At 56.7% G+C, this 82,627-nt stretch carries 64 protein-coding genes, 1 tRNA gene and 1 pseudogene (1 of these 66 running past the window's edge); 23 read left to right on the forward strand and 43 right to left on the reverse strand.

Annotated features, from left to right (window positions below):
• From IP81_RS01425 to IP81_RS01435, 3 genes are all read right to left on the reverse strand, one after another.
• Positions 1-565, reverse strand: partial view of a hypothetical protein gene (locus tag IP81_RS01425; RefSeq protein ID WP_054106186.1) — the 5' portion only. 410 nt of this gene lie to the left of the window's left edge; 565 of the gene's 975 nt are visible here — the first part of the coding sequence; it begins with the start codon at positions 563-565; its stop codon lies off the left edge, out of view.
• A gap of 143 nt (positions 566-708) precedes the next feature.
• On the reverse strand, positions 709-2,646 hold the full coding sequence (gene uvrC / locus IP81_RS01430) for an excinuclease ABC subunit UvrC (RefSeq protein ID WP_054106187.1): 1,938 nt from the start codon (positions 2,644-2,646) through the stop codon (positions 709-711).
• 79 nt (positions 2,647-2,725) lie between these two features.
• Positions 2,726-5,236, reverse strand: coding sequence for a TonB-dependent receptor (locus tag IP81_RS01435; RefSeq protein ID WP_231626197.1), 2,511 nt, complete (start codon positions 5,234-5,236; stop codon positions 2,726-2,728).
• A gap of 228 nt (positions 5,237-5,464) precedes the next feature.
• Here IP81_RS01435 and IP81_RS01440 point away from each other — a divergent pair, with 228 nt between their 5' ends.
• From IP81_RS01440 to IP81_RS01455, 5 genes are all read left to right on the forward strand, one after another.
• Complete coding sequence (locus IP81_RS01440) at positions 5,465-6,076, forward strand: nucleoside triphosphate pyrophosphatase (protein WP_054106188.1); 612 nt, start codon at positions 5,465-5,467, stop codon at positions 6,074-6,076.
• Positions 6,066-7,058: a ribonuclease E/G gene (locus tag IP81_RS01445; protein WP_054106189.1), complete on the forward strand. Its 993-nt coding sequence runs from the start codon at positions 6,066-6,068 to the stop codon at positions 7,056-7,058. The genes IP81_RS01440 and IP81_RS01445 overlap by 11 nt, the downstream gene beginning before the upstream one ends.
• Complete coding sequence (gene yacG, locus IP81_RS19495; RefSeq protein ID WP_082355869.1) at positions 7,055-7,228, forward strand: DNA gyrase inhibitor YacG; 174 nt, start codon at positions 7,055-7,057, stop codon at positions 7,226-7,228. Before IP81_RS01445 ends, yacG begins: the two co-directional genes overlap by 4 nt.
• 355 nt (positions 7,229-7,583) lie before the next feature.
• Positions 7,584-7,659 (forward strand) — tRNA-Phe (locus IP81_RS01450).
• Positions 7,660-7,883: 224 nt separating this feature from the next.
• A complete protein-coding gene (locus IP81_RS01455; RefSeq protein WP_197274476.1) occupies positions 7,884-8,840 on the forward strand; it encodes an NAD(P)H-binding protein in 957 nt (318 codons plus the stop codon).
• Here the strand turns inward: IP81_RS01455 and IP81_RS01460 are convergent, their stop codons facing one another.
• Positions 8,841-9,305, reverse strand: a complete 465-nt coding sequence (locus IP81_RS01460) for a low molecular weight protein-tyrosine-phosphatase (RefSeq protein WP_054106264.1) — start codon at positions 9,303-9,305, stop codon at positions 8,841-8,843. It abuts the gene before it with no gap.
• A gap of 246 nt (positions 9,306-9,551) precedes the next feature.
• Here IP81_RS01460 and purC point away from each other — a divergent pair, with 246 nt between their 5' ends.
• Together purC and IP81_RS01470 are read left to right on the forward strand one after the other, a co-directional pair.
• Complete coding sequence (purC, locus tag IP81_RS01465; RefSeq protein WP_054106265.1) at positions 9,552-10,337, forward strand: phosphoribosylaminoimidazolesuccinocarboxamide synthase; 786 nt, start codon at positions 9,552-9,554, stop codon at positions 10,335-10,337.
• A gap of 107 nt (positions 10,338-10,444) precedes the next feature.
• Positions 10,445-13,291 (forward strand): pitrilysin family protein, encoded by a 2,847-nt coding sequence (locus IP81_RS01470; protein WP_054106190.1) that lies wholly within the window; start codon positions 10,445-10,447, stop codon positions 13,289-13,291.
• A gap of 224 nt (positions 13,292-13,515) precedes the next feature.
• On the opposite strand, the gene IP81_RS01475 is transcribed toward IP81_RS01470, so the two are convergent.
• Positions 13,516-14,112: a TetR/AcrR family transcriptional regulator gene (locus IP81_RS01475; RefSeq protein ID WP_197274477.1), complete on the reverse strand. Its 597-nt coding sequence runs from the start codon at positions 14,110-14,112 to the stop codon at positions 13,516-13,518.
• A 407-nt stretch (positions 14,113-14,519) separates the two neighbouring features.
• On the opposite strand from IP81_RS01475, the gene purS reads away from it, so the two are divergent.
• The gene (gene purS, locus IP81_RS01480; RefSeq protein WP_054106192.1) at positions 14,520-14,753 is read left to right on the forward strand and encodes a phosphoribosylformylglycinamidine synthase subunit PurS; all 234 of its coding nucleotides are present in this window, start codon (positions 14,520-14,522) and stop codon (positions 14,751-14,753) included.
• Between the two features lie 15 nt (positions 14,754-14,768).
• Complete coding sequence (purQ, locus tag IP81_RS01485; RefSeq protein ID WP_054106193.1) at positions 14,769-15,446, forward strand: phosphoribosylformylglycinamidine synthase subunit PurQ; 678 nt, start codon at positions 14,769-14,771, stop codon at positions 15,444-15,446.
• Positions 15,447-15,534: 88 nt separating this feature from the next.
• Here the strand turns inward: purQ and IP81_RS20830 are convergent, their stop codons facing one another.
• Together IP81_RS20830 and IP81_RS01490 are read right to left on the reverse strand one after the other, a co-directional pair.
• Positions 15,535-15,693: a hypothetical protein gene (locus IP81_RS20830; RefSeq protein ID WP_197274478.1), complete on the reverse strand. Its 159-nt coding sequence runs from the start codon at positions 15,691-15,693 to the stop codon at positions 15,535-15,537.
• A gap of 51 nt (positions 15,694-15,744) precedes the next feature.
• Complete coding sequence (locus IP81_RS01490) at positions 15,745-17,340, reverse strand: isocitrate lyase (RefSeq protein ID WP_054106194.1); 1,596 nt, start codon at positions 17,338-17,340, stop codon at positions 15,745-15,747.
• Between the two features lie 145 nt (positions 17,341-17,485).
• On the opposite strand from IP81_RS01490, the gene IP81_RS01495 reads away from it, so the two are divergent.
• The 5 genes from IP81_RS01495 to IP81_RS01515 all read left to right on the forward strand — a co-directional run bounded on the left by IP81_RS01495 (position 17,486) and on the right by IP81_RS01515 (position 21,870).
• Positions 17,486-18,880, forward strand: coding sequence for a short-chain fatty acyl-CoA regulator family protein (locus tag IP81_RS01495; protein ID WP_054106195.1), 1,395 nt, complete (start codon positions 17,486-17,488; stop codon positions 18,878-18,880).
• A gap of 115 nt (positions 18,881-18,995) precedes the next feature.
• Positions 18,996-19,505, forward strand: coding sequence for a GNAT family N-acetyltransferase (locus IP81_RS01500; protein WP_054106196.1), 510 nt, complete (start codon positions 18,996-18,998; stop codon positions 19,503-19,505).
• Between the two features lie 22 nt (positions 19,506-19,527).
• Positions 19,528-20,097: a DUF1285 domain-containing protein gene (locus IP81_RS01505; RefSeq protein WP_054106197.1), complete on the forward strand. Its 570-nt coding sequence runs from the start codon at positions 19,528-19,530 to the stop codon at positions 20,095-20,097.
• Positions 20,094-20,696 (forward strand): CoA pyrophosphatase, encoded by a 603-nt coding sequence (locus IP81_RS01510; protein WP_054106198.1) that lies wholly within the window; start codon positions 20,094-20,096, stop codon positions 20,694-20,696. The genes IP81_RS01505 and IP81_RS01510 overlap by 4 nt, the downstream gene beginning before the upstream one ends.
• Positions 20,689-21,870, forward strand: coding sequence for a CCA tRNA nucleotidyltransferase (locus tag IP81_RS01515; protein WP_054106199.1), 1,182 nt, complete (start codon positions 20,689-20,691; stop codon positions 21,868-21,870). Before IP81_RS01510 ends, IP81_RS01515 begins: the two co-directional genes overlap by 8 nt.
• Here the strand turns inward: IP81_RS01515 and IP81_RS01520 are convergent.
• The 14 genes from IP81_RS01520 to IP81_RS01595 form a co-directional block, all read right to left on the reverse strand.
• Positions 21,862-22,407: a J domain-containing protein gene (locus IP81_RS01520; protein WP_054106200.1), complete on the reverse strand. Its 546-nt coding sequence runs from the start codon at positions 22,405-22,407 to the stop codon at positions 21,862-21,864. The genes IP81_RS01515 and IP81_RS01520 overlap by 9 nt on opposite strands.
• Before the next feature lie 107 nt (positions 22,408-22,514).
• Complete coding sequence (gene pal / locus IP81_RS01525; RefSeq protein WP_054106201.1) at positions 22,515-23,030, reverse strand: peptidoglycan-associated lipoprotein Pal; 516 nt, start codon at positions 23,028-23,030, stop codon at positions 22,515-22,517.
• Positions 23,031-23,127: 97 nt separating this feature from the next.
• Positions 23,128-24,510 carry a Tol-Pal system beta propeller repeat protein TolB gene (gene tolB, locus IP81_RS01530; protein WP_054106202.1) on the reverse strand — a complete coding sequence of 461 codons (1,383 nt, stop codon included), beginning with the start codon at positions 24,508-24,510 and terminating at the stop codon, positions 23,128-23,130.
• The gene (locus IP81_RS01535) at positions 24,507-25,463 is read right to left on the reverse strand and encodes a hypothetical protein (protein ID WP_054106203.1); all 957 of its coding nucleotides are present in this window, start codon (positions 25,461-25,463) and stop codon (positions 24,507-24,509) included. Before IP81_RS01535 ends, tolB begins: the two co-directional genes overlap by 4 nt.
• Positions 25,464-25,473: 10 nt before the next feature.
• Positions 25,474-25,929, reverse strand: coding sequence for an ExbD/TolR family protein (locus tag IP81_RS01540; RefSeq protein ID WP_197274479.1), 456 nt, complete (start codon positions 25,927-25,929; stop codon positions 25,474-25,476).
• A gap of 3 nt (positions 25,930-25,932) precedes the next feature.
• On the reverse strand, positions 25,933-26,634 hold the full coding sequence (gene tolQ / locus IP81_RS01545) for a protein TolQ (protein WP_054106204.1): 702 nt from the start codon (positions 26,632-26,634) through the stop codon (positions 25,933-25,935).
• The gene (locus IP81_RS01550) at positions 26,631-27,095 is read right to left on the reverse strand and encodes a YbgC/FadM family acyl-CoA thioesterase (protein ID WP_054106205.1); all 465 of its coding nucleotides are present in this window, start codon (positions 27,093-27,095) and stop codon (positions 26,631-26,633) included. The genes tolQ and IP81_RS01550 overlap by 4 nt, the downstream gene beginning before the upstream one ends.
• A 75-nt stretch (positions 27,096-27,170) precedes the next feature.
• Positions 27,171-27,548: an HIT domain-containing protein gene (locus IP81_RS01555; protein ID WP_054106206.1), complete on the reverse strand. Its 378-nt coding sequence runs from the start codon at positions 27,546-27,548 to the stop codon at positions 27,171-27,173.
• Between the two features lie 3 nt (positions 27,549-27,551).
• The gene (locus tag IP81_RS01560; RefSeq protein ID WP_054106267.1) at positions 27,552-27,887 is read right to left on the reverse strand and encodes a phosphoribosyl-ATP diphosphatase; all 336 of its coding nucleotides are present in this window, start codon (positions 27,885-27,887) and stop codon (positions 27,552-27,554) included.
• Between the two features lie 365 nt (positions 27,888-28,252).
• Positions 28,253-29,014 carry an imidazole glycerol phosphate synthase subunit HisF gene (gene hisF, locus IP81_RS01570; protein ID WP_054106208.1) on the reverse strand — a complete coding sequence of 254 codons (762 nt, stop codon included), beginning with the start codon at positions 29,012-29,014 and terminating at the stop codon, positions 28,253-28,255.
• A 1-nt stretch (position 29,015) separates the two neighbouring features.
• Complete coding sequence (gene hisA / locus IP81_RS01575; RefSeq protein WP_054106209.1) at positions 29,016-29,741, reverse strand: 1-(5-phosphoribosyl)-5-[(5-phosphoribosylamino)methylideneamino]imidazole-4-carboxamide isomerase; 726 nt, start codon at positions 29,739-29,741, stop codon at positions 29,016-29,018.
• Between the two features lie 74 nt (positions 29,742-29,815).
• Positions 29,816-30,268, reverse strand: coding sequence for a MarR family winged helix-turn-helix transcriptional regulator (locus tag IP81_RS01580; RefSeq protein ID WP_054106210.1), 453 nt, complete (start codon positions 30,266-30,268; stop codon positions 29,816-29,818).
• Positions 30,269-30,516: 248 nt separating this feature from the next.
• Positions 30,517-31,386 (reverse strand): OmpA family protein, encoded by an 870-nt coding sequence (locus IP81_RS01590; RefSeq protein ID WP_054106212.1) that lies wholly within the window; start codon positions 31,384-31,386, stop codon positions 30,517-30,519.
• A gap of 759 nt (positions 31,387-32,145) precedes the next feature.
• Complete coding sequence (locus tag IP81_RS01595) at positions 32,146-32,481, reverse strand: hypothetical protein (protein ID WP_054106213.1); 336 nt, start codon at positions 32,479-32,481, stop codon at positions 32,146-32,148.
• A gap of 322 nt (positions 32,482-32,803) precedes the next feature.
• Here IP81_RS01595 and IP81_RS01600 point away from each other — a divergent pair.
• Positions 32,804-33,091, forward strand: a pseudogene (locus tag IP81_RS01600) (IS5/IS1182 family transposase); the annotation flags it as partial.
• Positions 33,092-33,238: 147 nt separating this feature from the next.
• Here the strand turns inward: IP81_RS01600 and IP81_RS01605 are convergent.
• The 8 genes from IP81_RS01605 to IP81_RS01645 form a co-directional block, all read right to left on the reverse strand.
• Positions 33,239-34,546, reverse strand: coding sequence for a sugar transferase (locus IP81_RS01605; RefSeq protein WP_197274480.1), 1,308 nt, complete (start codon positions 34,544-34,546; stop codon positions 33,239-33,241).
• Positions 34,547-34,613: 67 nt separating this feature from the next.
• On the reverse strand, positions 34,614-35,219 hold the full coding sequence (locus tag IP81_RS19500) for a transcription termination/antitermination protein NusG (protein WP_197274481.1): 606 nt from the start codon (positions 35,217-35,219) through the stop codon (positions 34,614-34,616).
• A gap of 267 nt (positions 35,220-35,486) precedes the next feature.
• Complete coding sequence (locus IP81_RS01620; RefSeq protein ID WP_054106218.1) at positions 35,487-36,191, reverse strand: response regulator transcription factor; 705 nt, start codon at positions 36,189-36,191, stop codon at positions 35,487-35,489.
• Between the two features lie 250 nt (positions 36,192-36,441).
• Positions 36,442-41,361, reverse strand: coding sequence for an S-layer family protein (locus IP81_RS01625; protein ID WP_197274482.1), 4,920 nt, complete (start codon positions 41,359-41,361; stop codon positions 36,442-36,444).
• Between the two features lie 102 nt (positions 41,362-41,463).
• Positions 41,464-42,867 carry a CsgG/HfaB family protein gene (locus tag IP81_RS01630; protein WP_054106220.1) on the reverse strand — a complete coding sequence of 468 codons (1,404 nt, stop codon included), beginning with the start codon at positions 42,865-42,867 and terminating at the stop codon, positions 41,464-41,466.
• Between the two features lie 17 nt (positions 42,868-42,884).
• Positions 42,885-43,532, reverse strand: coding sequence for a hypothetical protein (locus IP81_RS01635; RefSeq protein WP_157573032.1), 648 nt, complete (start codon positions 43,530-43,532; stop codon positions 42,885-42,887).
• 853 nt (positions 43,533-44,385) lie between these two features.
• The gene (locus IP81_RS01640; RefSeq protein WP_054106222.1) at positions 44,386-44,871 is read right to left on the reverse strand and encodes a MucR family transcriptional regulator; all 486 of its coding nucleotides are present in this window, start codon (positions 44,869-44,871) and stop codon (positions 44,386-44,388) included.
• A gap of 449 nt (positions 44,872-45,320) precedes the next feature.
• Positions 45,321-45,512 carry a hypothetical protein gene (locus IP81_RS01645; protein WP_054106223.1) on the reverse strand — a complete coding sequence of 64 codons (192 nt, stop codon included), beginning with the start codon at positions 45,510-45,512 and terminating at the stop codon, positions 45,321-45,323.
• Between IP81_RS01645 and IP81_RS01650 the strand changes: the two genes are divergently transcribed.
• Positions 45,512-45,796, forward strand: coding sequence for a hypothetical protein (locus IP81_RS01650; protein WP_054106224.1), 285 nt, complete (start codon positions 45,512-45,514; stop codon positions 45,794-45,796). The two genes, IP81_RS01645 and IP81_RS01650, sit on opposite strands and share 1 nt — an antisense overlap.
• Before the next feature lie 579 nt (positions 45,797-46,375).
• Here IP81_RS01650 and IP81_RS01655 read toward each other — a convergent pair.
• From IP81_RS01655 to IP81_RS01690, 8 genes are all read right to left on the reverse strand, one after another.
• A complete protein-coding gene (locus tag IP81_RS01655; protein ID WP_054106225.1) occupies positions 46,376-47,416 on the reverse strand; it encodes a rod shape-determining protein in 1,041 nt (346 codons plus the stop codon).
• A 307-nt stretch (positions 47,417-47,723) separates the two neighbouring features.
• The gene (locus IP81_RS01660; RefSeq protein WP_054106226.1) at positions 47,724-49,094 is read right to left on the reverse strand and encodes a hypothetical protein; all 1,371 of its coding nucleotides are present in this window, start codon (positions 49,092-49,094) and stop codon (positions 47,724-47,726) included.
• A 466-nt stretch (positions 49,095-49,560) separates the two neighbouring features.
• On the reverse strand, positions 49,561-49,959 hold the full coding sequence (locus IP81_RS01665; protein ID WP_197274483.1) for a response regulator: 399 nt from the start codon (positions 49,957-49,959) through the stop codon (positions 49,561-49,563).
• A 63-nt stretch (positions 49,960-50,022) separates the two neighbouring features.
• Positions 50,023-50,208 (reverse strand): hypothetical protein, encoded by a 186-nt coding sequence (locus tag IP81_RS20005; RefSeq protein WP_197274484.1) that lies wholly within the window; start codon positions 50,206-50,208, stop codon positions 50,023-50,025.
• A 162-nt stretch (positions 50,209-50,370) separates the two neighbouring features.
• Positions 50,371-51,126, reverse strand: a complete 756-nt coding sequence (locus tag IP81_RS01675) for a response regulator transcription factor (protein WP_054106229.1) — start codon at positions 51,124-51,126, stop codon at positions 50,371-50,373.
• A gap of 577 nt (positions 51,127-51,703) precedes the next feature.
• Positions 51,704-52,192 (reverse strand): hypothetical protein, encoded by a 489-nt coding sequence (locus IP81_RS01680; protein ID WP_157573036.1) that lies wholly within the window; start codon positions 52,190-52,192, stop codon positions 51,704-51,706.
• Positions 52,193-52,319: 127 nt separating this feature from the next.
• Positions 52,320-53,528 carry a LuxR C-terminal-related transcriptional regulator gene (locus IP81_RS01685; protein WP_054106231.1) on the reverse strand — a complete coding sequence of 403 codons (1,209 nt, stop codon included), beginning with the start codon at positions 53,526-53,528 and terminating at the stop codon, positions 52,320-52,322.
• Positions 53,525-54,241: an EAL domain-containing protein gene (locus tag IP81_RS01690; RefSeq protein ID WP_054106232.1), complete on the reverse strand. Its 717-nt coding sequence runs from the start codon at positions 54,239-54,241 to the stop codon at positions 53,525-53,527. Before IP81_RS01690 ends, IP81_RS01685 begins: the two co-directional genes overlap by 4 nt.
• A gap of 524 nt (positions 54,242-54,765) precedes the next feature.
• Here IP81_RS01690 and IP81_RS01695 point away from each other — a divergent pair.
• The 6 genes from IP81_RS01695 (at position 54,766) to IP81_RS01720 (ending at position 62,546) form a co-directional block, all read left to right on the forward strand.
• A complete protein-coding gene (locus IP81_RS01695; protein WP_054106233.1) occupies positions 54,766-56,649 on the forward strand; it encodes a HAMP domain-containing sensor histidine kinase in 1,884 nt (627 codons plus the stop codon).
• Between the two features lie 116 nt (positions 56,650-56,765).
• Positions 56,766-58,955 carry a sensor histidine kinase gene (locus IP81_RS01700; protein ID WP_082355878.1) on the forward strand — a complete coding sequence of 730 codons (2,190 nt, stop codon included), beginning with the start codon at positions 56,766-56,768 and terminating at the stop codon, positions 58,953-58,955.
• Positions 58,952-59,332 carry a response regulator gene (locus IP81_RS01705; protein ID WP_054106235.1) on the forward strand — a complete coding sequence of 127 codons (381 nt, stop codon included), beginning with the start codon at positions 58,952-58,954 and terminating at the stop codon, positions 59,330-59,332. Before IP81_RS01700 ends, IP81_RS01705 begins: the two co-directional genes overlap by 4 nt.
• A 281-nt stretch (positions 59,333-59,613) precedes the next feature.
• Entirely contained in the window at positions 59,614-60,063 is a 450-nt protein-coding gene (locus IP81_RS01710; protein ID WP_197274485.1) for a hypothetical protein, read from the forward strand.
• Between the two features lie 372 nt (positions 60,064-60,435).
• The gene (locus tag IP81_RS01715; RefSeq protein ID WP_054106237.1) at positions 60,436-61,119 is read left to right on the forward strand and encodes a response regulator transcription factor; all 684 of its coding nucleotides are present in this window, start codon (positions 60,436-60,438) and stop codon (positions 61,117-61,119) included.
• A gap of 8 nt (positions 61,120-61,127) precedes the next feature.
• Positions 61,128-62,546, forward strand: a complete 1,419-nt coding sequence (locus IP81_RS01720) for a sensor histidine kinase KdpD (RefSeq protein WP_082355881.1) — start codon at positions 61,128-61,130, stop codon at positions 62,544-62,546.
• 680 nt (positions 62,547-63,226) lie between these two features.
• Here IP81_RS01720 and IP81_RS01725 read toward each other — a convergent pair.
• From IP81_RS01725 to IP81_RS01745, 5 genes are all read right to left on the reverse strand, one after another.
• Positions 63,227-69,022, reverse strand: coding sequence for a peroxidase family protein (locus IP81_RS01725; protein ID WP_082355883.1), 5,796 nt, complete (start codon positions 69,020-69,022; stop codon positions 63,227-63,229).
• Between the two features lie 229 nt (positions 69,023-69,251).
• Positions 69,252-70,814 (reverse strand): TolC family outer membrane protein, encoded by a 1,563-nt coding sequence (locus IP81_RS01730; RefSeq protein ID WP_054106240.1) that lies wholly within the window; start codon positions 70,812-70,814, stop codon positions 69,252-69,254.
• A gap of 90 nt (positions 70,815-70,904) precedes the next feature.
• Positions 70,905-72,272 carry an HlyD family type I secretion periplasmic adaptor subunit gene (locus IP81_RS01735; protein ID WP_054106241.1) on the reverse strand — a complete coding sequence of 456 codons (1,368 nt, stop codon included), beginning with the start codon at positions 72,270-72,272 and terminating at the stop codon, positions 70,905-70,907.
• Entirely contained in the window at positions 72,265-73,995 is a 1,731-nt protein-coding gene (locus tag IP81_RS01740) for a type I secretion system permease/ATPase (protein WP_082355886.1), read from the reverse strand. Before IP81_RS01740 ends, IP81_RS01735 begins: the two co-directional genes overlap by 8 nt.
• 168 nt (positions 73,996-74,163) lie before the next feature.
• The gene (locus tag IP81_RS01745; protein WP_054106243.1) at positions 74,164-80,061 is read right to left on the reverse strand and encodes an autotransporter domain-containing protein; all 5,898 of its coding nucleotides are present in this window, start codon (positions 80,059-80,061) and stop codon (positions 74,164-74,166) included.
• 745 nt (positions 80,062-80,806) lie between these two features.
• On the opposite strand from IP81_RS01745, the gene IP81_RS01755 reads away from it, so the two are divergent.
• Entirely contained in the window at positions 80,807-81,238 is a 432-nt protein-coding gene (locus tag IP81_RS01755; protein ID WP_157573038.1) for a hypothetical protein, read from the forward strand.
• A 112-nt stretch (positions 81,239-81,350) separates the two neighbouring features.
• Here the strand turns inward: IP81_RS01755 and IP81_RS01760 are convergent, their stop codons facing one another.
• Positions 81,351-82,346, reverse strand: a complete 996-nt coding sequence (locus tag IP81_RS01760) for a division plane positioning ATPase MipZ (protein ID WP_082355888.1) — start codon at positions 82,344-82,346, stop codon at positions 81,351-81,353.
• Positions 82,347-82,627 lie beyond the last annotated feature (281 nt).

The following is an 82,627-nucleotide window of genomic DNA, read 5'->3' on the forward strand; positions in this document are numbered from 1 at the left end:
GTTCTTGCAGCAATGCGGTGTCCTCAGACTTTGGCGCGGCATCGTCCGTCATCTGCGCAGTATCATAAGCCAGCCGCACAGGCTTTGCCCCGGATGCCGTGTCTGCCGCAGAAGCTTGAAGAGCGTTCAAAGCCGCTACTGGCACACTAGCAGCCCCGGCAACCGATGCAGCAACTGTTACAGGAAGCGGGGCGGCGTTGCCACGCGTGACCACAACCGCGGCCTTCGTCAAAGGTGCTGCCAAAGCGGCCAAGGGAGCCGAAGTGCTCCCGACCGGTGCGGATACAACCGGCGTAGAAGGAGCCGAAGCGCTGGCAGCCGGGGCGATCTTGGCAGGCTCTGCTCCTTTGCTGAATTTGGCCACTTTGGCTTTGGCCAGTGCGCTGAATGTGCCCGTCGGATATTGCTGCAAATAGGCCTCGTACAGCGCCGGATCATCACTTCCGTTGACCGCTTGCCAGAATGTCAATTCGAATTGGGTGCCAACGCCGTTGCCGGCATTTGCCCATGCCGGCGCTGCAAGGCATAGTGCCAGCGCGATGGCTCCACCCAGATGTCGCTTCATTCTCATTGTCCTGTGTCCCATGTTCTGCACCCCCGCGCAGGTTCCAAACTTACGACACTGAAAAAGCACCAAGAGTCTGAAAGAGGAGCAAACAGAAAAGGTTAGCGAAGCAGAAAGGACAATTATTTCAACATGAAAGCCCTCTAACCCGAAGGATGGTAGAAATCGTAAACGGTCTGCGCCACCGCCGCGCTCACGCCCGGCGCACGCTGCAAATCCTCAAGGCTGGCCGCGCGCACTTTGCCTGCCGTGCCGAAATGCAAAAGCAGTGCCCGTTTGCGCGCAGGGCCAATGCCCGCAATTTCATCAAGCGGACTTGCAGTGATCGCGCGGCTGCGCTTGGCGCGGTGCGCGCCAATGGCAAAGCGATGCACTTCATCACGCATCACTTGCAAATGGAACAGCACGGGTGAATTGACCGGCAGCATCTTTTCGCGTCCGTCAGGGAAATGGAACACCTCGCGCCCGTCGCGCCCGTGATGTGGCCCCTTGGCAATCGCCACCAGCGCCACATCTTCGATGCCCAATTCGCCCAGCGCCTCTTTTACCGCCGACATCTGGCCCTTGCCGCCATCGATCAGCACAAGATCGGGCCACATGCCGTTTTCGCGGTCGGGGTCATCCTCTTGCGCTTTCCCGAAGCGGCGCGTCATCACTTCGCGCATCATGCCAAAGTCGTCATTGGTCTGCGCGGTCTTGATGTTCCACTTGCGATATTGCGCTTTCACAAAGCCTTCCGGCCCCGCCACGATCATCGCGCCCAGCGCATTTGTGCCCTGAATGTGGCTGTTGTCGTAAACCTCGATCCGCTGCGGCACTTCTGGCAATTCCAAAAACTCGGCCAGTTCGCGCATGACTTTGGCCTTGGTCCCGCTTTCGGCCATGCGCCGCTCAAGCGATTCCGTGGCATTGCGCTGCGCCTGCTCCATCAACCGCCGCCGGTCCCCGCGTTGCGGCACCGAGATATCGACTTTGCCGCCCGCCGCCTCGTAAAGCGCCTCTGCCAACAACTCCGCTTCGGGCAGTTCACGATCCACCAGAATCAACCGTGCGGGCGGCACTTCTTCATAGAATTGCGCAAGGAAGCTGGTCATCACCTCTTCCTCGGCCAGCCCGTCTGTATGTGTGGGGAAGAACGCGCGATGGCCCCAGTTCTGGCCGCCGCGAATGAAGAACGCCTGCACCGCCACCTGTCCGCCCGTGGTCGCCATTGCGAACACATCGGCGTTGCCCACGCCCTCTGCATTGATCGCCTGGCTGCCCTGGATAAACGTGGCGGCGCGCAACCGGTCGCGCATCATCGCGGCGCGTTCGAAATCAAGGTTCTCCGCCGCCGCTTGCATCTGCGTCTCGATCTCACGCTGCACCGCGCTGGATTTGCCGCCAAGGAAATCCTTCGCCTGCCGCACCAGTTCGGCATAATCGCCTTCTGATATGCGGTCGACGCAAGGGGCAGAGCACCGCTTGATCTGGTAGAGCAGGCAGGGCCGGTCCCGCCGCGCCATGAAGCCATCGTTGCAACTGCGCAAAAGGAACAGCTTTTGCAGCGCGTTGATCGTGGTGTTCACGCTGCCCGCGCTGGCAAACGGCCCGTAATAATTGCCCTTCGCCTTGCGCGCACCGCGATGTTTCTGGATACGCGGAAAGGCATGATCGGCGCGCAACAGTATGAATGGAAACGATTTATCATCGCGCAACAGCACGTTATACGGCGGACGAAAGCGCTTGATCAGTTGCGCTTCAAGCAGCAGCGCCTCGGCTTCGGAATTGGTCGTGATGATCGTCATCGACCGGGTCTGGCTCACCATGCGGCGCAACCGGTTGGTCAACCGGTCCACTTGCGTATAATTGACCACACGGTTCTTCAGCGCGCGTGCCTTGCCCACATAAAGCACATCGCCGCGCGCATCCAGCATGCGGTATACGCCCGGCGTCGGCTTCAGCGTCTGCACGGTATCGCGGATGACCGACACGCCCTTGTCGATATCGGGCTGGTCGGCCCCGCGCACGGTTAGCGATGCGCGATCCTCATGGAATCGTTCGGTATCGCGATCAGGCGGGGTTTCGGGCTTGCGGGCCATGGTTCCTCGCAAATAGCCGCTCTGCTCGCCCACGCAATGGGCCACAGGGGCATTTCCCCAGCCCCTTCACCCCCGATCATTAAAACTGCTTGCGGAACTCCAGCTCGAACACCCGCCCGCGCGGATCAAGGAAGCCGGGGTTATAGCGCAGCGGCACCGTTCCGGTGTCATCTGTCACCCGCTGCTGGGCATTGAACACGTTATCGATCGATAGCGAAACACGGCTCCCCTTCAGGAACGGTATCTTCTCCACCAACTTGGGCTTGCGGCCAAGATCGGCAAACATGCGCACATCAAACGTCGCAATCGGGGCAAAGCGCAAGCTGGTCGATCCCGGCGCACCGCTGCCATCAATGCGCGAACCGCCTGTGTAGGTGCCATTAGCCCGCAACCCGAACCCGCGATAAAAACCGCCGCCCTCCATCTCCAGCGAATGGCGCGCAACGCTGCTGTTGATCGCATCGCCCTCCAGCAGGTTCAGCACCGGACCACCTGCCGCAAACTGCAACGATTGCTCAAAACGGACCGTGTGAAACACAGAAAGATTCCAGCGCCCGCGCCCGTCACCGCCAAACCCTCCCGGACCGCTCCGCCCGATGCCGCCCGCGCGTGGCGGGCTTGCCGGACGTTGGGCACCTGCGGCTGCTCCCGCTGGCCGCCCGCCCCCCGGACGACCTGCACCAGCTTGGGCATTGGGATCAGGCTTACCGAAATTGCCCGCTATGTTCAGGCCATAACGCAGCCGCGAGCCTTTCTCCTGCGCAAACGTCACCGCGCTTTGATCCACCGAGACAATCTGCCCGTTCAGGCGCTTGACCCGCCCCGGAAACGCGGTCTCCACATCTGCCGTCAGCAGCGGAAACCCGTTCGAGGTGTTGGTTGACCGGTTGCGGAAGTATTCCGCCACAAACGCCGAATCCTTCAGGAATGGCAAAGACCAGTTCAGCCCGAACTTCCAATCCCGCTGGCGCTCTTTCACAAGGCCCGGATTGCCGCCGCTGATCACCGATACAAGGACTGTTTCACCGCGCGTGAAATCAAACAGTGCCACGTTTTGTGTCACCGTAACCGGACCGCCCAGTTGCAGCAGAGTCGGCGCTTTGTCCGCCGCCACATAACTCGCCGACAACGTCATGGCCGCAAAGGGAGAGTAGGTTAGCCCGCCACCCCAGTTATACAGCGTGCCGAAATCGGAAAGCCGGTGCACTTCGGCATTGGCGTTGAACGACAAATCGCCCAGCCCCGCGCCAAAACCCTCTTTGCGGCTGGTGATTGGCAGATCGATGTTAAAGCCCACTTGCGCATCGCCGCGCTTCAGGTTCACCGTCCCGGTTGTCGTGCGGGTGTCACTGCTTTCAATACCCGAATAATCGAACCCGGCCTTCACCGTCAGCCCCACCTCGCCCCCAGGCACGCGCAAAGGCCTGCCGCTGAAGGTCGCAAGGCTGGATAACGTATCGGTTTTCGACAAGGCCCGGTCTGCTGCCACGCCCAGAATAGCTGCCGGAACCAGCGCCCCATTGGCCGCAATAGCGCCCGAATTCACCAGCGCCTGCAATCCCGAAAGATCCGCGCGGTTATCAATCGTGCTCTTCGTTTCAACGTGGCCACCATCCGCCGTCAGCGCCAGCAGCCAATCGCCCAGTGGCTTGTTCAATGCAGCGCCCGCCTGCACCGTGGTCGTGCGGCGCAGCGTGGTGATCGGCTGTGGCAACAGCGTCGTCCGCGCAAACCCGCCAAGCGTCACCGTGTTAAGCCCGTTCAGCGTGCGCGAATCATCGCGCTGAACCTGCAAGTTCGCACTAAGCCCCGCGCCCTCCCCCAGCGAACGCGCGAGCGTTGCATTCAACTCGGCTGATTTCGTATCGCCAATCAGCGTGCGATAATCCGCGCCGCGCGGATCGCCTGCCACTAGCGTCCCTGCGCTTGGCTGCACGATCCCGCGCTCGCCTTCAGTCAAAGGGCTGGCGTCCTGCACTTTCGCAGTCACATTGATGCGGTTGCCATTGGCAATCTTGGTCAGCGTGAATTCCTGCTCCAGCTCGGAAAAGCCGCCGCCGCTGGGAAACCGCACTTCGGTATCACTGACAAAGCTGCTGAACTTGTCCGCCAGAATGAAATTCACCACGCGCTGGTCGGGCCGATAGCCAAACTTCAGCGCCACTTCCTCGGGCAGCACTTCCACGCGCTTGACCGCCTCGGGCGGATAGTCGCGCAATTCGCGGAAGCCTGAAATGCGCATCCCGTTCAGCAGCACGATCGGCATACCGCCCCCGCGCCCGCGCCCCGATGACGTTTGCGGCGCTATCGCCGCCAGTAACTCCTGGATCGATCCCGCCCCGTATGAAGCAATCGCCGCCTCATCCAGCACCGCAATCGGCGGCAGAGTCGTATCGACCTGTCCCTTGATCCGCGTCGCCACCACAAGGATCTGCCCCGGCTCGGCAAAGATCGCCTCGTCCTCTTCGCCCGGCGGCATTTCCTGGGCGGCATCATTGGTGCCAGCCACCACATCCTGCGCCATCGCCGGATTGATCGCCGCAAGGCAAAACGCCAGCGCTCCAATTGATGCCGCTGCTTTCCGTATCACAATGCAAACCCTTGAAAATCGCAGGACCACAGCCCTTAAGCGCCAACACTGGCCAAGCGGCCCTTCAATAACAACGCGCATTTCGTATCACTTTGTCGCATTGCAGCATGCTGGACGACAACCTTCCCTTTCGCCATCGACCCGCAGGCACCATCAAGTTCTGGTTGAACAAGCCCCCCCTGATCTGACAAAGGGCCGCAACGCCTTTTCCACCTTGTAACTGCCAACTTGAAAACAAAGGACGGCACCTCGCCCGAAATCACCGCACCTGATCTGGTACTCGCCTCGGCCAGCCCGCGCCGCCTCGAATTGCTCGGGCGGCTGGGGATTGCCCCTGCCCGCGTTGTCGCAACAGACATCGACGAATCCCCGCTTCCGGGTGAACGCGCGCGCAATCACGCCGTCCGCCTCGCTGCGGAAAAGGCACGCGCTGCTGCCGCGCTTGCGCCGGGTGCGATTATCCTTGCGGGCGATACCGTGGTCGGCGCAGGCGCGCGCATCCTGCCCAAGGCCGAGGATGAGGCCACCGCACGCGAATGCCTCGCCCTGCTCTCGGGCCGCCGCCACCGCGTCTATTCGGCCATCGCCGTCATCACCCCCGATGGCAAATTGCGCGAGGCTCTGTCCGAAACCATCCTGCGCTTCAAACGCCTCTCCCATGCCGAAGTGGACGCCTATATCGCGGGCGGGGAATGGCACGGCAAAGCGGGCGGCTATGCCATACAGGGCAGCGCCGAAGGCTTTTGCAACTGGCTCTCGGGCAGCCACTCGGGCGTGATCGGCCTGCCCTTGTTCGAAACCCGTCGCCTCCTGATCGCCGCAGGTCTTTATGTCCGCTGAGTGGCTTTATGAAGCCGGCATCGGCGAAGAGCGCGCGATCCTTGTCGCGCACGGGCAAATCCTGTCTGCACGGATCGAATGGGGTGATCCCGTCCGCCCCGGCCTTGTCGCACCGGCCCGCCTCGTCAAACGCCTGCACGATGCCAAGCGCGGCATTGTGCGGCTGGAAGACGGCACCGATGCCTTCATCGACCATCTCCCGCGCGATGCCACCGAAGGCGTCACCCTCACCGTCCGCGTCGTGCGCGCCGCCATTGCCGAGAAGGGCCGCACCAAGCTTCCCGTCACCCGCCCTGCGCCCGGTGAGGCTCCTGCGCCTGCCCCCACCTTGCGCGAAGAGATCGAGGCCACCGGAGCCACCTTGCGCGCCCTGCCGGTCACCAGCACCGCCATGGCGGTAAACGGCTGGGATGATCTGGTCGAACAGGCCCTCACCGGCGAAATCCCCTTCGCGGGCGGCTCGATCATCATCAGCCCCACCCCTGCGATGACGCTGATCGATATTGACGGCACCCTGCCCCCGCTCAAACTCTCGCTCGAAGCCGTGCCCGCCATCGCCGATGCGCTCCACCGCCTCGATATCGGCGGCTCCATCGGCATCGATTTCCCCTCGCTGGCTGACAAGAAAGACCGCCAGCATGTGGATAAGGCGCTGGCCGACAGCCTGATTGACTGGACGGGCGAACGCACCGCGATGAACGGCTTTGGCTTCGTCCACCTAGTCGCCCGGCTCGAACGCCCCTCGCTCGTCGCGCGCTTTGCCCGCCACCGCAGCGCTGCTGCCGCGCGCATCCTGCTGCGCGCCGCCGAACGCGTGGCCGATCCTGGCGCGCTGCTGCTCTGCGCGCACCCCGCCGTGCTCGATGCGATCCGTCCCGAATGGGAGGCCGAACTCGCCCGCCGCACCGGCCGCACCGTGCGCCGCAAGCCTGATGCCGCGCTCTCCCTCATCGGCGGCTACGCCCAGGCTATCCCGCAATGACAATAGACGCCACCCGCCCCGTCCGCCGCTGCCCGATCTGCCGCAAACCGCGCGTGGAAGAGCACACCCCGTTCTGCTCCCCCCGCTGCCGCGACCGCGACCTGCTGCAATGGCTAGACGAAGGCTACGCCCTCCCCGGCCTCCCCCTGGAAATAGACCCCGAAGACTAAAGCCCCCCTTCTTCCCCCTTCCTCCCCCCTCCCGCCTGCGGAAGGGGCCGGGGTGGGCCTACCCCTCTTCTTCCCCCCTCCCGCCTGCAAGAGGGGCCGGGGGTGGGCCTCCCTTCTTCCTTCTTCCCCCCTCCCGTTTACGGGAGGGGTCGGGGGTGGGCTTTATTTCCTACCCTTCTTCTTCCCCCCATCCACCACCCCACTCATCCCCACCCCGCCAAAAACCCGAAAACCCCCAACCGCAAAACTTTCCCGCACAAAATCGCGCAAAGGGGGCTTGCCAACCCGCCCCCGCTTCGCCATAGGCGCGCTTCCAATCGGAACGGCCCCCTGAACAAGGCGGCACGCAAACGATGCCCGGGTAGCTCAGTTGGTAGAGCAGCGGATTGAAAATCCGCGTGTCGGCGGTTCGAATCCGTCCCCGGGCACCACAATCGCCCCTTTGCAAAACTAAGTGATGCCCCGGCTCAGGCTTTGCCTGACGGTGCTCGAAGCATACCGGCTAGGGATGGCTCCGGGGCGAAGGCGTAGCGTAAACCCTTAAGCCCTTCACCTCAAGCGCACCGTTATCCGCATCGTTGATGTTCGTCTTGCGCTCCCGCAACGGGCGTCTACTCTGCCCTGTGTGAAACAGCCTGATCCAGCCACCTCCCCCATGCGCGTCTGCATCGTCGGTGCCACCGGCACGATTGGCCGCGCCACTGTGGCGGCGCTGGTTGGGCAGGGCCACGAAGTCGTCTGCATCGTGCGCCCCGCCTCCGCGCCTGCGCCCCTTTTCGAAGGTGCCATCACCCGCCAAGCCTCCGTCACCGATCCCGCCTCATTGGCGCGCGATGGTTTTTGCGGAGAACGCTTCGATGCGGTCGTCTCGTGCCTTGCATCGCGCACCGGCACGCCGGTTGATGCCTGGGCGATAGACTACGCGGCCAATTGCAACGTGCTTCACGCCGCCCGCCAAGCAGGCGTGCCGCATTTCGTCCTGCTCTCGGCCATTTGCGTGCAGAGGCCGCTGCTGGCGTTCCAGCACGCCAAGCTGGCGTTCGAAAGTGCGCTTGCCGCCTCGGGCCTGCGCTATTCCATCGTGCGCCCCACCGCCTTCTTCAAATCGCTCTCGGGCCAAATCGCGCGGGTAAAGGCGGGCCGTCCGTTCCTGATCTTCGGCGATGGCGCATTGACCGCCTGCAAACCCATCAGCGACCGCGATCTGGCCCACTACATCGCCGGATGCTTGGCCCAAGAAGACCGCTGGAACGCCATCCTGCCCATCGGCGGGCCGGGTGATGCCATCACCCCGCGCAAGCAAGGCGAGGCGCTGTTCGCGCTGGCGGGCCGCCCGCCGCGTTTCCGCCCGGTTCCCGTCGGCCTGCTGGGCGGGATCGCCGCCACGCTCGGCATGCTGGGCCGCGTCATCCCCGCGCTTGCCACCAAGGCCGAACTGGCGCGCATAGGCCGCTATTACGCCACGCAATCGATGCTCGTGCTCGATCCGCAAACGGGCCGCTATGATGCCGCCGCCACGCCGTCTACCGGCAGCGATACCCTGTTCGATTACTACCGCGCCGTATGGGATGGCTCCGCCACGCCCGAACGCGGCGATCACGCGGTTTTCTGATCAGCGCGAATAGCGTTTGACAAGCGCCTGCGCCGCCGCATCCACATCGGCCCACGCCTGCGCAAAATCGGTGTGATCGCCGTAATAGGGATCAATCACCGCCGTGCCCTTGCGTCCCGGCACAAGGTCCATCAGCAGCCCCACTTCGGCAATGTGGCGTGCCGGTTCGATACGGCGCAAGTCCTTGAGGTTCTGCTGGTCGAGCGCGAAGATATGGCCAAACTTGTGGAAATCATCCTCGGTCACCGCCCGCGCGCGATATTTGGAAATATCCACCCCATGCTCCAGCGCCATCTCTTGCGCGCGCGGATCGGGCGCATTGCCTGTGTGCCAATCCCCCGTCCCGGCAGAATCAATCGTCATCGCCACGCCCGCCGCCACCGCCCGCTTGCGCAAAGCGGCCTCGGCCAGGGGCGAACGGCAGATATTGCCAAGGCATACGAACAGGATGGAAGGCTGGCTCACGCGATCACGATACCTCACGGGCCGGGACTTCTCCCGGCCGATCAAAAACGGATCCTCAGCCCATCACGTAGAAATACGTACCGCGATGAAATGTCCAGCCCATTTCGCGCAATTGCACTTTTGCACCGCGTCGCCTATATAACAGAAGAACGCCCCGGCATAAGCGATGGAGTCGCCTCCACGCCACGCCGGGGTTTCTTATTCAGGCCGGGACGCAATGCCCGGCGCCGCGCAGGAAACATGATGATGTCTCGTCGCCGCCAGATTTACGAAGGCAAGGCCAAGATTCTTTACGAAGGCCCCGAACCGGGCACGATCATCCAGTATTTCAAGGATGACGCCACTGCGTTCAACGCGCAAAAGCGCGGGACGATCAACGGCAAGGGTGTGATCAACAACCGCATCAGCGAATATGTGTTCACGCGCCTTGCCCACATCGGCATCCCCACGCACTTCATCCGCCGCCTCAACATGCGCGAACAGCTTGTGCGGCAGGCCGAAATCATCCCGATCGAAGTGGTCGTGCGCAATATCGCCGCGGGCTCCATCTCGAAGCGCCTCGGCATCGAAGAGGGTGAGCCGCTGCCGCACACCCTGATCGAATACTATTACAAGGACGATGCGCTGGGCGATCCGATGATCGCTGAAGAGCACATCGCCTGCTTCGGCTGGGCCAGCAACGAAGAGATGCAGGACATCTCCTCGATGGCGATCCGCGTGAACGATTTCCTCTGCGGCATGTTCGCGGCGATCAACATCAGCCTCGTTGATTTCAAGCTTGAATTCGGCCGCATCTGGGATGGCGATTTCGCCCGCGTGATCCTCGCCGATGAAATCAGCCCCGACGGCTGCCGCCTGTGGGACATGACCACCGGCGAAAAGCTCGACAAGGACCGGTTCCGCCAAGACCTTGGCGGCGAAGAAGAAGCCTATCAGGAAGTCGCCCGCCGCCTCGGCCTGCTCGAAACCGACGGCGGCCCCAGCGAAGTGTTCGACCTCGGCGCACATCGCAAGCTGCGCGGCAAGAAGTAAGCCCAAAGATCCTCCCCGAGCTCGCTCGGGGAGGTGGCAGCCGAAGGCTGACGGAGGGGTAAGTCCCCATTGCGCGCCCGCCCCCAAACAGGCACACCCTTGGCGCAATGATCCTCCACCGCCTAGTCCCCCTCACCGCCCTACTCACCCTCGCCGCCTGCGCCACCCAGCCCGCGAGCCTGACCAGCGCCCCCACCCCCTTATGGGCGTTCCAGAACAGCGACCTACCCGCAGACCCCGCCTTCCGCTACGGCGCGCTCCCCAACGGCATGCGCTTCATCATTCGCCGCAACGCCACGCCCGCAGGCACCGCGCAAGTGCGCATGAACATCGACACCGGATCGCTCGACGAACGCGAGAGCGAACGCGGCTTTGCCCATTTTGTCGAACACATGGCGTTCAACGGGTCGACCAACGTCCCCGAAGGCGAGATGATCAAGCTGCTTGAACGGATTGGCCTCTCGTTCGGCGCGGATACCAACGCGCAGACCTCGTTCGAACAGACTCTCTACATGCTCGATCTGCCGCGCAACGATGAAAAGCTGCTCGATACAGCGCTCATGCTGATGCGCGAAACCGCCAGCGAACTCAGTTTCGATCCCGCAGCAGTACAGCGCGAACGCGGCGTCGTCCTGTCGGAATTACGTGATGGCCAAGGCTGGCAACGCAACAATCTCGAAGACCAGCTCGCCTTCTTCTATCCGCAAGCGACATACCCCAAACGCCTGCCCATCGGCACGGTCGAGACGCTCAACGCCGCCAGTGCCGAAACGCTCAAAGCCTTCTGGGCGCGCGAATACGTGCCCTCCAAAACCACCTTGATCGTGGTCGGTGATTTCGATCCCGATGTGGTCGAACAGGCCTTGCGCACCCGCTTTGCCGATTGGCAGCCAAAGCCGCAAACCCCGCGTCCCGATCAGGGCAAAGTCCTGCCCAAACAGAAGTCTGCGGTCGATATCCACCTCGATCCCTCGCTGTCCGAACGCGTCACCGCATCGCGCCACGGTGCTTGGCTTGATGAGCCTGACACTATCGCCAACCGCCGCCGCAACCTGCTGCGCCAGATCGGCTATGGCGTGGTCAACCGCCGGTTCCAGCGCATGACCCGCACGGTCAATCCGCCCTTTCGCGGCGCGGGCTTTGGCACCAGCGAGGTGTTCAGGATCGGACGCACGACGAACCTGATGGTTGATACCACAGACAGCGGCTGGCAGCGCGGTTTCGCTGCTGCCGCCGGCGTCTATGCCCGCGCTATGGCGGGCGGCTTCACCCGGACCGAGATCAACGAACAACTCGCCAATATCCGCACGGGCCTCGAAAACGCCGCCGCCGGGGCTGACACCCGCTCACACAGCGCGCTCGTCAGCGCGGCCCTCGCGCTGATCCGCGATGATACCGTGCCCACAACGCCCGAATCCGGCCTTGCCCGCTTCAACCAGTTCGCCGGAACGATCACGCCCGAAGCGGTGATGGCCGCGCTGCGCGAAGAGGCCGTCCCGCTCAAATCCCCGCTCATCCGCTGGCAGGGCCGCACCGCCCCCAAAGAGGGCGCAAAAGCGCTCGCCCAGACATGGGACAAAGCCACCCGTGCCAGGGCTGCGGCAGATGAAATCCCCAACCCCGCGCCCTTTGCCTATACCAGCTTCGGCACCCCCGGCACGGTCGTCTCCGATACCACCGAACCGCTTTACGGCATCCGCACCATCCGCTTTGCCAATAACGTCCGCCTGAACCTCAAACGCACTGATCTTGCCAAGGACCGTGTCGATATCCGCCTCAATCTCGATGGTGGTGAATTGCTCGATACCGCCGCCAACCCGCTCGCCACCGAGATGACCGGCGTCCTGACGCGCGGCGGCTTGGGCAAACACAGCGAGGACGATCTGCAAACCCTGCTCGCCGGGCGCTCTGTGGCGATGGGCCTTGGTGCCAGCGGCGATACGTTCGAAAGCAGCGCCACCACCACCCCGCGCGATCTGGCCCTGCAATTGCAATTGTACACTGCGATGCTGACCGATCCCGGTTACCGACCCGAAGGCGAAACGGTGTATCGCCAGAATATCGCCAATTTCTTCGCCCGCCTGCGCTCCTCGCCCGGCGCGGCGCTTGGCAATGCCATCGGCGGCATCCTGTCGGGCAACGATCCGCGCTTCACCCTGCAACCGCAAGATGCTTATGCTGCGCTAACATACGCCAGTTTGCGCGAAGCCATCGCCAGCCGCCTCGCCAACGGCGCGCTCGAAATCGCCATTGTCGGCGATATCGATGAAGCCGCGACGATCGCCGCCGTGGCACAAACTTTCGGCGCGCTCCCTTCGCGTGAAACGGATTTCCGCCCCTACACTGCCGAACGCCAACGCGCCTTCACCCCGCAGCGCGGGCTCACGCTGGTGCGCCATACGGGCGAGACCAATCAAGCCATCGTCCGCTACGTCTGGCCCACCCGCGATGACCGCGATCCCGAAGAGGCTATGGCGCTCGCCCTGCTCACCGAAGTCACACAAATCGAAGTGCTTGATACCGTGCGCGAAAAACTGGGCAAAGCCTATAGCCCCGGCGCATCCAGCAGCCTCAGCCGGGTCTGGACGGGCTATGGCACTTTCGCCGTCGCCGCCTCGGTCGATCTGGCAGACATCGCTGATACCCGCGCCGCGCTCGATGAAACCGTGCGTGCGCTTGCCACCATACCGGTCGATCCTGACGTGATCCAGCGCGCCCGCGCCCCCATGCTCGAACGCATCGACAACGCGCTTAAAACCAACAGTGGCTGGATGAACCTTGCCGAACGCGCCCAGACCGAACCCGACCGCCTGCTCCGCGCCAAATCCGCCCGCGCGCGATTGGAAAAGCTGACAGCGGCGGATTTGCAGGCGATGGCGAAACGCTATCTGGGCGTGGAAAAGGCCGTGCAGATTCTGGTCCTGCCGGAAGGTGCCGAAGCGCCTGAACGCTAACGAAGAAGACCCATCCCCGACCCTTCCCGCAAGCGGGAAGGGAGAAAGAAAAAACTATCCTAAACCACTCCCGCCTGCGGGAGGGGAGCAAGACTTAATGAGCCGCAGGCGAATTTAGTCGCAGCGGGGTGGGCAAGCGCGCAACGCCAGCCCCTACAAAAAAGCCCCCTCCTCTTCAGAGGAGGGGGTTGGGGTGGTGGCTCTCCCCAAGCACAACGCCAAACCTAAACCTTGCGCAACCCCGCCAAAATCACCTCGGCATGGCACTCTGCCATCCACTCGGTATTCATCGGCTCGGCCCCAACCGGCTCGAACACGTTGCGCCACAGTGCAGCGAAGATGATCCCGCTCGCCACGGTGCGTGATGCCATCTTGGGATCGGCACAGGTAAACTCGCCCCGGCCCACTCCATGGATGATCAGCCGCTCCACAGCGCCCAGCACACAGATCAGCGCCGTTTCATGATAGAACCGCGCCAGTTCCGGGAAATTGCGCCCCTCGCCCACGATCAGGCGCGGCAAAAATGCGGTTTCAGGTCCGGCCATCTTTGCCATGGCAATACGGATAAACCCGCGCAGCAGCGCGGCTGCCGGAAGCGCGCCATAATCATTGGGCAGCAGCTTGGGCATCACATCGGTGATCACTTCGGAAACCAGCGCCCGGAACAGCGCGTCCTTGCTGTCAAACGCCAGATAAAGCGCGGCGCGGCTGATGCCGACGCGTTTGGCAATGTCCTCCATCCGGCTGGCGGCAAAACCGCGTCCGGCAAATTCCTCGCGCGCGGCATTCAATATCCGCTCCCGGCGGTCGGCTGGTGTCACCCTTGGCATGCGTTAATAATAACTGACGCGTCAGTTATGTAAACCCGGCGATGGTCTGAAAAGATGCGGCGGCGACGGGCAGTTCGCGTGGGGTGCGATAGGTGGGTTTGCCCGGATCGCCGCCGCAAGGGGGGGGAGTTATGACACTCCTTGTAGAACACAATATGCTTCTCAAGCGTCGATAGCATCATCGTTTTCCTACTTACGCATTTGGCGCTATGTGCTTGGATGATGCTCGCGTGCCCTCCCTCCTTCCCGCCATTCAAAACCGCCACTGCGGGGGCCGGAGTTTTCTCTCTGGACAGTGTAAACTGTGTCAACTTGCCCACTCAAACCTTGCCCTTCTGGCCGCGCGGTTGCATAGGCCGCGCGAAGATTCTCAACCCCTCCGTCCGAAAGGCTCCGCGATGAAGGTCCGCGTCATTGTCACCCTCAAGAACGGCGTCCTCGATCCGCAGGGCCGCGCCATTCATCATGCGCTCGAAGGCCTCGGCTTTGCCGGCGTCAATGATGTGCGCGCAGGCCGTGTGATCGAACTCGACGTGGCCGATGCCACCTCGGATGAATCGCTCGACGAGATGTGCCGTAAACTCCTCGCCAATATGGTGATCGAGAATTACCGCATCGAAAAGGCCGCCTGAGCAGGAGCTTCCCCAATGGCCTTCACTTCCGCCGTCATCACCTTCCCCGGCTCCAATTGTGACCGCGACATGGCCGTAGCCGTCGAACAGGTCTGCGGCGGCACGGTCCACCGCGTATGGCACGGCGATGCCGATCTGCCCGAAGGCCTTGATTTCATCGCGCTGCCCGGTGGCTTTTCCTACGGCGATTACCTCCGCTCGGGCGCAATGGCGGCCCGCTCACCCGTGATGCAAGCCGTGGTCCGCGCGGCGGAACGCGGCGTTGCGGTGCTTGGCGTATGCAATGGCTTCCAGGTGCTCACCGAAGCGGGCCTCCTGCCCGGCGCGCTGATGCGCAATGCCGGCATCCGCTTCGTGTGCCGCGATGTAAAGCTGACGGTGGAAAACGCGCAATCGCTATTCACCGCAGGCTATTCCGCAGGCCAGCAGATCACCATCCCCGTCGCGCACCACGATGGCAATTATTTCGCCGATGATCAGACGCTTGACCGGATCGAAGGCGAAGGCCGCGTCGCCTTCCGTTATGCCGAACAGGTAAACGGCTCGGCACGCCAAATCGCAGGCGTCCTCAACGATCGCGGCAACGTGCTCGGCATGATGCCCCACCCCGAACGCATGATCGAAACCGCCCAAGGCGGCACCGATGGCCGCGCCCTGTTCGAAAGCGTCGTGCGCGGATTGGTCAACGCTTGACCCAAAAAAATGGCCCGCCGCACTCATTACTAAGTGCGGCGGGCCGGACTTTCCTCCCCAGGAAAGGTCCTTGTAGGCAGGCTCGGGATTAACGTCCCATTGCACTGCCAAGCCGGTGGTAAAGGTGCGAGAACTTCACCGATTCGGGCTGGTCCTCGATCACCTTCAAATAGTGCAGCACAGCTTCGCGGATCAGCTTGAAGTCCTCGGTTGAGAGGACCGCGCGGGCACGAGCAGGTTCAGCCATAGTCAGTCTCCTTGGATCTTCGTGGCACAATTGCCGCGAATGTTCTGTGTGTTAAGCAGCAAACTGGTTCATCGTATTGGCAGCGCCGCCAGCTTTGAGCGCGGCTTCACCGGCGAAGTATTCCTTGTGATCATCGCCGATGTCCGAACCGGACATGTTCTGGTGCTTCACGCAAGCAATGCCCTGGCGGATTTCCTGACGCTGCACGCCCTTGACGTAACCCAGCATGCCCTGTTCGCCGAAATATTCCTTGGCCAGGTTATCGGTGCTGAGCGCCGCCGTGTGATAGGTCGGCAGTGTGATCAGATGGTGGAAGATGCCGGCCTGTGCCGCTGAATCGCGCTGGAACGTGCGGATGCGTTCATCAGCTTCATCAGCCAGTGCGGTGCCATCATAGACGACGCTCATCAGCTTGGCACGGTCATAGGCGCTTACATCCTGACCCGCTTCAGCCCAGGCATCGAATACCTGCTGGCGGAAGTTCAGCGTCCAGTTGAAGCTTGGTGAATTGTTATAGACCAACTTGGCATTGGGGATGACTTCGCGGATACGGTTCACCATGCCACCGATCTGGCCGATGTGCGGTTTTTCGGTTTCGATCCACAGCAAGTCCGCGCCGTTCTGCAGCGAAGCAATGCTGTCCATCACGCAGCGATCTTCACCGGTGCCTTCGCGGAACTGGAACAGGTTCGATGCCAAACGCTTGGGCCGCATCAGCTTGCCATCGCGAGCGATCAAGACATCGCCATGGCCGAGGTTTGCCGGATCAACTTCTTCGCAATCGAGGAAGCTGTTATACTGATCGGCAAGATCGCCCGGTTCGCGGGTGAACGCAATCTGCTTGGTCAGGCCAGCGCCGAGCGAGTCGGTGCGGGCAACGATCACGCCATCATCAACGCCCAGTTCCATGAAGGCGTACCGGACGGCACGGATCTTCGCGAGGAAATCTTCGTGCGGAACGGTAACCTTGCCATCCTGATGTCCGCACTGCTTTTCATCCGAAACCTGGTTCTCGATCTGGATGCAGCAAGCGCCTGCTTCGATGAACTTCTTGGCCAGCAGATAAGTCGCCTCGGCGTTGCCGAAACCTGCGTCGATATCGGCGATGATCGGAACAACATGCGTTTCAAACGCGTCAATCTTGGAGAGCATACGGTGCGTGTTGACAGCATCGCCAGCAGCCTTAGCGGCATCAAGCTCGCGGAACATCATGCCCAATTCGCGCGCATCTGCCTGCTTCAGGAACGTGTAAAGCTCTGCAATCAAGTCTGAGACACTGGTCTTCTCGTGCATCGACTGGTCCGGCAGCGGACCGAATTCGCTGCGAAGTGCGGCGACCATCCAGCCCGACAGATAAAGGTAACGGCCTTTGGTAGTGCCGAAGTGCTTCTTGATCGAAATCATCTTCTGCTGGCCGATAAACCCGTGCCAGCAGCCGAGCGACTGCGTGTAGTTGGCCGGATCAGCATCATAAGCGGCCATATCGCGGCGCATGACCTTGGCGGTGTAACGCGCAATGTCGATGCCGGTCAGAAAACGGTTTTGCAAACGCATACGCGCCACTGAAGCTGCCTCAATGCCATCCCATGTCTGTTCAAAGGGAGCGATGGCTTTGCGAGCCTCGGCGATGTTGTGCTGATAAGTCATTTTCCGATTTCCTTGCTCGGCGTACTGTTCGTCTGAAAATCAGCTAGGCCAAAGAATTGGCCGGGGAAATGGCTGACGCGGTCATGTTGTCAAACTTTACAGAATATGCTTGTAAAGTTGTGCAGCTAACACAAGGTCGTCTGTCATGTCTTCACGCCCGCTCTACCTTGGCCCTCGTCTCAAGCGTTTGCGCCGGGAATTCGGCCTTACTCAACAGGCTATGGCCGATGAATTGGGCATTTCGCCCAGCTACATCGCGCTGATCGAACGCAACCAAAGACCGCTGACGGCTGATCTGCTGATCCGCCTCGCGCGGGCGTACAAACTCGACATGGCGGATCTGGCGGCGGACGATCGCGATGATTACGCGCGCCGGTTGAGCGATTCGCTGCGCGATCCGATCTTTGCCGATATCGATTTGCCGCCGCTAGAAGTGGCCGATGTTGCCGCCAGCTTCCCGGGGGTGACCGAAGCGCTGCTGCGCCTTTACGGCGCTTGGCAGCGCGAACAACAAGCGCTGGCCGAACAGCGCCACGCCGAACCCGGCAGCAATGCATCCGACCCGATAGGTGAAGCGCGGCGATTTATGGCCGCCCGGCGCAATTATTTCCCGACCATTGATTCAAAGGCCGAAGAACTCGCCCTCGATATCGACAAAGCTGGTGGTGCGCAGGAATGGCTGCGCAAACAGGGCGTGCGCGTGCGCTTTATGCCGCCCGATGTGATGATGGACGCAATCCGCCGCTATGACCGGCACAACGAACAACTGCTGATCGATGACACGCTCTCGCCCTCAAGCCGCACGTGGCACATAACCCAGCACATCGCCTATACCGCGCTGCGTACTGAGATTGCGGCAGTCATCCGAGGCGAAAGCTTCGCCAGCCCGACGGCAGCCAATCTGGTGCGGCGCGCACTTGCGGGCTATGCAGCGGCGGCACTCCTGATGCCTTATGATCGCTTTGCCCGCGCGGTCGACGGGCGACGCTATGATATTGAGGCACTGGCAGGCCTGTTCGGCACAAGCTTTGAACAAGTGGCGCACCGACTGACCACGCTCAACCGGCCGGGACAAGAGCGTGTGCCGTTCTTTTTCATCCGCGTAGATTCGGCGGGCAATGTCTCTAAGCGGCTTGATGGAGCCGGGTTTCCGTTTGCGGCACATGGCGGTGGTTGCCCGCTATGGAGCGTCCACGACGTGTTCCGCACGCCCGGCACAATTTCCACACAATGGCTGGAACTACCGGACGGCCAACGCTTCTTTTCCGTGGCCAGAACAGTAACCTCGGGCGGCGGCGGATTTGACAGGCCGGTAACCACCCGCGCCATCGCTTTGGCCTGTGCAGCCGAACATGCCCCGCGCCTGATTTATGCCTCAGGCGCTGATCCTAAAACGGCATCGGCAACGCCCATCGGCGTCACCTGCCGCCTGTGCCACCGGGCCCAATGCACTGCGCGCGCCGAACCGCCAATTGGTCGCGACATCCTGCCCGACGATTATCGCCGCGCCGCAGAACCGTTCAGCTTTGCCGAGAGTTAAGACAAACCGAGCCTGAACTTGCGACAGGGGGCTGTGACCGCTATCGGGCGCGCAACCGCTGATTCCGCACCAGCGCCAAGGCCAACAGGCCACACCGCTATAAGGAAAGCCGCTTTTGTCCAAGATTATCCCGCTGACCGACGTTGATCCCGCCATGATCGAGCAATTGCTCGATCAGGCTTTCGAACCGGCACGGCATCAGCGAACGGCCTACAAAGTGCGTGAAGGCATGGAGCCCTTGGGCAATTTGTCCTTTGCCGCGCTGGACGATGACGACATGCTCGCAGGCTCGATCCAGTGCTGGCCTGTCGCATTGACCGATGCCAAGGGCCGCGCGCATCCCATGATCATGGTCGGGCCCGTAGCGGTCCTGCCGCACTTGCAAGGCCACGGCTTTGGCAAGGCTTTGATGACAGCAGCCCTAACCGCGATTGATCCGCGCGCGCCTTTGCCGCAAGTGCTGATCGGCGATCCCGAATATTACGAACGCTTCTTCGGATTTTCGAACGCGCAAACCGGCGCATGGCAACTTCCCGGCCCGTTTGAACAGCACCGCTTGCTGTGCCGCACTGCCAATCCGGCGATACTGCCGCAAGAAGGCACGTTGGGGCCTTGGCTGCGCTGATCTGATCTGGCATCGGCAGAATATGCCCTATGTCCCGCCTCCAGAACTTGCCGCACTGAGTCTTGCCGAACTGGCAACGCAAGTTGCCGCGCGCAAATTGCCTCCGCTCGACCAGTGGAACCCGCAAGAGATCGGCGACAGCGAAATGCGCATCGCCGCTGACGGCAAATGGTATCATCAGGGCGGCGAAATACGGCGTCCGGCCATGGTGCGGGCGTTTTCGGCACTGTTGATGTGTGATGCTGATGGCCAGCACTGGCTGGTCACCCCGTTCCAGCGCCTGTCGATCAGTGTCGATGATGCGGCCTTCATCGCCACCGATATGCAGGCAAAGCACGATGAGCAAGGCCGCCCCGCCCTCGCCTTCCGGCTCAATTCTGATGATCTGGTGGTGTGCGGGCCGGATCACCCCTTGCGCGTTGCCGGCACGGCAGACGTGCCCGCGTTCTACTTGTCCGTGCGCCATGGCACCGAGGCACGGCTGAACCGCAGCACTTACGGACAGTTGATCGAATATGCGCTGGCCCAAGATGCTGGCGATCTGGCCGTGGACAGCATGGGCCAACACTTCAGCCTGGTGCCCGCTGCGTGAACCTGCTTGATCGCTTAACCCGGCTCTACGAACATGGGCACCAGACGCCCGCGCAAGACTTGTACGAGGACTGGCGTCCGCTTCCGCAAGATCCGCTGCGTCCTGCGGCGGTGCTCATTGCCGTAACAGACCGGGGTGATCACCCTGATGGCCCCGGCGTGCTGCTGATCCACCGCCCGTCGCATATGCGCGCGCACCCCGGACAGGCCGCATTCCCAGGCGGCAAGATCGATCCCGGCGAAACCCCGATAGAGGCCGCACTGCGCGAGGCGAACGAAGAGCTTGGCATCCGGCCCGAAGATGTGACCGTGATTGGCGCAACTGACCGGTTTCGCACAGGCACGGGCTATGACATCACCCCCGTTCTGGCCATAATCCCGGCGGACTTGCCGCTCGTGCCCAATCCCGCCGAAGTTGCCGATTGGTTTGAGCCGCCTTTGGGCTTTGTGCTCAATCCGGTGCAACATGCACTCCAGGACGCCGAATTCAACGGCCATGCTGGGCGGTACATCGAGATCATGTGGAACGAAAACCGGATTTGGGGCGTGACGGCCGCGATTATCTCAAACCTGTCCAAGCGGATTGCGTGGCATGGCTGAGCAACTACCCGCGGCCGCATGGACCCACCGCGCAGACCTTGCCGCGCTTGTCACCGCGCTTGATCCTGAAGCGCAGGGGAATTGCCGCTGGGTGGGCGGCGCTGTGCGCGATACCGTGCTGGGGATCGCTGCCAAAGACATCGATATGGCGACCACGTTGTTGCCCGAAGAATCCGCCGCGCGCCTGTCCGCTGCCGGGATCAAGGCCGTACCGACCGGCATCGCGCATGGCACGATCACAGCAGTCATCGCAGGCGGTCCGGTGGAGATCACCACATTGCGCCGCGATGTTTCCACCGATGGCCGCCACGCCAACGTCGCCTTTTCGACCGACTGGCAGGACGATGCCGCGCGCCGGGATTTCACGATCAACGCGCTCTACGCCGATCCGCGCACGCTGGAACTGTTCGATTACCACGGCGGCATGGCCGATCTCGCCGCTTCACGCGTGCGCTTTATCGGCGATGCCCGCCAGCGCATAGCCGAGGATTACTTGCGCATCTTGCGCTACTTCCGCTTTCAGGCGCGCTTCGGCTCTCTGCCTGCGGATGCCGAAGCGGAAATGGCGGTTAGTGAACTGGCGCCCGGCATGATGGGCCTGTCGCGTGAACGCGTGGGCTGGGAACTGGTCAACTTGCTCGGCCTGCACAATCCGGCCCCCACCGTGGTGCGCATGGCGGAACTGGGTGTGCTGGCGCAAGTCCTGCCAGAAGTAACAGCGGCTGGCCTGCAAGCTTTGACGGCGTTGACCGCGCATGAAAAAGCGCTGGGCGTGAAAGGTGCAGCCATCAGGCGTCTCGCTGCCTTGCTGCCCGCAGACACAGAAGTGACTGAACAAGTCGCGCCACGCCTGCGGCTATCGATCCCGCAACGCAAACGCCTGGCCTCAGCCGCTGCGCGCGATGGCGCTTGCGATCATCCACGCGGCCTTGCTTATCGCATCGGCATTGAAGAAGCGCGCGACCGGTTGCTGCTGGCAGGCGCTCCGGTGGCGGCGCTCGATGGTTGGGATATTCCGCGATTGCCGCTTAAAGGTGGTCAGATCGTCGCGCGCGGTATCAGTGCAGGGCCAGAAGTGGCGCGATTGCTGCGCTCCGTTGAAGCGCGATGGATTTCCGAGGAATTCCCGGATGAGGCCCGCGTTCTGGAAATGCTCGACGAAGCGCTACTCTGAAGAGTTCCCCTTCCATTCGCGCCGGTCTTCGGCGGCGCGCAGCACTTCGTAAGATACTTGCAGCTTCTGGAACGCCTCGGCCGCTGCTTTATCCCCCGGGCGCACATCGGGGTGGACTTCCTTGGCCTTGGTCCGCCAAGCCTTTTTTACCGCATCAAAATCGGCGTCGGGATCAAGGCCCAGCACCTCAAGCGCGCGCAGTTCATCACGGCTGCGCGTGCCATCGCCCGAACCGCCCCATTCAGCCCAAGCCGCCTGACGATAGCCCGCACCCTCACCGCGCTCTTCGGCTTCGCGCTGCTCGGCCTCTTCCTTGTTCAGGCCTTCAAAGTAATTCCAACCGGCGTTGTATTCCGCCGCATGTTTCGGGCAAAAATACCAGCGGTCGGGGTTGTTGGGTGATTTGGGCGCGGGGCAATCGCCCTTTTCATCGCAGCCTGCGCGGTCACACAGGCGTACAGGAGCCGCCTCGCGCGCGCCCTGATATCCGCGCCAACGCGGAAAGCCCCAATCCGATGATCGTCCGTTACGTGCCATGGCGATGTTCAAAGCCCGACCTACCACCAAACGTCAAGATGGGACGCAGGACATTATCGGTACTGGCCCGGACCCACGCGGCCCGGACCTGTCCCGAAGGCACTTTTTCAATTTACCGTTACAGTTACAGCACGGCGGTTCTTCGCCCACGATTCTTCGTCAGATCCGATAGCCAGCGGACGTTCCTTGCCATAGCTCACCACCGAGATACGCGATGGATCGATGCCGAGGCTGGCCAGATAATTCTTTGCAGCGTTGGCACGGCGATCCCCCAATGCGATGTTGTAATCGCGGGTGCCACGTTCGTCAGCATGGCCTTCGATGGTGATCGACTTGGCTGGATAGCGGCCAAGCCACTGCGCCTGGCTTTGGAGGATGCCCTGATCGGAGGCATCAATGTTATACCGGTCCGTATCAAAGTTAATCATATCGGACATCACCGAAGCAAGGAAATCTGCCTGACTGCCAGGTACTGGCCCGGTCGGCTGTTGCATCGGTGGAGACGTGGGTTGGGTTGGCGCAGTGGTGCCGGGTTCAGGTGGCAATTCCTTCGGCGTCGTTGCGCAGGCACTAAGACCAAGCGTCACGGCGGCAAGGCCTGCGACCATTAGCGAACGGAACATGTTTTTCTCCTTGAGGAGGGAAGAATAAGAAAGACTTATCGTGGTGCCAACGCCGCCAATTGGCAAGAGCGGGACGCCGCCCTTTCATCATTTTACATTAGGGCAAAACTGGCCCCCATGATGGGTCAGAGCCATCGACGGGGGTATTCAGTTTCCGCTCGTTGCGTCCCGTAAGGTCCACCTGCCAGACACCGGTCTTGCCATTTCCGCGCTGGGTGCGGAAAAACTGCACGATGCGGCCATTGGGTGACCATGTTGGCGCTTCATCCTGCCAACTGTCTGTCAAGAAACGCATATCCCCACCTGACGGAGTGGTAACGGCAATGCGGAAATTGCCAGCAATATGCGTGAACGCAATTTGGTCCCCACGCGGCGACCATTCGGGTGTGGCGGCGCGACCGCCAAAAAAACTGATGCGTTTCTGGTTTGATCCATCGGCATTCATCACATAAATCTGCTGCCCGCCCGACCGGTCACTTTCGAACACGATCTTGCTGCCATCGGGCGAATACGAACCGCCAACATCCAACCCCGGCGAATCGGTAAGCTTGATCGATTCCCCGCCGTTCACCGAAATCCGGTAAATGTCGGTATTTCCGGCAATCGCCATCGAATAGAGGATCCACTTGCCATCGGGTGACCAGCGCGGCGAAAATGTGGGGTTATTGCTGGCGGTCACCAGCTTCTGCTTTCCGGTGCCAATGTTGTAGATATAAATACGCGGCGCACCGTTGATATAGCTCAGATAGACGATCTGGCTGTAATCGGGCGAATAGCGCGGGGTCAGCGCCGTGGCCTGACCATTGGTGATAAAACGGTGGTTCGCGCCATCAGAATCCATGATCGCCAATTGCTTGCGGCGGCGGTCTTTTGGTCCGGTTTCGGCGATATAGGCGATCTTGCTATCGAAGAACGGGCTTTCCCCCGAAAGCCGCGAATAGACCATATCGGCGCACTTGTGCGCCGCGCGCCGCCACTCCTCCGGTTTCACAACATAACCCTGCCGTGCCAGTTCGCTGCCCAGCGCCACGTCGTAAAGGTAGCATCCGACAGTCAGACGGCCATCGCCAGTGGCCTTCACAAAGCCCTGCACCAACATTTCAGCCGAACGCCCGCGCCAGCCATCAAAAGCAGGCGCAGAAACCTGCCCCAGATCGATAGCAGGCAGCGCATCGGGGCCAACCGGCTTGAACAAACCATTGTTTTTCAGATCGTTAAACACAACCCGCGCCACGTTGCGGCCCAATGCCTCGGTCGTTCCTCCTTCGGCAGCAGTGCTCACGCTGACATCGGTCGGGAAAGACGGGATCGCGATGCCAAGATCCTGCCACTCGTTCTCGTCGGAAACAGAACCGGTAAGCCCACCATCGTCAGGTGATGGCTGGGAGGCTGCAACCGATGGTGCTGCGGTTTGCTGGGCGGTGACCAATGCGGGCATTGATACAAGGCCTGCCAGCACAAGGAGACGGCGCATCTTCATTGGGACAACTTTCTGTCGAAGCGGAACGCGGCAATGCGCTTCCATCCGGAATAATACATATTAGGCAAATCAAACGGCGATGCCAATTGCACCGCACGGATGGCTTGTTCTGCATGACGCTTGGCCTGCGCCTCGTTTGCAGGGGTAATGCCTTGCTGGCTGACAACGCGCGGACGCCCGGCAAGTGTTCCATCTTCGTTGAGATCCCACGCCAGGATCGTCACCAGCTTATCCGTATCCACGCCCTGCGGAGCGGCCCAGCGTGGCTTGATCTGGCGCGAGATAGCACCAGCGAGCGAGGCCTTCACCTCGGGGCCGATTGCGGCGGCAGGCGGCGTTTTGGCCGTGCCGGGCGCAGTCGCGCCCGGCAAACCTTTGAGGAAGTCCGATCCCACCCGGCTGGCACCACTGGGCGCATCGGGACGGCGGCGCGGACTGGCATCTGCGGTTTTGGTTGCGGTCTTCGCTATTGCTGGTTTCGCAGTTGCGGGCTTTGCGGGGGCAGCTTTGGCAGCCGGCTTTGCGGCCGGCTTGGGCGGAACCGGACGCGCCGGTGCAGGCTGTGGCTTGGTCACAGGCTTCGGCGGTGCTGGCTTCGGCGGTGTTGGCTTTGGCGGTGTTGGCTTTGGCGGTGTTGGCTTTGGCGGTGTTGGCTTTGGTGGTTCAGGCCGAGGAGGCACGGGCGCAGGCTCCTCAACCGGCTCAGGTTCCGGCTGCGGCTCCCCTAGGTCAGGCGCGACATCGGGCGCGGCTTGCGCAGCGGGATCAGGTGATGTCGATTGAGCCGACACATCTTCCGAGAATGTCACTTCCATACGCTCGGGCGGCTGTTTGATTGTCTTTCCGGGCGGCGCGATGGTAAACGCGACGAGCAGCGCGACATGTGCCGCAGCGGCAATCGCCAGCCCGGCACCTTCCTGCCACGTCAATCCGCCTGCGGTGGGGTCTCGCATCTGTTCAGGCCTATTGCGGCGCGGATGAACTGTTGGTGACCAGCGAGATCGACTTGAACCCGGCTGCGTTCAATTCACCCATCACCGCCGCCACCCGGCCCCAATCCAGCACGCGGTCCGCCCGTAGCGTGACCAGCGGCGGCTTGGCACCGCGCTCCAACCCGGCAAGCCGGTCGGTCAATTCACCCGGCGCAAGCTGTTCGTCATCAAGGAACAACGCGCCTTGGGCGTCAATCGAGACCGTGATCTGGTCCTGTTCCTGATCCAGCGGATGGGCTTTGCTATCGGGCAGATCAACCGGCACGCCTGCGGCCAGCATCGGCGCTGTCACCATGAAAATGATCAGCAACACTAGCATCACGTCAACAAAAGGGGTGACGTTGATCTCGCTCATCGCAGCGCGACCGCCCCGCCCCCTTCTGCCTCGACCGCCTCCGCTGCCGCCAGAACCTACGGACATGGCCATAGCTCAGGACTCCAGTTCGCGGCTGAGCGAGGCGTGGAAACGGTCAGCAAAGCGATAGAGCCGCATTTCAAAGCGGTTCACGCGGTGCGAAAAGCGGTTGTATGCAATCACCGCAGGGATCGCGGCGAACAGACCGATGGCAGTGGCAAACAACGCTTCGGAGATCCCCGGCGCGACCACGGCCAGCGATGAGTTTTGCTGAGCGCCGATGTTGAAAAAGCTGTCCATGATGCCCCAAACGGTGCCGAACAACCCGACAAAGGGCGCAACCGAACCGACCGTGGCAAGGAAATTCAAGCGGCTGGCCAGTACATCGGATTCCGTCACGACCGCGCCTTCAAGCGCGCTGGTCAAGCGTTGACGCGTGCCTTCACGATCAACCGCTTTGCCCGATGTCGAACGCCGCCATTCCGCCAGCGCTGCGTTTACTAGCCGCGCAGAGGGCAAATCACGACCTTTGTTGTCCTTCTGGAACTGGTCAATATCGCGCGCTTCCCAGAATTCGCGCTCATACTTGTCGCAATTACGCTGCACGTGGCTCATTTTGAGCGAGAAGCTGATGATGATCGTCCACACCCAGACGCTCGCTAGAACCAGCCCCGCCATGACCGCTTGCACGACATAATCCGCGTCCAGAAACAATTGGACCGGGTTAAGCGATGTTGGCGCGAAGGAACCGCCTTGGCTTAGCAACTCGAACGTCATGGGGCTTCAGGTCCTTCAGCTTGGCTTAGAATAGTTTGAAAAGCGGCCACCCATTCGCGCGGCTGGCGACGCGGACGGCCGTTGGGCGCAACGAATGCTACCCGCACTTTCGCCTCGCACAAAAGCGTGTCGTCCCTGAACGCACGCTGCACGATGCGGCATGAAGCGGGGGAAAGTTCGGAAACGTGGCTGCGCAAAAGGACGGCATCGTCCAGCTTGGCCGGGCGCAGATACTTGAGATCAAGCGCGCTTACCGCATAGGCCCCCTCACCCGCCTCATGCGCGGCGCGCTGGTCAATTCCCAGCAGCCGCAGCATATCGGACCGGGCGCGTTCGAACCAGCGCAGGTAATTGGCATGATAGACCACGCCCGAAAGGTCCGTGTCCTCAAAGTAGACGCGGACGGGGAAAAGGTGCTGATCGCCGTCGAAACGGCCGGAAGGCGGTTCAGGTAAAGTCATTCGCCGCCGACTCTACCCTTGCGACGAGTCCAAGAGCAAGGGTTGGTTAACGCCTTGACTGTGCAACAATGCGTTTTAGCGCACCAACATCGGGCCAAGCGGCTTTCCGGCAAACAAATGCACGTGCAGATGCGGCACTTCCTGATGGCTGTCCGTCCCTGCATTGGCAAGCAAACGATAACCTAGCGCAACCAGCCCCATATCCCGCGCCACGGTACCCACAGCGCGCACGAACCCGGCGATTTCAGCATCGCTCGCCTTGGCCGAGAAATCGTCCCAGCAGACGTAAGCCCCTTTGGGAATTACCAGAACATGCGTTGGCGCTTGCGGATTGATATCGTGAAACGCCAGCGCGAATTCGTCTTGATAGACGGTCTTGTTCGGAATTTCCCCGCGCAAGATTTTGGCGAAGACATTCTGGTCATCATAAGGTTGGGTTGCATCAACGGCCATGATTCATTCGCTCCTGCTGGCTTTTTCGGCAATGCCCGAGATACCTTCGCGGCGCTGCAATTCTGCCAGCACTTCGGCCAAGGGCACATCCTTGGCCGATAGCAGCACCATCAGGTGGAAAATCAGGTCCGCTGCTTCGCCCACCAGTTCGGCACGGTCACCGGTAAGCGCGGCGATCACCGTCTCTGTGCCCTCCTCGCCCACTTTCTGCGCGATCTTTGCGATGCCTTTGGCGTTAAGCTTTGCTACATAGCTGGCGGCGGGATCGCCCAAGCGTCGCTGCGCAATCGTGGCTTCAAGCCGGGCGAGAATGTCGCCATGTCCGGTAGCGTGTTCCATGGAAGGGTGCATGGATGGGACAAGCGCGCTGGTCAAGCCGTTCGGGCGCACATTCACCAACGCAAAACGCCCACAATTGGCGCCTATTTGCGCTTCCGCGCCACTTGTCTGCCCACAATCAACCCCACAACGCCAAGCGCGAAGAGCGCTCCGTCACTGGGTTCTGGAATGGAAACGCCAACAGATTGGGCCACCGCCGGGGCGGCAACGGCAAAGGCGACAAGAGGGGCAAGCGAAATACGAAGCACGCGGGGCGACCTGTTCTGCCAAACCTTCATGGTTCGAACGCCCATTTGCCAGAACAGGCGATACGCGTTAACCCCTTAACTTTAATGGTTAATGACCCATTACGGGACGCGCGGCGCTTAGGAACGCGCAGGCAATCCCGCAGCGCGCAGCGCCGCATGAGCCTCGGCAATTGAGTGCGTGCCGAAATGGAAGATCGAAGCCGCCAACACGGCGCTGGCATGGCCTTGCGTGACCCCTGCCACAAGGTGGTCAAGCGTGCCGACGCCTCCACTTGCGATTACCGGAACCGGCACAGCATCAGCAATTGCGCGCGTTAATTCAAGGTCATAGCCCTTTTGCGTGCCATCGCCATCCATCGAGGTGACGAGCAGTTCGCCCGCGCCCAGCTCAGCGAGCTTCACCGCATGGGCCAGCGCATCGATGCCGGTGCCCTTGCGCCCGCCGTGGGTGAAGATTTCCCACTTGCCCGGAGCAACCCGCCGCGCATCGACCGAACCAACCACGCATTGCGCGCCGAATTTCTCGGCAATATCGCGCACCAGTTCAGGCCGCGCGACCGCAGCGGAATTAACCGCGACCTTATCGGCCCCTGCCAACAGGAGCGCCCGGGCATCTTCGACTGCTCGAACCCCGCCGCCAACGGTCAGCGGCATAAAGCAAACCTCGGCGGTGCGCGCGACGACATCCAATAGCGTGCCGCGCCCTTCGTGCGTGGCGGAGATATCGAGGAAGCATAGCTCATCAGCGCCCGCCTTGTCATAGGCCCGCGCCTGCTCAACCGGATCGCCCGCATCACGCAAGTCGACGAAGTTCACGCCCTTGACCACGCGGCCATCGCGAACATCAAGGCAAGGGATGACGCGGACGCGGACGGTCATATCAGGCCTCCGCCATCGCAATCGCAGCGGCCAGATCGAGGCGCCCTTCAAACAACGCGCGGCCCGTAATCACGCCCTCGATGCCATCGACCTCGTGAATCTTGAGCATGCGGATGTCGTCGATGCCTTTAACGCCGCCACTGGCGATCACGGGGATGTCCACCCGCCGCGCCAAGTCTACCGTGGCGTCAATATTCACGCCCCTAAGCAAGCCATCGCGGCCGATGTCGGTGAACAGCAGGCTGGCAACGCCTGCATCCTCGAACCGGCGGGCAAGATCAACTACCGAAACGTCGGAAACATCAGCCCAGCCCTCGGTGGCGACCATGCCGTCGCGGGCGTCCACCGCGACGACGATGCCGCCCGGGAATTCCTTGGCCATATCCTTGACGAACTGCGGGTCTTTCAGGGCAGCCGTGCCCATGACCACGCGCGCCACGCCAAGATCGAACCAGCCTGCAACCGCCTCACGCGTGCGGATGCCGCCGCCCAACTGGACGTGGCCTGGAAATGCCTTGAGGATGCCCTCAACCGCTTCACGGTTCTCGGCGCGGCCCGCGAATGAGCCATCGAGATCAACGACGTGAAGGAATTGCGAACCAGCGTTTGCGAACAGCGTTGCCTGATGGGCAGGATCGTCGCCGTAAACGGTCGCGCGATCCATGTCTCCTTCGGCGAGGCGGACGACCTGGCCAGCTTTCAGGTCAATGGCAGGGAATACGATCATGGACCGCGCGCCTAGCACTGCTTTTGCCGTGCGGGAAGTGCGAAGCAGGCAGTGCCTTGGACCAAAAACCGGATTTATGTGTTTTGCTGAAGCTCGTTGTAAAACTGCTGGAGCATTTCTTCTACCGATAAAAACCCTTTTTCGGTGAGATATAGCCAGAATCTACGACTATCCTTCGCGTCTCTATCACGACATATCAAATCATCTTTTTTCAATAGATCGATATGCCGAAGAACAGTCGTCAGAGGCATATTTGTCATAGATGCAATATCAGTTACAGAAATTTTAGTATTTTGGCTTTGCATTATATACATTTCGATCATCATTGACCAAAATGGACTGCACGGCGAATAACCTGGAAGAATTTTTTCTCGGAACGCTATGTTCGACCGAAAGGATACCGCCAGTCGAAAAAGTTCATTTTTCTGCAACGAAATCGGATAAGTCACGGATGACTTTTCCATTTTTATCTTATACTGAATGAGCTCGATAACTTCGGATAATTTTGTTGTTAAAATTTCGTCCATTTTTCAGTTCCAAAAACAGTCGCCTTGCACAGCTCAATAATGAAAGCCCAACCTCTCACGACATTGGGTAGCGGTTCGCCGAAAAGCTTTGCCGCCCATATCACGCACATTCTGGTGGGCGATTGCGGGCAACAAAACTTTGCGCGATTGCCTGAATTTTTCCGTGCCGCACAACAAGAGCGTAAACCGCAGCAGCGCCGGATGGCCGTTCAACAAGACAAGCCCTTCGGGCAAACATCTTCCACAACTTAAAGCCCATCGAGAACCTTGCTGACCATGACATTTACAGTGACGCGGCGATTTTTTGCTTTACCATCGACGGTGTCATTGCTTGCAGCCGGATTAGCCGCAGCCAACCCGGTGGGGGTCAGCATGCGATAAGGCTTCCAGCCACAGACCTGCTGGAGATAATTGACGACGCGCGCAGCACGCGCTTCGCTCAAACGCTGGTTCAACTCCTCGTTACCAGTAGAATCCGTGTAGCCGACTACAAGCATCAAGGAGTTTTCGATCGCTGCCGCCTGGTTGGCCGTGTCACAAAGATCAGACTTCGCTTGGCTCGAGATAACGGATTTTCCGACATCGAACGCAACATTCATGCTGCTTTTGATAGAATACTTATCGATGTTGGCCATGCGTCCGCGCAGCGCTTCAGTGGCGGCTGCGTGTTCGGAAAAACGTTGGGCAGTACCGTTGTGGACAATTTGCGCAGTCTTCAGATCTTCACTCTTAAGATCAATCTTGTTAGCAACCAAATCATTGCCGAATTGCAGAGTTTTTACACGGACGGGCAAACCGTTAAGCAGCGAACTTGCTGCTAACTTGGTACGCTTCAGACCCAGAGGGCCAGCGCTCGCTTCAATCAAGGTGGCATCGTTGATGCTGATTATCGATTTTGTTCCGTCCGCGCTCGTTACCTCTATTTTGCTGCTTCGGCGCGCGGAAATTACGCCTTCGACCCTTGCCCCTTGAATTGCCATCACAGGTGCAGATGTATCGGTCACTCTGCCAGTAAGCCCGTCGGCTGGAAGTTCCTGCGCCATCAGTGTGACGCCGCACGGGGTCGCCAGCAAGGCCAAGGTTAGCAAAGCCCGGGGCCCCCTTAGAATGACCTTCATGACGCTCTCCTGTTATATTGATTTCACCTGATGAATTCCCATAAAGCCTCACCAAGGGAATGTAAATATTGTGATATTTTTTGATTAAATAACTGAAATTTTAAAAAACCACGAAGCGAAATAGCCAGAATGGCTACCTGCATGGGCATTGATTGCCACAAAGCTCCGCACCACGCTTTCCGCAATTCTAAGTGGGGTAGAAAGCAATTTATGCCAGTTCGTGTATAGCAAAACTGCGCACGTTCGAGGGCTTTTGATGTCGTGCCCGCGCTTAACATGCCAGCAATATAGCTCGGCCCCATCCTTCCCCATCGGACGGGGAAAGGCTGATAGGCAAGATTTGCACGGCGAAACTGTCAGGAGAATTGATCCCTACGTCCCCAAAAAAACCGCATAAGGCCGGTTTTCCAACACAGGAAAGTTCAAAGATACACCTCTGACCGAAGTTTAGACTGCCCGGAACACTCGCTAGCAGACCAGATTTGGACGCAGCGTAAAAAGCCAATTCAGACTCAGAAAGATAAGGACTGGCTTCAGATTATCGCGAACTTGGACTACAGTTTGAGACGGAAACTGGCAGAAAGAGGTTCCCAAAGGAGTTAACGCAATTTGCCTTGCTTCAGCGTCTCTGCGCTCACCAAACATTAAAGCTGATACACACAGCTACTACTCTTGAAAACCGCTCCCGCTTTCGCGCTTGCTACGCAAAAATCAGGCAATCGGCCGAGCACTCTTATCACCTGCCTGCAATTAAACCGCTCAAGGGCTAGCGGGAGCTCCACCGCCACCAAGTGCACCAGCCAGGCCGCCCGCAAGACCTACAGGAATCGCCAAAAGCCACGGAGACATTCCACCGCCCTTGCCCTTGTTCGGAACTGCCTTCGCAAAATACTGGCAGCGCAGATCTTCCCGGTTAGCTGGCTTTTCGCAGTATTTGCGCAAAGCAGCTTTATCATCTTCGTTCATCATGCGCACGGGAGCATCATAACGCTTTGTCTTAGCACCATTGGCCGGCTGAGCAGCTGCGAACGCGCTTGCTGACGACAAAGACACTGCCAAGACTGCACAAGCAATCGAAAAAACCAATGAACGCATGTTAACGCACCCTTTTATGATCCTTCGTCACTACATCATCAAATCGATCAACACAAGATTTTTCGCCAACACCCTCTATTCCAGCGTCAAAAATCAAAAAAACTGTGACATCGTGTGATGCCGCACCCGCCACTGCATGAAAGCACTCAAAATGTCAGCTTAGGGTAAGCGCTCCATGGATAATGCCTCCAACACGAACCATGCGCTATCCAGTCCTTCAGCAAGGAGTAGTCATCCCCGTGAGAGGCTGGCCGAAAAAGAAGTTTGCAATATCGGTGACATGTGATTCAGCCGTGGTTGCGAGGCTACGACGTAGCGGCACATATGGACCGATACTACCCAACGGCAGTATGCCAGAGCAGACTTGCTTTTTCCCAGCGATTTGACGGGCGCGGAGTGGGAAATCCTTGCGCCCTTGCTGCCACCGGACCTGTTCCCGCCAATAACCACGGTGCAGCATTATCTCTACCGCTGGAGCGCGATAGGTGTGTGGAAGTCGATCAGTCACGCGCTGCTACTGATGGCTCGCGAAGCGGCGGGTCGGGAGGCGTCACCCAGCGCGGGCGTCATTAACAGCTAAAGCGTGAAAACGACGGGAAGTGGTGGCCCATAAGGCTTTGACGCGGGCAAGAACATCAAAGGCCACAAGCACTCCCTCCTATCAGAAAGATCAAGGTGAGCCATAAACCGATAACAAGAACGGAAATGTTATAAGGTCTGCTAATCCGATGCCGAGCCAAACCGTCCGCACTTTCGCTCATCGCGAACCGAAGCCTGTAACAATCGTGCGAATGGTGAGCAAAACGATCAAAAAATCGAGCCACACCGAGCAATGCTTGATATAGTAAAAATCATATTCAAGCTTTTGCCGGGCTGCATCTCCGTGTGCGACATTTCCCTGATGGACTGCTGCCCACCCTGTGATGCCCGGACGCACCGAGTGCCGGTATACATAAAAAGGTATTTCTCTGGCGTATTGATCAGCCAAGATCACCGATTCTGGACGCGGCCCGATCAAGCTCATGTCGCCGCGTAACACATTGTACAATTGCGGAAGCTCATCAATGCGAAGCTTGCGGATGAGCTTGCCCACACGCGTTACCCGGTGATCATTTTCGGTTGTAAAAGCAGGACCATCGACATCGCAACGCATGGAGCGCAGTTTGTAACAAACAAAACGCCTGCCGCGATATCCTACACGCTGTTGACGATACAAAGCGCCGCCAGGGCTTTCGATCTTGATGGCCAAGCCCACTATGATGAGCACCGGTAGCGCCATCAAAAGCGCCGGAACAACGACCACGAGATCGGCCAATCGCTTTCCGCGGACCAGCGGACGCGAGGGCAGCATGTAGCCAAAATTTTCGACAGGGTGATTGTCGAGGCTAACGGTGCCAGTGACCATTTCACGAAAGTAGTCTTGCCGGTAAACCGGGATGCCTTGCAACACAGCCTTCTGCAAAACCTGCTCTGTTATGTGATCTTCCGGGCGATGCTTATCGAACACAACTGCCACAACGTCGATCAACTCTGCCCGCTCAACGATCGCTGATACCCAATTGATCCGGACACGCCTGAGTGCAGATTTTTCGGGCAAATAGCCAATGTACCCCACGCGCGGCCGACCTGCGCGCCGACGCGCAGATGCCACGATGAGATACCACCCCATACCACCTAGAAAGCTCAGGGCGACTGTTGAGATGCCAACTTTAACGCCGAGTATGGTTGCACCTGCTATTGCAGCGGCATATGCCGAAAAGAAGGACGGGAATATAAGTGCACGGTCAGTGGTAAGAGCCAGCGCGCCAACGTTCCGAAGCATGATGTGCGCGAAAATTGCAGCAACAAAAACTACGATTATCGTCGGAAGCAACTCACGGTCATGATCTTCCGCGAAGATGTTTTCGATGTCTGTTGCCGCGAGCACCAAAAGCGGCACACCAACACCCACAATCAAGAGGCCGCCGAGCGTAAACCGGTTGGTGCGCAATATGCGCCCCCAACGATCTCCGAATCTGACCTTCGAGTGCAATTTCATCTGGGCGAATGGTGTATACATGTTCATCGCACAGCACCTTGCAATCGCAAACGGGTCGACCCAGGTGCCAGCACAAGGCGCAATGGTGCCAGGATCATCCCAGGACAACCGGCTCAAGCGCGCTTGCATCAACCTGCAACGAAACAGGCTGGCCTAAGATTTCGAGAAGGACATGGATCCGTCCGCGCTCATCAAGCTGTTCAATCGTGGCAATACGATCGGCAAACGCTGTGGAAATGAATTTAACTTCCATGCCCGGCTTCAGAGCGGTCATGAGGCTATCAATCACACCTGAGCTACAGCGCGCAAAAATTGCCGCCATCACATCGGGAGCCACAGATTTGGGGGTCCCGCTGCCTGTGCCGATCAGGTGCCGCACACCTCGTGTCGAGTTTATGCTGCGCCAAGGGTATTGCACCGGTTCCGCTTGCACAAATATGTAACCGGGAAATACCGGTGCCAACACCTCAACAACACGGCCCGCGCGCCGACGTTGTTTGCGAAACCTGGGAACAAAGGCGCCAAAACCCTGGACTTGGAGTTGCCCTTGCGCAAGCGCCTCCTTTTGAGGCTGCGTGGTTGCGACAAACCATTTATCAAATCGCAGGCTAGGCGAGGCTGGCCGCTCGGGGCTTGCATGTCGGTTATCCGGCAGATCATCGCCTGATATACGCCTTATTGGAAACTCGGTTTCTCGCACAAAAATCCCTGAAAATGGCCAAACTGGACACCGCAAAGCGCCGCCCGCAAATTAATGATCTCTTCTGAGTTTATCAAATCCAACGCGTCTTTTTTGCACGATTCACTCGGAACAAAATAGATTATTTTTGATAATGCGCAATATATTATCACATCATATCATCTATGCAAATGCACGCTTCGAAGCACAAGCGCCTCGCCCGATTGCCGCCACACATGGCCTGAGCACCGTTCTGACGGCGGAACAGATTGCGCCCGCCACCGAAAATCATTTGTCCGTGATGTCCATCGTAAGCAGATAGCCAAACCCTTGCGCAGCACGGAAGGGTGATGTCAGATTTGTACCGCGTACAATCTTGCGGCGCAGGCGGGATATTGCTGCATCCAGATTCCGGTTGTCGGCGCTTTCGGTTACTTCGCTCGCTGCGGCAAGGTCAGCGCGCGAAACAAGCTTTCCGCCAGCTGCGCGCAGGCATTCGATGATACGCACTTCAGTGCGCGTTAGCTGAAACACGCCGCCATCGGGCGTGTGGAGTTGGCTGGCATCGGCTGATATTTGCCAGGCTCTGGACGGCTGCGCGGCTGTGGCGAGTGTGCGCCGCCAGATTGATTTGATCGCATAGTACATCTGATCAAACCGCGCAGGCTTTGCGATAAACATGTCCGCCCCGGCGGTCAGCGCGGAGTTGAAAGCATCGGGACCAAGACGGCTGCTTATGGCCAGAATGCCGACGTTGCTGCCTGCGCGGACCAGCGCGATGAGATCTACCCCATCATGGCCAGGCAATTCCAGCGCGATTACAAAAAAGTCATATGTTGCAAACGGCCCAGCCTTCATCATCTCTTCCGCCGAACCAAACAGGGCGGATGTGCAGCCCTGGGCTTCAAGATAGGGCGCAAGGAAGGCGACGAAATCGGCATCGTTATCAACGATGCAAAGACTTCGCGGAAAACTATCCGGGTCGTTCATCATGATAAGTCCGATTTTGCCCGCGCTTGGCGTGTCCCGAACGAAAGCTGGGAGCGGTTTTGAAAGGTGCCCGGAAAAACGAAAGACCGCCGCGCTTCGCGGGCGCGGCGGTCCTGGACCAGAGCGTGCTCGATATCCCAGCGGGGGTTGGGAAGAGGTCCAACGGCCGAAGCGGGGTTGCCTTCGGAACGTCTCGTCGCGTTGCCCGGCCTTCCCCCCGCCGAGACGGGGAGGAAGACCGGGCTTACGGGGCTTAGTTACGAAGCAACGTGCTGGTCACGCTGTTGCCGATCGCAGTGGCAGTAACACTGCCGCCACCGACCGAGAACATGCTTGCAGCGATGTTGCCGGTGGCATTGATGCCGCCGCCAGCCATCTGCGAAGCCGCCGATGCAAGCACCGAACCGGTATTGGTCTGGCTGTTGCCAAGCGCAGCCGAAGATACGCCGGTGTTCAGCGCCGTCAGCGTCATGCTGTTGGTGGCCGAGTTGGCATAAGCCACGGCAGATGCGGTGTTGTTAGACACTGCAACCTTCGAAGCATTCAGCGCAGCACCATCACCCTGTGTGAACGAGGTACCATAGGTGACGTTGGTGGTTGCGTAGACGTTAGCCGTGTTGCCCTGCTTGTTCAGCATTGCATAGGTCGCATCAATCGCATTGGTGCCATCACTGTTGAGCGCGAGATCGGTAGCAGTTGCACCCAGCCCGGTTGAGCTCAACGTAGTAGCATTCAGCGTATTGACGGCATTGTTGGCGCCAGCGCGCGATGCTGCGCTGTTATTGGCCAAGTTCACCGTGCTGCCGTTCAGCGCATAAGCTGCGCCAGATGCGTCCTCTGCCACAACCTGGACAACTGCGTTGACGTAGGAGTTAGCAATGGACGAGTTCGACTGGGCGTTGATAACCCCGCCCGATGCCGCCAGCGAGGTTGCACCATTCAGGATCGCAGCATTCGTGGCAGTGTTAGAAACTGCTTCGGAAATGGTGCTGTTGCCGTTCAATGCAATAGTTGAACCACTAACATTGCTGCCAGTGTCCGTCACAAAGTTTGCGGCAGTGGTACTGTCGGCGCTTGAGTAAACACCACTTGTCGATGCTTGCTGGTTAACAACCGCGAAGCTGGCATCAGCCGTGTTGAGCGAAGCAGTCGTAGCAAGTACTGCATCGTCTGCACCGGTTCCAACCAAATTGGCTGAAGACGCATTCAACACGTTCGTGGCTGTGTTTCCGTTTGCCAGCGAGCGCGTCGCGTTGTTGTTCAGCGATACGGTGCTGTCAACTACGCCCGTGCCGCTGCCGCTTGTGGTAGTGTTCACACGGTAAGTACCAACTGCAGAGTCTGTAACAAATGCGTTGTTAGTCTGCCCGTTCAGGACGCCACCGGTTGATGAAACCTCGCCGGTTCCCGCCAGTGTCACCGTATTAAAGGCCACGTTGCCATCGGTTTCGCTCTGCGTCGCGTTGCCACTCAGAGTTACGGTTGAACCCGTAACTGCCACAGCGCCGCTATCAGCCGTCAAGTTTGCCAAGATCTGAGCGTTGGCCACACCTTCGATAAGTGCGTCAGAGGTTTGCCGATTGACCGCCGTAAAGCTGCCAGCCGCCGCCAGCGTAGTGTCTGCCGAAAGAGCGGCTTCTGCCCCGCCTGTACCTGACAGATTGAGCGACGAAGCACTGACCGTATTGGTTACCGTATTGGCAGCAGTACGGGTTTGTGTTGCGTTGCCCGAAAGCGTCAGCGTGCTGCTGTCAACAGCATCAAGCCCATCGGTTGCATCCGCATTGGCAATCAACTGTACCGTGTTGAAGCCGACCGCAGAAACCATCCGGTCACTGGTTTGGCTGTTGCTCACACCACCCGATGCAGCCACATCCGTTGCACCCGATACGGTCAGGGCGTTGGATGCAACGTTGCCATCGCTTTCAGTGCGACGAACATTGTTGTTAAGAGCAACAGTTGAACCGTTCACGGCATCTGCCAAAGCCCCGCCAGCCAGATACGCGCTGGTGGTATTAGAACCACTGGAGTTTATGGCTGCCGAATTGATCTGCTCATTGAGAACCGTGAATGTCGCATCTGCTACTTGCGTCGAGCTCGTAGCCGAAAGTGAACCATCAGTACCCGCTGCTGTCGCATTCAGGTCAGACGCCGTCGCGGTAAGCGCATTGCCCACCACGTTGCCGCTGGCCAATGATACAGTGCCGTTGTTCGAAAGCGTCACCGTGCTGTCACCAGCGCCAGCAGCAGTACCCGTACCAACCACGTTGAGAAGCGTGTTGTTCGTAGCTTGGGCAGTTGCACTGGAGCCATTCGTCTGCTTACTGATCACCCCACCCGATGCATCGAGTGTGGTTGAGCCGGTAAGCGCAACCTGATTGACAGCATTGTTGATGTTCACATCAGCGCTGGCAAGGTTGCGGTTCATTTCAACCAAACCGGACTGGATGCCATCAGTCGTGAACGGTGCCGTAACCGTGCGGCTGGTGGTGGCGTCTTGCGCTGCAAAGCTATCCGCATTGCGGACATTGATCGTTGCAGTCGCTTTTGCCGAACCGGTTGCGGTTTGCACGTTGTTTGCAACAAAGTCTGCCGTGGCATTGACCGGGTTACCAGTCGTTACCGTGGTCAGAACGGCATCGGTATCTACACCGCTGCCGGTCAACGTCGAGGCTGTTGCCACAACGGTGTTCGTCACGGAATTGACACCAGTGCTTGCTGCACTGCTGTTGCTGTTCAACCGGATCGTTGAATCGGTCGATGCGACAGGCGCATAGATTGATGTGGTTGAAGTGGCCTCAAGCGTGCTTGAACCGGTTTTGTTTTGCGAAGACAAAAGCGCCGCAGTGGAATCAATCGCATTGCCCGAAAGCGCAATCGAATTTGATGCCGTGCTGCCGTTGACTTCGGCCAGTTGTGCGTTGTTCGATACCGACAAGGCGCTGGTATCAACATTGCTGCTGATCAGATCGTCTGTACGCGTTTCGGTAAAGATACCGAAGGCGCTGGTTGCAGTGCTGGTCTCCGCGTTTGAAACAACCTGGTTGTTTACCAGTGCGTTATCAGCAGTGGCACCAAGCGTTGTCGTCGCAACAGTCGATGGATCAGCCGCACCATCAGTGACCGAACCGCCCGGATTGATCGATGTTGCATTCACCGAAATACGGTTGGTGGCAATGTTGCCATTAGCCGTACCGGTCAAGGCATTGCCATCCACGCTCAGCGTGCTACCCGTGATGTCTTCAGCAACCGACAACGCAACGCCCGCAGCAGGGAGTTCATAGGTCGTCGCGATGGTTGAAAACGCTGTGCTGACACCTGCACCGGTGAGACTTGCGTAGTCACTTACCGTTGCTGCTGAGCCGATAGCGCTTTTCAGATAAGCACCACCCGAGAGCGTCCAACCACCTTCTTCCAGCGCAAGAATCTGACCAGCAGACAGGCCAGCGGCCGAAACCGAATAATCGCCCGCAGTGATGACGTTGTTCACGTTATCATGCGCGCCACCTACCAGCGTTTGCGTAAGCGAAAAGCTGCTCGATGCAGTACCGGTCGTCGTCGTTGCTGCGCCGCCGATCGTTGTGGCAATCACACCCGCCTGGCTCTGATAGTTGGTCACCGCCGTGGTGGTGGCAAGATCAGTACCCGTCAGCGAAATGCTGTTTGCACCCGCAGCGGTGGTGTTGCCAGTGGCAACGGCCGTTTGCGTGTTGCTGTTTGAACGCACGGTCGAACCCGTAACATCGGCACCAAGCGTAGTGAGAACGCCCGAACCCAATGTGCCGAGCGTGTCGGCCAACGAAGCATTCACTGTGCTCTGCGCATCAATGGTCTGGCTGTTGCCAACTGCAAATGCAGCAGCGGCAGTGGCAAGGCCTGCGGCGGTAACCGTAGCTGAACCATCAATCCCGCCAGACGTATCGATCGAACCAACCGATGCAACAATGGCGTTGCTGCCCTTGTTGGCCATGGCTTCAGCCGTAACCGCATTGCCCGAAGTGGTAATCGTTGTTGACGCAACATTGCCGCCCACGTTGGTGCGGGCCGAAGTGTCGTTTTCGCCAAATGCCCGAGCTGTCAGCGTGTAATCGGCAACGTTCTGTGAAGAACCGATTGCTGCAACCGTGGTGTCCGAACTGGCAGTGTTCGAAACACTGTTGGCGCTGAGGGTGGTGGTGTTGGTCACATCGTTACCGCGAACAGCAGCGACCCCGACGTTGCCATCGTTCTTGAGCGTGGAACCGGTTACCGCACCGCTTACGCCGACGCTGAAGCCGTTGTTGTCAAACGTGTTTGTGGCGGTAATGGTGCTAGGCGTTGTTGTATTGCCGACCAGATCTTGATTGGAACCGGTGACATATGCGCCAAGCACAGCAGCATCGCCGCTGGTGATTGATGCCGAACCGACGATGGCAGGCAATACAACATTGTTGCCCGTAACCGACTGGGTGTTGGTGCCTGTGTTGGCAACGGCAATCGCGCGTTCGGTGTTGCCCGAAAGCTCGACCGTGCTGTTGGTGACCGTTGAACCAGCGGTGATGCCTGCCCCTGCATTGGTCAACGCGGTAAGCGTGGCTTCCGTGTTCGTCTGCTGGTTGCTGATGGCAGTGGTTGCCGCCACATTGTTGACAGTCGAGTTCAGCGTGTTGGTTGCGTTGTTCAACAGCGCAACGCTTTCCTGCGCATTGGCAGATTCGCGCAGCGTTGAACCGCTAACCGCGCCGGTTGCTGTAATGTCAAACGTCGAGGTGTTCGAAGCAGTCAACGTACCGTTGGTGTTGGCCTGTGCCACACCGATGGCCGTTTCCGCAGCCACCACACCAGCAGCATCGACGCTGGCAGATGTCTGGCCAACTGTCGTATCCGCGTTGCTAAGCGAATTGGTAACGGTCAGCGTTGCTTCGTTGGCGGTGGCAGTGGCCGAGGTCACGTTGCGGCTTGCAGCAGACGTGCCAACCGTGATCGTTGTGTCGGTGACTGTACCGGTCGCATTTACGCCTGCGGAACCATCATTTTCCGAAATTGTGGCGCTAATGGTCGCAGAAGACCCCGTTTGTACCACACCAACCAACGATTGTGCGGATTCCTGAGTGATGGATTGAGCAGTAGCAACACCACCGCCCATAGTTGTTAGCACAGCCGTTGCTGAACTAATCAGCAAACTGTTGCGCATTTTGGATATCTTAGACATGAATTCCCCTGTTCTGGAAGATAAAGGCACTTCACTTCATTAAATCCAAGCAGCACAAAGTTGCCTGAATTATCGTTTGATGGATTAATTTACTTGCACTCTTGCAAGATATTGCAATCCAGCACCGATTCTTTGCATGGTTGAATCATTCTTGATTGGTCGCCATGTAACTTTTGTTGTCTCCGGCGCTACGCCCCGCAAACTGAGAAGCGCGTTAAGCACCGCAAGTCGTTGTTCTAAAAGGCTATCCCGCTTGGCCGGGTCCCAGTTCTCGGTATCGCGCGAGACGATGGTGATCACGACGGAGCCCTTGGCCGCCTCGGCCGCGATCTGATCCAGCACCGTCTGCATCGGTCCAATGATCGAGACATCGCCAAATTCGAACAGCACCTGGAAGTTTGCGCCGATGTTTGACGCGCGCGAAGGCGAGCTAACCAAAGCATTGAGATAAGGCGCATTTTCGACAACAGCGGTACCGCCCAACACGGTCATCGGGCGTCCGACCAGCGGCTTTGGCGGCCACACTTGCAAGAACTGCCCCCGCATCTCTTCTGCCGATTGATCGGGAATGCGGCGGGTGACCACGTCCAAGCAGGGTTCGGGATCAACCCCGGTTGCAGCGCCCACCAACCTTAACGTCGCCTCTTCCAGCGCCGCGCGAATCCCAAGTTGCAGGGGCTCCTGCCCTTTGGCACCAAGGTTCACGTCAAAAAGGCTTTTGCCAAAGAAGCGAAACACGTTGATGCCCACTTCATAACCCGCAAATTGCTTGGTCAAGCTGACGGTCTTTTCCACCATCAGCGTACGCGCATTGACGATCCGCAGATCGACCGCGATGCTCTGGTTGAACACACGGCTTTTCGCGCCGATGTTATCCACGCCAAGCTCGGCCCCGCCCGAACGGATGTTATAGTTCACCTCAGTAATGCCGCCGATGATGTAAAAATCGGTTTGCGCGATAGTTCCGCCGAAATAGGGCACCCATGGCACCCGCTGGCCGCTCACATCATGGGCACGGCCATCGCCCAACTGGCGGCGGTCCATATAACCCAATTCCCGCTCGGCGATGGCGGAATCGAAGCGCTCGGCAATCCGGACAACACCATTAAGCTTTCCAAGCGCAGAGTAGACCATCAGCGAACCACCCTGCGTCACCGCATTGCCTTCATTGATGGAATACTTGCCGGTGAAGTCCTTGATGTCGCCAACGCTAATCACCGGCGAACCCGCGGCATTGGACTTCCGCATCGCCGTCAGATGATCGGCAAAGCAGGCAATCGCGCCTTCCATAGGTGTGCGATTATTGCGCACCATAGCCCCGATTGGCGTTGGAACCTCGCCCTCGGCAAGACGCTGGCTGGGAATGCGTCCCACATTTAACATAGAACACGCGGAGACCAGCGGGATCAGCGCAAGCGTTACTGCTGCCCTGCCAAACCACGACACGGCACGCACCCGCTCAGGCGCTTTGGGCGTAAAACGGTACATAGGGCTTAACATCCGCATCAGTTCATCGACGCGAAGTTGCAGCCGTTCGCGCCGCTGACGGATGCGCTCTGCGTGCCGGAGTTGGTCTGAGCCGAATTAAGTGCTTGATAATTTTCTGTATTGCCCACCACACTGGAAGTGTCGCCTTGGGCCGTGGCACCAACTTGGCCGGTGTTCGAAAGATCGGCAACAATGCCGTTCGAGCCGCTGCTTGCCAAGCGGTTGGCAAGGTTGGAGGCTGACCACGCGACACCTTCAGAACCGGTATTGCCGATCAATCCGAACGTATCGATGGCGCTGCCCGACCCGTCCTGCACCTGAGATACCGCTTCATTGGCCTTTGCAACTGCGCCGTTGCCCGTGGTTGCAGGCCCGGAAGTGGCGACAGTGCTTGTGCCAAGGTTGCCGCTTGCACTGGCTGAAACACTGCAATTGAATTGCTTATCTATGATGTTTGTGATGTTTGGCGCAGCATAGTAGTCGTTGGCTTTCTTTTGACGCATGTCCTCAAGATAGCCACGATTGACTTTATCGATAGATGTGTTGAACTGCCAAGCAACGTTCTCACCAACACCGTTAGCAACAACATTCTGAGAAAAAATCAAGTTATTGATAACAAATAATAGACTTGCTCTACCAATCATCATATTTTTCAATTTATTCATAATATCCCCTGAGTTTCCCCATTGCGAATGCAAATGGTTTTTCAAAGCGCAATTGAGTGATTTTTATTGGAACCCCAAATTAAGATTCCGAACCCGCGAAGTTTCTCTCAATAGGCTTTAAATCATATATTTGAGTGTATTTTCCAAAATAAGAAAAAACGTTCATTCACAAATTTCCCAAAACCTTTACTTTACGCGCAGATTTACATTCCTCGAATTGATTATTCGAAGATAGTTGACCGTCATGGGGTTATGCTTGGACGCTATTCGCAGGCGCAGCCTACGAGAGGAAATCAAATTCCCTCTTTTCGTCATGGATCTTCATTAAAATCTGCCTTGTTCAAATTTATTTGCCGTCATTATCCATCATATTATCATAGGTCAATCATAATTATCATTAAATTCATTTCTAAATTATCATTATTATATCATATATGATCAAAATCTTCGTTACAAGAGTGAGGGGGCTTTTTGGGCGCATCATAATGAACAAGCGCCACCATCGCAGCACCGCGCACTGGAAACAGCGATCAGTGCTTATAAGCTGATCTAGCCGTTTGACCGATTGAGCCCGACCTTAGCGGGTATGCACGACAATGAGTCGCGTCGCGGCAGACAGCCGATGCGCCGTGTATCTTAATTGAGGGGCTGAATCGTGCATTGCGATGACAGAAGTTGCTTATCTGCCAATCAACCAACCCGGCCAGACGTCCAAGCCGCGCACAACATGCGCGGCAGCTAAGGTGCGAAGCGCCATTCAGAGACCGACACCCTATCGCACATAACGTAAACAGGATCTGTCGTGAGACTTCGAGAGATTGAAATGGGGTCTACGCCTAAAAATCACTCTAATTCAGCGTGCAGCAGCACCGCGTGATCGGGAAATCTTGGCTGGCTTTGCATTTTCAGCAGCCCGCCTCGTGTCTTGATCAACCTTGCGATCAATCCAGGTTTTGTTTGCAAGCTCACGCCGTTCTCGTGAATAATTCTCGGCAACCATGGGATAATCAGGCGTTAATCCGAACTTGCGACGATAGTCGTCTGGCGAGAGGCCGTGCCGCGCAAGATGCCGACGAAGGGCCTTATAGGGCTTTCCATCGATCAGGGAGATGATGTGATCTTTAGACGCCAACGACTCTGCCGGATCAACATAAGGTGGAACTTCCGCCCGACCGCCGCCCCCGCCGATACCCTGCGATAGCTGGTCGATCATTTCATGAACAGCTTTCAGGAAAGCCGCTACATCTGCATGATCTGCGCGCGTGTTGGGATTGGCGAGCCAGGCAACAGCCAATTCGCTGGCGAGGTCGATTTTTTTCTCAAGCTGAAAATCACTCATACCGACCTCTATACACCAGAAATAAGCGCGGGATAGCCTTATAGTTTATTCTGATAAACTATCTGATCCCACAGAACAAGTACCGCCAGGAAGAGTGCATCGCAAAGCTTGTTGATTTCGCGAAGCGTCGGGCGAAGCAGAAACTTGTGATGACGCCTTTGCGCTAATCAGGCGGCTGACTTTGAACGTTGGACAAACGCAACACCCCCCAAGCACAATGGCAGCGGTCTGTTTCAAACTCGGCAAACTGGGTTGTGTTGGAAAAATCGTTACGAGACGCTGGAATCGCTTCCAATTAGTTCATCTAGAAGGTTGTTTGGCGAGGGAGGCCGCTTTCGCGCGCGCCTCTCCGCCGAATATGTTCGCCATTCCGAAAAACCAAAGATGAAATAAACGGGACTGTCCCCGGGGGCGCCGGACCAACCCGGTAACGGAGCCAAGCGCTGTTGTCAGGTTGCCAGATTGATTAGCGCTTTCAGCCCAAGCACGATAGCGGTCCATAAAAATGCAGAAAGGCCGCCAATGATCAACAGCCGGGTGCGCAAACGAAACTTTGCTATGCCGTCGCTATCAGGAATTTCCTGCTCGAATTCAACAGCTCTGCGAAAATCATCCTGACAATCGCCAAGCAGTTTCGTCAATGAACCAACCCCGCCTCATCGGCGATCACACCAACTTCTTCCAACAAGCTGTCAAGGCACTCGCTGAGCCGGATAGCTGGCATTTGGCTGGAGCATTGATCCAGGTATTCAAGGCAACTGATCAAAGCCTCAACCAACTGTCTTTTCGACGATATTTCGAGCATGTCTTTGCGCCTAATGAGTCGCCGTTTTTTAGCGCCTCCAGCCAGCAAAAACATAGCCCATCAGGCTATGGCGATAAGCCCAAAAAAGATTTTTTTGTCGATCAACTTTACGGGACCTGAAAGATCACATTTTAGTGTTTATGGGTGATACCGAAGAGGAATTTTATAAAGTCCAGATATAATACAGACGTTTATAGTATTAACAAAACACATTATGAATATTATGCAAAAACATCATATACCCCTAGTTTAATCTCGATATAACAACCATCATGGCAACCTCCGGTCTGAACAATGCTCCTATCCGTAGCTGTATTGCTACCCTGAAACCGGCGGATCAATCCTATAATGATCTCATATTTGGTTTAGGTCAGGAAGGTTATGACATCGTCGCCTTTGACCGCACTGCAGGTGCGATAGAATGCAGCGCCACGCACCTTCAAAGCTGTTCATGCCGACATTTCATACAAGTTTCACGCGAAAGAAACGTGACTTTGGTCCTCTACAGCATCGAACCGCGATACCTGTTCTTCACACTTTGCCGCCATCGGAATGTACAGTCAAAAGCGCAGCTATTTGCAGCTATCGTCCGGCGATCCATAATGGGCGTGAGCAGGCACCCTAACCCATCGTGATGGTTAGCCGCGACACCATTGCCAAAAAATTCACTGGCCAAGGCTTTGCCAGCTGAATTCGCTATCAGGCCTGAGTCAAAACGGCCTCGAAACAAGGGTCACCCAGCATCTTGTGCGTGCCATTCGCGACGCACAAAAGCGGTTCGATTGCCTTGGTCACGGTTAGGCCGGTTATGTCCGAAACAAAGGCATCAAGCCCGTGCAACATTGCTCCGCCACCAGTCAAAACGATGCCGTTGGTAAAAATGTCGGCTGCCAGTTCTGGGGGCGTGCCTTCCAGAGCATTGCGAACGCCATCAGCAATCGCACTCACCACTTCGCTCATCGCATCGTAGAGTTCGGCCTCACACAATTCGATCGTGCTTGGCAGGCCACCGACAACCTTGAGTCCGCGCACGGCGAACCTTGCGCCGACACCATCAGAGGGCATGATCGCCGCTCCGTACGCGATCTTGATTTGCTCCGCCGTAATCTCGCCAATCACCAGATTATAATTGCGACGGATGTAATTTGTGATTGCTTCATCAAGCTTGTCGCCGCCAAACCGCAAGGACAGTGAATACACCAGCCCCCCCATCGACAACACGCCAACTTCAGTCGTACCTCCACCTATATCGACAACCATTGATCCTTCGGGCTTGTCTCGCAACAGCCCTGCGCCAACCGCGGCTGCAAGTGGCTCACTGACCATTCGAACATCGGCTGCGCCAGCATTAATCGTCGCATCGCGTATGGCGCGCCGTTCAACCGAAGTTGCACCTGAGGGAACACATACGATGACGTTTGGCGAACGAAAGCGGGGCTCATCCCCTAAGGCCATCTCGATAAACCGCTTGAGCATTTCTTCGGCAACTTCGATATCCGCGACGACACCATCACGCAGCGGGCGGACCACCGTTATCCCGGTTGGTGCGCGGCCAAGCATACGCTTTGCCTCGTGACCGACAGCAATGATTTTACTTATTCCCGCAGTAGTTTCGATTGCAACGATTGAAGGTTCATTCAGCAAAACACCGCTACCGCCATAAACCACGGTGTTCGCCGTCCCCAGATCAATGGCCAGGCTTTTTCGGCCAATAGCATTGAGCCTACTTAAAATAGACATCTGCCGCCCCGATCATTTGATTATCTGCCGCATTTGTTCGTCCGCGGACATGGATCGCTCCGTCAACGGCACCGCGTTTCCCAAAGAAGACGTTATCACAAGTCACGTCCCCTTTTATGTGCCCAAGAAGATAGACATCGCCCGAAGCAACAAGCGACCCTTCTATAATCAAGTCACCGGCAATAACCGTAGCGCAGTGTGAATTCACGCTAGATACTCTGAAATTTCTGCCGCGTCTAATAAGACCACGCACGAAATATTCGCGAAGCCTTGAAACGTATTTATACATCAAATGAAACCTAAGGATTTAATTCTTGGCGGTGCGGCTGTCTGAACGCTGAACCACTTCAAGTTGGCTGGTATAAAACGCTGTCTCGTTGCGCTGGGCAGAGAGCTCCTTTTCAAGTTCAAAGACTCTCGCGCTCAAGGATTCGATCGTTTCGTGAGAAAGTGCGTTTTGCTTCTCGGTCTGTGCCGTTAAGTGCTGAAGCTCGCCTTCCAGCCGCTTCACATCGGCTTCACGCTCGTACAAGGTTTGCGTTACTGCCTCCAACCGCGCCGTCATCGTCGCGCGTGATTGATCAAGTTGAGATTTTGCCGCGACGGTAGAATCGAGCTTAGCCGTCAGCCGGACAACTTTGGTTTCAAGACGACCGATTGTGATATCAGACTGCTTGTTCTGATCATCAAGCTTGCGAACCTGGCTGATCAAACGCTCGTTGTTTTCAAGCGTTTCCCCATGCACTTCCTCCAGCGTCTTAACTTGAGCTTGCGCACCATCAATCTCCGCCCTGAGCTGATTGATCGTAAGTTCCCGACCTTTCTTTTCTTGCTGGGTCTGCTGGAAAATCCGAGTCATCTCGGCCCGAGCATGAATTGCCTCCTGCTCCTTCTGCTGACTGTAGAGAACAGCTGATTCTTTTTCCTGGAACACCAGATCAAAGCGCTCAGCCAGACCAATTAATTCGTCCGCTTTCTGCTGCAATGCGCTTTCAAGACCTTCACAGCGATTGGACAACAGGACCGCCCTATTGTTCGCATCATTGTATTTTGAGGTTAATTCGGCGACGCGCACACCGTAAGTATCAACAGCGTCCTGCAAAGAAGCTGCCTCAAGGCGCAGGCTTTCGATCTCGTCCTGTGCAAGGCCAAGAGAAGCGCCATTACGCGTCAACTGATCTTCGGTCTCGCGTTTGGCAACACTCAGAAGATGATGCCGGTGCTCAAGCGCTTCAAAATCGGTACGCGCGCGCTCGTAGTTGCGACGAACATCCTCAATCTCGGTCCGCAAGCCGACCAGCTCGCCATGCGCTGCTTCGTAGAGCTCTGTTTTTTCTGCCAACCGGGTCTGGGCATGATCGCGGTCTTGTCGGATCGAGGAATATGACAACGCCAGCTTGCGATGATCTTCGAAGCTTTTGTTCAAATCAGTCTTCAGAGCTGCCATTTGCTCAGCCAACGACTGAAGGCCCACCAAACCCTGATAAATACCAGTCATTGCAAAATCGATAGATTGCTGATTCTCGCCCAGCATCTCGAATGCGCCGATATCGCGAGAATGAATTGCAGTCCCACTCCGCTGATCAGCTAGCTTAACTGGCGCCAAATACAGCTCATCCGCAGCGGCTTCATCGCCAGCAGAATTGCGGCGCGAGAAGAGACTCATGATCGTGGCCATTGCCAGCTCCCTACAAAATGCCAGGCCGGGAGATCATCGAGCAGACCCCATCAAAGACCATCGTTTAATCCCACCATCATCAGGAACCGGCGAGATAGTCAATACATGTCGAACTTATATCTGTAAAATATCATAAATTTGTCAAAAATCAAAAATCTAGTAATGGGCAACCCTAGCCACAATTCAATGAGCCGGTGGCCTGGTGCAAACCATATCCCCTCACCGTCATCGCCCTAGAAAGCGCTAAGCTTTTCCAAGCTGGACACCCGCAAAAACCTCGGATCCGTCAAATACCTTCTAATAAATTCAATTGGTTGGCACTCGGAGATTCAAGCAAACTAAGGTTTTTGCGGGTGTCCAGCTATCGTCTTTTTCCGGTTAAATTAACCTAACATATTGAAAAACTGTGCAGACAAATGCTCGTAGGCAAGTCGTTATCAAAATCATTACACCATGCTCAGTCGCATCAGCCATTGAGGTGGGGTTGCATCAACTCTAACAAGTGATTGAAGTCAAAAGGCTTTGTCAGGATGGGAATGCCCTCGACACCTTCGACCTGGAAACCAGCTCCCATTCCGGTCAGAAGGATGAATCCGACGGAGCGCGCGGCGGGCAGCCTTCCGCGAAGTGTCCGCACCAAGCAGGCTCCATCAAGTTCGGGCATTCTAAAGTCGGTAACGACAACCGTTATATTCTCGTCCGCCATCACCCGGTCCAGTGCTTCAGTTGGCGAAGTGTATGTCGCCACGGGGTAGCCTAGAATCTCCAAAAGCTCTGCATATTCCTCCAGTACTTCGGGATCGTCATCGACGAAGATGATCCGGGGCGCTAGTTCAGCCCTCTGGGGATTGCCAGATTCAAGCATCCGCATGACCCCGTGCGATACACATGAGGCCGGCCTTTTTCAATTGCCGATCAGGCAAGATCATTAGCCCACTTGTTCTTGATTGAGTATGTCGCCCAACCGCTCAACTTGCTGCTCTATGCGATCCAACTTGCGCAACAGATAAGCTGCCTTTTCCGCTGGCAGATCAGGCAACAGCACATTGCGAAGATTCTCTACGACGAGGTTTATAACATTGAGCGGCTGCCTAGAACTGTGCAACAGCTTCAAGCGTTGATCCGTCTCTTCCAAAACCATTGTCCCGCAAATTGACTGCTCCAAAAAAGGGCCTACTCGGGTTTCTGCGTGAATGTAAATGGTATAAGGGATAACACTGTAGGATCGGCGTGGCCCGATATGGCCATCGCCTTGGCATTCCCACAAGTTCAACCCCTAGCTATCTTTATGGCGAGCGTTCTTTGCCATCTCCACAATCTTGACCAGAGAGGCTGATGAGGACACGCCGAGCTTGGTAAAGATGCGGAACCTGTGGATCTTGGTCGTGTTTTCGCTGCGGTTGAGGATATTGGCGATTTGCTTCGTGACGTAACCTTGAGCAATGTATTCGGCAACACGCCACTCGGTAGGCGTTAAGAGGTCTACGCGGCGTGCAACTTCGTCGATAGATTCGCGCCGACAGACACGCATACGGCTAGCACCGATTGCTGCACTCAATGCCCTGCGCAACTGGCTTTGTTTTATCGGTTTAACCAGAAACTCTACCGCGCCATCGCGCATGCACCCAACCGCGGTCTCGATGCTTGATACGCCCGAAAGGAAGATCACCGGAATGTCCGGAGCAACCTCGCGCAGCCAGGCCTGGATTTCAACACCATCTGCGCCCGGAAGTTCGACATCCAGAATGACGCATCCACGCAAGGTTGCAATGGGTTCGCGTTGGAACTCAGTCGGGTTGGCATACGATTTAACAGCGTAGCCGCACCATTCCACTAGCTCTTCCAGCTCTTCGAGCACAACCGGATCGTCTTCAAGAATATAGACAGTTTCGCCAGCCACCGCGCAAATCGAATTCTGCGGACACGGCGGCCCCACGATCCCATCATCACCAAGCGACTGACAAGGACGGTTGAAGGCCTCGATGCCGCAACGGGTATCAAGCCTGTAACCCCAACGAGGGCTTTCCTGCATGTTCGCCAAACCCAAAACCCCCTAGTGCCAAAAAAGACACCCCGCCACCAAATCGATAAGCACCACGCTATCAAGCAGGCACTGCCACCCCGAAACAGCCGATGGCAGGCCAGCTATGATTAGCGCGATAGCCATTTTGGCTACACCCTAATTATGGGCATAGCTAAACTTCAAGGAATGGAAAGGCGGAATTGCGCGATTTTCTGGTCTGGTAAACAAGCTGTTAATCTATAATAAATTCGATAGGAATCATGTTTTAAGTTGGCATCTTGTAAATCGATCTGTCACCACCGCAGGATTGACCCAACATCAAGAAGCGGACTGGTTGAAAACATGGCCTCTTAAAGAGTTCGCCATCTGCGCTGGTACTGACCAATTAAAAAGGCGCTCATTTAACTGCCTGCACAGGGGCATTTCCCTCTGATGTCGGTGGTCCTAACCGCTTTGAAGCCGTTCTGCCTATATTTGCGCCGCCTTGCCGCAGCAACCGAAACGTAGGGCACCGTTTCCGTGCTTCGGAAAATTTTCACTACACGGCGCCGTCGCCAGCACGACACATGGGTCACCAGCGCCAACCTTATTCAGCCAAAAGTTCGCTGGCTTGCGTCTCTATGCGCTTGAAAAGGTAACGGTACATGCTGGAGTCCGACACGATCAATTCCGTGCGCGACTGATTGATCCCGGGCATTCCGCTTGCAATGATTTGCACCACTTTCACGCTAAGGACGCTACCATTAAAATCGTCAGGTAGGACCATGGCATAGAATTTGAGCCCCTTGTCTGTATGGGGCTGACTTCCGGTTCTGCCGCGCGTTCCGCTGATCTGTCCGGTTGCCCGGTCGATAACATCAAGGCGATATCCTGCCTCTTGGAAGACTTTGACCGACCGGTCAAAAGTGTCCTCAATCGCAAAGGGATAGGAGTGACGGTGATAATTGGAATCAAGAGCAAACACGCTGCGGTCAGGCTGGATGGTTCCTGATCCGGAGCATGATGACAGTGCGGAAGCGACAAGCAATAAACTCAAACTCGGCAATTTGCTAAAGCGACGGTTGAAACTGACCATGGTAAAGCCTCTCCGAGGATGATTTGGCGTGGCCCCAGGGGCCTGCAAGGGTCTGTTGAAAAATGCGCCTCGAATAACCGAAGGCAAATGAATTGACCTTTTAAATTTATGAAAAATCAGATACTTTTTAAATATTTGGAGGAAGCCAATTGGAGAACTTTCCATTTTCGCTATATATCGAAGTATCAGAACTATGGATTTCTACTTCCTTTTTCCAATACTCGTAAGCTTCTTGCAAATCCGAGACATCGATACGATAACCTTCATCCCGAACGCTTTTGATCTGCGGAAAGCCCTGAAGCTTTTTGTTTAGGCGTGAGATGTAAACCGAGATCGGCTTATGACCAGGGGCAATCTCACCGCGAGGACGAGCGCGTGACAACTTTGTGAAGGTTACAACACCCCCGCGTGCGGCTTCGAACAATGAAAGCGCCTTGCGTTCAAAAGTTGTAAGCTGGGCTTCACCGATAAGTTTGGCCAATTTTGAAATCGAAATGCCCTTGGCGCGCTCTTCTTCACGCTTCAGGGCATCTTGATGCGCCTGCCGCTCGAGAGCACGCGTCAGCCAGGCTGTTGCAACGGCCGAATCACTTTGCAGTGAATAGACCGCATCTGCACCCGCCCGATAGACACTAGCTCGCTCCTGAGGCGTAGCGTTCCCCAGCAAGGCGATCATGATTTTTCCCGGGTAAATTTTCCGGAACTTGCGAAATGCGTTTGCCACCCGCCGGGCATCACTGCCGTGGACCGCCAAAAGACCAAAGCTGCTCTCCGCTTGAGAGAGAATGCGGGTTTCCCATGGAATGTAAACATGCCCGGATTCCACTTTTAACCACGAATGGAACCAACCAAGCCTTTTCAGATAGTCAACATCCTGAAACCCGATGACACGCGCCACAACATCCGCCAAAACTTTGCCAGAAGCCAGTTCACTGCGAACCGCTGGTTCTGAAAGGCTTTCCGCCGCCGTAGCACCCGATTGCGCCTGACTTTTGCCGGAGGCGTGGGGCGATTTCTGAACTGAGCAAACAATTTGGGGAGCTTCTCTGCGAGGGTCCGGTTCAGAGCCAAAGTTGAAGCCCGCGACGAGCGCCAACCGTGTCGCATCCGCTCCATTCTTTGCACCAAGCCGGTGCAAGATCTGGCTCCGGTGAACTTCCACCGTGCGCGAACTTATGCCCAGCCAGCGCCCGATCTCCTCGGCGTTCTTCCCCCAAACAACCCCACGCAGAATTTCTGTTTGCCGCTGGGTTAAACCCACCAACCTTGCGTTGCCGCTCACGGTGACATGCAGCGGCATCGTGCTGCCGGTTAGCGAGTTGGCGTGGTCTTTCATTGAAGCACTCGTGGCTTGGCATCTTGCACGCTTGCCGTCAGACCAGCCTCGGTAAGTTTCCACGGCCTTGAGATCGTCATAGGGGCCAAAGCATCGCCTTCGCCAAATTCAAAGCCGATAGAAACAACACGCTCAAGCATCGACTCTTCATCGACGCCCGTTGCAATGACGAGCGGAGCAAAAGTACTGGCAGACAGTCGCGCACCGCGCAGGACCCGGTCACAGCTACCATTCTCACCTGCCAGCCGCACAATCGGCTCTGCGATACGGATTGCGCCTATCCTCAATGCCAAAAGATCATGCGCAGAGAACGCCGTCAGCCCGAACTCGCTGCATACCAGCGCCACACCAAGGCGGCGCAGCGAGCAAAGTGCAGAGAACAAGACACTGCTTGAATCCCCAACCTCGCCAACATCGAATTCTATCGCGAGATTACCAGAATAATGCGGCCAAGCCGCGATCAGCTTTTCGATCTTCAGGCACTCGCGTGTCGAAATGCCTCTATTAAAACGAAAACCCGCAGCACTACATCCCGATGCTACCGCAGCAATAGCAAGCTCGCATTGCTCAAACGATGAAAGCTCTAAACCGCAAGAACCAACCGCGCTTTGCTGCCACCCAAAGTTGGTCAGGTTTGAAATGCGACAGTATAGTGCTTGCTGGGCACCGCCAAGCGCCACCACCGAGCGCCACCCGAACGCAGCCTTGTGCATTTGGGGCACAACTAGATTAGGGCTTTGGTGCAACATTAAGGCTTTCAGTATGGACAGGCCCGCCAATTGGGGCCGCCCCAAGCGTTAATTCCAGCTTTCTGTTAAGCCGGACAAAGACTGAGCTCTATATAGCGATTTGGTTATACGGATTATCTCATTGGCTATCACGCAAATCGCCTGCATTATCATAGTGGCGAATTGGGCCGTCACGGTGTATCGAACGGTTCTCAAGCCATTGAGGTTTATGGAAACACATGCTGCAACGCATCATCGCGTCTTTTGGAATGAAGCGTCCCACGAAAACCACTAGGAAGAACATTCAGGCAGTTTGGTCATCAGGCTATTATTCAGACTTTAGCAAACTGACCCAAATTTAAAGAACGGCAAGCTCAGCCTTAGTCAATCCGACGCTTGAGTGGCATAAGCTTGAGGGCAAACTCAAGGCCATAAATGCGCAAGTGTTGCCGAGGATAACGCACTTAAGGCATTGATAATATGTTCGCTATACGTAATGAACCGTAATAATGTCCTTTGATAAACCCAAACTGGTAGCGCCTGCATCGGCGCAAAGCGTTCTTCCCAGAGAAGCCAGCGCGGCTGCGCAATTTCCGGGTGTAAGCGAACCAGCGCTTGCCATTCTGGCCACGCTCGCAACGCCGCTTTACATTTACTGCTTTGAAAGCGAACGCATTTGCTGGTCGAATGCGGCTGCTCGTCTCTTCTGGAATGCGGATACTCCGGATGAGCTGCACAAACGCAAGGTCGCACCCCAATTGGTCGCCAACACATCGCGTCTATCCTTATACCGCGATGCATTCCGGCGTGGAGAGACGCGAACGGAAAGCTGGACCTTCTTTCCTAACGGAGAAGCGCTGACCGCTTTGTGCTATTGCCGTGGCATTTCCATCGCAGATCACCCCGAAGCCATGCTGGTCGAGCTGATCGACAAGCCGCAGAGCAGGCTTCAGGACACCGAATTGCGCACGATTGAGGCTTTGCGCCACACGCCGCTAATGATCTCGCTGTTCGATGAGAATGGTAAAGTACTGCTACGCAATCCTGCTGCGAGCAAGCAGTTTGCAGTTTTTGATCAAGATGTCCCAGCTACGGTGTCGGCATTTGATACGATGTTTTCCGATAATCGCGATGCCGCGATGCTAAGGAACCTGTTAGACCAAAAAGGCTTTGCCGAGGCGTCCACAAAAATTGCGTTAGCCCATCAGCCAGTGCACCACGTGCAGGTTACGATGGTGGTGGATGCTGCAACTGGGCAGCCAGCCCTTTTGGTCGCGCAGCAAGACATTACAGTTTCTGTCGAAACCAGCCAAAAGCTTGCTGCAAGCGAGGATTCGCTGGACCACCTGCTGGATTTGAACTTGAGCCCTGTCGTCGTAGTGGCGGCGGCTACAGGCCATCTGATCCGGTGTAATCATGCGGCCGAAGTGCTGCTCGGAGGAGAAGGCAGCCTTACGGAACGAGGCGTGGCCGTTTTCGCGCAGGATCAGGATTACCGCTCCCTGCTTGCTACAATCGCGATGCATGATTTTGCCAGCGGCCAAAATCAGCTTGTCAGACAAGACGGCAGTGCGTTCTGGGCGCATTTATCAGGAACATGCCTTCGCTACCGCGATACAGACGCTGCGGTCTTTTTTCTGGCAGATATCGACCAACTTTATCGCAATACCCACGTGCTTGAGGAAGAATTGGTCCTCGCCCGGCAAACGTCCGAGATGCAGCGAAGACTCATGGCCGTCGCCTCGCACGAGTTCCGCACACCATTGGCGATGATTGACAGCGCGGCCCAACGCATCGAGGCCGGTTTACGCCTTGGAGCGCCAGACAAGATCAAGGCTGGCACCAGCCGCATTCGCGTAGTTGTTAAGCGGCTATTGGCCCTCATGGAGCGCACGCTCATGAACCAGTCAGAAGATGAGGCACGCGACGAGGGTTTTATACGGAAGACCGATATTGCGCGGCTCATCGGCGATTGCGTACGCTCGGTCCGCGAAATGCATCCCGACGCTCTGATTACTCTTGACCTGCCCCCCCTTCCCTCTCTGATTGCGGATCGCTCTGTAATCGAAAGTGCCATCAGCAACCTGCTGGGCAATGCGATCAAGTACAGCAATGGGCCGGCGCGCATCGATGTTTGCTGTAAACTGGTAGCTTCCGGGATTGAAATCACGATACGAGACGAGGGAATTGGTATTCCGCTGGCCGAGCGAGAAGCAGTTTTCGGAGAATTCACGCGCGGCAGCAATGTTGGCAACCGCGAAGGCACAGGGCTTGGCCTCGCCATCGTCCGCACGGCAATCGAAACGCTTGGCGGTACGATTGAACTTTTACCACACAGCGGAAAAGGGACTGCATTTCGGGTAACCCTGCCGCGAACGATTTTTGTTTTATAAAAACTCGAAACAAGGACGACCTGTCGCAGTGATTGCACTCCCACCAGTTAATCGTTACGGGTTAATACTGATCGGGCTTCGCCCGGATCAAATTTAGGTCCGCGAGCTTTTTATCCATGGTCATTTTGCCAGTCATCAAAGAGAGGGCGAAGATTTCCGATAGCCCCCACGTGACAGCGCAACCGCCAAAGCTGCGCCGGTGGTTATGGATTTCGTTCCTCAAAGCAGCCATCGTACCCCTGCTTTTCGTCGAAATTGGATTTCTGGTCGTTTTCCTGATCAGCAACGCCATTGTCCACGACGTCAACGTTTCTGCGATGAAGGCGACATCCGAAGCATTTTTGGAAAACGTCTCGCGATTGGAAGCAAAGCAGGTCGAAACCACCCTGGCCGCCATCGCGCGCAACACCCAGCTGCTTGCCAATCGCACAGCACAGGCCCTTGATACGCCCTTGAAGCCTGATCCCGCAGAAGTGGCACGTTATGGCATGTCAAAGGACGGCGCGCTTTATACGCGATATGATAATGGCACAACGGCAAGTTTTTATTCCGGAGTCCAACCGGTTGGCCCTGTACAAATGGACAAAGTGTGGCGTCTGTCGGCCATTGACCCATTAATGATGGAATTGAACAATATCGACCCATTAGTGATATCAGTTTATGTAAATACCAATGATAGTTACAACAGAATATATCCTTACATCGACGCTTTGAAGCAATATTCGCCCAAAATGAATATCCCAAAATTCAACTTCTATTACGTCGCCGATGAAAAAAATAATCCCAAACGCGAACCGGTTTGGACCGAAGCCTATGTTGATCCTGCGGGTCAGGGGTGGATGATTTCGTCTGTGGCGCCAGTATGGCTCAAAGGTCGCCTTGAGGCTGTTGTAGGGCAGGATGTCACTTTGGCGCAGCTCATTTCACGGATGCTCAACCTCAAGCTGCCTTGGGGAAGTTATGCCATACTGGTCGACAATCAGGGCCATATCATCGCGATGCCGCCCGCCGCTGAAAAAGCGTTGGCGATCGAAGAGCTTACTGATCACACTTATGACACTGCGATCCATGACAACACGACCAAGCCGGGTGAATACAATCTCGCTGCCCATGCGCAGACCAAGAAACTGGCCGATGCTCTGCTAAGCCGGCGCCAGGGCCAGGTTGTCATCCCGTTGAATGGCGGCAGCGTTGCAAGCTTTCATGAAATCGGGGGGCCGAAATGGAAACTTGTTGTCGTCGCCGAGCAGGGAAAGATTTTCGCCGAAGCGAACCGCATGCAGTCCCGGCTCACCATGATCGGGTGGATCATGGCTTTGGTGCTGGTCCTCTTCTATATGATCTTCTTCGCATTTCTCTATCTCAGGGCAAAAGCGATGGGCGATGGCCTTGCCCGGCCGATTGATCAATTCGCCCGGATGTTTGGCCGGATCGGTGCCGGGGATTATGACCAGACCGCACCGCGCGCCCAGATTGCAGAGCTCGACGCTCTCGGGCTCAATATCGCGGCCACAGGCAGGCGCGTCGGCGATGCCTACAAGCAATTGGCCGCCCACCAGCGCGTAACCGAAAAGGCGTTGGACGATCTGCGCAAGCGAAGCCATGAGGAACTGCGCTTCGTCCGGATGATATCGCACGAAGTGCGAACACCGCTGGCTGTAATAGACAGCGGTGCCCAAATCCTTGAGCGCAAGGCCCCTGATGTCCAGCCATCAGAGATCGTTCGGCGCATGCAACGCTTTCGCAACGGCGTCGCCCGCATCGCAGGTCTGGTCGACAAGCTTGAGCAAAGTTCGGATTCAGCCACCTTGCCGGATGACGCCAAAGGCCATGCGAATGCGGCACAGCTCGTCACAGAGCTAGCGCGCGAGATGATCCCGTCAACGCGTCTGCAACTGGCAGAAACGACCACCCCAACAGCAATATGCGATGCCGCCTCGCTGCAACTGGCCTTGCGCAGTGTGCTCGACAATGCCCTGCGTTATAGCAAGGCTGACGGAATGATCCGCATAGACGTTACGGCACAAAACCAATGCGTTAACGTTTGCGTCGAGGATGATGGCGCAGGTCTTGCTCCCGGCGAGGCTGCGATGGTTGGCGAACGCTTCTTCAGAGGCAGCAATGCCGCAAACACACAGGGTGCCGGCCTAGGCCTGTACATTGCCGGCAAATGTCTCGAAGCTGTTGGCGGATCGCTTGTCTTCAGGTCCGGCCCAACAGGCAGTTCGGTTATGCTAACCCTCCCCGCCTGTCGCTGCAAACCATCAGAAATTTCCGAACCTGCCAATGCAGCAGTGCCCGCATGACGGTACGTGTCCTCTGCATCGAAGATGAGCCGGACTTGCGCGAGGATCTTGTCGAGGAACTGGAATTCGCAGGGTGCATAGTTTCAAGCGCCCCCGATGGGCTCGCTGGCTTGCAACTCGCTCTACAGGCCCCGTTTGATCTGATCTTGTGTGATGTTCTTTTGCCCGGCAAGCCGGGCCTTGCAGTGCTACAGGATCTGCGCGCCCGCACAGGGCCAAACCAGCAAACCCCGTTGGTTTTTCTGACGGCTTTTGACGACGATGAGCTTGCCGATCAATGCCGCCAAGCCGGAGCAGCCGGACATTTCATGAAGCCACTAGATTATAGCAGGATCGGAAAACTGATCGCCGACTTTGCCACCGGTAAGGCACGGTAAACACCCCGCGCCGCGCAGGTTTTGGTGCATGGCCCTGAATTATAGCAATTTATTCAATGTATAACACGTCTTCAAGGCACAGCAAGACAGCACCGCGGCGTTAAACGCAAAATCAAAAATAGCCAATAAGATTATCAAACAGCGTCTTTGGATTATTCAGCCACCATCATTGACGGAGTAATGTCTGCAAAACAGGCTTTGCCAAATGGGGCACCGGGGGACCGCGTTTGGTCAAGCATGCCGGTGCCTTGAGGAGCCCAACGCCTAGGACGGGCATGCCAATGCAGTATCCCAAGTTCGATAATGTCGCGCCGCTCTCGTTGGACGGGGAAAACACCGCCGCTCGCATCAATCGCGACGAGATCGCGCAGACAATCAGCGCGGCCCTGCAACATATTGAACGGCTGAACGAGCGCATCTTGATCGAGCTTGGTCGATGCCACGCCTTGCAAGTGGTAAATGCAGGCCTCGAAGGTGCTCAGGCATCGCAAGAGCGGGAACGCGCCGGTCTTCTCGCGCGGATTGAAAGTCTCGAAGAAAACCTCGAAACGGCGCAGAGCAAACGGCTCGGGCTGTTAGAGGAACTGACAGAGACGCGCGTAATCTTGCGCTCCCGCGAGGGCTATATTGATCGGCTGGAAAATGCGCTTACCGAAACAAGACGCAAACTGCGCCGCGCACGCCAAACATGGCTGGATAGATTGATCGTAGGCAGCGAAGCTTCAGAATAAGCGCCAACAAGCCGTAGAACCCCGTACCGGCGGTCTTGTTGTTCCAGAACGAATGTCCTCAAGCCACCCTTTTCCATAGTTAAGGCGAGATTTTGTACTGTCGTGAACCTCATACGATTCGCCATAAGCCATCATAATCAAAAACAAAAATGATCGGGTGATTTGTAAATTAACACTTTCGGCTATTCAGATAGCCTTAGAGGCTGTTTACCGATCGTTCATTGCTGTCACAGAGAGATCTAACGGCGCAGCCCTTCGGAGTCGCATCTAAGGAAAGCTGATAAAAAAGCCGGCCGGCGAGCCCCCGCCGATACCTATAAGGCTACAACTGCTAAAGGTATCGGCGGCGCTCATATTTGGGTAGAAACCGGCATGATGCCAGATCATTTTTGTGTTGTTGATGATGACAGCGATTTTCTCGCTTTCCTTGGCGAATACACAAGCGCAAGGGGGCTGAACACATCGCGTTTTGCTTCAGCTGAAGCACTTTTGCAGCACGGACATATCGAGGCATTCGATTTCTTTATTCTCGACCTCGGCCTTCCCGGTACTGACGGGGTCGACCTTATCAGCATGATCAGAGCCAAGTCATCCGCTGGCATCCTTGTTGTCAGCGGCCGTATGGGGCCGGATGCTTTCAACTCGGCACTCAATGCCGGGGCTGACATGTTTGTCAACAAGCCGGTACGTTTTGATCAAATCTACAACGCGGTCCAGACGATCTATCGCCGCTCGCGGTCAAAAGATGCCCACGGCACAACATGGACACTTGAGCGCGGTACGCGAACGCTGATCGCCCCGCAGCAAACATCGACCGTACTTTCAGAAACCGAACACGCCATTATGCAAAAGTTGCAGATTTCATCCCCTGCTCCGGTTTCCCGTGAAGAACTGGCAGAAGCCTCAGGTGTCATACCCGGCACAGATTTCCGCAATCTGGACGCCGCGATTTTCAGGTTGCGCCGCAAGATCGAACGGGAAACCCAAGGACCTGCACCGCTGCGCACGGAACGCGGAAGAGGTTACAGCCTGGCTGCCAGCATCCAGTTGCGGTGATTTCCAACATGGAAGCAGCACCAGTATACTCATTTCCGTTTGCATTGATCTACTTCGGCCAGCTAGCTGGATTTTCCCTCAGCATATTGGTTGTTAGCAACTGGCGGCCCGACCGCTCGTCGATGATCTGGCTTGGCTCCGGCGTGTGCAGTGCAGTTGCATTGGCCGTCGGCTATCCACTTTACACTCCGTATAGCAGCGCAGCCCTACCTATTGCTGTAGCGCTTACGATCCTTAATCTTAGTATGAAACAGATTGCCTTGCTGCCGCGCAAAAAGAGTGGCGAGTTGATCGGAGATAAAGGGGCAACATTTGCGTTGATGGTTTTTGGCGTGATTGGCGCCTATACTGTGCCAGCTCCATACAGGTCAGTGCTAGCCTGTGCGATGAGCGGTTTGATAGCGTTTATGAGCATCCAGGCAGTTCTTCGAAACCGGCGGTGGAGGGGCTATCGGGGCCTCTATGCGATGTTAACCGCGTCAATCATCGCAACCATTTTCTTTCCTGCCAAAGCTGTTATCAAGTTATTTAATATATTGACGATATCTGCATTACCGGCGGATAATTCAGCCACCGGCGATGCGGTCGCCCTTGTCGGCATGATTGCTTCGTCCGTAGTCGTTCAGGCCGGATTCCTTGGGATGCTAACCGCACAGCAATCACGAGCGCGGCAACTTGCAGCAAGGCGGCTCGCGCGGGCATCGGAGCACATGTTGGGCGCGCGTCTGCATGCAAAGCAAATCCAGAAGCTTGCGGATCAAAGACTTAATCTGCTCAACCTGCTAACCCACGAAGTTCGCCAACCATTGCACAACGCCCAGGCAGGACTGCAAAGCTTTCTCACGGAACTTGAGCATGGTGAATACTCGCCCGAACGCCTCTCCTCTGCTGCCAGACGCACACAGGGCGTGTTGGATGGCATAACCCTATCATTGTCCAACGCGATCACCGGCACGCGCCTGATCGAAGACGACAGCATCGGTCAGCTTCGCCAGACAGGCATGGCCGAGACCGCAGCCATGGCGCAGCTCGACTGCCCCCCCTACTGGCAGCAGCGCATTCATATGACTCTCCCTTCGCCAGAGATGTTTATCGATGTTGAACCCGTCCTGCTGCGGCTAGCCTTGCGCAATCTCCTCGACAACGCCCTGAAATACTCGCCCGCAGACGCACCGGTAACATTTGAAATTCTGGAAGAAGGCACAGAACTCGGTGTGCTGTTTCGCGTGACCAATGATCTTGCCGACGACCATTCGTTGGACGGCGATATCTTTGGGCGCGATCAGCGGGGCTCCAGCACTTATGCCGAGGGACAGGGGCTTGGCCTTTATATCGTGAAACGCGTTGCTCAGCTGCACGATGGGTCTGTCAACATGCGGCGTGTGGGTGCATCCCAAGTCGTATTTGAACTGTTCCTGCCGGGCTGAAAAGCCCTTTATGCCGTGGTACGGGAGGCCTTACAATGTGGCCCCGACCCTTTCACCTCCATAAACACCTGACCGATAATCCCCTCTGGATGGATAGGACCTGGCCCTATATGGGCCATCTCGCGTCGATAAGATGCGCCGTGATGGCGGTGGTCATACAAACCTCCGAGATCGCTTTACACGTTGAAGCTCTCCTGAAGGGAAACGCCCGCTCGTCGAGGGGTGCCCGTATAAATAACGGGCGCTGTAGGGAACAGCCTGACGCTTGCACTGCGGGATACCTCAGCGCGCCTTTCGACCAATCTGGATCACCGTGACGGAGCCGATTTTGGCCAAGTGCGAGGAGAGATGGCGCAGGAATACATCGATCTTTCAAGACATCTCAACGCTGCAATTGGCCAAAAGCGGCCCGCCCCGGAGGGGTTGTAGCAAGAAGTCCGCTGGGAGCGTTGCGTCTCTGGCAGGGGCAACCAGCCCCTGCTGCGCGCCGCGCCTCCCCAGCGGACTTCTTGCTACAATCACGGTGATCCAGATTGGTCGAAAAGCGATCTCAAGCCGCTTGCTAACCCAAGCCCCCCCAACCCCGCCCTATCGCAACAAAAAAACGCCGGCCCCGCATAGGACCGGCGTTTGTTTTGAAGCGCAACACAGGGGCGGGATCGACCGCCCCTGCCGCCACATCACAGGATGAAGTCAGCCGCTACAAGAGCAGCCTGATTCTGCATTACGATCTGGAAGTCGACGCCCAGATTGTTGTTCACATTCCCCTGAAGCACACCGTTCTGATAGCGCAACTGGCCTGCTGCGGTGAATGCAGCCGCACCGATAAACGTGAATGCCTGATTTCCATTCGCGCCCGTGTTGGCATCAATCGCTGACAGATCGATCTTATCAAGCTGCACGCTCGAAAAATCAGTGATGATGTCGCGCGTATTCGCTGTATTGCCGATGTCGGCAATCGCTGCACCAAAGCGGAACGTATCTGCACCGGCACCGCCTGCCATGGTATCACGACCATTGCTACCGATCAGGATATCGTTGCCGTTGCCGCCATTCAGAATGTCGGTTCCGGTTCCGCCGTCCAGCGTATCATTACCGTCACCACCATTCAGCGTATCGTTACCAGTTCCGCCATTCATGATATCATCGCCAGCGTTGCCATTGAGGATATCATTTCCGGCCAAGCCATTGATCGTGTCTGCATTGGCGGTGCCGTTCAGCGTATTGTTGCCGTTCGTCCCGGTGATGATGCTTAGATCATCATTCAGAATGGTCGAACCGGCAATAGCTGTTCCCAAAACACTGCCAACAGGATTGGACAGGGTTACCTGGAAGGTTTCTACAGCCTCAAGCGTTGTATCCCCCGTAACAGCAACCTGAATGGTGCCGGTCAAAGCCCCTGCCGCGATGGTCAGCGTACCGCTTGGCAGCGTGCCGCCAAAGTCAGCTGCGTTAGCAGGGCTGGCGCCAGTTCCGGTTACCGCCCAGTTCACGCTGACAGCCTGCTGCGATACCTGGCTGAGCGTGACAGTGAATGTATGAACCGACGTACCGGTATGGTTTTCGGCGATACCAACTCCACCTGGCCCCGCTATCGAAACCGTTGGCGGCGTGACAAAGCTACCCGCAGTCAAGACTGGCGAGCCCGTCATTGCGATAGCGAAATCGGCAGCTAGATCGGCGTTTACGTTGCCTTCCAGCAGACCGTTCACATATCGGATCTGGCCAGCAGCCGTAAACGCTGCATCACCGATGAATACGAAACGTTGGGTGCCGTTCTGCCCGGTGTTTGCATCAATCGCGGTGAAGTCCAGCATATCACCAAGCGCAAAGTCGGTGATCGTTTCGCGGATCAAAGCGTTGTTGCCGATATCGGCAACGCTTTCAAACACGAACATGTCATTGCCTGCCCCGCCGGTGAGGATGTCGAAGCCCGCACCGCCAAACAACTGGTCATTACCTGCCCCGGCGCTGATCGTGTCGTTACCGGCCAGACCGCGCAGGATGTTGTTGCTGGCATTGCCGGTGATGCGGTTATCAAGCGCGTTGCCGGTGCCCTGAAGCGCTGTGCTGCGAAGCTCAAGATTTTCGACATCATCGGCAAGCGTATAATTGAATGCCCCATTGACGATGACCGTATCATTGCCGCTGCCAAGCAGGCCTTCGCTAACCGTGTCGCCAGCCTGATCGATGATATAAATATCATCACCAGTGCCGCCTTCAAGGATATCAGCACCAGCGCCACCGTCCAGCGTATCGTTGAACGCCGTACCGATGATGATGTTCGCACCCGCGTTGCCCAGAATTTCCAGACCCTGGTCGATGTTCGGATTGGCGAGCGATGCATCAATATTGATCGCAGCCGTACCGTTACGGTTTGCAGTGGTACCGATACCGGTGCCGATCACGATCCGTTCGATGCCGGTGAAGCCCTGCACTACGCCAAGCACGTTGGTAACGCCGAGAACGATGTCGGCAGCCACGGTCTGGGTAAAGCGCACTTCATCAATGCCAAGGCCATTGCCCACACGGAAGCCCGCGCCCTTGTTGACCAGCTGCTGCTGGGTCAGGCCGCTATCTGCAAAATCCTGGCTTTCAAAGCTGAGCGCGTCTTCAACGATGAAGATGTCATCGCCTTCACCGCCATTCATAGCATCTCTACCGCCCAGAACCGCAGGTCCGCCCAGCGCATTGCCACCCGCTCCAGGGATCAACACGTCATGGCCGCTCATGCCCGAAAGCGTATCCCAACCGCCACCACCGTAAAGGGTGTCGTTTCCTGTGCCGCCGTTGATGTTATCATCGGCCAGAACGCTATCTACCAGAGCTTCAGGGTCAAGCACGCCACCAACGGTAATGCCATCGCCACCATAGATCAGATCGTCACCAGCACCACCATTGATGATGTCGGCTTCAACACCGCCATACATGGTATCGTTGCCGTCATTGCCAAACATGATGTCTGCGCCAAGACCGCCACGCATCACATCATTGCCAGCTTCGCCATACATGAAGTCGGCATCGATACCGCCATCCATCGTGTCGTTGCCGTCACCGCCATAAAGGAAGTCGACGCCAGCATCACCGTTGATGATGTCGTTACCACCGCCAGCGCGGATGGTGTCATTACCTCCAAGGCCGTTGATACGATCCACTCCGGCTGTGCCTGTGATCATTTCACTGGCATTGCCCGCGCCATTGGGGTTGAGCACGCCGCGCGCATCAACATAGTTGCCCGGATTGCCATTGAACACATTGCCGACAAAACCGGCCCGGCCAATCGCAGCCGTCACCGCATCGCCATTTGCGTCCATCACTTCGGTGATCGTGGTCGCGCCTTGCAACGCTGCCAGGTTTGCAAACGGAGCACCATTTCCGGCGGTATCACCCACCTGGATGTACTTGTCTGCTACCGAGAAGATATCGGCGTAAACATCCGTGGCACCAGTGCCACGCATGATGATATCTGCAAGCTGGGTGCCTTCCATGTTCTCGATGAAGAACTCGGTCGTCGGCACGCGGCCCAGATAATAGAACAAGTCGCCGTTTTGCAGGTCCATCATCTGCATCGCGAAGATCGCATCGAAGGTCGAACCCAACATACCGCCCGGAACTTCACGTTCGGCAAGGCCGCCGATCCAAGCGTCAATCCGGTTGAAGTCCTTGTTGCCGCTGGTGCTCATCCAGGTCGCATTGGCAAATGCAGCCTCGGTCGCCGCTTTCAGCCCGGTCATGTATTCGGTCTGATCAGCAAGGACTGCGCTTTCGCGCAGGGTATACCACTGCGCAAGTGTCTTGCCGGTCGCGCCGCCTGCAAACGTGGTGAGCACTGCATCGCTGGCATAAGCCATGATGAAGTTCTTCACCGTTGCGTTCTGTTCGACCAATGTGCCCTTCAGGTTATCCCGGAAGTTCGCCCAGCTCGTATATGGCGTCAGCGTGTTTACCAGCGCAGCAGGTGCAACGCCTTGGATAGATCCACGCATTTCATTCAGCGTCGGCAAACCGGCATCGCGGCCACGGATAAGGTTCAGCGTCGCCAGATCAAGTGGTTGACCCAAAAGGTTATCGCGCAGCGCGTCTGTAACCTTCTCGTCAATACGGTTGCCAACTTGCGCTGTGCTACCATCAGTAATGAGTTTGGCGGTTGTGCCCGCGATGTAGGATTCCGGGTTAAGGAACGCATCGATCAGGCCGCGATTGATGTCGATCTGGATCTTGTCAGTGGCAACACCACTGGCTGCGGCTGTTGCATTGGCATCTGCCAAAATCGTGAACTGGTTGGCATTCAGCACCGTAACAGCGCGAGTGCCATTCAACATGTCGGCAGAGATACCGCCGATCGTTGTATTGACACTAGACAAATCGATGGTCGAACCGGTTTTCAGGCCGTGGTTTGCCATCGTGATGGCCACCACATCGCTTCCGCTCGTGGTGGCAATGCTTGTGGCATCGGCGTATTGGCGCATGCCAACGGCCTCTGGCAGCATCGAATGGCCAAAGCGATAAACCGCGTTGGCAAATTCCGCCGAGATGTTTGCGTTTACCAAGGGATCAACCCCGGCAAAACCGGCAATGTTCGGGCTGATTTTGCGCACGAATTGATCGAACACAAGATGCTGATAATGCATTTCAAGAATGATCTTGGCCTGCTGGAACAGCTCCTCGCCGGTGATCACCGTCGAGACATTGGTCAACGGATCAGTCCAAGTCCAACCACCCGCAGGCTGATCGCCCGTAAAGCCGAAATTCTGCTTCAGCTGGGTAACCATCCTGTTATGTTCAGTCAGGAAGGCTTCGTGAACAGCGGTAAGGCCGATGTTTTCATTGAGACGACCATCACCTGCAATGATGTGGGCTTCGAGGGCAGTCTTGAAGTTTGTATCAGGGGCACCATGTGCGCCGGGCGTAATCGTATCGCGGAGATCGCGGCCATCCCAGATCGTCGTATCTGTAAGGGCTGGAAGCCGGACACCCATATCGTTCAGGAACGCGTGCTTGGATGTCATCAGAACAAATGCATCAGCACCCAATCCGGTATCGATGATCGCCGGATCATCGGCAAGGTTCGTGTCGGTGATGTAGACAGCCTCGCCGGTAACCTTGTTCAGCGCGATCATGCGCGGAAGGCCATCGTCACCCAAAATGGCGCCTCCGCTGCCGTCAAAGGCAATCATCGGCATCGCATTGATATCAGCATCATGCAGGATAATGCCAACATTGGCGGCATTCGCCTTGATTTTTGCCCAAGTGGCCACGCCAGCAAACGTTTCACCGTTAACAGTAGCGCCCGCATTCACCAGGCGTCCGGTGGTGAGATCCCCCAAAGTGAGGTCTGTATTGCCCAGTTCAGCTTCTCTGGCCGCTTCGTTCAGATATTCCCGCAGGAAGAAGGTGCGGGTATTGTCAGAGCCATAGTTCTGGCTGAGATCAATGAACGGCGAAGTAAGGTTGAAGCTTTCTGCGCGCGCTGGCGCGAGGTCAAACTGGAACGAGCCTCGTTCTGAGACGCCCGGCACTGCTGGGAACGAATCCACTGTAGCGATGATGCCGGTTGTTGGTGTGTAAATGTTGATTTGCGCGGCAAGATCAATCTCGTCTGTTGCGCCAATGAGGATCAACGTATTGTTGAGCACCAGCGTACCTTCGTAACGGAAGGTTGCACCTTCTGGCTTGCTAGGCACGGTAATCGTCGACGAGACAGACCATTCAGATTTGCCTTGCTGATCAAGCAGCCCCAGCTTCTCCAGCAACGCGTCGGTCGAACCTTCACCGATGGTGACATTGACAGTGTTATTGCGCGATCCCGTGATCGCAGTTGCGCGACCTGCGGTGTAAAGGCCGTCGCTGGGCAGCAACTCGACCTTTACCTTTCCGTCAATTCCTTTGGTTACAAAGTCGAGGCCATGGTCAAAGAACTGGCCGAACTGCGAAGTCCAATTGCTGTAAGGCAGCGGATTGACTGCGCCCGATACCGGCGAAATGCGCCCGGTGGGGTCATCCTGAAGCTTCAGTTGAACTTTGGCAGCATAATTGGGATCGCTCAGATCAACCGCCGAAAAACCAACAGAGTTCGAGCTATCGGAAATCAAGTTGCTGATGTTGCGTGGATTTAGAGAATCCGCAATCGCGCCGGTTTTCGCAATCCAACCATTAGCCGAAAGGTTCACGGTGTCACCGATGGTCACCGTTACGGTAGGACCACGAACCGAATTGGCGAATGGCGCAGAAATCACGTCATTCTTGAGCGTCGGCGTTGTCAAACGGTTAAACGTATCGCGGATGAACAGGGTATCGGCTGCACCAAACCAGAAGTTGGGCAAAAGTGGATCAGCACCCCCGTTACCAACGCCTTGAACATTACGGATTCCGGTCGGCCCTTGGGCCGCAAGTCCACCCAGTTCTTCCGGCATAAACTCCCCGCGCACGCGCGAGAGCAAAAATCGTATGTCTTGCAGGTTTAACGTAAACGCCATGACTAGCTCCTATGAGTCGGTCACTTGTGCATTTTACGCGATGAAGCGTCAACAAGAATCACTTTAGGTCATATTCACAAACTTATTTTATCGAGGAAACCCGATGATTATCATTATTTTATCATAACACAGATGCAATCCAGCAACATCTTTTAGCAGTCCGTCGCGGGCAGGACATCACCCGCCAGTCGGTCTCGACCAGCGCTAACGCCCCGGATTCAGGCCAAAATCACTCGGCAGGCGTGGCAATCGGCACCGCAGGCGTAAGCAGCGCGGCCGACGGATCACGAATTTCACGATCCTGTTGAGAGCCAAGCGGAATGCGATCAATCGATTGGATAACAGACGTGATCAAAGGCGTATCACCATCATTGCGGACACGATTATAATGACGCACATCATCAAGTTGAGGCCTACCCGGTACGAGGTCGGCGAGTTCCAGCATCCCTATCGCCGCCAGCACACGCACTTTTGCGATATGCAATGTTGCGCGTGCCTGATTATGGCTGATTTTTGCTGAAAGCAGATCACGTGCGAGATCAAGCACGTCAAGTGTAGTGCGCATTCCGACACGCTCTTGCAGAACCGCGCCGCTGTGCGCCTGTTCTGCCAAAATGACCGCATTGGCCAGATTGCCGAGCGAGCCTTCTGCCGTCAGCCATTCGTTCCACGCATCCGAAACTTCGGCGCGCGTTTCACGCAGCGTCTGATCAATCAGCCGCCAGTCCGCATCGTTGGCAGCCTCGGCCTCACCAAGGCGCGCATTCAATGCCCCGCTTTGGAAAATCGGACCAGAAACCACAAATTCACCGCGCAAACTGGTTTGTTGCAAACGGTCAAGGCCAAACAGATTGGTGTCAACGCCTGCACGTCCGCGCAGATCAACGCGTGGCATGCGTTCTGCACGGGCAATGCTCACTTGCGCCCGCGACGCCCGCTCGCGTGCATAGGCCGCCACAAGGATCGGGTGGCGTTGCTGGGCTACGGTAAAAGCGTCCTCAAGGCTGCGCGCAGGCAGCGGCGGCGCGCCGGGAGGCGACAGATCGCCGGGCGGAGAACCTATAACATTAAGAAATTCAGCTTCTGAAAATGCAACAGCGCGATGCGCCTGCAAAAGCTGCGCCTTGCCCAGTTCGACCCGCGTCGCCACTTGGTCCACGTCTGTACGTGTCGTGTCCCGGGCTTGTAAGCGAAAGCTGTTGTCGGCCAACTCACGTTCAAGCAACGCGAGGTTCTCGGCAGCAATGCGCACGGCCTCCCGCTCGCGCAGAACAGTGACATAAGCACTCACGGTTTGCAGCAACACTTGCTGCTCCATCGCCCGCAAGGCAGCACGCTGATAATCGATCTGGGCAGAAGCCGTACGTTCACCCGCGGCATTCCGACCGAATGTGAACAACGGTTGCGTCAACACCGCCGATGCCGAAGGTGCCCAGCCTGCACGTGGCAAACTGCCACCAACCTGCTGTTCGATATTGTCCCTGCGATAGCCGTAGCCCACCTCGTAGTTCATTTGAAGCCCTGAGCGGGCGCGCGCCTGCGGCAGACGGAAATCGATGCTCTCAAGCCGTGCACGCTCAGCCAGAAGCGCAGGATTTGTCAAATAGGCACGATCAAGCGCAACATCGAGTGATGTGACCGGCTGCCCGACGTCGAGAAAGTCAGGCCTATCCGGCAGGTTACTGTGATCAATCGGTAAACGATCCTGCGCCATCGCCGGAGCAGCCAGCAACGACAGGACCGCACAGCCGCTGATCAAGGCTGATTCAAATTTGCGTAAGCCACGTTTCATGACAATCTCCGAGACAGTTCTTTGATGACGCCATGATTTTTGTTGAGGCTGTGCTGCAACAATATCAGGCACGCCCGTGCGGCCAGATGCTCAATCGCGGAATGCGCGCTCGAACTGGTCGATGAATGGCTTGATCAGATACGAAAGTAGCGAACGATCACCCGTGGTTATGAACACTTCTGCCGGCATCCCGACCGCGAGGCGCAACCCGGATTCCTGCTCGAATTTCTTCCGTTCAAACACAAGCTTCACTTTGTAAAAGCTCATGCCCGATGCCTCATCGTAGGTCCGTTCGGGTGCCACAAAGGACAGCCGCGCTAAAGCTTCGGGAGTTTGCTGGGCACTGAACGCGGAAAACCGCACGCGCCCGGTTTGACCAACGCTAAGCTGGTCAATGTCGGCAGGGCTTACGCGCCCATCGATTACCAAGTCATCGCCGTCCGGCACGATCTGTAAGATTTGCTGTCCAGCAGGTATCGCGCTTCCCGGTGTGCTAAAAGCCAGCGCATAGACAATCCCGTCCTGCGGCGCCCGAATGACACTCCGTTCATAAGCGCTCTTGGCGTCTGCCTGGCGCACTTCGCCAACATTCGACGCCTCGATAACCTGAGCAAGCTCCCCGCCAGCTTCGGCCCGTGCACCTTGCTGGACCGACAGCATTTGCTGCCGGATTTCCGAGATCCGCGCATAAATTTGCGCCACGCGCGCTTCAAGCGCCGCCGCTTCACCTGAAAGGCTGATGGCAGTGCGTTCAATCTCGTTCAGGCGATTGATTGTAACAAGCTTCTCACCGTAAAGATCGCGAAGCCCGCTCAGTTCAGGGCCAATAAGCGTTTCTTGCTGACGAATAGCGCTGATCTGTTTTTGTGTGCTGACGATCTCAGACTGGGCCTGCCGGATACGCTCGCCCAGCAAATTGACCTGGCTCGCACGTTCCGATCTGCGGATCGCAAGCAGTCGTCTTTCGCGCTCAATTGCTTCCTTTGCGGCCGGCATATTCGAATTCAGCAGATCTTCGGGAAACTGGATCGAAGCCCGGTCCGAAACCTCAGCTTCAAGCCTCGCCCGTCTCGCCCGGAGCTCTTCAACGCTTGCTCCGCTCAGGTTTGCACTGACCTCGCTGACCGAACTGTCTAACCGCATCAGGATATCGCCTTTGCGGACTTTGGTTCCGTCGCGCACAAGTACCTGCGACAAGACACCGCCGTTTGCATGCGTAATTGATTTCACTTGGGATTCGACGGCCAGCGCCCCTTGCGCCATCACCGCACCTGTGACCTGCACAAACTGCGACATGATCAGCAAAACGCCCAGCAGGCCACCAATGGCGATAAATGATGTGCGAATGCGCCCTTTCAAGCGCGCATTCGTCTCAAACGTGGCCCGGCTATCCGCTTCCATTTCGGGCAGCAGAACAAGCGGCCTGGCCGATGGGTTGGTTGTCTTGTCATCAAGCATTGGTAGGAACCTTTGACGGTGCAGCCGTGTTGGCTGTTGCAAGCCGCTGCAAGACTTGGTCGCGCGGCCCGAAATCACGAATTTTGCCAGCATCAAGGACCATCAGATCGGTCGTTGCCTCAAGAACATGGCGCCTGTGCGCAACGACCAGTACGATTGCACCGCGCTGCTGCTGGCGACGAATGGAGTTGATCAACGCCAACTCACCCATCGCATCAAGGTTTGAGTTCGGCTCATCCAGAACGATCAGGAAAGGGTTGCCGAACATCGCGCGGGCGAGCCCGATGCGTTGCCTTTGGCCAGCAGACAAGTTCCTGCCGCCTTCCCCAACTTCAAACTGATAACCACCGGGAAGTGCCAGAATTAGATCGTGGACACCGGCGATCTCGGCGGCTGCAATAATGTCTTCGGATGACGCATTGGGATCACAGCGGGCGATATTGAAAGCCACTGTTCCGCCAAACATCTCAACGCTCTGCGGCAGATAGCCCACATGCTGGCCGAGATCATCAGAATCCCATTGATCACTCGCGGCCCCGTCGAACCTGATCTTGCCTTCCTTCGCTGGCCAAGCACCGACGATCGTACGAACCAACGACGATTTGCCCGCTGCGCTTGCTCCGATGATCCCGAGAACCGTACCTGCACGAACATTGAAGGTTATGTCTTCAACAGTCGGGCGCTCGATCCCGGGCGGCCCAGAAGTCAACGCCTCGACACGCAATTCCTTTGTCGGCGCGGGAAGCGTTATCCGCTCTGGAACCTCTGGTGCATTCACCAACAAGGCATTGAGCCGCGCCCAGCTATCCCTGGCACCCACAAAACCGCGCCATTGGCCGATCGCCTGGTCAACAGGAGCCAACGCGCGGCCTGAAAGAATGGCGCTGGCAAATATAACCCCGCCTGTCGCCGCTCCTGCCAATACGAGCAACGCACCAACCGTGAGTATCACCGATTGCAGCACCATACGCAAAGTGCGCGTGATCACAGCAAACCGTGTATTCAATTCGTTTAGCTCACGCTGGCTCGATGAAAACTCGAGTGCTGTCTGGTATGCTGCGCCAATCAGGCGATCACGCATACCAAGAGCTGCGATCACTTCAGCATGAGTCCGCTGCATTTCCTGAACGCGGTTGCGTCTAAGGGCAAGGCCCGTAAGTCTGCGCACCGCGTTGCGGTTAATCTTATCGGTCATCCAAGTCATCGCAACAAGAACGAGCGCACCGACCAAGGCTGTAACACCCAGCCAAATGTGAAGCACAGAGAGGATCAGCAGAAAGAACACGATCCAAGGCAAGTCGATCAATGCCGCAGGGCCTGGCCCAGCAATAAACGATTGTATCTGCTCAAGATCACGCAGAGGGCTATTTGCCGCAGCCTCGTTCGGAGCCTCGATAGACATCCGGTGCTCAAGATAGGAGACTCTGGGGCGAAGTGAAGCGCTCAGGTCAGCGGCAACGTCACCCAACATGTTGGCACGTAAAATTTCGAAGCCAGCCTGGAATGCATAGACCGCCAAAACGAGAACGAGCAACCCAGCAAGCGTTGCGATGCTTTGCGAGGGTAGAACCCTGTCATAGACCAGCATCATGTAAATGGAACCGCCGAGCACGAGCACGTTTATGCAGGCACTGAGCGCCGCAATGCCCAAAATCGCCCGCTTTGCTCCGCCTAAAGCCCGCTTAAGGGGCGTATGCTCGAGGTCAACTTTATGGGATAACATCACATGAACTCACACTTTTGGAAACAACGATGGCGCCCATCGCTGGCCGGGCATCAAAGAGATAAAAATCGGGCGGAAAGAACCGGTCGTCGTTCAAAGTTGGCATTCAAAAAAAGAGCCAGCGCGCCTAAAAAAGACGCGCTGGCAATTTGATAACTCTTTTTAACCTCAGTTATTGGCAGGAGCCTCGACCGGAGCCGGAGGCGAGACTGGAGCCACTTCTGCGACTGGCGCAACTTCTGCTACTGGAGCGACCTCTGCTACTGGAGCGACTTCCGGTGCCGCAACAGTCGCGGGAGTTGGAGCAACTGCGTCGACCGGCGCATCTTCTTCATAAACGATTTCGACACGACGGTTTTGCGCGTTGGCCACACCATCTCTGGTTGCAACACGAGGTTCTGCCTCGCCCTTTGCCAGCGTGGTTATCGCTTCAACAACCTTGCGCTCCAACAGATAGGCTTTGACGGTCTCTGCTCGACGCAACGACAATTTCCCATTGTACAATACTGAACCGGCGCGGTCGGTATGGCCTGTTATGATCACAGACGGAGAACCGCAGGTGCCATAGGCATCCGCCACTGTATCAAGTGTGGTACGCGCTTCAGGGGTCAGTGCGATGCTATCAAAATCGAAGAACACCAAATACGAACCGTTGTCACAAATTGGCGACGGCGGCGGTGGAGGAGGCGGCGGTGGAGGCGGCGGTGGCGGTGGCGGTGGCGGCGGGGGTGGTGCAGCCTCAGTCGCACCAAACCGAAGGACAAGCGACCCGTAAACCGCGTGATCCTTAGCCTGTCCGTTCAACCGACCGAGATACCCCACGCGACCGGTCGCGCGCTTGCCAAGTGCGGCAGCAAGCGAACCTCCGAGTATGAATGAATCCCTCTCGATACGGGGCGAGCGAACCGTAAATCGGCTGCCCATCGGCGCATCGGTAAACATCGCGCTAGACAGGAAAAACTCTTCGCCAAAGTCATGGCGATAAGCTGCCTTGATTTCCGGCACGACCGCGCCTGAACGAAGGCTCCACTTTACACCTGCAAACATCGACGTTTGATCTTGCTGCTGTTCACCCAAAGTCAGGTTCGCACCAGGGACGCCTTGCTCGCGCACTTCGTCGAGTTTCACCGAAGTGTAATCAAGAGCAATGAAAGGCGAGATCAGCAACTTTCCAAGGCGAAGACGAGCACCAATCTCGGTGTTCAGCGCGAAGACTTCGGCGTTAACGTCACCGGTAATTTCACCGGATGTTGTGCCGATTGAAATGTTGCGCTCGCTATCACCCTGAAGCTTCGAGAAGTTTCCATTTGCGCGGATATAGGCATCGCGACCTTCATAACCGGCAACCAGACCTGCCTGCCAACCATCCGACTTGAGCTCGTTGCCAAAGCGGCTGAATTCAACGTTTACTTCGCGATAACCGCCAAATGCTGCAATGGAGAAACCACCATCACCATAGCCTGCACCAAACAGGATATGCACGCCGTTGGCATCATAACCGCTTGAATTGCCATCAAAGTCTACATTGCTGTTCCCATGTCCACCCATCGCGAAGATGCGAAGACCCGGCGATTTGGGCTCGCACTTGTCTTCCTTGTCGCGCACGCAGGTCAACTGGTCGTTGAGGTTGGTGCTGACTTGCTGGCTAAGGTTACGAACAGCCTGAACGTATCCGGCATATTCAGCACCAGACAACTGATCGAGCGCTACGGGATATTCAGCAGGCCCTTGCTTGAACAAGTTTGCCAAAAGGTTTCCGAATGGCCCTTGTTGGATCGGGCTATAGACGTTCTCGATGCCCTTGCCGACTTGCGTCTGGTTATAGGTAAGACCCGGAACAGCACCAAAACCAATACGATCAATGATCAGATCGACGTTCTCGAAACCATCATAACGAGCCTCGGGCTTTAGCAGCGGCGTCAGATATGACGTCACAACACGATCAAAGCGTGTTCCACCCAGATCGTTGGAGTCTATAACGTTATCGAAGAAGTAGTCATCGTACAGGCCATTCGGAGTGGGCAGACGAACTTCCAGCGTCCCGGCAAGGCGTGCAGTCTCGGCCCGCAATTGCGGATATTCAGCCTGGGCAATGCTTGCCACCGAACTTGTTGGAAGTTGCAGTGCAAGCGTACTGCCGCTTTTAAAGGTCAGCGTCTCAACGTTTACCTTGCTGGCACCTTCGTAGGCATATCCACTCGCTGCCGAACGATTGACCGGGTCAACCAGATACAGCGTACCGCCACCCTGAACCGCCAAGTGGCCGCGCAGCGCCTTATCCGTGTTTACAACGCCTTCAAACGTCAATTCACCACTACGGACGTCAAGCATGTCGTCACCGGAAATCTCAATATTGCCGTAGACGTTGCTTGCGCCAGTGAAGTTTACCTTCACTGCATTTGGTGCATTGCGTGTATCGATAGCTGTTCCGCGCAACCAAGCATTGCCCGGCGCAGGAGTTGCAGCGAAGCCGCTTACGAGTGGCTGGTTTCTGACCCGAGAAACAATCGTTCCGCCATTGTTGTTGATGGTAAACGTCGCGGCGGGAACATCGTCCAATTGAAGCCCGGTAACAAGAATGCCAGTCGACGACCGCTCGGCACCAAGAGCAGAATTCACGTTCGTTTCGATCAGCCCGGAGTTGTTGAACACCGCGCTGTTGAGGCCTGAATGGAAGGACACACCCGTCGCCACGATGGACGTAAGATCCCCCCCGGTACCACCGGCGGTTGCACGGATTGTTCCCGTGTTCGAAACCGAACCTGCAAGAGCGGCCGCGCCATCTTGCGCTACGAATTCTGCAGCAGTCGCAGAAACGGCTAGATATCCCGACGCGAGGCCATCTGCCGAAGCACTGATGTCGCGGCTGTTGACGACATCAAGGATTACCTCATCGCCGCCGGCACGATACCCGGTTGCCGTTGCAAAGGTGTTGCTTCCTTCAGCACTATTCGAACGTGCAAAGCCGTTGGCGTCGATCAAACCGCTGTTGCGCAGACTGATCGTGGCAGCATCGCCATATGCTGATTGCACAACGCCCAAGGTCGTGCTGTCTGCAGAGGCTGATTCAATACCGTCAGCGGCTGCGGAACCTTTAGCGCTGATATCACCAGCGTTGACCAAGCTGACCTTGGCAGCATCACCGTTGGCGATTTGTGCCAAGGTAACGCCTTGATATTGCGCGCTAGCGATGATCCCATCAGCAAAAACCGTACCCTGTGATTTGAGGCTCGCGTTCTTTGCATTGCTTACAGTTGCCCCAGCATCAATACCGTATGCCGATTGGGCAACATTTACGATTGATCCGCTAGCATTTGCTGTGCCGACACCTTGGGCCGTTACAAGACCAAGCGAATTGATTTGACCGGTGTTCGCAAGCGATACGGTTGAACCAAGAGCCTGTTGGCTAACCAGTGCGCCGGGCAATTCGCTTTCGACAGACCCGATTGCACCAGATGCGCTTGCATTGCCATCACCATCTCCGCCACCATGCGCAGCGGCCAGCACAGTGCCCGAAATACGAGCGCTATTCGTGATCGTTGCCGTTGACTCTTCGCTTTCAACAAATTGGCCAATTCCGAAACCGATTTCGGCAGAAGCGTTGGCGCTGTCAGCGCGCGAAAGTGCAACCGCACGAATCTCGGCAGCATTAGAGTTGTTGAAGACAGCCGATGCAGTTCCGCCTGTTGCTTGCTGCATCACGCCAGCTTCAACTTGTGAACTGGCCTGCGATAGTTCGCCTCCAAGGGCAAGACTGTTGGCGCTTGCTGTCAGTTGACCGCTATTCGCACCGTCGATTGTTGCAATATCGCCTACTGCTTCTTGCGCAATCACCGCGCCAACGCGCGATGTAGCATTGCTGTCCTCTACGCCGGCCGACAAAGCGCTCGTCGTTGCAGCAATAGAGCCCGAGTTCGACGCAGAGGCCGTCGCTTCATTGCCGACAACCGTTTGCGATACAACGGCGACGACATTGGCTTCTGCGTTTGCCGTTTCGCCGGAGAAGCGATCATCTAAGACATAAGCGGCGCCATCAATGATGACAAACTGCTCAAGGAGTTGCTCGGGCGTCTGGCCACCGGGAACCAGTGTATTGGCACCAGCACCGCCAGCTTGCGCATTTGCGCTGGCCTGCATCGTGCCAGACTGAGCAAACTGCGCGCGGGCAACCTCTGCCGTGGCGTTCTGCAATACGCCGCCGGCATCAACCGTGCTGTTAGCACGCGAAACACCGTTCGCAACCGCACTGCCTTCAGCTACCACATTGCCTGCCGAAGCAAAGCTGACCGTTGCTGTGTCCACGCCAACAGCGCTTTGGATAAGTCCTGCCGCAGCCCCGCGTGCGCGGGCATTATCAGCGCTGGCATTCGCGCTGCTTTCAGCGGAAAGAATGCTTCCCGCAGCACCGCTGTAGCTTGCAGCAGCTTCGTTACCCTCGGATACCTGCACTACCGAAAGCGTGCTTGCGCCTGCTCGAGCGCGATTGACGCCTGTTGCGTTAGCTTCCGACGCGAATTCCAGCGTGCCCGCATTGTTGATCGTGGCAGTCGACCCGATCGCAACTTGCGACACGCCTGCCAACGGCCCGACTGCGGGTTCTTCTTCGTGATCATCATGGCTAGATTCGTCATAGCTATCGCTATTGTCGGATTTAGAGCCCGATTTCTCGTCACTATGATCGTGATCCGAACCTGAGTCATTATCATGGCTCTTGTCATCATGAACTTCAAATTTCAGATGTTCATCGATGAGGGCGCCAAATGCCGGTAGTGGCAATTGCGAACCATTCAGCGGCAATCCGATGGCGGCCTTCGCCACCGCGCGATCCTGAGCGCCTTCCGAGTCAGCATCCCCCGAGGTTGCTTGCGCAAGCGCATGACCTTCGATTGATCCCGTGTTGTTAAGCGTAGCGCTCGATTGCGAGCTTTCAACGTGTTGACCAACAGCTTGGCCGGTGAACGCTGTCGCTCGTGCTGTCTTGCCTGCCGACGCGGTTGCATCTGCATCAACGTGAACGGTTCCGCTATTGACGATTGTTGCCGAACCAGTGTCACCTGCAACAACGTTTTGGGCAATGCCCTGGAACACAACTGCACCAGCATCTGCACGGACGGAGCCGCTCGCATCTGACCGGGCAACAAGGTTCACGTTAGCTTTATTTTCTACCGTGGCGCTTGCCGTTGCTTCACCGACAACGTCTTGCGAAATGCCACGCATTATTGCGGCAAGTCCTGCTGCACGTTCGGTGCCTTGCACGCTTGCCGAAGCATTGGCTTCAAACAGTCCGTCATTCTTGACCAGCGCAGAAGCATCAACGCCCCATGCACGCTGATCAACGGGTTTGCCCAGAATGGCAATGGCGTTGCCGCTTTGCGCAGGATTGCCTTCGGTCGGGTCGGTTGGAGCAAGCGAAGCTTCAGCCGAAAAGTTTATCATGGCAGTTTGTGCGTTGGTCAGTGAGACCGAACCGTTACCGCCCTCGTAGGCATCGGCATGCTGCTCCGTACCACTGCCCACCACAGCAATCGCAGCATGTTCTGCATTGCCATCGCCACGGGCCGGGAGTGCAAATGCGCCTGTGGCGCTGCTGTTCACCGAAAACGCGTTGTTATTGGTGATCGAAAGGTCAACCGACCGTCCTTCATCAACATCTACGTCTTGGCGGACACCGTAGGCGATCTTGCTGGACGCCAGAACATCTTTGCGCGGCTTCTCGCTACTGGCGAGCGAAGCTGCCTGGATGGTGGTGTCGCCATCGTTAATCAGGACGGCCCCGCCATTTCCATACTCAACTTCAACTTTCTGACGTATCGCGCCGCCGTCTTCGCCGTTTACACGATTGACCGCAGCTTCCGCCACGCCGCGCTCAGAAACAACATCAGCACCAAATACATTCACGATTCCCTGTGGAATGCGCAATGTGCTTACATAGTCGGCACCTTTGGCCTTTGACTTGGCGATGATGCCCGAAACATTGCCAGCGTCACCGGCGAAAACTGGCGTTACGGCTAATGCAAGTACCGATGTGCTTGCTGCAAAAAGCCTGCGCGAACGTGAATTTATCATCTTACCCCCTGGTACGGCCCAACGATGCCCAAGAATCGTCAGGCCGCGGAATTCAGGTTTGCCTCTTACCCCCCCCCGAAACACAAGGAATTAATCATAATGCCACATCGCATGATCAGATTAGACATGTAATATATCACTTTGGGCTATGAGCTTTGTTATCATGGAGGAAATTTGATGCTGATCTGGCAGCGATCAGCCAATTACATTGGATTTAGAGCGCCTTGCGTCTGATCTTGGTCTTCGTTATCGCAACAGTAAGTCCGCTGGGGACCTGCCTTTGGTCGATTTGCGCCTTGGGATGCTCAGATAGATCGACATATTCCTGCGCCATCTTTCCTTGTAATCGGCCAAAATTGGCTTCGGCACGGTCTTGCAGATTGGTCGAAATGAACTCTGTGTGCTGGCATGGCGTCAGCACCACCCATCCGGTTAGGCAAACGCTCAACTGGAAAAATGGTATGCGATACGTTCTACAAAAATTGCGCAAACCATATTGCCGAAAGGACTCCCTTTTGTCACTCGATTGCATGTGAGGCCTTGGTAGCGTTTTCATCACCAGCATTTAGGTAATTTTTACGTTCTGATCCAATATCTTGAACTACTATGGGAGCAACCCCACGTCGCCACAAACCGATGCTCACCGGCAAATTTGCCTTGACCAGCCCGAAAAATGATAAATGATAACATGTCGAATTTATCATAGCGCGTCATTACAGCGCGCGAACGGTTTTTGGAGGATAGCTTGATCCGCTCACTCTTAGTAATTACAGGAGCTTTCACGCTCGCTGCCTGCACGGGTTCCAGCAAGGAGGCAGATGCCGCCAAGCAAGAAGGCTCGGGCAAGATCACTGAATTGCGGACGATCGACTACAATTGCGCTGCGACCGAAGCGCAAGATGCCGCTCCGTTTGATACAGTCAATCGCATTAGCCTTGATCTTGTTAACAACAGGATTGATATGTTTTCGAAAGACAGAGTTTGGCAATTTCATGGTGTCGAAAATAGCGAAGCCGAACGGCATTCGATCAGTATCGCGTTTATCGGAAAAAATGTGGCCGCATGGGGTCTCGACAAAAGCAATCCGTTCACCTTCTTTTTTGACAGGGGCGGCAAAAAAGTCGTTTTCAGCCTGATCTCGAATGGCAAAGTACAAGCGGTGTCTTATTCTTGCTAACAATTTTTGACACCTACCACAGCGCTTTCATTCCGAAAATCAAGCGCTAGTGGAAATCGCGCTGAATACCGGCGCTAATCCCGGGAGTTAACACGACAGTTAAACCAGCCTCTTAATCAGTTTGGCGGTTCATATGCTGCTGGAGTGCCGAAGCGTAAGCGGAGGCGTTACCGCTCGACATTACCCCTCTCTGCTTTGGCAACGCCCCCACATTCACGCCGCTATTTGCAAAACCGGGGAGTTCAAGCTCGGCCAAAAGCGAGATGATGCTTTGCTCGATATCGGTCCGGCGCCTGCCAACACCGGGTATGAGGTTTAGATCGAGATACGTTAGCCCATAAGAGAGAAGATCCCTGAAACCAATCCGCTCAGCCAATCCGTTCCCCACACGGAAGTTCATCTCTGTGGCCATGAGCGACAAGGCCTCGCTGGCCTGATGTTCAAGCCTGCGATCCGTTGTGCGGGATCTGTTTTTCAAAACGAGCCAATCGAATACCGGTTGGCTATGGGCCAGTAATTCAGCTCTGATTTCGCTGACCAGGCATCCAAAATTCCCCATCCGGGTAAGCTGGCGGGTTACAGGGTGGGTTTGCCCCAAGGCGTTAAGATCAAAAGTCGAACTTCCAACAGGCGTGACCAGAGTATTTGCGATCGCAATAGCGTGGCGTGCCGTTGTCGAGTCTGCGCCTGGTAAATCGATCACAATAAAATCGGTTCCTGATCCGATCCTGGCTATCTCCTGATCCAGAAGTGGTCCGCTTTGCCTCTCCAACACAAGATGGCGTGCTGATGGAAGGCCGACGTTCAGGGCTCTGTCCGTACCCGCACGAACATTCAGCGTATGCGAAAGCGAGCACTGGCGGCGATCCAGGTCAATCGCGAGGACGCGGGCGCCTGAATACGCAAGAGCCACTGCGGTGTGGAACGCGAGCGTGGATTTACCAACCCCGCCCTTTTCATTGGCAAAGACGACGATATGGGCACCGGGTCGGCGGCGGGTCATTGCCTGTTTGACGATGACCGAAGCAACAGGAGGGGCGCTTGATCCCTCCAAAGCAGGATCGTGGCGTGCCAACATTCCGTTCAAAACCGGCGCGGTTTGATCCATCGAGCCATCCCCATCATGATTTTACACGCTACTACCTTCACCATTCCGCATCTACATCCAACATCAAAATCACATCCTCGATGTTTTGTGTAAAAATTATCATATTTTAATCAAAAAATAAACGTTGCATATCGCACTAAATCTGAAGATCGAGCCGCAAGACCGTTCCCCAAATCCATGGCCTTCGACGCGTTCATGAGCACCGCCTAAACACCATATCAGCTCACTTAGGCTCAGGACTCATTGATTGAGCCAGAAGATGACGGTTGCGGCGATGCAGA

This window comes from Novosphingobium sp. AAP83 (assembly GCF_001295795.1).
Taxonomy (GTDB): domain Bacteria; phylum Pseudomonadota; class Alphaproteobacteria; order Sphingomonadales; family Sphingomonadaceae; genus Novosphingobium.

What these genes read in the sequence shown, in the direction of transcription:
- IP81_RS01630 (WP_054106220.1), bottom strand. Translation starts at nt 42,867, where the DNA reads ATGTACCGTTTTACGCCCAAAGCGCCTGAGCGGGTGCGTGCCGTGTCG.
- IP81_RS01490 (WP_054106194.1), bottom strand. Translation starts at nt 17,340, where the DNA reads ATGACTTATCAGCACAACATCGCCGAGGCTCGCAAAGCCATCGCTCCC.
- IP81_RS01655 (WP_054106225.1), bottom strand. Translation starts at nt 47,416, where the DNA reads ATGTCTATTTTAAGTAGGCTCAATGCTATTGGCCGAAAAAGCCTGGCC.
- IP81_RS01515 (WP_054106199.1), top strand. Translation starts at nt 20,689, where the DNA reads ATGGCTGAGCAACTACCCGCGGCCGCATGGACCCACCGCGCAGACCTT.
- IP81_RS01710 (WP_197274485.1), top strand. Translation starts at nt 59,614, where the DNA reads ATGCAGTATCCCAAGTTCGATAATGTCGCGCCGCTCTCGTTGGACGGG.
- IP81_RS01625 (WP_197274482.1), bottom strand. Translation starts at nt 41,361, where the DNA reads ATGCGCAACAGTTTGCTGATTAGTTCAGCAACGGCTGTGCTAACAACT.
- tolB (WP_054106202.1), bottom strand. Translation starts at nt 24,510, where the DNA reads ATGAAGATGCGCCGTCTCCTTGTGCTGGCAGGCCTTGTATCAATGCCC.
- yacG (WP_082355869.1), top strand. Translation starts at nt 7,055, where the DNA reads ATGACAATAGACGCCACCCGCCCCGTCCGCCGCTGCCCGATCTGCCGC.
- IP81_RS01730 (WP_054106240.1), bottom strand. Translation starts at nt 70,814, where the DNA reads ATGAAACGTGGCTTACGCAAATTTGAATCAGCCTTGATCAGCGGCTGT.
- purC (WP_054106265.1), top strand. Translation starts at nt 9,552, where the DNA reads ATGTCTCGTCGCCGCCAGATTTACGAAGGCAAGGCCAAGATTCTTTAC.
- IP81_RS01680 (WP_157573036.1), bottom strand. Translation starts at nt 52,192, where the DNA reads ATGGTCAGTTTCAACCGTCGCTTTAGCAAATTGCCGAGTTTGAGTTTA.
- IP81_RS01740 (WP_082355886.1), bottom strand. Translation starts at nt 73,995, where the DNA reads ATGTTATCCCATAAAGTTGACCTCGAGCATACGCCCCTTAAGCGGGCT.
- IP81_RS01650 (WP_054106224.1), top strand. Translation starts at nt 45,512, where the DNA reads ATGAACCAACCCCGCCTCATCGGCGATCACACCAACTTCTTCCAACAA.
- IP81_RS01735 (WP_054106241.1), bottom strand. Translation starts at nt 72,272, where the DNA reads ATGCTTGATGACAAGACAACCAACCCATCGGCCAGGCCGCTTGTTCTG.
- IP81_RS01665 (WP_197274483.1), bottom strand. Translation starts at nt 49,959, where the DNA reads ATGCTTGAATCTGGCAATCCCCAGAGGGCTGAACTAGCGCCCCGGATC.
- IP81_RS01725 (WP_082355883.1), bottom strand. Translation starts at nt 69,022, where the DNA reads ATGGCGTTTACGTTAAACCTGCAAGACATACGATTTTTGCTCTCGCGC.
- IP81_RS20830 (WP_197274478.1), bottom strand. Translation starts at nt 15,693, where the DNA reads ATGGCTGAACCTGCTCGTGCCCGCGCGGTCCTCTCAACCGAGGACTTC.
- IP81_RS01590 (WP_054106212.1), bottom strand. Translation starts at nt 31,386, where the DNA reads ATGAAGGTCATTCTAAGGGGGCCCCGGGCTTTGCTAACCTTGGCCTTG.
- IP81_RS01695 (WP_054106233.1), top strand. Translation starts at nt 54,766, where the DNA reads ATGTCCTTTGATAAACCCAAACTGGTAGCGCCTGCATCGGCGCAAAGC.
- IP81_RS01555 (WP_054106206.1), bottom strand. Translation starts at nt 27,548, where the DNA reads ATGGCCGTTGATGCAACCCAACCTTATGATGACCAGAATGTCTTCGCC.
- IP81_RS01560 (WP_054106267.1), bottom strand. Translation starts at nt 27,887, where the DNA reads ATGGAACACGCTACCGGACATGGCGACATTCTCGCCCGGCTTGAAGCC.
- IP81_RS01760 (WP_082355888.1), bottom strand. Translation starts at nt 82,346, where the DNA reads ATGGATCAAACCGCGCCGGTTTTGAACGGAATGTTGGCACGCCACGAT.
- IP81_RS01715 (WP_054106237.1), top strand. Translation starts at nt 60,436, where the DNA reads ATGATGCCAGATCATTTTTGTGTTGTTGATGATGACAGCGATTTTCTC.
- IP81_RS01675 (WP_054106229.1), bottom strand. Translation starts at nt 51,126, where the DNA reads ATGCAGGAAAGCCCTCGTTGGGGTTACAGGCTTGATACCCGTTGCGGC.
- IP81_RS01470 (WP_054106190.1), top strand. Translation starts at nt 10,445, where the DNA reads ATGATCCTCCACCGCCTAGTCCCCCTCACCGCCCTACTCACCCTCGCC.
- tolQ (WP_054106204.1), bottom strand. Translation starts at nt 26,634, where the DNA reads ATGACGTTCGAGTTGCTAAGCCAAGGCGGTTCCTTCGCGCCAACATCG.
- IP81_RS01605 (WP_197274480.1), bottom strand. Translation starts at nt 34,546, where the DNA reads ATGAACATGTATACACCATTCGCCCAGATGAAATTGCACTCGAAGGTC.
- purS (WP_054106192.1), top strand. Translation starts at nt 14,520, where the DNA reads ATGAAGGTCCGCGTCATTGTCACCCTCAAGAACGGCGTCCTCGATCCG.
- IP81_RS01455 (WP_197274476.1), top strand. Translation starts at nt 7,884, where the DNA reads ATGCGCGTCTGCATCGTCGGTGCCACCGGCACGATTGGCCGCGCCACT.
- pal (WP_054106201.1), bottom strand. Translation starts at nt 23,030, where the DNA reads ATGTTCCGTTCGCTAATGGTCGCAGGCCTTGCCGCCGTGACGCTTGGT.
- IP81_RS01595 (WP_054106213.1), bottom strand. Translation starts at nt 32,481, where the DNA reads ATGCGTTCATTGGTTTTTTCGATTGCTTGTGCAGTCTTGGCAGTGTCT.
- IP81_RS01550 (WP_054106205.1), bottom strand. Translation starts at nt 27,095, where the DNA reads ATGACTTTACCTGAACCGCCTTCCGGCCGTTTCGACGGCGATCAGCAC.
- IP81_RS01700 (WP_082355878.1), top strand. Translation starts at nt 56,766, where the DNA reads ATGGTCATTTTGCCAGTCATCAAAGAGAGGGCGAAGATTTCCGATAGC.
- IP81_RS01660 (WP_054106226.1), bottom strand. Translation starts at nt 49,094, where the DNA reads ATGGCCACGATCATGAGTCTCTTCTCGCGCCGCAATTCTGCTGGCGAT.
- IP81_RS01580 (WP_054106210.1), bottom strand. Translation starts at nt 30,268, where the DNA reads ATGGACGAAATTTTAACAACAAAATTATCCGAAGTTATCGAGCTCATT.
- IP81_RS01540 (WP_197274479.1), bottom strand. Translation starts at nt 25,929, where the DNA reads ATGGCCATGTCCGTAGGTTCTGGCGGCAGCGGAGGCGGTCGAGGCAGA.
- IP81_RS01745 (WP_054106243.1), bottom strand. Translation starts at nt 80,061, where the DNA reads ATGATAAATTCACGTTCGCGCAGGCTTTTTGCAGCAAGCACATCGGTA.
- IP81_RS01635 (WP_157573032.1), bottom strand. Translation starts at nt 43,532, where the DNA reads ATGAATAAATTGAAAAATATGATGATTGGTAGAGCAAGTCTATTATTT.
- IP81_RS01505 (WP_054106197.1), top strand. Translation starts at nt 19,528, where the DNA reads ATGCCCTATGTCCCGCCTCCAGAACTTGCCGCACTGAGTCTTGCCGAA.
- IP81_RS01620 (WP_054106218.1), bottom strand. Translation starts at nt 36,191, where the DNA reads ATGATGAACGACCCGGATAGTTTTCCGCGAAGTCTTTGCATCGTTGAT.
- IP81_RS01720 (WP_082355881.1), top strand. Translation starts at nt 61,128, where the DNA reads ATGGAAGCAGCACCAGTATACTCATTTCCGTTTGCATTGATCTACTTC.
- IP81_RS01705 (WP_054106235.1), top strand. Translation starts at nt 58,952, where the DNA reads ATGACGGTACGTGTCCTCTGCATCGAAGATGAGCCGGACTTGCGCGAG.
- purQ (WP_054106193.1), top strand. Translation starts at nt 14,769, where the DNA reads ATGGCCTTCACTTCCGCCGTCATCACCTTCCCCGGCTCCAATTGTGAC.
- IP81_RS01495 (WP_054106195.1), top strand. Translation starts at nt 17,486, where the DNA reads ATGTCTTCACGCCCGCTCTACCTTGGCCCTCGTCTCAAGCGTTTGCGC.
- IP81_RS01685 (WP_054106231.1), bottom strand. Translation starts at nt 53,528, where the DNA reads ATGAAAGACCACGCCAACTCGCTAACCGGCAGCACGATGCCGCTGCAT.
- uvrC (WP_054106187.1), bottom strand. Translation starts at nt 2,646, where the DNA reads ATGGCCCGCAAGCCCGAAACCCCGCCTGATCGCGATACCGAACGATTC.
- IP81_RS01640 (WP_054106222.1), bottom strand. Translation starts at nt 44,871, where the DNA reads ATGAGTGATTTTCAGCTTGAGAAAAAAATCGACCTCGCCAGCGAATTG.
- hisF (WP_054106208.1), bottom strand. Translation starts at nt 29,014, where the DNA reads ATGACCGTCCGCGTCCGCGTCATCCCTTGCCTTGATGTTCGCGATGGC.
- IP81_RS01690 (WP_054106232.1), bottom strand. Translation starts at nt 54,241, where the DNA reads ATGCACAAGGCTGCGTTCGGGTGGCGCTCGGTGGTGGCGCTTGGCGGT.
- hisA (WP_054106209.1), bottom strand. Translation starts at nt 29,741, where the DNA reads ATGATCGTATTCCCTGCCATTGACCTGAAAGCTGGCCAGGTCGTCCGC.
- IP81_RS01445 (WP_054106189.1), top strand. Translation starts at nt 6,066, where the DNA reads ATGTCCGCTGAGTGGCTTTATGAAGCCGGCATCGGCGAAGAGCGCGCG.
- IP81_RS01520 (WP_054106200.1), bottom strand. Translation starts at nt 22,407, where the DNA reads ATGGCACGTAACGGACGATCATCGGATTGGGGCTTTCCGCGTTGGCGC.
- IP81_RS01535 (WP_054106203.1), bottom strand. Translation starts at nt 25,463, where the DNA reads ATGCGAGACCCCACCGCAGGCGGATTGACGTGGCAGGAAGGTGCCGGG.